Annotated in this window: 95 protein-coding genes and 2 pseudogenes (1 of these 97 running past the window's edge); 57 read left to right on the forward strand and 40 right to left on the reverse strand. The window is 44.8% G+C overall.

Features of this window, described 5'->3' with window-relative positions; genetic code table 11:
• Positions 1-407: IS5 family transposase (locus OQJ75_RS05720; protein ID WP_266067132.1), on the reverse strand; the 407-nt coding region annotated here is incomplete at its 3' end.
• A 259-nt stretch (positions 408-666) separates the two neighbouring features.
• Between OQJ75_RS05720 and OQJ75_RS05725 the strand changes: the two genes are divergently transcribed.
• Positions 667-849, forward strand: a complete 183-nt coding sequence (locus tag OQJ75_RS05725; protein WP_004730424.1) for a hypothetical protein — start codon at positions 667-669, stop codon at positions 847-849.
• Positions 850-1,022: 173 nt separating this feature from the next.
• Here the strand turns inward: OQJ75_RS05725 and OQJ75_RS05730 are convergent, their stop codons facing one another.
• From OQJ75_RS05730 to OQJ75_RS05760, 7 genes are all read right to left on the reverse strand, one after another.
• Complete coding sequence (locus OQJ75_RS05730) at positions 1,023-2,315, reverse strand: alpha/beta fold hydrolase (RefSeq protein WP_265971997.1); 1,293 nt, start codon at positions 2,313-2,315, stop codon at positions 1,023-1,025.
• A gap of 345 nt (positions 2,316-2,660) precedes the next feature.
• Positions 2,661-3,398: a DUF3726 domain-containing protein gene (locus tag OQJ75_RS05735; RefSeq protein ID WP_048660319.1), complete on the reverse strand. Its 738-nt coding sequence runs from the start codon at positions 3,396-3,398 to the stop codon at positions 2,661-2,663.
• Complete coding sequence (locus OQJ75_RS05740) at positions 3,395-5,197, reverse strand: hypothetical protein (RefSeq protein WP_265971995.1); 1,803 nt, start codon at positions 5,195-5,197, stop codon at positions 3,395-3,397. Before OQJ75_RS05740 ends, OQJ75_RS05735 begins: the two co-directional genes overlap by 4 nt.
• Before the next feature lie 277 nt (positions 5,198-5,474).
• Positions 5,475-7,070, reverse strand: a complete 1,596-nt coding sequence (locus OQJ75_RS05745) for a BCCT family transporter (RefSeq protein WP_017111918.1) — start codon at positions 7,068-7,070, stop codon at positions 5,475-5,477.
• A gap of 231 nt (positions 7,071-7,301) precedes the next feature.
• On the reverse strand, positions 7,302-8,297 hold the full coding sequence (locus tag OQJ75_RS05750) for a membrane dipeptidase (RefSeq protein WP_048613377.1): 996 nt from the start codon (positions 8,295-8,297) through the stop codon (positions 7,302-7,304).
• A gap of 207 nt (positions 8,298-8,504) precedes the next feature.
• Positions 8,505-9,965 carry an aldehyde dehydrogenase family protein gene (locus OQJ75_RS05755; protein WP_265971994.1) on the reverse strand — a complete coding sequence of 487 codons (1,461 nt, stop codon included), beginning with the start codon at positions 9,963-9,965 and terminating at the stop codon, positions 8,505-8,507.
• Between the two features lie 199 nt (positions 9,966-10,164).
• Entirely contained in the window at positions 10,165-10,563 is a 399-nt protein-coding gene (locus tag OQJ75_RS05760) for a RidA family protein (RefSeq protein ID WP_004741170.1), read from the reverse strand.
• 157 nt (positions 10,564-10,720) lie between these two features.
• On the opposite strand from OQJ75_RS05760, the gene OQJ75_RS05765 reads away from it, so the two are divergent.
• The 10 genes from OQJ75_RS05765 (at position 10,721) to OQJ75_RS05810 (ending at position 19,318) form a co-directional block, all read left to right on the forward strand.
• On the forward strand, positions 10,721-11,608 hold the full coding sequence (locus OQJ75_RS05765; protein WP_261886307.1) for a LysR family transcriptional regulator: 888 nt from the start codon (positions 10,721-10,723) through the stop codon (positions 11,606-11,608).
• Positions 11,609-12,420: 812 nt separating this feature from the next.
• The gene (locus OQJ75_RS05770) at positions 12,421-12,822 is read left to right on the forward strand and encodes a hypothetical protein (RefSeq protein WP_017632743.1); all 402 of its coding nucleotides are present in this window, start codon (positions 12,421-12,423) and stop codon (positions 12,820-12,822) included.
• A 1-nt stretch (position 12,823) separates the two neighbouring features.
• Positions 12,824-13,594, forward strand: a complete 771-nt coding sequence (atpB, locus tag OQJ75_RS05775; protein WP_017632742.1) for a F0F1 ATP synthase subunit A — start codon at positions 12,824-12,826, stop codon at positions 13,592-13,594.
• Positions 13,595-13,640: 46 nt separating this feature from the next.
• The gene (gene atpE, locus OQJ75_RS05780; RefSeq protein ID WP_004730405.1) at positions 13,641-13,877 is read left to right on the forward strand and encodes a F0F1 ATP synthase subunit C; all 237 of its coding nucleotides are present in this window, start codon (positions 13,641-13,643) and stop codon (positions 13,875-13,877) included.
• 55 nt (positions 13,878-13,932) lie between these two features.
• Positions 13,933-14,403 carry a F0F1 ATP synthase subunit B gene (locus tag OQJ75_RS05785; RefSeq protein ID WP_017632741.1) on the forward strand — a complete coding sequence of 157 codons (471 nt, stop codon included), beginning with the start codon at positions 13,933-13,935 and terminating at the stop codon, positions 14,401-14,403.
• Between the two features lie 11 nt (positions 14,404-14,414).
• Positions 14,415-14,963 (forward strand): F0F1 ATP synthase subunit delta, encoded by a 549-nt coding sequence (locus OQJ75_RS05790; RefSeq protein WP_017632740.1) that lies wholly within the window; start codon positions 14,415-14,417, stop codon positions 14,961-14,963.
• A 9-nt stretch (positions 14,964-14,972) separates the two neighbouring features.
• Positions 14,973-16,514 carry a F0F1 ATP synthase subunit alpha gene (gene atpA / locus OQJ75_RS05795; protein ID WP_017632739.1) on the forward strand — a complete coding sequence of 514 codons (1,542 nt, stop codon included), beginning with the start codon at positions 14,973-14,975 and terminating at the stop codon, positions 16,512-16,514.
• 47 nt (positions 16,515-16,561) lie between these two features.
• Positions 16,562-17,431: a F0F1 ATP synthase subunit gamma gene (gene atpG / locus OQJ75_RS05800; protein ID WP_265971968.1), complete on the forward strand. Its 870-nt coding sequence runs from the start codon at positions 16,562-16,564 to the stop codon at positions 17,429-17,431.
• Between the two features lie 43 nt (positions 17,432-17,474).
• A complete protein-coding gene (gene atpD, locus OQJ75_RS05805; protein ID WP_176679823.1) occupies positions 17,475-18,860 on the forward strand; it encodes a F0F1 ATP synthase subunit beta in 1,386 nt (461 codons plus the stop codon).
• Positions 18,861-18,874: 14 nt separating this feature from the next.
• Positions 18,875-19,318: a F0F1 ATP synthase subunit epsilon gene (locus tag OQJ75_RS05810; RefSeq protein WP_102290737.1), complete on the forward strand. Its 444-nt coding sequence runs from the start codon at positions 18,875-18,877 to the stop codon at positions 19,316-19,318.
• A 173-nt stretch (positions 19,319-19,491) separates the two neighbouring features.
• Here OQJ75_RS05810 and OQJ75_RS05815 read toward each other — a convergent pair whose 3' ends face one another.
• Positions 19,492-20,454 carry a nitrilase family protein gene (locus OQJ75_RS05815; protein WP_265971966.1) on the reverse strand — a complete coding sequence of 321 codons (963 nt, stop codon included), beginning with the start codon at positions 20,452-20,454 and terminating at the stop codon, positions 19,492-19,494.
• 106 nt (positions 20,455-20,560) lie between these two features.
• Between OQJ75_RS05815 and OQJ75_RS05820 the strand changes: the two are divergent.
• Positions 20,561-21,370 (forward strand): annotated as a pseudogene (locus OQJ75_RS05820) (LysR family transcriptional regulator); the annotation flags it as partial.
• A 230-nt stretch (positions 21,371-21,600) separates the two neighbouring features.
• On the opposite strand, the gene OQJ75_RS05825 reads toward OQJ75_RS05820, so the two are convergent.
• The 5 genes from OQJ75_RS05825 to OQJ75_RS05845 form a co-directional block, all read right to left on the reverse strand.
• Complete coding sequence (locus OQJ75_RS05825) at positions 21,601-22,146, reverse strand: RNA-binding S4 domain-containing protein (protein ID WP_265971965.1); 546 nt, start codon at positions 22,144-22,146, stop codon at positions 21,601-21,603.
• A gap of 117 nt (positions 22,147-22,263) precedes the next feature.
• Positions 22,264-23,886 (reverse strand): microcin C ABC transporter ATP-binding protein YejF, encoded by a 1,623-nt coding sequence (yejF, locus tag OQJ75_RS05830; protein WP_265971964.1) that lies wholly within the window; start codon positions 23,884-23,886, stop codon positions 22,264-22,266.
• 9 nt (positions 23,887-23,895) lie between these two features.
• Entirely contained in the window at positions 23,896-24,918 is a 1,023-nt protein-coding gene (locus OQJ75_RS05835; RefSeq protein ID WP_265971963.1) for an ABC transporter permease, read from the reverse strand.
• Positions 24,919-24,949: 31 nt separating this feature from the next.
• Complete coding sequence (locus OQJ75_RS05840) at positions 24,950-26,038, reverse strand: microcin C ABC transporter permease YejB (protein WP_004730359.1); 1,089 nt, start codon at positions 26,036-26,038, stop codon at positions 24,950-24,952.
• A gap of 12 nt (positions 26,039-26,050) precedes the next feature.
• Positions 26,051-27,946, reverse strand: coding sequence for an extracellular solute-binding protein (locus tag OQJ75_RS05845; protein ID WP_265971958.1), 1,896 nt, complete (start codon positions 27,944-27,946; stop codon positions 26,051-26,053).
• A 316-nt stretch (positions 27,947-28,262) separates the two neighbouring features.
• Here OQJ75_RS05845 and OQJ75_RS05850 point away from each other — a divergent pair, with 316 nt between their 5' ends.
• The gene (locus OQJ75_RS05850) at positions 28,263-29,294 is read left to right on the forward strand and encodes an endonuclease/exonuclease/phosphatase family protein (RefSeq protein WP_265971956.1); all 1,032 of its coding nucleotides are present in this window, start codon (positions 28,263-28,265) and stop codon (positions 29,292-29,294) included.
• A gap of 115 nt (positions 29,295-29,409) precedes the next feature.
• Here OQJ75_RS05850 and OQJ75_RS05855 read toward each other — a convergent pair whose 3' ends face one another.
• Positions 29,410-30,030: a porin family protein gene (locus OQJ75_RS05855; protein WP_265971954.1), complete on the reverse strand. Its 621-nt coding sequence runs from the start codon at positions 30,028-30,030 to the stop codon at positions 29,410-29,412.
• A gap of 427 nt (positions 30,031-30,457) precedes the next feature.
• Here OQJ75_RS05855 and OQJ75_RS05860 point away from each other — a divergent pair, with 427 nt between their 5' ends.
• The 10 genes from OQJ75_RS05860 (at position 30,458) to OQJ75_RS05905 (ending at position 42,495) form a co-directional block, all read left to right on the forward strand.
• Positions 30,458-30,772 carry a winged helix-turn-helix domain-containing protein gene (locus OQJ75_RS05860; RefSeq protein ID WP_265971952.1) on the forward strand — a complete coding sequence of 105 codons (315 nt, stop codon included), beginning with the start codon at positions 30,458-30,460 and terminating at the stop codon, positions 30,770-30,772.
• A gap of 200 nt (positions 30,773-30,972) precedes the next feature.
• On the forward strand, positions 30,973-31,392 hold the full coding sequence (rbsD, locus tag OQJ75_RS05865) for a D-ribose pyranase (RefSeq protein ID WP_065113091.1): 420 nt from the start codon (positions 30,973-30,975) through the stop codon (positions 31,390-31,392).
• Between the two features lie 99 nt (positions 31,393-31,491).
• The gene (gene rbsA, locus OQJ75_RS05870) at positions 31,492-32,997 is read left to right on the forward strand and encodes a ribose ABC transporter ATP-binding protein RbsA (RefSeq protein WP_102435025.1); all 1,506 of its coding nucleotides are present in this window, start codon (positions 31,492-31,494) and stop codon (positions 32,995-32,997) included.
• Positions 32,994-33,986, forward strand: a complete 993-nt coding sequence (rbsC, locus tag OQJ75_RS05875) for a ribose ABC transporter permease (protein ID WP_265971950.1) — start codon at positions 32,994-32,996, stop codon at positions 33,984-33,986. Before rbsA ends, rbsC begins: the two co-directional genes overlap by 4 nt.
• 127 nt (positions 33,987-34,113) lie before the next feature.
• The gene (rbsB, locus tag OQJ75_RS05880) at positions 34,114-34,992 is read left to right on the forward strand and encodes a ribose ABC transporter substrate-binding protein RbsB (RefSeq protein WP_016788188.1); all 879 of its coding nucleotides are present in this window, start codon (positions 34,114-34,116) and stop codon (positions 34,990-34,992) included.
• Positions 34,993-35,214: 222 nt separating this feature from the next.
• Positions 35,215-36,141: a ribokinase gene (rbsK, locus tag OQJ75_RS05885; protein ID WP_265971947.1), complete on the forward strand. Its 927-nt coding sequence runs from the start codon at positions 35,215-35,217 to the stop codon at positions 36,139-36,141.
• 152 nt (positions 36,142-36,293) lie between these two features.
• A complete protein-coding gene (locus OQJ75_RS05890; RefSeq protein ID WP_248376163.1) occupies positions 36,294-37,295 on the forward strand; it encodes a substrate-binding domain-containing protein in 1,002 nt (333 codons plus the stop codon).
• A 245-nt stretch (positions 37,296-37,540) separates the two neighbouring features.
• Positions 37,541-40,000: a hybrid sensor histidine kinase/response regulator gene (locus OQJ75_RS05895; RefSeq protein WP_265971943.1), complete on the forward strand. Its 2,460-nt coding sequence runs from the start codon at positions 37,541-37,543 to the stop codon at positions 39,998-40,000.
• A gap of 428 nt (positions 40,001-40,428) precedes the next feature.
• Positions 40,429-42,000: an EAL domain-containing protein gene (locus OQJ75_RS05900; RefSeq protein WP_265971941.1), complete on the forward strand. Its 1,572-nt coding sequence runs from the start codon at positions 40,429-40,431 to the stop codon at positions 41,998-42,000.
• A 96-nt stretch (positions 42,001-42,096) separates the two neighbouring features.
• A complete protein-coding gene (locus tag OQJ75_RS05905; RefSeq protein WP_265971939.1) occupies positions 42,097-42,495 on the forward strand; it encodes a hypothetical protein in 399 nt (132 codons plus the stop codon).
• A gap of 56 nt (positions 42,496-42,551) precedes the next feature.
• Here OQJ75_RS05905 and OQJ75_RS05910 read toward each other — a convergent pair whose 3' ends face one another.
• From OQJ75_RS05910 to OQJ75_RS05925, 4 genes are all read right to left on the reverse strand, one after another.
• On the reverse strand, positions 42,552-43,034 hold the full coding sequence (locus OQJ75_RS05910) for a MazG-related protein (RefSeq protein ID WP_248393114.1): 483 nt from the start codon (positions 43,032-43,034) through the stop codon (positions 42,552-42,554).
• A 149-nt stretch (positions 43,035-43,183) separates the two neighbouring features.
• Positions 43,184-43,786 (reverse strand): DUF922 domain-containing protein, encoded by a 603-nt coding sequence (locus OQJ75_RS05915; RefSeq protein WP_265971938.1) that lies wholly within the window; start codon positions 43,784-43,786, stop codon positions 43,184-43,186.
• 137 nt (positions 43,787-43,923) lie between these two features.
• On the reverse strand, positions 43,924-44,400 hold the full coding sequence (locus OQJ75_RS05920; RefSeq protein ID WP_265971936.1) for a hypothetical protein: 477 nt from the start codon (positions 44,398-44,400) through the stop codon (positions 43,924-43,926).
• Positions 44,401-44,691: 291 nt separating this feature from the next.
• Positions 44,692-47,274 carry a molybdopterin oxidoreductase family protein gene (locus tag OQJ75_RS05925; protein ID WP_265971935.1) on the reverse strand — a complete coding sequence of 861 codons (2,583 nt, stop codon included), beginning with the start codon at positions 47,272-47,274 and terminating at the stop codon, positions 44,692-44,694.
• A 472-nt stretch (positions 47,275-47,746) separates the two neighbouring features.
• Here OQJ75_RS05925 and nirB point away from each other — a divergent pair, with 472 nt between their 5' ends.
• From nirB to OQJ75_RS05945, 4 genes are all read left to right on the forward strand, one after another.
• On the forward strand, positions 47,747-50,329 hold the full coding sequence (gene nirB / locus OQJ75_RS05930) for a nitrite reductase large subunit NirB (protein WP_265971934.1): 2,583 nt from the start codon (positions 47,747-47,749) through the stop codon (positions 50,327-50,329).
• 59 nt (positions 50,330-50,388) lie between these two features.
• Positions 50,389-50,733, forward strand: a complete 345-nt coding sequence (nirD, locus tag OQJ75_RS05935; protein ID WP_102315612.1) for a nitrite reductase small subunit NirD — start codon at positions 50,389-50,391, stop codon at positions 50,731-50,733.
• Between the two features lie 141 nt (positions 50,734-50,874).
• A complete protein-coding gene (locus tag OQJ75_RS05940; RefSeq protein WP_265971932.1) occupies positions 50,875-52,344 on the forward strand; it encodes a NarK family nitrate/nitrite MFS transporter in 1,470 nt (489 codons plus the stop codon).
• 147 nt (positions 52,345-52,491) lie between these two features.
• A complete protein-coding gene (locus OQJ75_RS05945) occupies positions 52,492-54,282 on the forward strand; it encodes a bifunctional protein-serine/threonine kinase/phosphatase (RefSeq protein WP_265971931.1) in 1,791 nt (596 codons plus the stop codon).
• A gap of 32 nt (positions 54,283-54,314) precedes the next feature.
• Here OQJ75_RS05945 and cra read toward each other — a convergent pair whose 3' ends face one another.
• Positions 54,315-55,319, reverse strand: a complete 1,005-nt coding sequence (cra, locus tag OQJ75_RS05950) for a catabolite repressor/activator (protein WP_265971930.1) — start codon at positions 55,317-55,319, stop codon at positions 54,315-54,317.
• 373 nt (positions 55,320-55,692) lie between these two features.
• On the opposite strand from cra, the gene fruB reads away from it, so the two are divergent.
• From fruB to fruA, 3 genes are read left to right on the forward strand one after another with little or no spacing between them, the layout of a single operon-like run.
• Positions 55,693-56,826 carry a fused PTS fructose transporter subunit IIA/HPr protein gene (gene fruB, locus OQJ75_RS05955; RefSeq protein ID WP_136996423.1) on the forward strand — a complete coding sequence of 378 codons (1,134 nt, stop codon included), beginning with the start codon at positions 55,693-55,695 and terminating at the stop codon, positions 56,824-56,826.
• A gap of 9 nt (positions 56,827-56,835) precedes the next feature.
• Positions 56,836-57,813 (forward strand): 1-phosphofructokinase, encoded by a 978-nt coding sequence (gene pfkB, locus OQJ75_RS05960; protein WP_265971928.1) that lies wholly within the window; start codon positions 56,836-56,838, stop codon positions 57,811-57,813.
• 15 nt (positions 57,814-57,828) lie between these two features.
• A complete protein-coding gene (gene fruA, locus OQJ75_RS05965; protein ID WP_248393093.1) occupies positions 57,829-59,571 on the forward strand; it encodes a PTS fructose transporter subunit IIBC in 1,743 nt (580 codons plus the stop codon).
• A gap of 91 nt (positions 59,572-59,662) precedes the next feature.
• Here the strand turns inward: fruA and OQJ75_RS05970 are convergent, their stop codons facing one another.
• From OQJ75_RS05970 to OQJ75_RS05985, 4 genes are read right to left on the reverse strand one after another with little or no spacing between them, the layout of a single operon-like run.
• The gene (locus OQJ75_RS05970; protein WP_265971927.1) at positions 59,663-60,694 is read right to left on the reverse strand and encodes a helix-turn-helix transcriptional regulator; all 1,032 of its coding nucleotides are present in this window, start codon (positions 60,692-60,694) and stop codon (positions 59,663-59,665) included.
• A complete protein-coding gene (locus OQJ75_RS05975) occupies positions 60,691-63,858 on the reverse strand; it encodes an efflux RND transporter permease subunit (RefSeq protein ID WP_265971926.1) in 3,168 nt (1,055 codons plus the stop codon). Before OQJ75_RS05975 ends, OQJ75_RS05970 begins: the two co-directional genes overlap by 4 nt.
• Complete coding sequence (locus OQJ75_RS05980; RefSeq protein ID WP_265971924.1) at positions 63,855-65,030, reverse strand: efflux RND transporter periplasmic adaptor subunit; 1,176 nt, start codon at positions 65,028-65,030, stop codon at positions 63,855-63,857. The genes OQJ75_RS05975 and OQJ75_RS05980 overlap by 4 nt, the downstream gene beginning before the upstream one ends.
• Positions 65,020-65,907, reverse strand: a complete 888-nt coding sequence (locus OQJ75_RS05985; RefSeq protein ID WP_265971922.1) for an ABC transporter six-transmembrane domain-containing protein — start codon at positions 65,905-65,907, stop codon at positions 65,020-65,022. Before OQJ75_RS05985 ends, OQJ75_RS05980 begins: the two co-directional genes overlap by 11 nt.
• Before the next feature lie 180 nt (positions 65,908-66,087).
• Here OQJ75_RS05985 and OQJ75_RS05990 point away from each other — a divergent pair.
• From OQJ75_RS05990 to OQJ75_RS06010, 5 genes and pseudogenes are all read left to right on the forward strand, one after another.
• Positions 66,088-66,665: pseudogene (locus tag OQJ75_RS05990) on the forward strand (hypothetical protein).
• Between the two features lie 22 nt (positions 66,666-66,687).
• Positions 66,688-67,599, forward strand: coding sequence for a sterol desaturase family protein (locus OQJ75_RS05995; RefSeq protein ID WP_265971921.1), 912 nt, complete (start codon positions 66,688-66,690; stop codon positions 67,597-67,599).
• A gap of 8 nt (positions 67,600-67,607) precedes the next feature.
• A complete protein-coding gene (locus tag OQJ75_RS06000) occupies positions 67,608-68,282 on the forward strand; it encodes a response regulator transcription factor (RefSeq protein WP_265971920.1) in 675 nt (224 codons plus the stop codon).
• Entirely contained in the window at positions 68,279-69,571 is a 1,293-nt protein-coding gene (locus OQJ75_RS06005; RefSeq protein ID WP_265971918.1) for a sensor histidine kinase, read from the forward strand. The genes OQJ75_RS06000 and OQJ75_RS06005 overlap by 4 nt, the downstream gene beginning before the upstream one ends.
• A gap of 87 nt (positions 69,572-69,658) precedes the next feature.
• Positions 69,659-69,811 carry a hypothetical protein gene (locus OQJ75_RS06010; RefSeq protein ID WP_265971916.1) on the forward strand — a complete coding sequence of 51 codons (153 nt, stop codon included), beginning with the start codon at positions 69,659-69,661 and terminating at the stop codon, positions 69,809-69,811.
• 108 nt (positions 69,812-69,919) lie between these two features.
• Here OQJ75_RS06010 and OQJ75_RS06015 read toward each other — a convergent pair whose 3' ends face one another.
• Together OQJ75_RS06015 and yghU are read right to left on the reverse strand one after the other, a co-directional pair.
• Positions 69,920-70,243, reverse strand: coding sequence for a DOPA 4,5-dioxygenase family protein (locus OQJ75_RS06015; RefSeq protein ID WP_265971915.1), 324 nt, complete (start codon positions 70,241-70,243; stop codon positions 69,920-69,922).
• A 178-nt stretch (positions 70,244-70,421) separates the two neighbouring features.
• Positions 70,422-71,279 carry a glutathione-dependent disulfide-bond oxidoreductase gene (gene yghU, locus OQJ75_RS06020; RefSeq protein ID WP_265971914.1) on the reverse strand — a complete coding sequence of 286 codons (858 nt, stop codon included), beginning with the start codon at positions 71,277-71,279 and terminating at the stop codon, positions 70,422-70,424.
• A 286-nt stretch (positions 71,280-71,565) separates the two neighbouring features.
• Here yghU and OQJ75_RS06025 point away from each other — a divergent pair, with 286 nt between their 5' ends.
• Both OQJ75_RS06025 and OQJ75_RS06030 read left to right on the forward strand, forming a co-directional pair.
• Positions 71,566-71,910 carry a YajD family HNH nuclease gene (locus tag OQJ75_RS06025; protein ID WP_004730279.1) on the forward strand — a complete coding sequence of 115 codons (345 nt, stop codon included), beginning with the start codon at positions 71,566-71,568 and terminating at the stop codon, positions 71,908-71,910.
• A gap of 29 nt (positions 71,911-71,939) precedes the next feature.
• Positions 71,940-72,356, forward strand: a complete 417-nt coding sequence (locus tag OQJ75_RS06030; protein WP_265971906.1) for a TetR/AcrR family transcriptional regulator — start codon at positions 71,940-71,942, stop codon at positions 72,354-72,356.
• Positions 72,357-72,472: 116 nt separating this feature from the next.
• Here the strand turns inward: OQJ75_RS06030 and OQJ75_RS22575 are convergent, their stop codons facing one another.
• Together OQJ75_RS22575 and OQJ75_RS06040 are read right to left on the reverse strand one after the other, a co-directional pair.
• Positions 72,473-74,659 carry an HD domain-containing phosphohydrolase gene (locus OQJ75_RS22575; RefSeq protein WP_416340670.1) on the reverse strand — a complete coding sequence of 729 codons (2,187 nt, stop codon included), beginning with the start codon at positions 74,657-74,659 and terminating at the stop codon, positions 72,473-72,475.
• Positions 74,659-75,420 (reverse strand): substrate-binding periplasmic protein, encoded by a 762-nt coding sequence (locus OQJ75_RS06040; RefSeq protein WP_265971904.1) that lies wholly within the window; start codon positions 75,418-75,420, stop codon positions 74,659-74,661. The genes OQJ75_RS22575 and OQJ75_RS06040 overlap by 1 nt, the downstream gene beginning before the upstream one ends.
• Before the next feature lie 210 nt (positions 75,421-75,630).
• On the opposite strand from OQJ75_RS06040, the gene OQJ75_RS06045 reads away from it, so the two are divergent.
• Positions 75,631-76,128, forward strand: coding sequence for a hypothetical protein (locus OQJ75_RS06045; RefSeq protein ID WP_265971902.1), 498 nt, complete (start codon positions 75,631-75,633; stop codon positions 76,126-76,128).
• 10 nt (positions 76,129-76,138) lie between these two features.
• On the forward strand, positions 76,139-77,254 hold the full coding sequence (locus OQJ75_RS06050) for a GGDEF domain-containing protein (protein WP_265971899.1): 1,116 nt from the start codon (positions 76,139-76,141) through the stop codon (positions 77,252-77,254).
• 170 nt (positions 77,255-77,424) lie between these two features.
• On the opposite strand, the gene OQJ75_RS06055 is transcribed toward OQJ75_RS06050, so the two are convergent.
• Positions 77,425-77,949 (reverse strand): prepilin-type N-terminal cleavage/methylation domain-containing protein, encoded by a 525-nt coding sequence (locus OQJ75_RS06055; protein ID WP_265971897.1) that lies wholly within the window; start codon positions 77,947-77,949, stop codon positions 77,425-77,427.
• A 599-nt stretch (positions 77,950-78,548) separates the two neighbouring features.
• The gene (locus OQJ75_RS06060; protein WP_265971896.1) at positions 78,549-78,929 is read right to left on the reverse strand and encodes an NADH:ubiquinone oxidoreductase; all 381 of its coding nucleotides are present in this window, start codon (positions 78,927-78,929) and stop codon (positions 78,549-78,551) included.
• A 594-nt stretch (positions 78,930-79,523) separates the two neighbouring features.
• Here OQJ75_RS06060 and OQJ75_RS06065 point away from each other — a divergent pair.
• The 3 genes from OQJ75_RS06065 to OQJ75_RS06075 all read left to right on the forward strand — a co-directional run bounded on the left by OQJ75_RS06065 (position 79,524) and on the right by OQJ75_RS06075 (position 85,047).
• Positions 79,524-80,762 (forward strand): OFA family MFS transporter, encoded by a 1,239-nt coding sequence (locus OQJ75_RS06065; RefSeq protein ID WP_019825796.1) that lies wholly within the window; start codon positions 79,524-79,526, stop codon positions 80,760-80,762.
• A gap of 57 nt (positions 80,763-80,819) precedes the next feature.
• Positions 80,820-82,484 carry a VRR-NUC domain-containing protein gene (locus OQJ75_RS06070; RefSeq protein ID WP_265971894.1) on the forward strand — a complete coding sequence of 555 codons (1,665 nt, stop codon included), beginning with the start codon at positions 80,820-80,822 and terminating at the stop codon, positions 82,482-82,484.
• Positions 82,485-82,692: 208 nt separating this feature from the next.
• Positions 82,693-85,047 carry a fatty acid cis/trans isomerase gene (locus OQJ75_RS06075; RefSeq protein WP_265971893.1) on the forward strand — a complete coding sequence of 785 codons (2,355 nt, stop codon included), beginning with the start codon at positions 82,693-82,695 and terminating at the stop codon, positions 85,045-85,047.
• 103 nt (positions 85,048-85,150) lie between these two features.
• Here the strand turns inward: OQJ75_RS06075 and OQJ75_RS06080 are convergent, their stop codons facing one another.
• On the reverse strand, positions 85,151-86,089 hold the full coding sequence (locus OQJ75_RS06080; protein WP_265971892.1) for a LysR family transcriptional regulator: 939 nt from the start codon (positions 86,087-86,089) through the stop codon (positions 85,151-85,153).
• Between the two features lie 93 nt (positions 86,090-86,182).
• On the opposite strand from OQJ75_RS06080, the gene OQJ75_RS06085 reads away from it, so the two are divergent.
• From OQJ75_RS06085 to OQJ75_RS06095, 3 genes are read left to right on the forward strand one after another with little or no spacing between them, the layout of a single operon-like run.
• Positions 86,183-87,508 carry a cytosine permease gene (locus OQJ75_RS06085; RefSeq protein ID WP_265971890.1) on the forward strand — a complete coding sequence of 442 codons (1,326 nt, stop codon included), beginning with the start codon at positions 86,183-86,185 and terminating at the stop codon, positions 87,506-87,508.
• Positions 87,509-87,513: 5 nt separating this feature from the next.
• A complete protein-coding gene (locus OQJ75_RS06090) occupies positions 87,514-88,638 on the forward strand; it encodes a DUF917 domain-containing protein (RefSeq protein ID WP_265971889.1) in 1,125 nt (374 codons plus the stop codon).
• A 4-nt stretch (positions 88,639-88,642) separates the two neighbouring features.
• Positions 88,643-90,223 carry a hydantoinase/oxoprolinase family protein gene (locus tag OQJ75_RS06095; protein WP_265971888.1) on the forward strand — a complete coding sequence of 527 codons (1,581 nt, stop codon included), beginning with the start codon at positions 88,643-88,645 and terminating at the stop codon, positions 90,221-90,223.
• Between the two features lie 149 nt (positions 90,224-90,372).
• On the opposite strand, the gene torS is transcribed toward OQJ75_RS06095, so the two are convergent.
• The gene (gene torS / locus OQJ75_RS06100) at positions 90,373-93,378 is read right to left on the reverse strand and encodes a TMAO reductase system sensor histidine kinase/response regulator TorS (protein ID WP_265971886.1); all 3,006 of its coding nucleotides are present in this window, start codon (positions 93,376-93,378) and stop codon (positions 90,373-90,375) included.
• Between the two features lie 92 nt (positions 93,379-93,470).
• On the opposite strand from torS, the gene torT reads away from it, so the two are divergent.
• Positions 93,471-94,499 (forward strand): TMAO reductase system periplasmic protein TorT, encoded by a 1,029-nt coding sequence (gene torT, locus OQJ75_RS06105; protein WP_265971884.1) that lies wholly within the window; start codon positions 93,471-93,473, stop codon positions 94,497-94,499.
• A 60-nt stretch (positions 94,500-94,559) separates the two neighbouring features.
• The gene (locus OQJ75_RS06110) at positions 94,560-95,015 is read left to right on the forward strand and encodes a methylglyoxal synthase (protein WP_017064778.1); all 456 of its coding nucleotides are present in this window, start codon (positions 94,560-94,562) and stop codon (positions 95,013-95,015) included.
• A gap of 120 nt (positions 95,016-95,135) precedes the next feature.
• Here the strand turns inward: OQJ75_RS06110 and OQJ75_RS06115 are convergent, their stop codons facing one another.
• Both OQJ75_RS06115 and helD read right to left on the reverse strand, forming a co-directional pair.
• On the reverse strand, positions 95,136-95,486 hold the full coding sequence (locus tag OQJ75_RS06115; protein WP_265971879.1) for a VOC family protein: 351 nt from the start codon (positions 95,484-95,486) through the stop codon (positions 95,136-95,138).
• 92 nt (positions 95,487-95,578) lie between these two features.
• Positions 95,579-97,654, reverse strand: a complete 2,076-nt coding sequence (gene helD, locus OQJ75_RS06120) for a DNA helicase IV (protein WP_265971877.1) — start codon at positions 97,652-97,654, stop codon at positions 95,579-95,581.
• A gap of 177 nt (positions 97,655-97,831) precedes the next feature.
• On the opposite strand from helD, the gene yccS reads away from it, so the two are divergent.
• The 5 genes from yccS to OQJ75_RS06145 all read left to right on the forward strand — a co-directional run bounded on the left by yccS (position 97,832) and on the right by OQJ75_RS06145 (position 103,410).
• Positions 97,832-100,015: a YccS family putative transporter gene (gene yccS / locus OQJ75_RS06125; protein ID WP_265971875.1), complete on the forward strand. Its 2,184-nt coding sequence runs from the start codon at positions 97,832-97,834 to the stop codon at positions 100,013-100,015.
• 332 nt (positions 100,016-100,347) lie between these two features.
• Entirely contained in the window at positions 100,348-100,533 is a 186-nt protein-coding gene (locus OQJ75_RS06130; RefSeq protein ID WP_017629650.1) for a hypothetical protein, read from the forward strand.
• 121 nt (positions 100,534-100,654) lie between these two features.
• Complete coding sequence (locus OQJ75_RS06135; RefSeq protein WP_265971871.1) at positions 100,655-100,975, forward strand: hypothetical protein; 321 nt, start codon at positions 100,655-100,657, stop codon at positions 100,973-100,975.
• A gap of 185 nt (positions 100,976-101,160) precedes the next feature.
• Entirely contained in the window at positions 101,161-102,423 is a 1,263-nt protein-coding gene (locus tag OQJ75_RS06140) for a hydroxymethylglutaryl-CoA reductase (RefSeq protein ID WP_265971869.1), read from the forward strand.
• Between the two features lie 75 nt (positions 102,424-102,498).
• Positions 102,499-103,410, forward strand: a complete 912-nt coding sequence (locus OQJ75_RS06145) for a LysR family transcriptional regulator (RefSeq protein ID WP_265971867.1) — start codon at positions 102,499-102,501, stop codon at positions 103,408-103,410.
• A 58-nt stretch (positions 103,411-103,468) separates the two neighbouring features.
• Here the strand turns inward: OQJ75_RS06145 and OQJ75_RS06150 are convergent, their stop codons facing one another.
• The 3 genes from OQJ75_RS06150 to OQJ75_RS06160 all read right to left on the reverse strand — a co-directional run bounded on the left by OQJ75_RS06150 (position 103,469) and on the right by OQJ75_RS06160 (position 106,806).
• On the reverse strand, positions 103,469-104,383 hold the full coding sequence (locus tag OQJ75_RS06150; protein ID WP_265971865.1) for a YjjW family glycine radical enzyme activase: 915 nt from the start codon (positions 104,381-104,383) through the stop codon (positions 103,469-103,471).
• A 24-nt stretch (positions 104,384-104,407) separates the two neighbouring features.
• Positions 104,408-105,973 carry a YjjI family glycine radical enzyme gene (locus OQJ75_RS06155; protein WP_265971864.1) on the reverse strand — a complete coding sequence of 522 codons (1,566 nt, stop codon included), beginning with the start codon at positions 105,971-105,973 and terminating at the stop codon, positions 104,408-104,410.
• Positions 105,974-106,206: 233 nt separating this feature from the next.
• Positions 106,207-106,806, reverse strand: a complete 600-nt coding sequence (locus tag OQJ75_RS06160; RefSeq protein WP_265971863.1) for a class I SAM-dependent DNA methyltransferase — start codon at positions 106,804-106,806, stop codon at positions 106,207-106,209.
• 161 nt (positions 106,807-106,967) lie between these two features.
• Between OQJ75_RS06160 and OQJ75_RS06165 the strand changes: the two genes are divergently transcribed.
• Positions 106,968-107,846, forward strand: coding sequence for a LysR family transcriptional regulator (locus OQJ75_RS06165; RefSeq protein WP_016797108.1), 879 nt, complete (start codon positions 106,968-106,970; stop codon positions 107,844-107,846).
• A gap of 85 nt (positions 107,847-107,931) precedes the next feature.
• On the opposite strand, the gene OQJ75_RS06170 is transcribed toward OQJ75_RS06165, so the two are convergent.
• Positions 107,932-108,282, reverse strand: coding sequence for a hypothetical protein (locus tag OQJ75_RS06170; protein ID WP_048608754.1), 351 nt, complete (start codon positions 108,280-108,282; stop codon positions 107,932-107,934).
• 281 nt (positions 108,283-108,563) lie between these two features.
• On the opposite strand from OQJ75_RS06170, the gene OQJ75_RS06175 reads away from it, so the two are divergent.
• Positions 108,564-109,460: a cation diffusion facilitator family transporter gene (locus OQJ75_RS06175; protein ID WP_248393049.1), complete on the forward strand. Its 897-nt coding sequence runs from the start codon at positions 108,564-108,566 to the stop codon at positions 109,458-109,460.
• A gap of 49 nt (positions 109,461-109,509) precedes the next feature.
• On the opposite strand, the gene yddG is transcribed toward OQJ75_RS06175, so the two are convergent.
• Both yddG and yjjG read right to left on the reverse strand, forming a co-directional pair.
• Positions 109,510-110,442 carry an aromatic amino acid DMT transporter YddG gene (yddG, locus tag OQJ75_RS06180; RefSeq protein ID WP_265971859.1) on the reverse strand — a complete coding sequence of 311 codons (933 nt, stop codon included), beginning with the start codon at positions 110,440-110,442 and terminating at the stop codon, positions 109,510-109,512.
• 180 nt (positions 110,443-110,622) lie between these two features.
• The gene (yjjG, locus tag OQJ75_RS06185; protein WP_265971858.1) at positions 110,623-111,297 is read right to left on the reverse strand and encodes a pyrimidine 5'-nucleotidase; all 675 of its coding nucleotides are present in this window, start codon (positions 111,295-111,297) and stop codon (positions 110,623-110,625) included.
• 619 nt (positions 111,298-111,916) lie between these two features.
• Between yjjG and yiaY the strand changes: the two genes are divergently transcribed.
• The 3 genes from yiaY to OQJ75_RS06200 all read left to right on the forward strand — a co-directional run.
• Complete coding sequence (gene yiaY / locus OQJ75_RS06190; RefSeq protein WP_265971857.1) at positions 111,917-113,065, forward strand: L-threonine dehydrogenase; 1,149 nt, start codon at positions 111,917-111,919, stop codon at positions 113,063-113,065.
• A 415-nt stretch (positions 113,066-113,480) separates the two neighbouring features.
• On the forward strand, positions 113,481-114,923 hold the full coding sequence (locus OQJ75_RS06195) for a hypothetical protein (RefSeq protein WP_265971856.1): 1,443 nt from the start codon (positions 113,481-113,483) through the stop codon (positions 114,921-114,923).
• A gap of 39 nt (positions 114,924-114,962) precedes the next feature.
• Positions 114,963-115,343 carry the 5' end (the start) of a hypothetical protein gene (locus OQJ75_RS06200; protein ID WP_265971854.1) on the forward strand. It continues 852 nt past the right edge of the window, so the window shows 381 of its 1,233 coding nt (coding positions 1-381); it begins with the start codon at positions 114,963-114,965; its stop codon lies beyond the right edge, outside the window.

Raw genomic sequence — 115,343 nt, forward strand, 5'->3', positions numbered from 1 at the left:
TTTTTGACTTTCCATTCACCTTCGCCATAAACCTTAAGGCCAGTTGCATCAATGGTTAGGTGTTGTATTGCTCCTCTCGTTTTAGTCTTAAATGAGACCTCAACTTGTTTGGCTCTACGACTGATGCAGGTGTAATGCGGACAACTTAACGGTACATGGGCTAACCTAAATATCGAGTCGATAAATCCTTGCAGCGCTCTCAGTGGCATAGAAAAAACTCGCTTCACCATGAGCGCTGTCGTGATAGCTAAATCACTGAACCGACGTGGCCTCCCGAGCTTATTCTGTTTGCTTTGCGCCCAACCGCTTATTGCCTCTTCATCAATCCAAAAAGTCAGAGAACCACGGTTAATGAGTGATTGGTTGTATTGCTTCCAGTTGGTTGTCTTGTTACGAGGTTTAGGCATAGGGCTATGAGAGAGAGTGGACGTAGCTGATCAGATCGTAGGTTCTTGATTTAGTTCCATTGAATTACGCAACAAAGCCGATCAGACCTTATGCAGCATTTTTTATGGTTTCCGTTTGCGATAAGTTCAAATTTCTACAATTTTTAAGTTACCCGCATTCTCATTTGGTTAATCTTATGTTCCATTTTTAACAGGTGTGTAACCTCAATAATGGCGCTAATGTTAGTAGCACGTTAACCACACATCGGATGGAAGAATCATGAGAGTACTTATTGAATATACACAGACAGGCAAATATCGTGACCATGCGTGGGAAGCACTAACGATTCGTTCAAAAGGCGAAATTCAAGCTGTGACTCCCTCTTATGCGGCTCAGCTTATCGAACAGAACCGCGCCAGCTTATCGACCACTGAAAATCAAGATATCGTCATCCAACCTTAATGGCTTCAAGGGCTACCCCTCCTAGTTCCTTAAATCGAATAGTTCGATGACATAAAAAAAACGCTGCACGGATGCAGCGTTTTCTTGTTTCTGGCATATCTTATTTCTAACCTAGATAGTTTCTAAAGTAGAAAGCTTCTAACGTATTTTTGCTTCTAATACAAATATCTTGATTACTTTGGCAGGTTTTCCAACGCTTCAACCATTGTCATTAACTTATCGACAATTCTTTCGCCGTCTACTCGCAAACCATTGTGTTCATATTCATTGGTAATCCACGCTTTCGAGTTAGGAATATTCGCCAGTGTTTCACGGCTGTAATCCAGCTCAACGTACATGTCATCCGCGTATACTGCACACGCCATTGGAACCGTATTCTTGCTCAACTGCTCTGCGTTGTACAAAGTGCCCCAGTCCGATTTTTCAGCCAACATGTTCGCTGCTTCACGCAGTGGCTTCAGCGTTTCTAGTTGATCGAACATCCATGGGTAAACCATTTCACCAGTAAACCAGAACTCACTGCCCGATTGGTAGTTGAAGTGCGGGTACTGCTCACGCACTCGGTGTGCCGACCAGTTAGACGCTGTGCCTTGGCAGTAAATCGATTCATGCAGAATCGCGTAGATAGGATTCGTTAGGTAGCCCTGCTCTTGTTGCATTTGATTTAGGAAGCTGTAGCTCAACTGCTTGTTACCGTTTACTTCAACAAACGCAGTCTCTAATGTGAAGTACATAGGAAGGTTTGCTTCACCGCCACCAAGGTTAATACCAATCAACTGGAACTGTTCAACTGTAAATACTTGACCATTTGGCAGTCTCACATCGTTGTTAAGCAGGTAATCAGAGATCTCACGACACATAGCTTGCGCTTGTGGGAACTGAGCAAAGAAGGCTCTGTTTTTGTCTTCTACACGCTTATAGGTCGCACGATAAACATCATCAGCTTCGCGCTCGATAGACGGTATACCGCCCGTGACATAACAACGTTGTAAGCTTTGTGGGAACAGTGACAAGTAGCTCAATGTGCAGAAACCACCAAAACTCTGACCAATCGTCGACCATTGTTTAACACCGAACTGCTCACGAATCGCTTCCGCGTCACGAACGATGTTATCGGCTCTGAAATGTGTTAGATATTCAGCTTGCTGCTCTGGAGACAGATGCGCCAAGGTTTCATGGCTGATCACCGTACTGTTGCCTGTACCACGTTGGTCAAGAAGCAGAACACGGTAGTTTTGCAATGCACGCTTTAGCCAACCGGATTGACCGCTGACACGTGGAGAAGGAAAACCTGGGCCACCTTGAAAGTAGATCAACCACGGCAGCTCTTGCGCATCTTTAGCGAGATCAACCAGCTCACGTGCGAAGACTTGGATCTGTTGTCCATCTTTTGCTTGGTAATCGAGTGGCAACTCAAAAGAGTGCTGACGATATAGGGTGGTTCCATCAATAAAGTTAGCTTGCACGCTTCATTCCTTTTTTATCTGATTCTAATGTCATCGGTACGAATAAAAATGGCGCCCGTTGGCACCTTAGTTAGCAAGATACGCATAGTGGCTTGTAAAAGAAACCGTTTGTTTAACATGATTGTGAAGGTACTTCATCTAATTGCTTAATTTACCTTCAACGCGTAACAACTTGTGTCAAAACAGAGAGTTTAAGGTGTGACCAATTGAGAGGAAGAATAAAAGTGCGGCACAAATAAAAAGAGCTTAACGAGGTGAGGATACGTTAAGCTCTTTGGTTTTATCTGTTGTAGGTGATGCTTATAGGTTCAATAAGCTCAGGCTTTATAGGCTAATTTTTATAAGCTAAGAAGCTTCTAGCTCACCTGCACCTTGAATTGAACGTTGGCTGTTTTCAACAAGGATAGCCGTGGCCGTTTCTTTCAACGCACCCCACTCTCCATCGTCAACTTCAATGCCCTCGTTCCACGCCTTCTCTTGAGTTTTAAAAAGCGCTTCCGATTCAATGTGTGTTTGGTAGCCATCTGACAAACGTTCGATATCGAAATCCTGGACGGAAAGCTCGATGGTCATATTGTGGATATGATCGTCCGATGCCAGAGGCAAATCTGATAAAAACAGTTCTGGTGCAACGCAACCACGGTTAAGCACATACAAAGTACTCTTAGGGTTGGAGCCATTGTCCCAACGTGCAGTACACGCGATGCCTTTCGCGGCAAGTTTCACAAGCTCGCTGTACGCTAGCCAGCGGTTATGACAGTTGTTGAGCTCAATTTTCAGCGTCTTCTTGCCGACCATTTTTTCAATCGCGTAATCCATCACCACAGGAAGGTGACACGCCAAACTTGCCTTGTGCAGGTCAACTTCAACCGTGTTGTCACTAAGCACTTGAATGTCCACTGGGCAATCGTCTTCTAGCCCAATGAAGTTGCTCGCATTGTTAAAATGACGAACACCATCTAAACCCACCATTTGTAAATCTGCCACCATGTTCGCTATCACATCGGCTTCACCACATGTACGACGCATACCCAGAAAGGCTTTATTGACGGCCGCTACCAGTTCATTGTGAGAAACGATCATAACGATTTACCTCCATGTTGAGCGTTGATATGTGTAGTAGCTTTTTGTGAGTTAGCGAGCTCCGCTTCACTTGGTAAAACTGGGAACACCCATTCGTCCTGATGAATTTCATCAAGCAGTGGTGCACCTTGGAAAAACGTCACTCGAACCCAACGGTCTGAGCGAGGATCAAACTTAGTCGCACCAAACATCGCAAGCTTACAACGCAGTAAGTGCATTGGTGGCGAATCTTGATGCAGCACATTCATTTGAATGTCGCCCATCGCTTTGTTGCCCAGCGTCCACACACGGCGCGCGATTGCACGATGCTGCGGCTGTTTAACAAGGAATTCAGCCAATGAAAGCTCTGGCGCGAATTGCAATAAAGCGTGGTACAAACGGTAAGCTTGACGGCCGATATCCAACGGCAATTCACGCTCTTCACCTAGCTCTTCGCCTCGAACTCCGAGTCTTGGCTCTTCTTTGTCTTGAGAGCGATACCAGAACCAGTAGTTGTTCTCTGCTTTAGTAAAGTCGGTCGTGATCGCCCAACGGTACTTTTCTTCTAATACAACCAGAAGGTCTTGAATCTTTTTGCCACTAGGAAGCGACAGTGTTTCGCTGCAATTCATTTGCTCTTGATGGGCGTCCACTAATTCTGGGTACAATTCCATCAAACATGAGATAAGGATTTCTTGGGCTTCCATACTCATTTGCTTAGATTGCTCGACTAACTGCGCCCATGTATCACACTGGCTGACAGACGTTTCTAGCGATTGCTCTGTTGCTTTCAAATCATCAACAGCGGCTTTGTTCAGATCTTGTTGTGTTTCATTGATGGTAACGACTTGTTCTAAATGACAAATCGCTTTTTTAACTAATGTACGCAGTGGCTCGATCAACGCCGTATCAGTCTGACTCGCTAACACGTCCGCCAATGCATGTTCACGGGTTGTCATCCACTGATCGACAATACTTGGGTGGTTAATCAGGTATGGCGCCATGCCTAAACCTGTCGCATTACCAACGCCTAGGTAGCGTTGCAATCCACGGTGTAAAGAAATCGCTTGTTCGCCGCCTTGTTGCTCTGCTAGGTAATGAACCCAATCCAAGCTGAACTCACGCAGCATATAAACCGCACACATTTGTGCACTGAACGACTGATTAAAATCCTCATTTTTTTCTAAAATTTTGAAGTCAGCAATGCCAAATTTGCCATTACCGTAAACTGCAGTGGTTCGTAGGATGTAGCCCACTTCAGCCAATTCTTTAGGTGTTGGTTGAACACCTTTAGCCAAGTGACTAACGATATGTTCAAACACACGTACACTTTTATTGGCACGCGCTAAAACAAGCACATTGTTAGGATTACGGCCTGCTTCTTGAAGCGGTACATTCGCACGAAGTCTTTCAAGTAGGGTGACATCAACATCACCAAGAACAAGCGCAAACGTTACGTCCCACTTTTCAGCAATTACACGGTCATTTCGTTCGTCGTCTGCAATTTCATCGCAAAAAACAACCAAATGATAAACATGGTTTGGCGTCGCTAACTTATAGATAACATGACCAAAACCCAGAGCGTCTAATTGCCACTCATGCTTAGTCACTTTCCATTCTTGCTGCGCCATTTTACGAATCAGAGTTCTTACGAAGCTGATGCGTGTTTGGTGCATAGCACCTAGCCTTTCCGGTGCCATGACGACTGTTGCGTCACGTAATGCTGATTCAGTGTAGGTAGAACGATGTGCATCCATTTTGCTCACCACCTTATAGTTATAGGATTTTGCTAGCCATTCAGAACCGATCGTTGCCGTCATTTGAAGCATTCGTTGTTACAGTATGCTGGTTAGCTTTCACGTTATGCGGGGCAAGCGAGCTCGCCCCTTATTATTTGTCCTGACTAGATCGATTGACCTAAATACTTTGCCGTCCGGTGTATTTTCACCAGTTCGGGTTTTCTGTTCCTTTCGGAATTTTGCATCAGCCTTCTTTCAAAGGCTGATTTGTTCTTGTTTAATCAATTTCTTGTTTTACAGAGGTCTTGCCTTACAGAGCCCTTTCTTTAAAAACTCTGCTCTTTAAAAAGCCTGTTCTTTAGAAACCTTGCTCTTTCGCCATCTTGATTGCGATTTGAGGCGCATTCCAGAGCGATGGCAGTAAGATTAAGGACACCGGTACCGCTGTGATAACAATGAACGATTGCAGCGCTGAAATACCGCCAGAACCTAGGGAAATCAGAATCAACGCTGTTACCCCCATCATCACACCCCAGAAAGTACGAATAATTGCATTCGGTTCTGTCTCACCACTGATAACCACACTGATGGTGTAAGTCATCGAGTCACCGGTCGTTACGATGAAGATCGTGGTTAAGATCAAGAACAGAATAGAGATTAACATTGGCATCGGTAGCTGCTGAGTTACCGCCAGTAGCGCGCCTGGTAAGTTGAAGCCTTCGAACGCTTTACTTACGCTGCCTGGATCTGCAATTTCGAACGCAAGACCAGAGCCACCAACAATCGTGAACCAGAAGCAAGTTACAAACGGTGCGATAAGGCTAATGGTTGATACCAATTGGCGAATACTACGACCGCGTGAAATACGAGCGATGAAGATTGCCATCATTGGGCCGTAACCTAGGAACCAACCCCAGAAGAACACTGTCCACCAGCTTAACCAACCTTCGTCACCACGGTATGTTGCCATTGGGATGAAGTTATCTATCATGCTGCCTACACCTTGGATGTAGCCATTGAAGATGAAGTTCGTTGGACCGAAGATAAGGATGTAGACCATTAATGCCATTGCTAAAATTACGTTGTAACGGCTTAGCATTTGCATTCCGCGGTTAAGACCACTTAATGCTGACAACGTGTAAAGCACGATAGCGAACAAGATGATGATTAGCTGAGTTGTGAAGCCATCTGGAATACCAAACAGTTCATTCAGAGCGTAGCTGACTTGCAAGCCCAAGAAGCCGATCGGGCCGATAGTACCCGCCGCTACAGCGACAATACAACATGCATCAATCAGTGCGCCGGTATGGCCTTTCAGTGCTCTTTCGCCCAAAACTGGGTAAAGCAAAATACGAGGTTTAAGAGGCAAACCTTTGTCGTAGTGAAGGTGCATAACCACGATAGACGTTAAGCTGCCCACAATTGCCCATGCTAGGAAACCCCAGTGCATGAATGATTGTGATAAAGCATTCACCGCACCTTGCTGTGCGTTTTCTTGTGCGCCATACAACGGTGGTGGGTTAACGTAGTGTGCGATAGGCTCTGCTGCTGCCCAAAATACACCGCCGCCCGCAAGTAGCGTACAGAAGATGATCGCCATCCAACGGAAGCCATCCATTTCAGGTTTCGCGATGCCGCCTAGGATAACCTTACCTGTTCGCCCTGCCGCCAGGCCAAGACCAATAAGAAAAGTCAGAAGAAGAAGCATTTGCCAATAAGGGCCGAACACTTTTACAGACCATGCAAAGCCCGTGTTTACTAGGGTAGAAAGTAGCTCCCCATCAAACAAAGCAAGCGTTACGAACAGAGCGATAAAACCGCCGCTGTACCAAAGTGCTGGGTTGGTTAGTCCTAACTTGTCTGAAGTAGATTCAGACTGAGGTTTTTTGCTTGCTGTGTTTGCTTGACCCGCATTTACGTTTGAAGATTTCACGCTATTGGTTAAATCAGACATACTCTGACTCCAGAGGTTTCTTTGCAGCTGTCATTTTGATGATGACTACAAGAGGTGTATTTAACACCTGCCCTATTGTTTTTTGTGTTGGGCAGGCTAATCCATGTTTGGGTTACCGCGTTGCGAAATAGACCGTTGTTCCTTTTGAATAGTGAAATTAGTTAAAACAGCACTTCTAAATGAACGTTAATTAGAAGGCTGCTAATTCGATGATTACTAGTGAGAAAGCGCTTAACCCTTGCTTTGAGGCTCTAGGCCATCTTTCAAGAAGTTAAACCAGTTTTCTCCCAAGACTTGCCCAGCTTCAGACTCACTGAAACCATGACGCATCAATCCGTTATAAATATTTTCCATACCCGAACTACCACAAAACCAAGGCAGTGCGTCTGGCCAACCTGAGTTGTTTGCAGAGCCTTCACCGTAGTCCATTGCCTTCGACCAACGACCATTTCGCATCCACTCTAGAACGGCTTGAGGTTGGTTTAAGCATAGGTCACTACCAATACCGAGGTGCTCTACGCCGACCATGTCAGCCGTAGTCGCAACCATCTGGCAGAAGTCTTCCAAGGTACATTGGCTGCCGTTTGGTAAGTGGAATGGGTATAAGCTGAATCCGATTAAGCCGCCGCGTGCGGTTAGAGCTTTAATCACATCATTTGATTTGTTTCGTAGCGCATCATGAGCAAACGTTGGGTTCGCATGGCTGATACAAATAGGACGAGAAGACAAGTCGATTGCTTCAAGAGTTGAGCGCTCGGCACTGTGAGACATGTCGATGATCATGCCCACTCGGTTCATCTCTTCGATGGCTTGTTTACCAAAGCGAGTAATACCAGTGTCATTCTTCTCGTAGCAACCTGTCGCCAGTAAGCTCTGGTTGTTGTACGTCAGTTGCATGATCAAAAGACCTTGCTTACGCATCACTTCGATAAGACCAATCTCATCGTCGATTGGAGAACAGTTTTGAGCACCAAGGAAAATGCCGACTTTGCCAGTCGCTTTTGCAGTCTCAACATCAGCCATTGAGTGAATCGGCATGATAAGGTCTGCGTTCTGCTCGAATCTTAAGTTCCACTCAGCAAAGCGAGATAAGGTTTCACGAGCTGTCTCGTGGTAAACCGCGGTAGCGTGAACTGCTGTAATGCCGCTCGCCTTTAGTGTTTGGAAATATTCTCTGTTCCAATTGCAGTATTGCAATCCATCTATAACAATCCGTTGCTGGTACATAACCACTCCTATTGAAAGCTCAGTGTTCTAGCTCGGTTTTGAAAACACGCTCAAGTAACATGTTTTCAAAAAAGGGTTAAATCACTTATCTACTGTTATTTCTGATTAGGTTTGAATGTTGACCTGACTCTTAGAATCAGGCCAATTCGATAACTGGATAGCGAGGGGCGCAATGTCTTCAGCTATCCAATTCTTATATAGAGCCGATTAGTAAGGACGCTGGTAAGCCGTCTTAACTACTGTGTAGAACTCTTTCGCGTATTGACCTTGCTCACGAGGACCGAAGCTAGACTCTTTGCGGCCGCCAAACGGTACGTGGTAATCGGTACCTGCAGTTGGTAGGTTGACCATCACACAGCCTGTTTGCGCTTGTTGCTTGAACAGTGCGCTAGTACGTAGGCTCTGAGTGATGATGCCGCCCGTTAGACCAAAGCGAGTATCGTTGGTTGTCGCAATCGCTTCTTCTAGGTCAGCCACTCGAATCACGCTTGCCATTGGTGCGAACACTTCTTCTTGGTTCACTTCCCAATCGTTCTTAGTGTTCAAGAACAACGTTGGAGACATGTAGAAACCTTCGTGTTGCATGCTCAAGCGTTCACCACCAAATGCTAGCTCACCGCCGCTTTGACGTGCTTTCTCAACCCAACCTAGGTTTGCTTCAAGTTGGTTGCCGTCAACAACAGGGCCCATGAACACGCCTTCTTCTAGTGCGTGACCCACTTTCAGCTCGCTCATACGTTTGATTAGTGCTTCAACGTATTGGTCGTGAATGCTATCCATAACCACAAGGCGAGAAGACGCGGTACATTTTTGACCTGCACCCGAGAACGAACCTGCAATCGTTGCATCAACCGCAGTTTGGATATCAGCATCGTCAGCAATAACAAGTGCGTTTTTACTGCCCATTTCTAGTTGGCAACGAACGAAGTTTGGTGCGGTAGCAGCCGCAACCTTACGACCCGTGTCAACAGAACCGGTAAAGCTCACACCGTTCACTTCTTTAGAGTTGATCAGTGCATCACCTACCGTTGAACCGCTACCTAGCACAAGGTTAAACGTACCTGCAGGGATACCTTGGCGGTGGATGATCTCTGTAAGCGCAACCGCACTCGCTGGTGTTAGGTTTGCTGGTTTCCAGATAACGCTGTTGCCGAAAGCCAGTGCTGGAGCAATTTTCCAAGCAGCCGTTGCAGTCGGGAAGTTCCAAGGAGAGATGATGCCGATAACGCCTACCGCTTCACGAGTCACTTCAACAGAGACACCTGGGCGTACTGAATCCGCGTTATCGCCAATCTGACGAAGCACTTCAGCCGCAAAGTATTGGAAGAACTGACCAGCGCGGTAAATCTCACCACGACCTTCAGCAAAAGGCTTACCTTCTTCACGAGAAAGAAGCGTGCCTAGCTCATCACAACGTGCAATCAGCTCATCACCAATCGCTTGAAGAACCGCTTGCTTGCGTTCAATCGGCGTTTTTTCCCACTCAGGTTGAGCGTGCTTCGCCGCTGAAATCGCTTGTTGAACTTGTTCAGCACTTGCTTGTGCAAAGTTTCCGATGTTTTCAGAAATATCTGATGGGTTAATGTTCGCAACGGTGCTTACACCCGCTTGCCATTCGCCGCCAATGTAAAGTGCGTTTTCTGCTTGAACATTCTGTAATTGAGTCATCATTCTGTCCTTGTAACGGTTAGGTTGCGGTTGAGTCTGGCAACCATCTGGTTAATTAATAAACTGTTAATATTCAGGTAATTAATTGCTAAAATAAGTCGTACATTTTGTATCTAAAGTGAACCCGATCGCTTGTATCAATAAACCGCTTTAATTCAAAAGAGTTTTGATCCGCAAAGAGCCTTAGTTCACAGTCGAATTATTCAGGTTGAGACGCCGATGCATAAACCACGAACTCGACCAGCATCTCTTCTCTTGCTAACCCTGCAACGACGACCGCTGCACGGTTTGGATAAGGCGCATTGAAGTATTCTCCGTATACGCTGTTGACCGTTTTTAGGTATTCACGGTCTGTCACGTAAATCAGAACTTGCAGCACGGAATCCATAGATTCGCCTGCACACTCCAACGTATGAACAAGGTTGTTAAAAGTCTGACGCGTTTGCGCTTCGATACCGCCTTCTACTACTGCGCCCGTTTCATCAATTGGAATCTGCGCGGTGTATAGAGTGCCGTTATTTACGATTGCCCACTCTAGTGGTGCTTTTGAAGCAAAAAGAGCGGTTTTTACTGGGTGTTTTTTAGTTTGTGCGTTCACGATTCCATCCAACTTTGTAACAACTATGTTTCAAGATGGTTAAATACTGCACCTTGACGACTGATAAATCTAACGGTAAATTTTGTGCATTTGATAAATAAAATCTATCACCTTTCAAAAAGTAAGGTATAGCAAGGGCTAGAGAAGGATCATTGCCATGAGTATTAAGCTACAACAGTTAAAACATTTTGTTTTAGTGGTCGAAGAAGGCGGATTTCGAGCAGCATCTCACCGAGCAAATCGCTCCCAAGCGGCACTTTCTACATCGATAAAAGAGTTGGAAAAAATACTAGGCCAGCCACTGTTTGAAACGGGCAACAAATCAACGCTGACACCTTTCGGAGAAATATGTCTTCCAAAAATCATTCAGTTTCTTAATGTTTACAAAGCGTTAGACAATGACCTACGTGCAGCAGCGGCAGGACAACAAGGAAGAGTTCGAATAGCGAGCGTGCCATCGGTAGCCGCAAAATTAATCCCTAGTGTTTTAGGGGCTTTTTGTGAGCAGTACCCGAATGTAGAAGTGAGTTTGATTGATGATAATGCGGCTGGTGTGGAAGCAAGATTGCTCTCTGGAGAAGTGGATGTTGCCCTCGGAAATAGCTCCCATTTAGAAGAAGAGAGCATCGATTTCACACCACTACTGTCCGATCCTATTGGTGTGGTCTGCCTCAGAGACAACCCTATCGCCTCTCAGTTAGAGGGAATCGAATGGCAAACTTTGTTAAAACAACCCTTCATTCGCAACGGGACGTGTACCCTACTTGACCCAACCCCCGCACGAATGCTCAGCGAACAAGCGCTCTATTCCGTGGAGAACATCACTTCGTTGTTTTCTGTATTAGAACTTGGGATAGGCGTAACCACGTTACCTAAACTGGCCTTCCCTACCAATGAGACTCGCTTGGTGTGGATTCCGTTGATTGACCCGCCGTTACAGCGTCAAATCGGTATTTTTAGATTGTCTGATCGGACGATTTCGCCACAAGCTCAAGCCTTCCACGACTTGTGTATTCAGTACCTAAGTTATGAAGAAGAGTTATAGAGGGAATGTAACTGTGTTCTCTCTCTTATAAAGCCGAGATAGAGTCGCTAACAGAACCGTTAACAGAAGAGCACATCAAGAAATTCCACCTCTAATCCCAATAATTTGACCTTATATTCAGAGCTTTTTGCCCTAGCCTTCAGATTTTTCCAAGCCCTTCAGCTCTTTACATCCATGTTTAGGGCTGAATTACTCCCATAATATTCATCTTAAGCGCCGATTTATTCGCTCCGTAATGCCTGAAAGACGTCAAAAATGACATCGTGACAAACTATTTTTAAAAATAATCACTTCCAGATAGAGAACGCCGTATAGATAAATCACTCAACAAACGAGTGCCTGTATCGCTGGCTAAAAGTGCCTTTCTCCCCTTGTCGGATAGCGTTAAACAATTAACTTAGAAATGAAGCTAAGTGTTTGAATAGTATTAATTGATAAGATCATAACTTGTCAAATTAACGCCTTTAGTTTTTATAAAAAACATCTATTTTTACTGAAAATAAAGCATCTAAAATTTTCATGAATAAAGTTATTGAATTATTACTTTCATAAATGAAAAACACATCTTTCAAAAATGGAATTATTGATGTCGATATTTGTCGTTTTGATCACATAATTTTAGGCGTAATTTATATTTTGTCGAAGCGATAACGAATTAGTTTATGTCCGTTTCATTTCGTCAGGGAGATATAAAACCAGCAAGGGTTTTTCTTAAAAGCAAATCAAGTGTTATTAACAAGTGAAATGTAGTAACAAGTTAAATTTAAACTGTGTTTTATATTAACTTACACTGTTTAACATAAGGTTTTATTATGAGGCTTAATGGGATAAGTAGCGACATCCTTGTTGCCGCTAAAAGAGTTGTTCTCTGCCAAATAGTATTAGCCATCGGTGTAGTTTTATATGAAGTGTTTTTTGGTAATAAAGTAGATATGGAATCTTCAGCTTTGGGCATCGGAATTGCGATGTTACCTCCGCTGTTTGGATTTATATATGCAAGCCTAAAGGTGCGTAAGAATCCTAATTATAGTTTACGTGACTTAATGCAAATGAGTCGTGTCGTGAAAATAACTTATACGTTCTTAATGTTTATATTGGCATTCCAGTTTTTCAAATTGGATAACCCAGTAATATTATACGCGTACATTTTCACAATGATTGGGTACTTCTTAACACCATTTATTACTGCCTCTAATAGATCGGAGTACGCGTAGTATGGATCAAGTAACTACCGCTCACGAATACATAGAGCATCACTTAACCTTCTTAACTACAGGTGATGGTTTCTGGGCGTTCAACATTGACTCGATGTTGGTATCTTGGATTACAGGTTTACTGTTCATTGGGGCGTTTCGATATGTCGTGACCAAAGGCACCAGCGGTGTTCCAGGTCGTTTTCAATGTTTTATCGAACTCATCTTTGATTTTGTTAACAACCTAGTCAAAGAGATTTTTCAAGCGGAAGATAAATTAATAGGGCCACTGGCATTAACCACTTTTGTTTGGGTGTTGTTAATGAACGCAGTGGATTTATTACCTATTGATTTAATACCAGGGTTAACTCGAGTAATCGGCCTTGAACACTTTAGAGACCTACCGACAGCGGACGTAAATATCCCAATGTCGATGGCACTCGGTGTGTTTATTTTACTGTTAACCTATACGTTAAAAAATAAAGGTTTGAAAGGCTTTATCAAAGAGCTTACTACTCAGCCATTTGATAACCCTCTTTTATATCCTGTTAACTTTGTTCTTGAATTAATTACATTAATTTCAAAACCAATATCACTAGGCTTACGATTATTCGGAAACATGTATGCAGGCGAGATGATATTCATCCTTATTGCATTAATGCCATGGTGGATGCAATGGGCACTGAGTGTTCCATGGGCTTTATTCCACATATTAATCGTATTCTTACAAGCATTTATATTTATGGTACTGACCGTTGTTTATTTAGCAATGGCAACAGAAGAACACCATTAATTAATAACTAAAAAATTAACTAACAAATTATTTATCGGAGATACAAATGGATATCGTAAGCGCAGTTTTATATGTAGCAGGTGCATTACTGATCGGTTTAGGTGCAGCGGGTGCGGCATCTGGTATTGGTAACTTAGCAGGTAAATACCTTGAAGGTGTTGCTCGTCAACCGGATCTTACTCCAATGCTTCGTACTCAATTCTTCATCATGATGGGCCTTGTGGATGCTGTACCGATGATCGGTGTTGGTATCGGTCTATACATCATCTTTGCCGTGGCTTAATTAAATAGCTTTGAAAAGATCGATTTGTAAATAATCAAGATTTAGCGAGGAAGGTATGAACTTAAATGCAAGCATGTTTGGACAAGCAATATCATTCGTGATTTTTGTTTGGCTGTGCATGAAATATGTATGGCCCCCTCTCACCGCAATGTTAGACGAGCGCCAAAAAGAAATCGCTGATGGTTTACGCCACTCAGAGAATGCTGCGAAAGAGCTAGAACTAGCGAAATCGAATGGCGCACAACTCGTCGAAGATGCAAAAAGAAACGTGACTGAACTGATTGAACAAGGCAAAAAACGCCGTAACGAAATCATCAGCTTAGCTCACGAAGAAGCCGAGCAAGAAAAGGCACGCATCTTAGAACAAGGTAGAGCTGAACTCGAAGGCGAACGTCAAAAGTTACGCCGTGAGCTTCAGGCGGACATGGCAGACGCTGTTATTCAAAGTGCACAAAAACTGATTAGCAAAAACCTAGATTCTGAAACGAACCGAGCGTTAGTTGATCAATTGATTAGCGAACTCTAAACGGAGGCAATATGTCAGATTACACCAATATTGCTCATCCCTACGCCAAGGCATCGTTCGACTTTGCTTTAGGTGAAAACAAGTTGCAAGAGTGGCACTCAATGCTGTCGATTCTTGTGACGGTAGCGGAAGAAGAAACGATCGCTAAGCAGATCTCTTCAGCAGAAGGCTCTCGCACTGACTCTGAAGAACTGGCCAATCTCTTCATTCATATTTGCCAAGGGCTCGTTGATGACCATGTCATTAATCTCGTTCGAGTCTTGGCTGAGAATGGCCGTCTTGCAGTGATAAGAGACCTGTTTAACTTGTTCAGCGATCTAAAGGACGAACATGAACGTGTAATTCCTGTCACTGTCACCAGTTCAGAGTTGCTTACACAAGATCAGGTTATCTCCCTAACGGCTGCACTTGAGAAGAAATTAGAGCGTCAAGTTGAAATGGAACAGGTTATTGATGACACGCTGGTTGGCGGGATTGTTATCAAAGCGGGTGAAACCGTTATCGATGGTTCTTTAAATACATCAATTAACCGATTAGCTAATCAGCTTCACGCGAGATAGGTAACAATTATGCAATTAAATTCTAATGAAATCAGCGATCTAATCAAAAATCGCATCGCGAAGTTTAATGTGAGCACCGAAGCTCGCAATGAAGGCACTATCGTATCGGTTCGTGACGGTATCATCACCATTAATGGCCTCGCGGATGTGATGCAAGGCGAGATGATTGAGCTACCGGGTGCCAAGTACGCACTCGCACTAAACCTAGATACCCACTCAGTCGGCGCCGTTGTTATGGGCCCCTACACTGACCTATCTGAAGGTATGAAAGTAAAAGGTACGGGGCGTATTTTGGAAGTACCTGTAGGTAATGGCTTACTTGGTCGTGTTGTGAACACACTAGGCGAACCCATCGATGGTAAAGGCCCAGTAAGCTGCGACCGTCTTGACCCAGTAGAAGTGATTGCACCGGGTGTAATCGAGCGTAAGTCAGTCGATCAACCAATTCAAACCGGCTACAAAGCAGTAGACACCATGGTGCCTATCGGTCGTGGTCAACGTGAACTTATCATCGGTGACCGTCAGACAGGTAAAACAGCGCTCGCTATCGATGCGATCATCAACCAAAAAGATTCTGGCATCAAATGTGTTTATGTTGCGATTGGTCAAAAAGCGTCAACGATCGCTAACGTGGTTCGTAAACTTGAAGACCACGATGCACTTAAAAATACCATCGTTGTTGTGGCATCAGCTTCAGAGTCTGCCGCGCTTCAATACCTAGCACCTTATGCGGGTTGCACCATGGGTGAATACTTCCGTGACCGCGGTGAAGACGCACTGATCATCTACGATGACCTATCAAAACAAGCCGTTGCTTATCGTCAAATCTCATTGCTATTGAAACGCCCACCGGGTCGTGAAGCCTTCCCTGGCGACGTATTCTACCTTCACTCACGCCTTCTAGAACGTGCAGCACGAGTGAATGCAGAGTATGTAGAGAAGTTCACTAATGGTGAAGTGAAAGGCCAAACAGGCTCTTTAACCGCGCTGCCTATCATTGAAACCCAAGCGGGTGACGTGTCTGCATTTGTACCAACCAACGTAATCTCAATCACCGATGGTCAGGTTTTCCTTCAAACCCAACTATTCAACTCAGGCTTACGTCCTGCTGTTGACCCAGGTATCTCGGTATCTCGTGTGGGTGGTGCAGCACAGTGCAAAATCATCAAGAAATTGTCGGGCGGTATCCGTACGTCATTGGCTCAATACCGTGAGCTAGCTGCGTTCGCTCAGTTCTCTTCTGACCTAGATGAGATGACACGTAAACAGCTTGACCATGGTGAACGCGTTACCGAGTTGATGAAGCAAAAACAATACTCTCCTATGTCTGTCGCTGAACAAGCAACGGTTATCTACGCCGCAGAAAAAGGTTACTTGGCTGACGTTGAGTTGCACAAAGTGGCGCGTTTCGAAGAAGAGTTAATTGCTTATGCACAAGCTCAGAACCCAGAGTTGTTCGACACCATCAATGCTAACGGTGATTACAACGATGAGATCGACCGTGCACTTGCAAAACTGCTTGGTGACTTTGTAGCGTTGAAAGCTTGGTAAACGCTCCGGTTTGTTGGCTGGAAACAAAAACAAATTAGGAGCAGATAATGGCAAATACTAAAGAAATTCGCACCAAAATAGGCAGTGTTAGTAACACTCAGAAAATCACCAGTGCAATGGAGATGGTTGCGGCAAGTAAGATGCGTAAGGTACAGGATAATATGACGTTAACGCGTCCCTATGCCGAGAACATGCGCAAAGTTATCTCTCACGTCGCATCGGGGTCACTGGAATACCAGCACCCCTATCTTCAACAGCGTGAACCAAAACGCGTTGCTTACATCATCATTTCGTCTGACAGAGGCTTATGTGGTGGCTTGAACTCAAACCTGTTCAAGAAAGTGTTGGAAGAAATGGAGCAATGGCAGGCCAAGGGTGTTGAGGTAGAGACCACCCTAATCGGTTCTAAAGCTATCTCGTTTTTCCAACGCAGCGGCAATGTTATCGCGCAAACGTCAGGCCTTGGTGACGCGCCTAAATTGGAAGACATCTTAGGCACAGTGAATGCGATGCTGGAACATTACGACGAAGAAAAGATCGACAGTTTGTTTCTCGTTTACAACCAGTTCGTGAACACCATGGTTCAAGCACCAACGGCTTTACAGTTGCTACCCCACCCTTCTGAGACAGAGGCTGATGGTGAAGCAAGAAAAGCACGTCGTTGGGACTACATCTATGAACAAGCGCCAAGAGACATCCTCTCTCAGCTGTTGCATCGATACATTGAATCGCAAGTGTACCAAGGCATCGTAGAGAGCATTGCCTGTGAGCAAGCAGCCCGAATGGTAGCCATGAAAGCGGCGACCGATAACGCAGGCCAACTCATTGATGATTTGCAGTTGGTTTACAACAAAGCGAGACAGGCTGCCATTACCCAAGAACTGAGTGAAATAGTCTCAGGCGCTCAAGCTGTCTAAGGGCAGCAAAGAGTGGGTCAGAACAGAATTTGAGGATTTAGAGATGAGTGTTGGAAAAATAGTTAAAGTAATCGGCGCGGTAGTTGACGTCGAATTCAGCGGCGGCAACAGCCCTCGCGTGTATGATGCATTGAAAGTCACCAGCGACGAAGCAAGCTCGCTAGTATTGGAAGTTCAGCAACAACTTGGCGGCAACATCGTGCGTTGTATTGCAATGGGTACATCTGATGGCTTGCGCCGCGGTCTAACCGTTGAAAACACAGGCTCTCCAATCACGGTTCCTGTAGGCGAAGAAACGCTAGGCCGAATCATGAATGTGCTTGGTCAACCTATCGATGAGTGTGGTGAAATCGGCCAGAAAGAGAGCTACGAGATTCACCGTGAAGCGCCCTCTTATGAAGAGCAAGCCAACAGCACTGAACTTCTAGAGACAGGTGTGAAGGTTATCGACCTTATTTGTCCGTTCGCTAAGGGTGGTAAAATCGGTCTGTTCGGTGGTGCGGGTGTAGGTAAAACCGTCAACATGATGGAGCTTATCAACAACATCGCTAAAGCTCACTCAGGTCTTTCTGTATTTACCGGTGTTGGTGAACGTACTCGTGAAGGTAACGATTTCTACTACGAGATGAAAGAAGCTGGCGTACTAGACAAAGTTGCCATGGTTTACGGCCAAATGAACGAGCCACCAGGAAACCGTTTACGTGTTGCGCTGACGGGTCTTACTATGGCTGAGCGTTTCCGTGATGAAGGTCGTGACGTACTTTTGTTCATTGATAACATCTACCGTTACACGCTTGCGGGAACAGAGGTATCAGCACTGTTAGGTCGTATGCCTTCAGCAGTAGGTTACCAACCAACGCTTGCGGAAGAGATGGGTGTTCTACAAGAACGTATTACATCAACCAGACAAGGTTCTATCACGTCTATCCAAGCGGTATACGTACCAGCGGATGACTTGACGGATCCATCGCCAGCAACAACCTTTGCTCACTTAGATGCGACCGTTGTACTGTCTCGTAACATCGCTGCATTGGGTCTATACCCTGCGATTGACCCATTGGATTCGACCTCTCGTCAACTGGATCCTCTCGTGGTTGGTCAAGAGCACTACGACATTGCACAAACGGTTCAAACCACGCTGCAACGGTACAAAGAGCTTAAAGACATCATCGCGATTCTTGGTATGGACGAGCTTTCAACCGAAGATAAGCAAATCGTATCTCGTGCTCGTAAGATTGAACGTTTCTTAACTCAGCCTTACCACGTAGCAGAAGTATTTACTGGTCAGAAAGGTGTGTTTGTACCGCTAAGCGAAACACTACGAGGCTTTAAAGGCCTGCTAAACGGCGAATATGACGACATCCCAGAGCAAGCATTCTTGTACTGTGGCTCTATCGACGAAGTGCTTAACAAAGCGAAATCACTCTAAAAGGTAGGTGCATCATGGCTATTGGAGTTACAGACAATACATTTCAACTTAATATCGTAAGTGCGGAAGGTACACTGTTTTCAGGGCCTGCACATGCCCTAGCTATCTCTGGAGCAGACGGTGAACTGGGGATTCGCCCCGGTCACTCCCCTCTTCTGAGTAAGATAAAACCGGGTGTGTCTGTGTTCGTTACCGACCTTAAAGCCGAGGAGCAAGTGCTGTACATCTCTGGTGGTATGGTCGAAGTACAACCGGATGTGGTCACTGTTTTAGCCGATACGGCCTTGCATGGTAAAGACATTGACCGCGCTCGTGCAGAAGAAGCGAAATACGCTGCCCTTGAGAACATCAACAAGGGTAATGTCGACATCAACTTTGCACAAGCTCAGTTGGAACTGGCAAAAGCCGTTGCTCAGCTTCGTGCATCAGAACTGACGTCTTCTCGCACTCGTCACTGAGAATAGAGCTTAGATGCTGGTGCTAGATGCTTAGTGCTTGATGTGTAAGATAGTCTACCCACTTAAAAAACCGTTTAAGTGGGTAGACTACATCAGGAACCTTCACTTCTCTTTCAACTTCCCCACCCTTTCAACCACTCCTAATACACCCTTTTTCAGCAGCACTTACAGCATTACTTCTCAGCAAAACGCGCTTTGTGCGGATCAAGTTCATGACCTAGCGGTTGTGTTAGTGAATGATATAGCTCCGGCTTACGACCACGAATCCAGCGTCTTCCGGTACACATCTCTAACTCTTCAGCTTTCAGTTCTGCAATTACCATGTCGTTATCAACACTGTCCGTCTCTGTGATGATCTCCCCGTAAGGGCTTAGGATCATCGCATTGCCAGTTCTGACTTCGTCCATATCAACGCCGACTCCGTTGCTGAACACCACAAACATACCATTGTCGTGCGCTCTTGCAGGCAACCATCGCATTAACCATTCACGACCATTCTTACCCAGCATTTCAGCACGAATCGCTTCCGGGTTTTCATTTCGGTTAAACCATAACTCTGGGTCAATCCGCTTCATCGCATTAGGGCTTCGTGAATGACAACCGCCCGTCTGATGCGGCGCAATCAGTAGATCAGCCCCTTTCAACGCAGTGATTCGTACGTTCTCAACCAAGTTGTTATCCCAACAGATCAGGATACCGACTTTGCAACCGTGGGGCGTATCAAACACCGTGTATTGATCGCCGCTGCTCATATATGGGCTTACAAAGGTGTGCAATTTGCGATGTTTTTGTACCTCACCATTAGGCATCGCAAATACATAAGTGTTGTATAGCTCGCCATCGGTGCCCAGCTCTATCAAACCAGCACCAACACTGATGCCAAATTGCGTTGCTAGCGAAACGAGCTTTTGAGTCGACTCGCCGCTCGGTACTGGTTCCGCTAACGCTTCAATCTCATCTCGCGGTAAAACTGACACATGCCAGTAGCCAGTAATACACATCTCTGGAAAACTGATGATCTCTACGCCACTGCCCGCAGCTTGTTGAACGTATTGCTCAATCACCGACAAGTTATACGCCTTATCGCCTGCACGGTGGTTAAACTGAACCGACGCTACTTTGATGTCTCTTTTCATGATTCGTCCTCAAATTCCGCTTTATCCGATTTGGTATGAACTCAGTATAAGAAATCCATTCAATTCCATATAATGAAAGATATTCTCAATTCAATGAGCATATGGAATGGAATTTGATTTACTGAAGGCATTTTGTCAGTTAGCTAAATCGGGCAACTACCGTTTAGCATCAGAGCAGCTTTACATCACTCAATCGGCACTGACCAAAAAGATTCAACGACTTGAATCCAATCTTGGAGCGAGTCTGTTTTCTCGCGGCAGGAACGGCGCAGAACTGACGCAAGCAGGCAAAACCTTGCTACCGGAAGCCCAACGTTTAGTTCATTCAATGCAAGCATTTGAGCAGCTTTCAGGCTCAGTAGTGAATGGAACTCAGGGGCATTTAAACATCGGCTTTGGCGTATCTACTTATCACGAAGCACCTAAGCTAATTGCGGCTTACAAACAACAGCACTCAGATGTTCACATCACCTTGAATGACACTCCCTCAAAGCAGCAAATAGACGAGCTGTTAAGCAATGAACTCGATATCAGTTTCAATCGAATCCCAGATTCTTCCGATTTAGAAAGTCTAACCCTATTCAATGACTCCCTTGTGATAGCCATTCACAAAGATCTTCTCAAGCAAGCGGCAAATAAAGATCAGGTTATCTCTGAGTTAGCGAAGTGGTCTTACCTAAAGCTCGTCCAACATCGTGGCCCCGGACTAGACAAGCAGATCCAACAATATTGCCTCGCCAATAATATCTACCTATCAAAGACACAAGAAGCCGATGATATTCTTACCCTACTGGCGTTAGTATCGGCCAATATCGGTTTCACCATAGTACCTAGCAGCGCGCAGTACATTAGCAACACCAACGTTGAGTTCATTGCGCTGCAAGATGAACACGCCACTTGGCCTGTCGGATTGATATGAAATGGAGAGAGTGAGAATCCACTCAGGGATAGGTTTGTAGAGTTTATGGCTGAACAGACTAGGCAAACAGAAAGCCACAGAAAAAAGTAGACCCAAAGTTAGTTTATGGATTAGGTTTAGCAGATCAAAAAAGGCTCACTATCACAGTGAGCCTTTTGGTATCTGGCAAACGCTAAAAATACATGTAGCGAAGCTAAGCTATCGAAGAATCGTTTTAGAGCTGTAGTTTAGAAGAATTCGATAGAGTTACGGCCGCTTTTGTCATCACGTGTTGGCTTTGGCGTGTCCGCTTTCTTTTTCGGTTTGTTTTCTTTCTTCTCTTTTTTCTGTTTCTTAGGTTCAGCTTTAGCGCTTAGCATATCTGCAGTGCTGCGCTGTGGTTCTTTCTTGCTTGAACCCTTTTTAGACTGGCCTTTCTTCGCCTTGTTATTTTGTTTAGGCGCTTCTTTCTTTTTCGGCTTTTCTGATTCTTCTTGTACTGGTTGATCACACACCACTACATAGTACTCTTGGTTGAATTCAAAGAAGTCGCCATCGTACATTTTACGACGTTTACGAGTTTCTAATTCACCATTTACCGCAACATAACCTTCAGAAATGATGTGCTTAGCTTCACCGCCACCACTCACTAGGTTAGCAATTTTAAACACTTTGTAGAGTTCGATTGGCTGAGACGATACATCAATACCAATTGCTTCAATCTCAATCTCTTCGCCTTCTTCGCCAAGCTCTTGGCCTTCGTAGTCAGCGTCTTCGTAATGTTCTTGGTCCATGGTGACCTCTACCTAAATATGTACTTCTGGAATATTGGGCGCAGTGTAATCTTAAAACAACAAAATGACCATGTTGAATTGATCAGGTCATTATTTGTTTTAGTGCTGACACCTTCGTTATAACGTCCCACCAACATTGGAAAGGCTCACAAGTTGCTTGGTGTATTCATGTTGGGGATTGCCAAACAAAGTCTCAGTATCCCCCTTCTCAACCACCTCACCTGCTTTCATCACGATAGTGTAATGACATAGGGATTTCACGACATTCAAATCATGGCTAATAAACAGATAGGTCAGACCGTACTTTTCTTGGAGTGACTTCAGCAAATCCAGTACTTGAGCTTGAACGGTTCTGTCTAGTGAGGACGTAGGTTCATCTAACAAGATAAACTCTGGCTTAAGAATCAAAGCACGAGCAATAGCAATACGTTGCCTTTGCCCGCCCGAGAATTCATTCGGATAACGATGGCGAGTCTCAGGATCGAGGTCGACCTCTTTCATTACTTCACAGATGCGTTGGTCGAGTTCATGCTCATCCAATTGTTGATGCACTAGCAAGCCCTCACCAATCACCTGAGCGACTGACATTCTTGGGTTTAGTGCAGAGAATGGGTCTTGAAAGACAACTTGCATACGGCTTCGAAACGGCAGCATCTGTTGGCGGTCTAAACCTTGAAGCTGTTCATTCGCGTAGGTAATTGACCCTTCGCTATCCACCAGCTTTAATATCGCCATTCCAGTTGTCGATTTACCTGAACCACTCTCACCTACTAGACCGATTGAGTGCCCCTTTTTCAAGGTAAACTCCATATCGGTAACGGCTTTAACGTGCGAAATGGTTCGCTTGAACAGACCGCCAGTAATCGGGAACCAAACACGCAGTTGGTTCACATCAAGCAGAGGTTTGCTTTCTGGTGATACGGGAACAGGCAAACCTTTTGGATCGGAGTTGATGAGCTTTTGAGTGTAAGGGTGAGCAGGCGCGTTAAACAGCGTTTTGCAGTCGTTGCTTTCCACAAGACGACCGTCTTTCATTACTGCGACCCTGTCGGCAATTTTACGAACGATACTCAAGTCATGGGTGATAAAGAGCATCGCCATACCCAGCTCTTGTTGCAAATCTTTTAGAAGATCAAGAATCTGCGCTTGTACCGATACATCCAACGCCGTAGTCGGCTCATCAGCAATAAGTAGCTCTGGTTCATTGATAAGTGCCATCGCTATCATCACACGCTGACGTTCGCCGCCAGATAATTCATGTGGATACGCTGAAATCTTTTGCTCGGGGTAGCGAATACCCACCTTTGATAGCCACTCTATCGCCAAGGCTTGCGCTTTGTTGGTTCGCATTCCGCGGTGAATCGCGAGGGTTTCAACCAGCTGTTTTCCGACTCGATGAAGCGGATTAAGCGACACCATCGGCTCTTGGAATATCATGCCAATACGCCCGCCACGAATCCCACGCAGTTGTCTTTCAGAACAGCTCAGAATATCGGTGCCAGAGAAATTGATCTTACCGTTTAAGTAATGAGATGAGCCTTTAGGCAGCAGTTTCAATACTGAATTAGCGGTAACCGATTTGCCTGAACCACTCTCTCCCACCAGCGCCAGTGTCTCACCTTTGAATATCTCCAACGAGACATCGTGAGTCACTTGTTCTATCGAATCTTTACGTCCAAACCCTACCGACAATTTGTCGATGGTTAGAACTGGAGAAGCAGGCGTTTTATTTGAAGTCATAACCTATCCTTACTTCTGTTGATGTGGGTCGAAAGCATCACGTACTGCTTCACCAACGAAGACAAGTAACGTAAGCATCAGTGAAAGTACAACGAAAGCAGAGATGCCAAGCCAAGGCGCTTGTAAGTTAGCTTTACCCTGTGCCAAAAGCTCACCCAAAGAAGGCGAGCCCGCAGGAAGACCAAAGCCTAAGAAATCTAACGAAGTTAACGTGGTGACCGATCCAGAAAGAATGAACGGCATCATGGTTAACGAGGCAACCATCGCGTTAGGTAACATGTGACGAAGCATAATGCGTTTGTCATCAACACCCATGGCTTGCGCGGCTCTTACATAATCAAAGTTTCGACAACGTAAGAACTCGGCTCGAACAATACCCACTAAACTCATCCAACTGAACAGAACCATAATTCCGAGTAACCACCAGAAGTTAGGTTCGATAAAACTGGAAAGGATAATCAGCAAGAATAGAGTCGGCATGCCAGACCAGACTTCAATGAAGCGCTGCCCGAACAAGTCCACCCAACCACCGTAGTAACCTTGTGTAGCACCGACTACGACGCCGACCACGCTAGATACAATCGTCAGAATAAAACCAAATAGAACGGAAATACGGAATCCATAAATGATGCGAGCCAATACATCTCGCCCTTTGTCATCGGTTCCTAACCAGTTCACTGAATCGGGCTCCGATGGCACCGCGCCTGAAATATCGAAGTTTATCGTGTCGTAGCTAAACGGAATGATTGACCACACAATGTATCCGCTGTCTTCAATGAGTTCGATAACATATGGGTCTTTGTAGTCGGCTTCGGTTTCAAACTCGCCACCAAATTCTGTTTCGGCATACTCATTAATGACAGGTACAAACCACTGATTATCATAAGACACCAAGAGTGGCTTATCGTTGGCAATGATCTCAGCGAACAGGCTAAAGCCAAACAAGATGGTAAATATCCAAAGGGAGATAAAACCACGTTTGTTTGCTTTAAAACGTAACCAACGAGCTTCTGCTAAAGGGTTGTTAAACATTTATTATCAATACCTTGTTATTCGTTCGCCATTAACGCGCTTCAAAATCAATTCGAGGATCAACCCAGGTATACGTTAGGTCGGAGATAATGCTCAGCACCAAACCAAGCAAAGTCATGATATAGAGAGAGCTGAACACCACGGGATAGTCGCGTTGAATGGTCGATTCAAAGCCAAGCAGACCAATGCCTTCGAGTGAAAACATCACTTCAATCAACATCGAACCCGTGAAGAAAATACTAATAAATGCGCTTGGGAAACCGGCAATAATGATCAGCATGGCGTTACGGAAAACGTGCTTGTAGAGAATACTGCTCTCGTCCAAACCTTTCGCTCGTGCAGTAACCACATATTGCTTGTTAATTTCATCAAGGAAGGAGTTTTTGGTCAGCATGCTGAGCGTTGCAAAGCCGCCGATGACCATAGCGAAAATAGGTAAGGCTAAGTGCCAGAAGTAGTCGCCAATCTGCTGATACCAGTTAAGCTGGTCGAAGTTACTCGAGACTAACCCGCGCAATGGGAACCAACTGAAATAGTTACCGCTTGCAAACAAGATAATCAGAATAATCGCAAACAAGAAGCCCGGTACCGCATAGCCGACAATCACCACCGCGCTCGACCAAATATCAAAGCGAGAACCGTGATGTATCGCCTTCATAATGCCTAGGGGTATCGAAATCACATAGATGATTAACGTACTCCACAACCCTAAGGAAATGGAGACAGGCAAGCGCTCGATGATTAAATCAATCACGTTGCCGCCCTTAAACAGGCTTTCACCAAAGTTAAAGGTCGCGTAATTTTTCAACATATCAAAATAGCGAACGTGAATCGGCTTATCAAAACCAAACTGTTTTTTGATCTCTTCAACTACTTCCGGATCAAGCCCGCGTGAGCCTTTATAGCCACTGGCAGATGCTTGATCACTTTCGCTTAAATCAACTTCTTGTCCACCACCAGAAAAACGCTCCATGATGCCAGAGTTGTGCCCTTCTAATTGGGCAACGGCTTGCTCTACCGGGCCTCCGGGCGCAATCTGAATAATGAAAAAGTTGATAGTGATGATCGCCCACAGCGTGGGGATCACCAACAGTAAACGCCGAAATATATACGCGGCCATGCTAACTAACTCCTAGCGACGTTTTTCAGGAAGCAAAGCCGCCTTCTCTTCTGAAATCCACCATGTATCAATGCCTAAATCGTATTTAGGTAATACATCTGGACGCTCAAACTTGTCCCACATTGCTACGCGATATTCACCGACGTGCCATTGAGGGATGTTGTAGAAATTCCACTGCAATACTCGGTCTAGTGAACGACCTAGTGTAAGAAGTTTTTCAGGATGCTGTTGGTTACGCGCAATTTCTTCTGTTAACGCATCAACCACCGGATCCATCACACCTGCAGTATTGTAAGTAGAATCAATGTAGTTAGAGTTCCAAACAATCATTAAGTTCGGGCTAGGATAAGGGTTTGCGGAAAATGAAGACGACACCATGTCGAAATCACGATCACGCAAGCGCTTGATGTACTGAGTGGTATCGATGGTACGGATCTTCATCTCGATACCCATTCGCTTGAGGTTCTTTTGAACAGGCGTTGCGATACGTTCCGTGGTTGGGCTGTAAATCAACAACTCAAACGACATCGGCTTGCCTGTCTTTTCGTTGGTCATCACTTTATCTTTCAGTACCCACCCTGCTTCTTTTAAAAGCTTGAAAGCAGTACGCATCTGGCTACGAATACGGCCACTGCCATCGGTGACTGATGGTTGGAACTCTTCGGTAAACACTCGCGGTGGAATCTGATCTTTGTACTGAGACAGCAATTCTACTTCAGCTTCGCTTGGTAAACCTTTCGCTTCATAGTCGGTGTTCTGGAAGTAACTACGAGTGCGCTTGTACTGACCGTAGAACATGTTCTTGTTCATCCATTCAAAGTCCATCGCGTAGGTTAACGCTTCACGAACTTTAGGATCAGAGAACACTGGAGATTGAATATTGAAGACAAAACCTTGAGTCGTTTCAGGCTTCTCATGGTTGATCTCTTCTTTAATGATGTAGCCTTTATCGAAGTTCGCGCCCGTATAAGAGTTGGCCCAGAACTTAGCCGAGTTCTCGGTTCGAAGATCGAACTCCCCTGCTTTGAAGGCTTCTAGCATTACCGTGTCGTCACGATAGTAGTCGTATTGCACTTCCTTGAAGTTATTACGACCGACGTTAACAGGCAGGTCGGCTGCCCAGTAATTTTCATCTAAACCGTAAGTCACGCTTTGGCCCGATTTATAGCTGATGATCTTATAAGGACCACTTCCTACCGGCGGCTCACTCAACGGCTCCGACAATTTTCTTTCTTTCCAGAAATGTTTTGGTAATACACGAGTACTTTGTGCAAAACTAAACAGTTTCTCGCGGTTTGGCTTGTTCATCTCAATACGAACAACCGAATCAGAAACAGCCGTTACTGATTCAATTTCTTTGTAATACACGCGATATTGAGGCACACCTTCTTTTGAAAACTTATCAAAGGTGAAGGCCACATCATGAGCCGTGATTGGTTTTCCATCTTGGAATTTAGCATCTGGGTTGATGTCGATTTCCATCCAAGAGAAGTCACTTGCGTAGCGAATTTTGGAAGCGATTAATGGATAGTAAGCATCAATCTCGTCACTCGGAGAAAACATCAAGGTATCGTAAATCTCACCCGTGTAACTTGCCGCAACGCCGCGGGAACCGAATCGATTAAAGCTATCGTAAGTACCTATGCTGCCATAGGTCACCTTGCCTTGCTTTGGCGCATCAGGATTAACGTAATCGAAATGAGTGAAATCGACAGGATATTTCGCTTCACCAAAACCGACCAGTTGAGTGGTTTCAATAACGGTGACAGCGGGAGTTGATTCGGTATCAGAGGCTTGTGTAACAGAGGGGTATAGAGCAATTAGCGGCAGCATGACTGCACATGACTTCAAATTAGACCTGAAAAATTGAGTGCGCTGCGAGGCTTTGCTTCGGAAATCTGTTCCCATTTGACTCTCCCTTCAAATGTTATGAATTCTATATTCAACTTGATTAACCGGCTTTGAATGCACACCGTTAAAACAAGTATAGGTTCAAATCTAACATCATGTAATAACTAATAAAACCATCAGCACTCCATCTCTGACGGTTTATTTACAATTAACTCGTCACAGCTCAAAGTTACTAGATGCAGTTCGCTTTGATTGCTTTGATTGCTTTGATTGCTTTGATTCACTTCAAAAGTGAAATTTAGGTTCTAAATAATCAACAAACTATACTTTCACTAGAGTATCCTTGCAGCCTAGGTCTAAATGGAATGACACTTTGAACAAACCAAACCAAATAACATTCTCAACGTTCAACCTTTTGAACTACCTCGAACCACCGAATGCTTATTATGATTTTGAGAACATCTACAGCTTCGAGGAATGGCAAAAGAAGCAAGGCTGGATAGCTGAAGCGATTCGCTCATCCGATTGCGATGTGATTGGCTTTCAAGAGATCTTTAGCCCTGAATCTTTAGAGCAATTAATGAAGGAACTGGGGTATCCATACTTTGCGGTGGTCGATAGCGCACATGTTGAAGATGATTACCTGTACACCTCTCCTGTCGTTGGTATCGCATCGCGTTGCCCGATTGAAAATGTGCAGCCTGTGACACCGGATTTAGAGCTACTTTCAGCCTTCAACCTTGGCGACAAATTCTCATTCAACCGAACACCTGTTCACGCGACGATTACGTTACCCCATTTAGGTTCGACCGACTGTTATGTTGTGCACTTCAAATCTCAACGCCCAACCGAACCGCAAGAATCCAGTGACAGCTCAACAGATCAAAAGCCGCAAAGCGACACCTTGGTTAAGCTTCATCAGGAACAACTAGGCTCTTGGCTATCGAGTGTTCAACGTGGCCTAGAAGCTCAAATGCTGCATCAATACATCAACAATCAACGCTACCAAACCAATCAACCAGTTGTGTTGATAGGCGATTTTAACAAGCCCCTATTCAACGATGAGTTCAAAGGGCTACTCAGTTATTCATTGAATCGAGATGAAACGAGCAGACATTGGTTATCGCATTTCCGATTAAGAGACAGTTGGGATCTCTATCATCAACTGCATGAAGAAGACTTGCTTGAGCAACGTAAGCCAACCCATTACTACGGCGCTTCTGGGTCTGTACTGGACTACATTTTGATGTCGAACGAGTTTGATTGTCAGAACTCGTCTAGTTTGATGGAGATCTCTAGCTACACAGTGTTAGACCATCACCTCATCAATCCAAGCTTTGAACACGACCAATTCAGTACGGACCATGCCATCGTGTCTGTCACCGCTCATATTCGTGAAGCCTAGAGTTGAACATAAAAAAGCCGCAGTCAAAAACTGCGGCCTTCCACTTTAGCCAAACGGGTTGAGCCAACCGACGCCCCATTTAGAAACCGATTTACCGTTTAGCAAAGTGTGAAACTTAGAATGTGTACATTGCGCCTAAGTAGAAAGAATCCAGAACAACAGTATCTTCTGTCTTGTGTCCGTTTTCGTAATCTTCGATATCAAAAGCATCGGCTTCGTATGCTAGGCGAAAGCTCAACGAAGACATTGTAGGTGGCGTATATTCAACACCAACACCCATACGGATGCCATCTCCCGGATCATCAAAACCATCTCCTGAAGGGCGAGAACCATCAGCAAACTTCATGTCTAGATCAATAGTCGATAGACCGATCGTGCCAAATGGACGAACGCCATTATCAAACGTGTAACCAAGGTTTGCCGTTACCGAAAAGATTTGAGGTGTCCAAGTGAAAACCTTATTACCAGATTTCGTTTTTAGGGCTACATCACCAAAATCTGTATATTGAGCTTCAAGCGAAACAATGCGGTTAAATTTGTAACCAGCAATTAATCGGTAAGTATTGTCTTCGGCTTTAAAAGTAATAGGCTCATTGATCGTGTCAGTTAGCCCGCCATCATCAATACCAGATGTACCGATCGCGCCGCCTAGGTAGAAGCCACTGTCTGCTGCCATTAAATTACTTGCTGCCACTGCTGACATCATCGCGATGCTTAGAATAAATTTGTTGTTCATTACTGCTTGACCTTACTTATTGCAATCAAGATTGTTACACCTTCCTGTGCTGCACAATCTTGTTAGAGTTATCCGACACCCCGTCGAATTCGCAAGCAGGTTAATCTCACAGAAAACAAAAAAATAAATAGAAATATAATCACTTTGTAACTTCAGCCAACATAATCAGTAAAAACCTAATAAACCACTGAATAAACTAGAAATAAAAAACTGTCATTTGTTCAGAATAACCTTCCTTCTATTTTTCAAACCATCCCATTTTTAGATTTTATTCTCATGAGCTTACGCAGGCTTACTTTCAAGCGTGGTGTGATTTTGCATAATCTGCGCGCTTTAACCATTAGTACACTTAAATAGTTACCTGATCCAAAAGCAGGCCAGTTTTGCTCAATCTCCACAATTCAGAATAAGACGAACATAAAACACGATGACCCACACCATAGACCTCAACGGCTTAATCATTGATACCGACTCTCGAACCATTACTAATCAGCAGGGAAACAAAATCACCTTGCGCCCTCACCTATTAGCAGTGCTCTGCTTGTTATTGGAGAATGTGGGAAGACCGATTTCAAGAGAGCATATTGTTGATGTGTGTTGGGATGGGCAACTCTCTTCACCACATGTTCTTGCAAACGTCGTCTATAACCTACGCAATGTCTTCGCGCGATTAAGAGCACAAAACGTCCAGATTATTACCATTAGTAAGTTTGGATATGCGCTATCGATTGAACCCACATAAAAGGATTTATGCAATCAATGGAGGTGACTAAGATCACCAAAAAACACCCCATCGAAACGTTTCGATGATCGTTATCACACTCTAAAACAATCAAACGTGCAAATGATAAATCAAACACTATTATCACTATCGAAACGTTTCGATGGCTTTTCTTGAGTTGTTCTCAACCCATTAAGCGTTATTTTTCGATAGGTCGTGATATGAAAAAAAGTACTCTAATTAATTCTGAACTCTCTTACTTAGTGGCGACTCTTGGCCACACAGATGAAATCACGATTTGTGACGCGGGCTTGCCGATTCCAGATCACGTAACTCGCATTGATCTTGCCTTAACTCATGGTGTTCCGAGCTTTCAGCAAACGGTAAAAACCATGCTGGATGAATCTCAAATTGAAGGCGTTGTGATTGCAGAAGAGTTTGCGAAAGTAAGCCCAGAACACCACGCTGCGCTGATTGATTTAATAAAAACTGAAGAAGCGCGTTGCGGCAAACCGCTTACGATTACTTACATCACTCATGAAGAATTCAAAGAGCGCACGCATGAAAGCCGCGCGGTTATCCGCACTGGTGAATGCACACCTTACGCGAATGTTATTTTCCAAGCTGGCGTAACGTTTTAGCTCAAGCGAAACGCAACGACAGTCCAGCGTCATTGCTGAACAGACACAATACATATACAGAACAACCAAATACAACTGGCCCCGAGTAAAGGAACCGACATGACTCAAGCCATTTTAGAACTTAGCTCAATTGAGAAAGCCTTCCCTGGTGTGAAAGCACTGGATAAGGCAAGCCTCAACGTTTACCCAGGACGCGTAATGGCGTTAATGGGTGAGAACGGTGCAGGTAAATCAACCCTCATGAAAGTGCTGACAGGTATTTATCACTTGGATGGCGGTACTATCGCCTACCAAGGTAAGCCTGCTGCATTCAAAGGGCCGCGTGATTCACAACAAGCTGGCATTAGTATCATTCACCAAGAATTGAACCTAATTCCAGAGCTAACCATCGCCGAGAACATCTTCTTGGGTCGTGAAATCACCGGGACTATGGGTCGCATCTTGTGGAACGAAATGTACCAAGAAGCGGACAAGCTACTTAAACGTCTTAATGTAAAACACAGCTCAAAAACACTTTTAGGTCAGTTAAGCCTTGGTGAGCAACAAATGGTAGAGATCGCGAAAGCCCTATCGTTTGAATCTAAGGTCATCATCATGGATGAGCCAACGGACGCACTAACCGATACTGAAACTGAGTCGCTATTTAAGGTGATCAACGAGCTGCGTTCTGAAGGCTGCGGCATTGTTTACATCTCTCACCGCTTGAAAGAGATCTTCGAGATTTGTGACGACATCACGGTACTTCGTGACGGTAAGTTCATCGGTCAGTGTGAAGTAAAAGACACCGACGAAGACGGCCTAATTGAGATGATGGTTGGCCGTAAGCTAGACGAACAATATCCACGTATCGGACAAAGCCACGGTGAAACCTGCCTTGAAGTGATCGGCCTGACGGGTTCTGGCGTTCATGACGTGAGCTTTACCCTAAAGCGCGGCGAAATCCTGGGTGTATCTGGCTTGATGGGCGCAGGTCGTACCGAACTGATGAAAGTGATTTACGGTGCCCTTCCGAGTGAACGCGGTGTCATCAACTTAGAAAACAAAACCATTAACCCTGTTAGTCCAAAAGATGGCCTTGCCAATGGCATTGCATACATCTCTGAAGACCGTAAAGGCGATGGCTTGGTTCTAGGGCTTTCAGTAAAAGAAAACATGTCTTTATGTTCACTTGACCTACTGACTAACAAAGGTCAAATCCAACATAAAGATGAAGTGATGGCGGTTGATGACTTCATCAAACTGTTCAACATCAAAACCCCTACTCGCGAGCAAATCATTGGCAACCTTTCTGGTGGTAACCAACAGAAAGTGGCTATCGCTAAAGGCTTGATGACCAAGCCAAAAGTACTGATTCTCGATGAACCCACTCGTGGTGTCGATGTCGGTGCTAAGAAAGAGATTTACCAACTCATTAATAAATTCAAAGCTGACGGCATGAGCATTATTTTGGTCTCATCTGAAATGCCAGAAGTGTTAGGAATGAGTGACCGCATCATGGTGATGCATGAAGGCCGTGTAAGCGGTGAATTTGATGCTAAAGAAGCAAACCAAGAATTATTACTGGCGTGTGCGGTCGGTAAAAAGATCAACGAGGACGCAGCATGAGTACTAAAACCATGAGCAAAACAACTGAAACTGAAGCGCCAAAGAAGAAACCGTTAATCAGCAAAGAGTGGCTGATTGATCAAAAGTCATTGATTGCTTTGATCTTCCTGATTGTTGTCGTTTCTTTCTTAAACCCAAACTTCTTTACGGTCGACAACATCCTGAACATTCTGCGCCAAACTTCGGTTAACGCAATTATCGCTGTGGGTATGACGCTGGTTATCTTAACCGCGGGTATCGACTTGAGTGTCGGTTCTGTACTTGCACTTTGTGGCGCGTTCGCTGCCAGCATGATTGGTCTAGAGATCCCTGTGATGATCGCAGTGCCAACCGCTCTTGTAGCAGGTGCAGCATTAGGTGCTATCAGTGGTGTGATTATCGCCAAAGGTAAGGTTCAAGCCTTCATCGCAACGCTTGTAACCATGACTCTATTGCGCGGCGTAACCATGGTTTACACAGATGGTCGTCCTATCTCAACTGGCTTCACAGACACAGCAGACGCATTCGCTTGGTTCGGTACAGGCTACGCAATGGGTATCCCAGTTCCAGTATGGATCATGGTCGTGGTATTCGCAGCGGTATGGTACCTACTTAACCACACACGCTTTGGTCGCTATGTTTACGCACTGGGTGGCAACGAATCAGCAACTCGCCTATCAGGCATCGACGTAGACAAAGTGAAAATCGGCGTTTACGCAATCTGTGGTCTGCTAGCAGCAGTGGCAGGCATCATCGTGGCATCTCGCTTGTCATCAGCTCAACCTACCGCAGGTATGGGTTATGAATTAGACGCCATCGCAGCCGTAGTTCTTGGCGGCACAAGCTTAGCCGGCGGTCGTGGTCGCATCATGGGCACATTGATTGGTGCTCTGATTATCGGCTTCCTAAACAACGCCCTAAACCTATTAGACGTATCTTCTTACTACCAGATGATTGCAAAAGCAGTGGTTATTCTTCTGGCGGTATTGGTCGACAACAAAAACAAATAAAACCTATTCACACACTAGGTTAATACAAGTAACACCCTGTTTTACCTTTAAATATTAGAATCTATAAATAATGTAACTACGAGCTAGGACTCACCTCCTAGCTCACCCTACACAAAGGACTTACACCATGAAAAAATTAGCGACTCTTATTTCTGCTGCTCTTCTTTCTACAACGGTATCTGTGTCTGCACAGGCGCAAGATACAATGGCAATCGTTCTGTCTACATTGAACAACCCATTCTTCGTAACCATGAAAGATGGCGCAGAAGCGAAAGCTGAAGAGCTAGGCTACAAGCTTATCGTTCTTGATTCTCAAAACGACCCAAGCAAAGAGCTTTCGAACATTGAAGATCTAACCATTCGTGGTGTTAAAGCAATCCTGATTAACCCAACGGATTCAGACGCTGTGTCTAACGCTATTCGTATTGCTAACCGCTCAGACATCCCAGTATTAACACTAGACCGTGGTGCAAGCCGTGGTGACGTAGTGAGCCACATTGCTTCTGATAACGTAATCGGCGGTGAAATGGCGGGTCACTACATCATGGAAAAAGTGGGCGAAAAAGCGAAAGTAATCCAACTGGAAGGTATCGCAGGTACTTCAGCAGCTCGTGAACGTGGTGAAGGCTTCATGAACGCAGTAAACGGCAGCGACCTTGAACTTCTTGCAAGCCAACCAGCTGATTTCGACCGTACTAAAGGTCTGAACGTAATGGAAAACTTGCTTGCAGCTAACCCAGACGTACAAGCAGTATTCGCTCAGAACGATGAAATGGCACTGGGTGCACTTCGCGCAGTTCAAGCTTCAGGTAAAGACGTAATGATCGTTGGCTTTGATGGCACTGATGATGGTATTGCTGCTGTTAATCGTGGCCTACTAGGCGCAACGGTTGCACAACAGCCAGACCTAATCGGTTCTCTAGGTATCGAAATGGCAGACAAAGTACTGAAAGGCGAAACAGTAGACGAGTACGTACCAGTACCTCTAAAAATTGTTGCTAAGTAATCGTTACTAGGTAACACGATATAAAGCAGGGGTCCCCTATCCCCTGCTTTGCTTAACTCACTAGCTCATTAGCTCACTGACTCAAGAAAAAAACAAAAAACCGACAGTGCATCGCTGTTTCTCATAAGCCGTCTAACAAGGCGAGCGATTTACGTAATGTGAATTAACGTAATGTGAAAGACCCATGCATTTTCAAATACGATATATCATAAGGCTCGTATCATGACTCAACTGATTGTTTTAGGTAGCGTTAACGCTGATCACGTACTGCAAGTTCCTTCGTTCCCTCGTCCGGGTGAAACCTTGATTGGCGGTAACTATCAGGTCATCCCTGGCGGCAAAGGCGCAAACCAAGCGGTGGCTGCTGCGCGACTAAACGCAGATATCGGCTTTATCGCCTGTGTCGGTGACGACCCATTTGGCATCAACATTCGTCAAGACTTCGCCAAAGACGGCATCAACATCGACGGTGTTATCGTTGCAGACAACACGCCGACAGGCATTGCGATGATCCAAGTATCCGCAACAGGTGAAAACAGTATTTGCCTTTCTGCTGAAGCCAACAACAAGCTGACTTGCGACCAAATCGAACCGCACCTCGATAAGATTCGCGGTGCTAAATACCTGCTGACTCAGCTTGAAACTCCGATTGAAGGCATTGAGTACGCTGCAAAAGTGGCCAAAGAGAGTGGCACGCAAGTGATTCTTAACCCGGCTCCTGCTCGCCCATTATCGGATTCACTGCTTGCTTGTGTTGATGTGATTACACCAAACGAAACCGAAGCAGAAGTGCTGACGGGCATTACCGTGACGGACAACGAATCCGCTCATCAGGCAGCTTTGGCTCTGCATGCGAAAGGCATCGAGACTGTGATGATCACACTTGGCGCTAAAGGTGTTTGGGTGAGTAAAAATGGGGAGGGAGAGTTAATCGCTGGCTTCCAAGTTAAAGCGACAGACACAACCGCTGCGGGTGATACCTTCAACGGCGCATTAGTGACAGGCCTGCTTGAAGACATGCCATTAGAGCGCGCAATTAAGTTTGCTCACGCTGCGGCTGCAATTTCAGTGACTCGCTTTGGCGCACAAACCTCTATTCCAAGTCGTTCTGAAACCGATGCGTTTTTGGCAGAGCAACTGCCTGTTTAGCTTGATACCTATTTGAAGGCTTAACTCCTGAGCTAAACCGTGGTTAACGGATTTTGCCCTTCAAATTCGCTAACAACAAATAACAAGCATAAGCCCCTGTTTTCAGGCAGAATATCGCGCAACGTGGCAAGTTACTCCCACAAGGATTTTTTATGGCAACAATGAAAGACGTCGCACGGCTCGCAAAGGTTTCAACTTCAACCGTTAGCCATGTGATCAACAAGTCACGTTTTGTCAGTGAAGAGATAGCTGAGCGTGTTAACAGTGCGGCTAAAGAACTCAACTACGCGCCTTCTGCACTGGCTCGTAGCTTGAAAATGAAACAAACCAAAACCTTGGGAATGCTAGTGACCACATCCACCAACCCATTCTTTGGTGAAGTCGTAAAAGGTGTGGAACGTCGTTGCTATGAGAAAGGCTATAACCTTATCTTATGTAACACCGAAGGTGATAGCGAACGCATGAAGTCCTCTATCGATACTTTGCTACAAAAGCGTGTCGATGGCTTAATGCTGATGTGCTCTACCCTTGAAGGCGAACATATCGATGTATTCGAGCGCTACCCAGAACTGCCTGTTGTGGCAATGGATTGGGGCCCTATGTTGTTTGCGAGTGATAAGATCCAAGACAACTCGCATCAAGGTGGCTACATGGCGACCAAGCATTTGATAGACAACGGTCACTCTCAGATTGGTTGTATCACCGGCCCTCTGCATCGCAATCAAGCTTCGTCTCGTTATCAAGGCTTCAAGCAAGCAATGGAAGAAGCGAATTTAGAGATCAACCCTAAGTGGATTGTTGAATCCAACTTTGAATGTGACGGTGGATTTGACTCTTATCAGGCTCTGAAAACTCGAGGCGAAATGCCGTCTGCCTTATTCGTCAGTAACGATATGATGGCAATGGGCGTGATTCACGCAGCTGCGCAAGATGGCACCTCGATTCCGAATGACCTATCTATCATTGGCTACGATGACATCCATCTGTCGAAGTACATGACACCCGCATTAAGCACTGTCCACCAGCCAAAACACCGCTTAGGTAAAGCAGCAGTGGATACGCTTTTGAGCAGATTACAAACTCCAGATGCTTATCCGCAAGTCGTTGAACTTGAACCTACTCTTGTCGAACGAAGCAGCGTGAAAGCGATTTAGCGGCAATAAACATTTCCACACAGAAGCTAGCTGAACCAGTTAGCTTTTTTGTTCTCAAGATATCAGCCCTTTACACTTATGCTTTCAGAACAAAAATTTCGCATTTAAGAACATTGAACGCCTCTTTTTAACTGCACTCACTCGCAAAAATACGCATTCACGCGCTTAGCAACTACTTACACACGTAATGACTAATTATCATCTACACTAATAATAAACAGCATAGGCATGGAGAGCGTAGTTGTATGATCGTGGGTTGGTTTGACAATATATCCCTACAAAAAAAGCTATTGGTGAGTTTTTTAATTCCCATAACTTTGATGGTCATCGTCTCTTTCTCTGTGTATGAAAACACTCAATCTATTGTGAAAGATAACCATTGGGTTGTTCACACTCACAAAGCCATAGCCCGAGCTCAGGAACTACTCAACCTAGTTGTGGATATGGAAACCGGACAACGTGGCTACCTAATCACTGGCGATTCCGTATTTTTAGAGCCCTATCATCTAGCACTGGATGTTTGGCGTCAAAAAATGCAAAGCCTATTAACTCAAGTAAGTGACAACCCTCCTCAAGTAGAACGCCTCAAAAGAATCGATGATATTCATAAGACATGGCTAAAGGAGTCGGGTGAAAAAGAGAGCATGCAACGCAACCTCGTCAATAAAGGCGAAGCGGACATGCAAAGTGTCGTCAACCTCACTCAACAACAGACCGGAAAACAACTGATCGATAAAATCCGTAAAGAGATCGCTCAATTTATCGATATTGAACAACAACTGATCAGAGTCAGAGTCGATAAATCCGTTAACTCCGCCAACCAAACCACTTACGTACTGGTTGTCGGTACCCTGTTTTCAGCATTTATCTCATTGCTTGTGGCGGCGTGGTCATCAAACCGCATTAAACGAAGAATAGACATATTACTCGCAGCCGCAAACAAAGTTGCTGCCGGCCATTTAAAAGAAGGGGCATCGACCCTCAAACTTAGCTCAAACATTAACGCTCAAGACGAAGTTGCTCACCTTAGTCATAGCTTTCAAACAATGGCAACAAACCTGGTAAAAAACGACAATGAAATGCGAGCGAAAAACCAGGAGCTAATCGCTGAACGAACCAAAGCAGAAGCCGCAGTAAAAGCTAAGGGCGATTTTCTGTCTACCATGAGCCACGAGATCAGAACACCAATGAACGGCGTTCTTGGTATATCTCAGATCATTGCAAGCCAGACCCAAGAACCAGAGACAAAAGAGAACATCAACATCATTCTCGATTCTGGTCACCACTTAATGACGATACTCAACGACATTCTGGACTTCTCAAAAGTCGAAGAAAACAAGCTTGAACTTGACGTGGCACCTTTTAATTTTGTTCAAGTCATGCAACCTGTATGCAGCGCACTAAAACCCTTAGCCGATGAAAAAGGCATTCGCTTGTTGATCGAAAATAACATACCAAAAAACATCCAACTCGTCGGTGACTGTGCAAGGCTACGCCAAATCATGTTCAACTTAGGCGGCAATGCGACCAAGTTCACCAAAGAAGGTCATGTCTCCATACAAGCTGACCTCAACCGCCCCAACAACCAGCTGATTCTCACCGTAACAGACACCGGAGTTGGCATTCCTAAAGATAAGCACGAGCAAGTATTCAATTCGTTCGAACAAGCAGACACTTCGACAACAAGAAAGTTTGGCGGAACAGGGCTTGGCCTCGCAATCGTCAAGAACTTAGTCAAACTCATGAATGGGGATATCACATTAACCAGTGCTGTCGGGCTTGGCACAAAATTCCAAGTATCTCTACCTATGACATGGCAAGAAAGCAAAGCTAAGGACATCGCTATCCATGTAGTTGATGTAGAAACTCTCAGTTGTGACTCTTTAAACATCCTTTTGGTGGAAGATAACCGTATTAATGCAATTGTTGCACAAGGCTTCTGTGAAAAACTTGGCCATAGAGTCGATCATGCGGAGAACGGAAAATTGGCGATTGAACGTCTCAAAACCACTCAATATGACCTTATCTTGATGGACAATCATATGCCTGAAATGAACGGGGTCGAGACAACTAAGTACATCCGCGAAAAACTGAAACTCGATACCTTGATCTTCGCTTACACGGCCGATGTATTCCGCGAGGCTCATGACAACTTTATTCAGGCAGGTGTCGACCATATTCTGACTAAACCTCTACAGCAAGAGAGTTTTTTCGACGCCCTACAACAGTTCTCAAGTCGATTACCAAAACAAACAGCAACCAAAGGTTCGGGTGAGAATGAAAATATTGTCGAGCTTCATCGTAAGCCTATTGAAACATTAAGGTTAACGGAAGAAGAGATCAGCCATTCAGAAGTGATACAAATACTGAAAGACGATACGGAAGGGTTCAGCTTACTCATTGACTCAACCATTATTGAGTTCGAACAGTCGGTTGACCGCGTCATCGAATACTATTTAGCGAAGGAGTTAGAGCCACTTTGCCGCACCCTGCACTCCATTAAAGGCATGTCGCTAAACTTAGGCCTTAACATGCTATCTAAACAGGCATTGGAGCTAGAGGTACAGGCAAAAAATCAACAACTGCCTGATATTGAGTTACTCCAAAAACTGCTCAATCGCCTTATGGTCAATATCCATCAAGCTCAACGTATGAAAAACGCCCATTCAGTCGAGCATCATAATCCAATGAACGATCAAGCTTAAGCACGCTTCTTTCCCAAACTAAAACGCAAGGCGTAATAACCTTGCGTTTTTCGATCTTATACCGCGCTAGCCTTCATTCTAACGGTTTAACAGAGCGGTGATTTGCTGCATCTCATCTTCCATATCCATGCTTTTGTTTGTTTTTGTATTCAACTTCAAGCTGAATAAGCGTAATGCTGACATTATTCAAAATCGAATCCTTGTTAGGTATAGGTATTCATCGCATTTTCACAATCAACAACACCTTCATCGGCCAACTCAAATAAACGAGATAACACTCAGATTTTGCTGGTAAAAACAGAAAACACATTATATTTATCAATAATTCATGCGCACATTCACACTATTTATTATCTCTATTGATACGTAATCGTTAACTTTATAAATTAAATCGAATGCTCACATAAATCGGTTACGCTTCTCCAACTATGGATATCAAGTACCAAAATTTTGCCAAGACTTCATTTTACTTTGCCATTTCTTTCTTATTTTCCATGGCAATGCTCATTCCTTTTACACCGTATCACCACCAAACGTTAACCGAAGACACATCAAGGTTAGTCGAAACCAGGTTAGAAGGCATCCAATCAAGATTCGACCGTTTTTTATCTGAAGTGAGACCTGAACAGTCTTGCGACGAGATCGTTAGACAGCTTCGACAAAACGTTTTTGAAGCCGATTGGGTAAAAGAAGCAGCGGTATTCAATAAACAGAACCAGTTTTACTGTTCAACCACCGATGGTGACGTTTCATTTCGCCTATACAGCACCATCAGGCAGCGACTCAATGACGACCCGAATTTAACGACCCTGTCGTATTCCAACTCGGCCATCACTCAAGTTCAGTCCATCATGCTCATTTTCTCAAACAAAGAAGATGCCGGAGTGAGCCTGATGATTCCGCCACACTTCCTCTATGACCTTGTTGAAAAAAACCTTAACAGCCATGGAATACAGGCCAAAGTTGAAGTAATCAAAAGAGATATCCACCCTATTGATATCGACTCATCAGTCGCCAAGGTGCGGATACAATCAAACAGTTACCCGTTTACCATCACCTCATACATTGGGTATCAGTTTTATCTTCACTTCATGTTGAGCTATTTATGGTTTGGCTTTTTGATGGCCGGGATTACGACCATAATTCTTCTGTCTATCAAGCATAAAAAGCAGAGCCAACGTAGCTTAGAGTATTCACTTTCAAGTGCGCTAAAAAACCAACACCTTCATGTTCACATGCAGCCTATCGTTGACCAAAACACCAACGAGATAGTCGGCTGTGAGTCATTATTACGATGGAATGACCCAATTGAAGGTAACGTCTCCCCTGCTATTTTCATCCCGCTTGCTGAAAGCCTAGGGTTGATTGAGGAGCTCACCTACTTCGTGCTACGCAAAGTATTAGTGACATTGAAAAGCAATCAAGATGTGTTCGAATCAAAGTACATCAGCGTCAACATCAGCCGCAACGTTGTGTCCAACAGTAACTTCTCTAACAAGGTGATGAGCATCTTTAAAAGACACCCTGAGATTCTCAAGCAGGTGGTTTTTGAAGTAACCGAAGATGGTGAATGTTCTGATGCCGACATGGTAAAAATTAGAGACAACCTAACCAAGCTATCGAACATGGGCGTAAGAGTTGCGATTGATGATTTTGGTACAGGCTATGCGGGCTTAGACTTTGTGAGACAATTCCCGTTTAGCATTCTCAAGATCGATCGCGTGTTTGTGAAAAACATATCCGACGAATCAAGCCTTGGTATCCCTTTGCTGGAGTCCATGCTTCAGTTGTCCCGCACCTTAGGTATGCAAGTGATCGTCGAAGGGGTTGAGTACGAATCCCAAGTGAACATCTTGTCTAAACTGGGCGTCGACTATATCCAAGGCTTCTATTTTTATAAGCCGATGCCGATAAACCTGACTATCAGCTTACTCAAGCAACAGCATTTTGAGTCCGATAACGTCGAGGAACAAACCAACCAGACACTTCCTGTTACATAAGCCACTGAAAAACTGCGAAAGAAAACGCGAAGGCTATGGGTCTCCTTTGATGAACATTTAAATCATCGCATCATTGAATGCATCACAAGGGATATCATGGAAAAGACACTTCAAACCAAACTGGCGACTAGCCTACTACTGCTGAGAATCGGCATTTTTATCGTCTTCTTGTTCTGGGGCTTGGATAAGATCCTTGTCCCTGAGCACGCGACAAAAGTACTGTCTGGCTTTTACGGAATGGACATCTCGAACAATGCGATGATGGCTCTGGGTGTTGCTCAGCTCGGATTTTTAGGCGCATTCGTCGTAGGCATGTGGAAAAAGTACACCTACGGAGCCATTTTAGTCCTTCATGCAAGTTCAACCTTTTCCTCTTTTGGAAAATACATGGACCCGTTCAACAACCTACTATTCTTCGCCTCTTGGCCAATGCTCGCAGCCTGTATCGCGATCTTTTTACTTCGTGACTACGACACTTACAGCGTTTCCAACTAACACAAAGGGCGCCGTTATTGGCGCCCTCTTTGGTTATCTTGATTCTTAAACGTTTGTTATGGCGCTGAACTCGACGTTAGTTCTTGTATGTCAATTAGATCGACTTCCCTACCCAAGATTTGCTTGTACTCGACTAAGTGACGAACAGGGATTACTGGCAATATAATACCTTGATAGTCTTTTTCAACTGACGCTGAATAATCAATTTCAAGCTGGTACCATGAACCGTCTAAAGCCGATTGTATCTTTGTATTTTGAGATAAACCGATTTCAATTTTTTGATTTTGATAAACCAACTGAAAATACTCTAGATCCCAACCGTATTCAGTATAACGAGTTAACGGTTTAGATATAAATTGAGATACGTGAACCAGTATCTTGCTTGCGTCAGAGTTGTGGATATAAAGATCAATATCTGCAATTTCACGACTGCCACCATGAATAGTTGCAGCCAGTCCACCTACAATTTGGTACTCAATGCTTTCTGCATCCAAGAATTCTTTCAGCCACTTCAAGGCTACTTTCACTTTTTCACTCATCTAGTTCCCTTAGCTGAATTTAGCCCTGTGCCATAACGCATTAAGTGGTGAACAACGCGACCACCTGACCATAAACCTTGCCACCTTAAACACTAAAGCTAACCCAAACTGAAAATGCCGAGCTTTGGGAATCTGTCATGAACGCTTTGTTATATGCGTGGTGACATTGGCACGAAAGGTATTTCGCATATTTTTAAGTAAGGCTCCTCACCAAATGGAGACTCTGCTAATTCAATTTCTCCATGCGATGTATAAACGTCAAACAGCGCATTACTTTCCACTAAGTAACTTTCAAGTTCAGTGACTCTATCATTAGCACTACTGCACCCTCCGCGCTGCCCACCTTTGAAAGCTAAATAAATTTCATGCATCGACTTAACTGCAAGAGCACAATGAATCTGCTCATGTCGATAGAGCTTTTCTAGATATGGGCGAAACTCCTCCGCTGATTCAACTGAAGTCTTAGACATTTCGAACTTCGGAAGTGTATAAGTAACTTTCAGCTTAAATTCATTAATTTCACAAGTTTCATCATTCGTATTGAAGTCATATTTCCACGCGGTGTACCCGTCAAAGCCTTCATTTACGAGAAACTCAGGTCTAGCGTTAAATGAGCGTTCAATTTCTTCAACACTATCCCCGCTAACCTCATACACTTCAAATTTTTTCTGGAAGGGAAAATCCACCTTGACGTCAGCATCAGCCTGACTGGACGCCATTAAGCAACATATTGAAAGTACTATTTTTTTCATCATCTTCCTTGAAGCATATAGCGCCTTGCTAAGTTGCAGCTAACGAACACAACATTCAAGCAAAGCCACGTAATCACCAAACTCAACCAAACCAAAAGTGCCGAGCGTTAGCTGTCGACTTGAGCAATTTGTTATACCTATTGCTCGCTACTCATCGGATTTTTAAGGTACCCCGTCACTATCTCCAATGCTACTTCTGGTGATTTGTCAGCAATCTTGTCAATCATCTCCTTACCTTTTTGCTTCCAGTAAGAGTCCGTTAGATGAGCATATGACAGAGAAGCCGCTATTTCGCGCAAGTCTTGTAAACGATGTTTTACTCTGACATTAAGCCGAAGGTCTGTACGATCACAACATTCACCTTGACGCCCACATATGAACCAATGACCAGCGATATTATTGTCCAGAAACGTTATGGTCTTCATTTGCAGAATAGAGTGCTTACTCATGTTTTCTTCTCCATCAGCAAACACCGAAGATTGAGTATTTCTGTTATATTGATGGTCTTCAATTAGAGCCACTTCATCTTGCCAAGCCCCCCATTCGGAAATAAGCGAAGACATTTCAGATATCACCCAATCTTTTCTTGGGTTCGTAATTTCCAGATTCTGCATTGTTTCCTCTAAATAGGTATAACAGCTATATTAGACAGAATTTTGTCATTGAAACAATTCTGTCTAGTTTCCAAGACACACTACAGCTAGCCAAATAATTCATTTAATAACATCATCTTACCTACTTATCTTTGTATCAAACATGACAAAATGCAGAAAACTCACCAATATGTGAACAAATCGAAATTCAGACTATGAGTTGTCATAAGTTAAGAGTCGTATTCTCAAACAAAAACGCCGACGTGATTGTCGGCGCTTAACTTGGGGTATTAATAGGTTAGAGGTAGTCAGCTACTTTGCCATTGTACTCAAAAACTCGGCTTCGAACTCTTCATCGGCTTCTCGGGTTAAGCATTCCACCAGCCAGTCGATGCTTTCGTTATCGAGCTTACTGTTCACCACGAAAGCTTGCTTTACGCCAGACTGACCCAGCTTGGCAGAGCCGTAGTTCTTGAAGGATTTATTGCCGTGGTAATGAAGTGACTTGATTGCCTCCGCGTTAGGTTCAGGCAAGGCATCAAGGGTATTGGCAAGCTGAATCACCAACTCCATTGGGTTCTTGGACGATGAGATACGATACAGAAAGCCGCCCTCGACTCTTTGGCGCACCCAATAATCAAAACCGCTGCAATCCATCACTTTGTCACTGACCAATGCAGCTTCGCTGCGATAGCCACACGGCTCAACCACTACAGGTGTGTGTTTGAATTCTGGCTGACCAGAGGCTGCATCGGTATGAGGTAGGATCAGGTCACATGGTTTACTGTCTTTGGCGGTCGGGGCATTCCAATGGATAGGCATGAAGACTTGTTCGCGGCGCATCTCTTTGGTCACCACTAAGCGGGCTTGGCACTCCCCTTGTGCGCTGCGCACTTTCACCACTGAATTAATGGTGGCGTGGTTGAAGGCATCTAGCCCGAATTCATCCAAGTTCAGTTCTGAAACCGTATCTGGGTGCATGGCAACAAAAGGCTCTGGCGTGTGTTCACCCAAGCCTGCCGCTAAGCCTGTGCGGCTCATGGTGTGCCATTGGTCTCGGATTCGACCTGTGTTCATGATTAGTGGGAATTCAAGGCTGGTATCGGCAATCGGCTTGTCGTGCTCAACTGCGATAAACTGCGCTTTGCCTGATTCAGTAAAGAACTCGCCATTGGTGAACATGCGCTGCTCAATGATCTCTGGTTGATACTCTAATACTGGCCATTGCTGCGGAGTGAGTTCGCCATAGCCTTTCTCATCCAGTTGCGTGAGTCCAATTAAGCACAAGTCGCGCGTTTTACCTGTTTCATTGCCGAGTGCTGTCATCTCGCAATACTCTTTGAAGATCTCTCCTTCGTGGCGGTAATCAAACTGTTCATTGAATCCCATTTTTTGCGCGACTTCTTTTAATATCCACCAATCAGGTTTGGCTTCTCCTGGGCTTGGTAATATACGGCGCTGACGTGAGATGCGGCGCTCAGAGTTAGTCACGGTGCCCGACTTCTCGCTCCACCCTTGCGCGGGCAGTACCACATCAGCCAAGCGAGTGGTTTCCGTATCGGCAATACAATCAGACACCACCACAAATGGGCACTTCTCTAATGCCGCTTTGATCTTTTCGCTGTCAGGCAAGCTCACTACTGGGTTGGTCGCCATGATCCACACCGCTTTGATTTTGCCTTCATTCATAGCATCGAACAGGTCAATCGCTTTTAAACCTGCATGTGTGGCTAAGGTGTCGGTTTGCCAAAACTCGCTGACGGTTTGGTGTGATTGCGGGTCACCAAATTCAAAGTGCGCCGCTAAAGTATTAGCTAAACCGCCCACCTCACGTCCACCCATCGCATTTGGCTGACCCGTTACAGAAAATGGACCCATGCCCGGCTTACCGATTTTTCCGGTCGCTAAATGGCAGTTAATAATGGCGTTTACCTTGTCACACCCTTGTGTAGATTGGTTCACGCCTTGAGAGTAAATGGTCAGCACCTTCTCGTTCGATGCAAACAAACTGTAGAACTGTTTTAGCTGCGGCTCTGTTAAACCGGTGAGCTCAGGAACGCTTTTGTCGCCCCAGCCTGACTCGGTATAACGGTATTGAGTCGCAGATCGAATCGATTCAGTAAAGCCTTGAGTGTGGTTTTCTATGTAGTCTGAATCTAGCTTGTCGTTATCGTCAAGATAGCCTAATAAACCATTGAACAGTGCTACATCTGAGCCGGATTCCAATGCTAAGTGAATGTCTGCAATTTCGCAGGTGTCGGTATAACGCGGGTCGATGACGATAACTTTCAATGCAGGGTTGGCTTGTTTCGCGGCTCTTAATCTTTGGAAAAGTACCGGGTGACACCATGCTAGGTTGGAACCTGTAATCACGACTAAATCGGCTTGCTCGAGATCTTCGTAGCAAACCGGTACTGTGTCTGCGCCAAATGCTCGCTTATGCCCGACCACGGTTGAAGCCATACATAACCTAGAATTGCTGTCGATGTTGCCACTACCAATGAAGCCTTTCATCAGTTTATTGGCAACATAATAGTCTTCGGTAAGCAGTTGGCCAGACACATAAAACGCAACCGAATCGGACCCAAACTCTTCGATAGCTTGATTGAATTTATCTGCGACCAACTGAGTGGCACTGTTCCAATCTAACTCTTGTTTTTGTTTATTCTGAATATAAGCAGGCTGTGTAAGACGACCTAAAGGCGTGACGGTGTCGCCGAGCGCAACCCCTTTAGTGCATAGCTTTCCATAGTTTGATGGATGATCTTTATCACCACGCACTTCTAGTTTTCCTAGCGATGTCGGTCTCGCTTCTATTCCACAACCTACACCACAATAAGCACAGGTTGATTTTATCCAGCCGTTGTTTGAATCGGTCATCCGTTTCTCGCTCAATTACCCATAATTGTAATAACTTAAACCAAGCAAATAACACGCCACTTAATAACAGCCGATAGATTTGAAATATTTTCATTTAAAAACAACAGGTTAATAAAAGCATAAATATCAACAATGAACCAATCAGAATTTAGCTAGGATAAAAACTTAATTTTTGCACCATCTTGCAGAAAGTTGCACCACAAACGCTCATTTATATAAATCTAACAAAAAATTTACATACCACTTTAGGGGTAATTGCGTGCTAGCCATATTTTTTAAACTACTGAAAATTAAAATTTAATTTTTATTTAAATGAACGAACCGTAATCTGGCATCCTCCTTGCTCTACTAAAAACCAAGACTTAGAAAAAACATTTTTGTTTTTCTTGATGATTATGAATTGAGTGGAATCTCAACCCGGTATTCATCTGCTAATTACTAGAAATTAGATGCTAGTGATGGTGACGCCGAGAATAAGGAATGGACTATGAGCAAGAAGAAAATCGTCGTTGTTGGTAACGGCATGGTTGGACACAAATTTATCGACAACATCCTGCAATCAGAGAGTGATGAGTTTGATGTTATTACTTTTAGTGAAGAACCAAGGCTGGCCTACGACCGTGTTCAGCTGACGGCTTACTTTAATGGTAAAAGCGCTGATGACCTGTCATTGACCAGTGAAGAATATTACCAAAGCAACGGCGTGAACTACTTGTTGAACCAAAAGGTTGCCAAGCTAGACACCGCCAATCAACAAGTCATCACTGAAAGTGGTCATGTTGAAAGTTACGACAAGCTAATCTTGGCGACGGGCTCTTTCCCTTTTGTTCCCCCTATTCCCGGTAACGACCAAGAACACTGTCACGTTTATCGCACCATCGAAGACTTAGACGCCATTGAGCTCTCAAGTAAAGGTAGCAAATCGGGCGTGGTGATTGGTGGTGGCCTGCTGGGCTTAGAAGCCGCAAACGCAGTCAAAAACCTTGGTTTGGAAACCCATGTGGTTGAATTCGCGCCTCGCCTAATGGCCGTTCAATTAGATGACGGTGGCGGTGCCCTACTGCGCAGAAAGATTGAAGACCTTGGTGTGCAAGTTCATACCGAGAAAGCGACCTCGGAAATAGTCGACGGTGAAAACGCTCGCTACCGTATGAACTTCGCCGATGGCACCCATTTAGAAACCGATATGATCGTGTTCTCTGCCGGTATTCGCCCTCAAGATGAGCTAGCAAGAAGCTCTGATGTCGAGATTGGCGAACGTGGCGGTATCGTGATCAACAATCACTGCCAAACCAATATCGACAACGTCTATGCCATTGGTGAATGTGCACTTTGGGATAACAAGATTTTTGGCTTAGTCGCTCCCGGTTATTCGATGGCAAAAATTGCAGCTTCGCATATTGTCTCTGATGGTACTGACGACGCTGCATTCACGGGCGCTGACATGAGCACTAAGCTCAAGCTGCTTGGCGTCGATGTTGCCAGTATTGGCGAAGTACACGGCAAGACGGAAGGCGCTCAATCGTATACCTACAACGATGAAATTGAACAAGTTTATAAGCGCCTGATCATTTCGGCTGACGGCACAAAGATTGTTGGTGCAGTACTGGTCGGTGACGCAGAAGCCTACGGCTCGCTACTGCAAATCAAGCAAAACGATATGCCCCTTCCTGAAAACCCATCCGTGCTGATTTTACCTAACGTGGCCGATGATTCTGGCTCCGCTATGGGTGTTGAAGCTCTGCCTGATAGCGCTGTGATCTGTTCATGTTTTGATGTGACCAAAGGCGACATTAAAGACGCAGTATCTGCTGGCTGCACCACGATGGCGGCTCTAAAAGAAACCACCAACGCTTCAACTGGTTGTGGTGGTTGTTCTGCCCTGGCTAAACAAGTTCTCGATAGCGAACTGAGTAACCTAGGTGTGGAAGTCTCTAACGATATCTGTGAGCACTTTGCTTATTCTCGCCAAGAGCTGACTGACATCATCCGCGTCAACAAAATCAAGACCTTCGATGAGCTGTTAGATTCTCATGGAAACGGATTGGGTTGTACTGTGTGTAAACCCGCCGTCGGTTCGATTCTGGCTTCGTACTGGAACGATTACATCCTTGAAGATCAACATATCGAGCTACAAGACACCAACGACATCTATCTTGGCAACATGCAAAAAGACGGCACCTACTCTGTGGTTCCACGTATTGCTGGCGGTGAAATCACACCAGATAAATTGATCGTGCTTGGCGAAGTCGCTAAAGAGTTCGACCTGTATACCAAAATCACAGGTGGCCAACGTGTCGACTTGTTTGGCGCACAGCTTAACGAACTGCCTATCATCTGGAAAAAGCTGATTGACGCAGGTTTTGAAACGGGCCACGCCTACGGTAAATCGGTTCGTACCGTGAAATCGTGTGTCGGTAGCACTTGGTGTCGATACGGTGTCGACGACAGTGTCGGCTTAGCGATTCGACTTGAAAACCGCTACAAAGGCCTGCGTTCACCACACAAGATTAAGTTTGCGGTTTCAGGCTGTACTCGTGAATGTGCAGAAGCCCAATCAAAAGACTTTGGCATTATCGCTACCGACAAAGGTTGGAACCTCTACATCTGTGGTAACGGTGGTATGCGCCCTCGCCATGGTGACCTATTCGCCACTGATTTAGACGAAACCACCCTCCTTAAATACATCGACCGCGTTTTGATGTTCTACACCCGTACCGCAGACCGCCTACAGCGTACATCGGTATGGATGGAGAACCTCGAAGGCGGCATTGAATACCTCAAGCAAGTCGTGATTGAAGACAAGCTCAACGTAGCTGAAGAACTCGAAGCTGACATCGCACTCAATATCGAGAAGTACCAGTGTGAATGGAAAACTACCATTGAAAACCCTGAGAAGATGAAGCGCTTCCAGCACTACATCAACAGTGAAGAAATGGACACTAGTCTCTCTTTCATCAAAGAGCGAGAGCAACGTTTTCCTAAGCCGAGCTTGAGTGATGCTTCGAATTCAAAACGCGATGAAAAGCTCGCTAAAGCAGACCAAATCGAAGTGACTGAGGTTTCATAAATTTCATCAGGTTCATCAATAAAAAAATAAAAAACTCAATTTTAGACTAGGAGAAAGTCATGGAAAATTGGACAACCGTATGTAGCACCCGGGACTTAACCCCAAATGGGGGGATTTGCGCCAAAGTAGACGATAACCAAGTGGCTATTTTTTACTGCAAGCGCAGCGACACGCTTTATGGGCTCTCTAATTACGACCCTATCGGCAAAGCGAATGTGATGTCACGTGGTATAATTGGTTCATTAAGCGGTGAGCCTTACGTAGCCTCACCCTTATACAAGCAGCATTTCCACTTAGAAACTGGCGCGTGCCTTGAACAACCAGAACTCAAGCTCATGAAATTTGAAGTTCGCAAGCAAGGTGAACATGTACAAGTTCTCGCACCTCTTGCTATCGCCAGTTAATAAACAGCCGACATCATCCTGCAAACGCTTTAAAGCGTGAGCAATTTCGGCATAGGGTTTAGCCACATGAATGCGTTCGAATTTCGGAAGTAACGCACGAGCTAAAACCGGGTAATTTTCCAGATTTAAAGGATTTAAACCATGGATAACACAAAATTTTCGCTGCTTTCATTTACGGGTAAGATGAAAACCTTACACCTAAGTTGGATGGCATTTTTTATCACCTTTGTTGTATGGTTCAACTTTGCTCCACTACTGCAAATGGTAAAAACCTCGCTTGGTCTTTCCACTGAAGAGATCAAAACACTCCTTATTCTCAACGTTGCCTTAACCATTCCGGCACGTGTCGCAATAGGCATGCTAACCGACAGATACGGCCCAAGGTTGGTCTACTCTTCACTACTCGCGGTCTGTTCTATCCCTTGTTTTATGTTTGCTCTGGCAGACTCTTTCATTCAAGCGGCGATTGCACGTTTCCTATTAGGTTTCATCGGTGCTGGCTTCGTGGTTGGTATTCGTCTTGTGTCTGAGTGGTTCCCACACAATGAATTGGGTACAGCTGAAGGCATTTATGGTGGCTGGGGTAACTTCGGTTCAGCAGCTGCAGCATTCACGCTTCCAACTCTCGCTCTAGCTTTTGGTGGTGAAGACGGCTGGCGTTATGCGGTCGGTATTACTGGCGCAATGAGCTTAGCGTTCTCGTTTATCTTCTACAAAAACGTGTCAGATACACCAAAAGGTTCGACTTACTTCAAGCCTGCTCAAGTAACGGCGATGGAAGTGACATCAAAGGGTGACTTTTTCTTCCTACTTATTATGAAGATCCCAATGTATGCCGCTTTAGCACTACTGACTTGGAAGCTATCACCAAGCAACATCAACATGTTGTCTGACATGGCAGTTTACTCTGTGTATGCAGGTTTGGCTGCGCTTTACGTGTACGAAGTGTCGCAAGTTTGGAAAGTAAACAAGAACGTATTTAAAGAAGAAGTGCCAGAGATTCACCAGTACAAATTCAAGCAAGTTGCGGTACTTAACGTATTGTACTTCGCGACATTTGGTTCTGAGCTAGCGGTAGTTTCTATGTTGCCTCTGTTCTTCTCTGAAACCTTTGAATTAACACCAGTTCTTGCTGGTATGGTTGCGTCAGCTTATGCCTTTATGAACCTAATGTCTCGCCCAGGTGGTGGTTGGATTTCAGATAAATTCGGTCGTAAACCAACACTGCTTATTCTAACGATTGGTCTTGCTATGGGTTACTTCGCAATGGGTCAAGTTGACAGCACATGGCCTGTATGGCTAGCGGTTGTCGCGGCGATGGCGTGTTCTTTCTTCGTACAAGCGGGTGAAGGTGCAGTATTCGCAACGGTACCTCTAATCAAGCGTCGTATGACAGGTCAGATTGCAGGTATGACGGGTGCTTACGGTAACGTGGGGGCGGTAGTTTACCTAACCGTGCTGTCATTCGTAAGTTACCAAACCTTCTTCTTAGTAATTGCAGGAACAGCGGTACTCGGCTTCGTTACTCTGATGTTCATGGAAGAGCCTAACGGCCAAATTGCTGAAGTGAATGACGACGGTAGCGTGACCTTGATTAACGTATCGAGCTAACCACTCATTGAATCGGGAGAAGCACCAAGGTTGGTATCACCGCTTTGGTGCTTCGTTCAGAGGCTCTACGTTCACTAGAGCTTTTGTTCTTCCGAGGATGTTCTGTCAAGGAAGCGGAAAGAAGAGCAGTTAAGAAGAAGACCAGTTATGACAATTTCATTCAGCCAAGGGCAAATCATCTCGCCAGAATCAAACAACCAGTTAACGCTTAAGTTTGGTGGTTATTCGAATCAAGGCGTACGTGATGAAAACCAAGATGCCATCATTGTAAAACACCCCAGAACTCGCGCGGAACAAGAGTTGAAAGGCAGTGTTGCCTGCATAGCAGACGGCGCAAGTTGCAGTGAGCATGGCCAGAAAGCCAGTCACACCAGCGTGATGCAGTTTATCGACGACTATTACGCCACTCCCCAAAGCTGGAGCATTCAACGCTCGGCACAGAAAGTCTTAACTTCACTCAATTCTTGGCTCTTCAACACGTCTGTTTCTAATATTCATCCCGCACAACAAGTGAACCACAATGCCCTCGTTTCGACGTTCAGCAGCGTGATACTCAAATCGAACACCGCGCATATATTCCATGTTGGCGATAGTCGTATTTATCTATTGAGAGATGGAGAATTACGCCAACTGACACGCGATCACACGCGTAAAAATATGGGGCAGAAGCATTATCTAACACGTGCCTTAGGCATGGACAACCAACTCAACGTTGACTATCAAACCCTGCCTATCAAGAAAAACGACTGCTTTATCCTGACATCTGATGGGGTGCATGAGTTTGTCTCCCCCAACACCTTCAAGGAACACATCAATAAGCCTGGAGCGGATTTCGAATACGCAGCACAAACCATCTGTAACACTGCTTTAAGCCACAATAGCTCAGACAACGTGAGCTGCTTGATTGTGCAAGTCAGTCATCTGCCTAAACCTTCGCTCATTGAATTCCATGAAAAGCTGGCTAAACGCGCGATTCCACCAGCGCTAAAACTTGGCCAAAGCATCGACAACTTTATGGTCCTTGAGGTGTTATATGCAGGCTCCAGAAGCCATGTGTATCGTGTGATGCAGAAAGAGACCCAAACCGAGTTCGTGCTGAAAGTCCCTTCCGTTCAGTATCACGATAGCCCTTCGCAACTTCGTGCCTTCTTTAATGAACAATGGGCGGGGATCTTGTTAAAAAATAAGAGAGTAATGAAGGTTTACCCGACGCCAGAGAACTCGCAATTCTTATATCAAATCTGTGAGTGGGTAGAAGGCATCACGCTAAGACAATGGATGTACGACAATCCAAAGCCTTCACTCAAACAAGTTCGTGAGATATTAGAAAAGATCACACAGGGCATTCGCGTATTACAACGTGCAGACATGGTGCACCGAGACTTAAAGCCCGAGAACATCATGATTCAGCATGATGGTGAGGTAAAAATCATCGACCTTGGTGCGGTGTTAGTAAGAGGCCTTGAAGAGGGAGAACACTCAGAACAAGACTCGACACCACTGGGCGCGGTGAATTACATCGCACCGGAAACCATTAAGCACAACACGGCCACCACAAGCTCGGATCTGTTCTCTATCGCAGTGATCGGCTATGAGATGCTGACAGGCGAACTGCCCTACTCTGAAATGACGGCACAATCGCTCAAGCAATCTCGTCATCATCAGTGGGAATACCAACCACTCACGCAAAAGCGTGCTGATATACCGGCTTGGGTGGATTTGGTGTTACAAAAAGCCTGCGCGGAATCGCCAAGCGAGCGCCATCAAGTGTTGGGGGATTTTGTGGCAGACCTTTACACACCAAACCAAAGCTTGGTGAAAAGCAAAGCCAAACAACCTTTGATAAACCGAAACCCTATCCAGTTTTGGAAAGTGTTGGCTTTGTTGCTCGGCATTGTTGCCATTGTAGAAATGGGCTTATTGCTTGGTTCTAGTTAACGGTTAAGCTCTGAATAATGGTTAAATGAAAGCTAGCCTCGTTTTACTAAGCTTCTCGGCACTAACTCAATACCAGCTTGATAGCGCTTAGCTGACGCGTTCAAAGCAAGTGCAAAAGCGCTGTCGGCAATCACTTCGAATTGCTGAGGTAGTGAATGGACTTTAAAAGGTAAGAAATCCAATAAACGGTTATCACCAAAGGTTGCTAGCTTCACCTGGTTGATCAGCTCTGGCTTTTCGACCATCACATCCAATACACCTTCTAGTAAGGTGTAAGACATAGTGACAATCGCATCGGGAACCGTGCCTTTTGCAATCCACTCTTCAAAAACCTCGCGTCCAGATTCTCTGTCAAAGTGCTCACCATAACCCACAACCATCGGCTTGTTTTCTGCTCGCCTTGTTTGTTGTGTGTGGGCTTTATTTGCCGCTTCAAAACCTAACTGACGTTCACGTGAGATATTTAAATCAGGTAGTGCGCCTATCAAGCCAACACTATGAATACTGTCATCAAGAATCGAATGAGTCAGTTCAAATGCGGCTTCGAAATCTTCACTGATTACACAAGCAAAATGCTCATCATCTAACGGACGGTCAATCGCAATCACAGGCGTGCCCGAACTTTGCAGCTTTAAGTAAAACTCATTGGCGTCTGGCATTGAGCTCGCAACAAGCAAGGCATCGATACGACGGCTCACCAACGCTTCTGCTACTTTGCGTTCGGTTTCAGCATCATCATCAGAGCAACCAATCAGGATTTGATAGCCCACTTTACGTGAGTTCTGCTCGATCAGTTTTGCTAAACGCGCGTAACTGCTGTTTTCCAGATCAGGAATAATCAAACCAAATGAACGGCTATTACCAGCACGCAGCGACGAAGCAGCATGGTCTGGTCGGTAGTTATATTCTTCCACAACCGCCATGACTTTCTGCTGAGTCTTTTCACTGATTCTGTATTTCTGCGCCTTGCCGTTGATGACATAACTGGCCGTGGTTTTCGACACACCGGCTAGTTTGGCAATTTCATCTAGTGTCATATGGGTGACCTGTATTTTGTGCGTAGGATCATATAACCAATCTTCTGATCCTTGGATTAGTTGAATTATATGCTGAATCGATTCAGTATAAAAGCTGAAAGGATTCAGCAAAATCTGAAAAGTGACTTCAATCATCCTTTTGAATGGATTGAGCGTCATTTGTCGTGATTCGATTTCTCGTTATTAAGGAAACTGAAATTACGACACGCAGCAAAACTATTTTGGTTAACAGAATTGGCTTTGCTGAATTTTTTTACATTGAATGCTGAACCGATTCAGCAAGCATAAAGCAAAGAGTTAAGCTCCATGAATCTTGCTCTAGACTGAATCGTAGCGATACACAAATTCTCAAGCGATACGCTAAAGAGGCACCATGCTTAAATTATCAAAATCTGACATCACTCTTGGTCAAACGGCCGATGACAAATTCAAAGCTATCCAGAACATTGCTGGCGACCTAACCGCGAAAGGCTTAGTTGACTCTGGCTACGTTGAAGGAATGCTGAACCGTGAAAACCAGAACTCTACGTTCCTAGGTAACGGCATCGCGATTCCTCACGGAACCACTGACACTCGTGGCCTAGTGAAAGAGACAGGCGTTGCGGTACACCACTTCCCTGAAGGTATTGATTGGGCAGACGGCAACCGTGTTTACGTAGCTATTGGTATTGCCGCAAAATCTGACGAGCACTTAGGCATCCTTAAGCAATTAACGAAAGTGCTAGCAGCAGACGGTGTTGAAGAGAAATTAAAGCAAGCGAAATCAGAAGACGAAATCATCGCCCTACTTAACGGCGAAGTTCAACTAGAAGCAGACCTAGACGCTTCTTTAGTTCAGCTACTGTTCCCTGCGAGCGACATGGTTCAAATGTCGGCAGTGGCGGGCGGCCTACTTAAGAACACAGGTTGTACAGACAACGCATTCGTTGCTGACCTAGTAACAAAAACACCGACTCACCTAGGCCAAGGCCTGTGGTTATTAGGCAGTGATAAAGGCGTAACTCGCACTGGCGTATCGTTTGTATCAACAGCCAACCATTGTGAGTACGAAGGCACACCTGTTAAAGCACTTGTTGCATTCGCCGCTTGTAACAGCGCGCACCAATCTATTCTGGCAAACCTAAGCAAGATGGTTTTCGAAGGTAAACAGCAACAACTGTTAACCGCTGATATTGCACAAGTGATTGGCCTTCTAAAAGGCGAAGCGGTATCTACAGCGTCTCAAGACGATGACAACTGCGCAGTATTCAAAATCAAAAACGCACACGGCCTACACGCTCGCCCGGGTGCAATGTTGGTTGCTGAAGCGAAGAAATTCGAATCAACAATCCGCGTTTCAAACCTAGATGGCGACGGAAAAGAAGTAAACGCGAAGAGCTTGATGAAAGTAATCGCACTTGGCGTTAAACACGGCCACCAGCTTCAGTTTGTTGCTGAAGGTGACGATGCAGCACAAGCACTTGAATCGATTGGTAAAGCTATCGCTTCAGGCCTTGGCGAAGGTTAAGGAATCGATATGTCTAATAAACAAATCAAAGCCGTTACCGTTACGCTAAACCCTGCTCTCGACCTGACTGGCGCTATCGACGCACTTAACGTGGGTTCAGTAAGCCTAGTAAACAAAGGCTCTCTGCATGCAGCGGGCAAAGGCGTAAACGTAGCAAAAGTACTTTCAGAGCTTGGTGCGAAAGTGACCGTGACAGGCTTCCTTGGTCGCAATAACGAAGAAGCGTTCTGCCAACTGTTCGAACAAATGGGCGCAACTGACCGCTTTATCCGTGTCGACGGTGCGACTCGCATCAACGTGAAATTAGTAGAGAACTCAGGCCAAGTAAGCGACATCAATTTCCCAGGTGTTCCTGTTGATACAGACGCGATTAAAGCGTTTGAAGAAACCTTGTTAGAACTGGCTGAAACGCACGATTACTTCGTGATTGCAGGCAGCTTGCCACAAGGTATCTCCCCTGAGCTTTGCGCTTCTTGGGTACAACGCTTGCGTGACCTAGATAAAAAGGTGCTGTTCGACAGCAGCCGTGACGCACTTAAAGCCGGTATCAATGCACAGCCTTGGTTAATTAAGCCAAATGATGAAGAGCTGTCTCAGCTTTTCAACGCAGAACTGACAACACGTGACCAATGCCAACACGCAGGCCAAGCCCTAAGTGAAAAAGGCATCGATAACATCGTGGTATCACTTGGCGCAGAAGGCGTGATGTGGCTTAACCAAAGTGAATGGTTACATGCTCAACCGCCGCGTATGCAAGTGGTGAGCACGGTAGGCGCAGGTGACACATTAGTCGCAGGCCTATGTTGGGGTCACATGCAACAAATGCCAAAACCAGAACTTATTAAATTCGCCACTGCCCTATCTGCTCTAGCAGTTTCACAGGTAGGCGTGGGCATCACCAGCCAACAAGAGCTGGATTCAGTACTACAAAATATCCAATTACAGTCGCTTAGTGCTCCAACTAGCCAGTTAGACATAAGCAAATAGGACAAAAGGTTTATTATGAATATTACCATTATCACAGCTTGCCCTAGTGGCGTAGCAAACAGCATCATCGCCGCAGGCTTGTTAGAGCAAGCGACAAAAGCACTGGGTTGGAACGCCGCTATTGAATGTCAATCAAGCGTGCTACCTGACTCAACCGTATCGCAAGACACCATCGACAGCAGCGACGTTGTGGTTATCGCAGCCAACACCAACGTTGATAAAGCGCGCTTTGTCGGCAAGAAAGTGTACCAAGCGGCTATCTCTGAATGCACTGCAGATGCAAAAGCATTTCTAGAGAAAGCGGCAGCAGAAGCAACAGTATTAGACGCTTCTCAAGTTGCAAGCACTGTTGAAGTGACCGGTACTTCTCCAGCAACAGGCAGCAAAAAAATCGTAGCGATTACCGCTTGTCCGACTGGCGTTGCACACACCTTTATGGCGGCTGAAGCGCTTGAAGCAGAAGGCAAACGCCTAGGTCACGAAATTAAAGTAGAAACTCGTGGCTCTGTAGGTGCGAAAAACCAACTGACAGACCAAGAAATCGCAGACGCTGATCTTGTTATCATCGCAGCAGATATCGACGTTCCACTGGATCGTTTTAACGGCAAAGCGCTATACAAAACAACAACAAGCCCTGCTTTGAAGAAAACAAAGCAAGAGATGGAAAAAGCATTTGCAGAAGCTAAACCATACCAACACACAGCTTCTTCAAATTCAGCGCCTGCTGACGAGAAGAAAGGCGTGTACAAGCACCTAATGACAGGTGTATCGCACATGCTTCCTGTAGTTGTTGCGGGTGGTTTGATCATCGCTCTTTCTTTCGTATTCGGTATCGAAGCGTTTAAAGAAGAAGGCACACTAGCAGCAGCACTGATGACTATCGGTGGTGGTTCTGCATTCGCTCTAATGATTCCTGTTCTTGCTGGTTTCATTGCATTCTCAATTGCTGACCGTCCGGGTCTGGCTCCAGGTCTAATCGGCGGTATGTTGGCTAGCTCAACGGGCGCAGGTTTCCTAGGTGGTATCGCAGCGGGTTTCATTGCCGGTTACGCAGCGAAATTCATTGCCGACAAGGTTCAACTTCCACAATCCATGGAAGCCCTCAAGCCAATCCTGATCATTCCGTTTATCGCGAGTTTGTTCACTGGTTTGGTGATGGTTTACATCGTGGGTGGCCCTGTTTCTGGCGTGATGAGCGCAATGACAACTTTCCTAAACAACATGGGAACGTCTAATGCGATTCTTCTGGGTGTTATTCTAGGCGCTATGATGTGTTTCGACCTTGGTGGCCCTGTAAACAAAGCAGCTTACACATTCGGTGTTGGTCTGCTGGCTTCGCAAACTTACGCACCAATGGCAGCAATCATGGCAGCAGGTATGGTTCCAGCTCTAGGTATGGGCCTTGCGACTTTCCTAGTGAAAGACAAGTTTGAAGCAGGCGAGCGTGAAGCGGGTAAAGCATCATTCGTTCTTGGCTTATGCTTCATATCTGAAGGTGCAATTCCATTCGCAGCGAAAGATCCAATGCGTGTTATCCCAGCTTGTATGGCAGGTGGTGCACTAACGGGCGCTCTATCAATGATGTTCGGTGCACAGCTTATGGCTCCACACGGCGGTCTATTCGTACTACTGATTCCTGGCGCTATCTCTCCAGTACTTATGTACCTAGTGGCGATTGCAGCAGGTACAGCGGTAACAGGCTTTGGTTACGCTGCTCTTAAAAAGATGAGCGATTCTAAAGTGACTGCAGAGGCTTAATCCCCCTACTCTGTTTAGATGATAAACAGAGACTCTTGATAAACTGTTCCTTGAAACAGAATAAAGGCTCCTCATTTGAGGAGCCTTTTTGTTATTCGTTGTCTGAAACGGTCAAAACAGGTAGCTGGAAAGAGAAAGTTACCCCTTCCACATCGTCATCATCTATGTGGCGAATCATCTCCACCAAATAGCCATTCACATCTAACTGCAAACCTTGCTGCTTAACCGCATTAAATAACGCTTCTAAGGCTGTGCTATAAGCCACATCTGAAACCAGATAAACATCGCTACATAAGTAGTAACCTTCTGGAACGATCTTGTCGTAACGGTCTCTGGCGACTTGCCAATTACCGATTTCAGCGTCGATATCGTCCCACTTGTTCCTCATCTGTTTTATTGGTGTGGTGCCCATGAGTTGTGTCGATTTTTGGCCATAGATCTCAAACACAGTATCCCAATCAGGATCGTCCAATTTGAGCTTCTGCATACCGCGCTCTGGATACCAAACCAACTCGGTCGGCATCGACTTAACCAGTTCTTTTTCCATCGAAGACTGCACACCCGGATGCGCCAATCTCTGAATGAAATCCGCCGTCTCCTTAGGTGTCGCGTTGTAGCCCATTTCTCGAATGTGCTTTGCGGTAACCCCTAATTCACGCTTAAGTGCCTTACCTAAAGACTGTGACGATGAAAAGCCACAATACTGAGCTATTTCTATCACGCTCCACGGCTCATCATTGATCAGCAAGCCCACTGCGATTTGTAATCGAACGCGACTCAGATACTGACCCGGTGTTTCATTGAACAGCTCAGTAAATTGACGATGAAAGTGATAAGGAGAAATTGCGCTCTCCGTTGCGATCTCTTCCCACGTACGACGTTCACCCCACTCTTCATGCATTAAGGTAAGAGCATGGCTAAAGCGTTTTTGAAGGTGCTCTGGCAAAGATTCAATCAATGCGATCTCTGGCACGAGTTTAAAACCGGGCACCAATTGATAGTCAGGTTTGCTCTGTTGCGTCATACGGTCTTTGTTAGGCATAGAAGCTCTTGTCTCTGTCGACTTGATTGGATTCGATCGCTTGGCTTCACTATCGTCTTTGTCCTTTATAAAATCAATCATGTGCGCTCCAAACTGAGTGCTTCTAATGAATCTTGTTCGCCAGATTCTTTTTCAATTAGATTTTCAACCTGAGGCGGCTTACGGCAAAACAGGCCAAGCAGCACGGGGATCAAAATCAGCGTTACCGCAGTGGCAAACAGTTCACCAAACACCAACGACACCGCCGCAGGCTTTAAGTATTGCGCTTGTTCCGCAGTTTCACTTAGCAAGGGCAACAACCCGCACACAGTGGTTATCGTGGTTAAGAAGATCGCTCTCAAACGACTGGTACCGGCAATCACTAACGCTTTCTGTAATGGCACGCCTTGGCGATATTCAGCATTAAAGCGAGTGATCAGTACCAAGGAGTCGTTAATCACGATACCCGTCATGGCCATCATGCCGAACATAGAGAGAATGCTGATCGGCAAATCCATTAAGTAGTGACCAAAAATAGCGCCTGCGAACCCGAACGGTATGACCGCCATGATGATCATTGGCTGCCAATAGGACTTCAAAGGCACGGCCAACAAGATGTAGATCATCAGCAAAGTCAGAATCATTGCCGATTTAAAACCATCCGACACTTCCCCTATCTCTTCAAACTCACCGCCTGCTTTAATGGTTACGCTTGGATATTGTTGGTGCAGAGACTCAATCGTATCTTCAAGTTGCTCACGTGTTTTCTCTGGTGATTGTAGGTCACGGTTTTGCTTCCAATAGAGGTTAATCACTTGCTCTCGGTCGCGGCGGTAAACCACTTGCGGCTCTTGCTCGTGGCGGAACTCAGCAATATCGCCCATCATCACACTGCCACCGTTCGGCAACATAATGATGGCTTGTTCTAGCTGAGCTAAGGTTCTACGCTCATCTCTTGGATATTGCAGCAGTACCTTGGTCTCTTGCCCATTTTCTAACAGACGATGTACTTCCCTTTCGCCAAACGCCTCCCCGGCAAGCTGTGCTAGTGTGGCTTGAGTTAACCCTAGTTGCTGACCATATTGATTCAACACCAAACGAACTTGCGGTAAACCGTCCTGACCATCGTCGTAAACATCTGAAACACCTTTCAACGACGCTAAAGCATCCGCTAACTGTTCACTGACACGAGAAGCCAACTCACGGTCATTAGAAGAGATCGTTAAGAATGTGCCACCAGCAGGCTCCTCTGCTGCACTGAATTTAACCGAGTAAGCGCCTTCGATTTGCCCTGCACTCTCTCGCCATCGCTTAAGCAGTAAGTTACCCGGCAATAAGCTTAAAGATTCATGGGTAAGTTCAGCGGTCACTTCAATTTCACCATAGCCATCAGACCACGCAAGTAGATTCACCACGGGCTTCTCTTGTAACGGATAATCGTCCATCAAGCCTTTTTCTACCTGTGTCATTGCTTGCTCTACTTGCAACAAAGCTTGGCGCTGCAGTGGCAACGGCGCACCGTCTTCTAGCTCAATCACCGCTGTGATGTAACGCCCCGGAATTTCAGGGAACAGCGCACTTCGAATCGCACCGTTAGACCACATACCGTAAGCCAGTGAGATAGCTGCCACAAACCCAAGCAGGGACGCGACTTTGTAGCCAAGTGCAAACTCCAATACCGGCTTATAGAGTCTGAGATTGCACCACTGCAAGCCACCTTGAGCCGCATTCTGAACCTTGGCAAAAATACTAGTAGATGGCTTTTTCACAGAGAGCTGAGCCAAGTGTGAAGGTAGAATAAATTTGCTCTCAATCAGCGAGAAGATCAAAGCGAAGATCACCACTGCCGAAAACCCAGCAAGCACCTTGGCTAACTCATTGTTAATCCATAGCATGGGAGAGAATGCAGCGATGGTTGTCAGCACACCAAACACGGTTGCCACTAACACGGAATGCACGCCCTGCCAAGCAGCGGTCTTTCCGTTTATATTTGAGGAGCCGTTTAGCTTTGAAGTACCGGAATGACTAGGATTTCCCGTCCGTTTTTCGTGTATCGCTTCCCCGACGACAACCGCATCATCCACCAGCACACCGAGCACCAAGATAAAGCCAAACAAGGTGATGTCGTTGATGCTGTAGTTAAAAAGCTGCATTGCAGCTAGGGTTCCTGTGAGCGCAATCGGGATCCCCATCGCGACCCAGAACGCGAGCCTAATCTCAAGGAAAATCCCAAGCAAAATCAGCACGATTAACAAGCCTTGCCATGCGTTTTCGCTCAAACGAAACAGCTGCTCTTCAATGTAAGGTGCCATGTCAGCCATGGTATTTAGCTCAATATCCGACGGCAGAATCGCTCGTTGCGCATCCAATGTTTCGCTGATCGCTTCACTGACTTTAAGTAGATTGTCGGATTGGCTAGTACTGACCAATAAAGCAATGGCATTGGAACCGTTGTTACGCACGATAGAGCCACTATATTGGTAACCACTGGTCAGCTTGGCAATGTCTCCCAAGTGTATTTTTCCGTTACTTCCCGAAATCACGACTAGCTGATTCAGCTTCTGCAAATCATCGGCGTAACCGTCACCACGAATCACCATCCGGCCTTTGTCACTTATTAGCTCACCGCTGCGAGACTCAAGCGAACGCTGCTCAACTAAACCTGCCAGCTCTTCCAAGCTAAGCCCTAACGCTTTCAGTTGGTCTGGGTCTGGCTCGATAACCAACTGAGGCATTCGAGTTCCCCAATTTGATACCTTTGATATTTGAGGGTTCTTCTTCAGCGCTTGTTCGAGCTGCTTAGCGATAGGTTGCAGCTCGTCATCGGTTCTTGGACCTGATACCACCACAAACGCGGCTAAATTGGTAAATTCATTGCGCACCACTTGCGGTCTTTCTGCTTGAACTGGAAAGCCATTGATGGCGTTAACTTGGTTACGAATGTCATCCAACAGCTTGTCTAAGTCTGTGCTGCTGGTTTTACGCACCACGACCCGAGACACGCCAGCACTCGATTGGCTGGTGATCTGCTTAATGCCAGCAATGCCGCTGATCGACTCTTCGATTCGTTGCGTCACGCTCTCATCAATCTGTTGTGCAGTACCGCCAGGATAAGCCACAGTAATACTGATTGATGATGGCGCGATTTGCGGGAACGACTCGACACGCAGTTGACCAAACGCCAGAACACCACTGATAACAATCGCCATCATCAACAAATTGGCAGCGACTGGGTTGTTAATGAACCATTTGGTCATCCAACTCATTGGTTTGATTCCTTAATCTGTGCTACATCAGATTTACCCGCGAGCATTGCTCCAGAATGAACTTCATTGAATCTAGGCGTGACTTGCTTACCAATTAGCATTGAAGAAAGTGGATATTGCACCACGCGGCGAGCCTTATCACTTCGATCATTGAAGCGAATATCAAGCTCTTGGCTGCCTTGCCCAATAAGTGTTACCGACTCTTTTCGTAAACGATCTTTTGTGTCTAACGTCCACACATACCCGTCTCGAGTCATCGCGCTCAGAGGTACGCTTACGACGTCATCTTGTAGACCGAGGTTAACCACAGCCTGAACCTGCTGATTAGGGAAAAGCCTTGGTTTGTCTTGGTAAGGGTTTTCAACCGATAGCACTACTTGTCTTTGACGAGTCACCGAATCGACTTCCGGCGACACATAACGCACTTTCGCTGGCCATTGATTCCCAGAACGACTCACGACACGAATACTTGGCTTAACCAAGGCTGCTTGTACTTGTTGCCAATGCATTTCAGAGATTGGAAGCTCAATATCAATCGAATCACTGGCGGCCAACTCAAAGGTCACTTGCCCCGCCTCTACCCACTCTCTTGGGCTAATGTGGCGCTTCATAACAACCGCATCAAAAGGCACGGTAATCACTGACTCTTCCACCAACTTCTGCGCACTGACATACGCCTGTTTGGCTTGTTGCAGGTTAGCTTTCGCTGCAAGCACTTGAGGCTCTCTGCGTGCAAAAGACGAACTTGTTTTTGGGTTGAGCATTTTGAGAGCGACAGTTTGTTCATGCTTAGCCTGTTTCAATTCCAGCTCCGCTTGCTTTAACACACTTAACGCTTGCGCCAAGTTCGCATCAACAGCGCTGGTATCTAGCCTCGCCAACACATCACCCTTATTCACTAATTGTCCTGGTTCAATGTTTTCATTCAGCCATTTTAGTTGCGCACTACTCGACGCTTTAAGTTGAATTGGCCAGCGAGCAGCGGTTAAGCCTAGTACCGTTAACGTCGGTTCGTGCTGCGAAGGTGTCACCTCCAATACAGAAACCGGTGCCAGTACTGCTTGTTTCTTCACAGGTTCCGCTGCCTCGGGTTCCAATTCATCGACAACAACCAAGGCGACAAAGATAGCCACACAACCGACTAATACCGAAAGTGGCTTTTTAAACTTCATAAGGCATCTCCTTGGTAGCCTGTTGGACAGAGGTATGATTGAGTCGCTGACTGATTTCAGTAAGACGAGAAAGGGTTTGCAGCGTAATTGGCAGCATCACTGCAGTTTCAACAAACTCCAATGAGTAGGTAACGATTGAGAACACTTGCCCTGCAGTCGGCTGAATAAGCTGACTCACCATCCACAAATTGCCGACTACAGCACCAAACAAAATAGTAAAAATTAGTCCATAAACAATTGCTTCGGTGTCTGAGAGTTTGATTTCACACTGTTTAAGTCGCTCAAAATGCCAACGAAGTGCAGACAAGCGAACGCCGCTCAGCAACTGAACCTGCTGTTCAACTTGGTCGTTAAATTGGCCGTTTAGCCGCGTGAAGGTTCGGTGGAACACACCATAAATCGCAAGCATCGACAGCCCAGCAAACAACATGCAAAGCGCCAATGAGAAGTGAAACGTAGAGAGAATCACCACAGTCGCAACAAGCTGAACCACAGCCGTCATCAAAGCGGGTAAATCGTCTTCTAAGAAATCGACCAGCTCACGTGACATGGTGAGTCGAGCATCTTTGGTTGATACAGATAAGCCACGTAGGTTTCGCTCCACGATATTCGCCAGTTTTACACGAATCGCACCATACACACGGGTATCGTAAAAACGACGAACGACACTGATGATCACCAGTACAAAAAGGATCGCGGCCAGCATCATCAAAGGCTGGAAGATTTGGTTTAAGACGCCGTCGATGGCGTAACCAATAAACAATGGCAACAGAATAAGCATCACGTTTTCAGCCAAAACCATTAACCAAGTCGCAGCGACCTTTAATGGATTCAGCCGAATAATCGTTAGCAGAGAGATGGGATGTTTGAATAGCATTATTGAACCCATAAATGAATATGGCGCCAGTATCACCAATTCAGCATGGGAAAAAGTGTCTCAGATTGCTGTATTAACAAATTAGACGACAGACTCGCTTAGTAACTAGATCGGTTACCTTTTGTTTACCTCGGCTCCTTTACTGTCCTTGATAAGAAAAATGAACAACAAGGAAAGAGCATGAAATTATTCGCTTCACTACTCACGACAGTCGGTATTACTGGCGTTGTCTGGGGCTATTACATATTCAGCCTGCAATTGCGGATGCATCGACGGAGCAGCCAATAACTGAGTCATCAACGAACAACGCCTCAAAGAAACAGTCATCAGAGGTAAAACCACAGGCGACCGCAAACACTACTTACCTGCAAGGCTTTAGCAAAACCATCCCTTTAGAGGATGTGCCTGAGCTGTGGGTCGACTTCTACCAACACCTAGAAGCAAATGATGAGGAGATCGCACTACAACAAAAAGTGGTCGTGATCTATCAGGACATCAGTTCCGACTTCAGCAAGGCTACTGTCACCATTGGCTTCCCGACTAAGCAATCAACATCAAATAAAAACAATCGCTTAATCCCAATTCCAAACAAAGCCAAAGGTACGCTTCTACTCAGTAAAGGTGAACATACTGAACAAGAATTAGCACAAGCTTGGGAAGAAATCGCGATTTTAAAAGAGGTTGATAAGGTTATTGAGCACCACCAATTGAATCAGCATGGGTTGCCAGATTCTAGCGAGTTATACGTCTATTATTAAATGATCAGTAAAGGATTTCGTTATGGATTTCACTATCGATAGCATTGGGAACTTTCTCTCTCAAACATTCACAGAAACAAGCGTCATCCTGACCGAGACTTGGGTTGATGATAACTTTCTACTGCTTGCTCTGGCTCTGTTTATATTTGAGCTCATCCGCTATGCCTTTAAGAAAAAGTTAAGCTGGAACATGTTGGGAGACAGTGCGACCAACTTTGTCACTCTGTTCTTCTTGTTAGTGACCGTTTTCTTTGTCGGCCTAGCTTATGTCGGCGCGTTTGTTTATGCCTACGAGAATTTTAGCCTGACTCAGCTGCCAATATCCGGCTGGACGATTCTTGGCTGCTTGATCTTGGCGGATCTCGCGTATTACTGGGAACACAGATTCTTGCACAGCAACGGTTTAGCTTGGGGAACGCACTCGGTTCACCATAGCTCGCCTTACTTTAATATATCAGTTGCTTACCGCTTTGGGCCTTTGGATTGGTTCTTCCCGTTCTTTTTCCATTTGCCGTTAATTCTGCTTGGCTTTAATCCGTTTGTGGTGCTGATGTGTGAAACCTTTGTGCAGCTATACCAAACGTTATTGCACACCGAAACAGTTAAGCGATTACCTCGTCCTGTTGAAGCCGTGTTCAATACACCTTCACACCACAGAGTGCATCACGCAACCAACAAACAGTACCTTGATAAGAATTACGCTGGGATATTGATCATTTGGGATCGTATGTTCGGTACGTTCGCCAAAGAAGAGGAAGAGGTCAGATACGGCGTGTTCCCTAGAATCAACTCTGTGAACCCATTTAAGGTATATTTCCACGGCTACGTTAAACTGTGCCAGCAGTTATGGCATGCGCCAAATTGGAACTACCGACTACAACTTCTTATTCAGCCGCCTATCTGGGCTTGGAAAAGAGAACGAGAAACAAAGTAAGGACACTTATGAGCATTAACGCCCTGTCGATTGAAGACGACAGTGACTTGGCAGAAGCCATTGCAGACTATATGGAACTCGACGGTTTCGAATTCGATTTTGCTTACAATGGCAGTACCGGGTTAAACCTCGCGTTAGAGGGGCGTTATGACATCATCTTAACGGACATCAACATGCCCAAAATGGATGGGCTCGATGTGTGCCAATCTCTTCGTCAGCAAGGCGTGACCACTCCGATTCTCATGCTGACGGCAAGAGACACATTACAAGACAAGATCGCAGGGTTCGAGGTCGGTTCGGATGACTATCTAGTGAAGCCTTTTGCAATGGAAGAACTCAAAGTACGTTTGATGGCATTAGTGCGTCGTGCTCAAGGTTCTGTGACTTCATTGTCCGTGGCAGACCTCAAGCTCGACTTAGACAAACATCAAGCCATTAGAGACGGCAAACTGTTGAAGCTCTCCCCTGTTTGTTGGCGAATGCTCGTGATGTTAGTGCGAAACAGCCCTAATGTGGTAAGTAAAGCCAAGCTTGAAGAAGCATGGGAAGACGAAATGCCAAGCTCAGACAGCATGAAAGCGCACCTGTTTAAGCTTCGCCAAGTGGTTGATGCGCCCTTTGATTCAAAGCTAATTCACACGGTTCATGGCATTGGTGTTGTCCTAAATGAGGAGCCATCATGAAGCAGGCAAACATAAATCGAGTCAGTATTAAGCGCGATATCTACCTCTACTTGTTTGGCATTGTTGTTTTGCTTACCGCCATATACAGCTTAATGGTGTCTCAGAGCTATCATATTGGCCTGAACGAATCAGCAAAGTATGGGTTCTTGTATGAACTGGAAGTCGCAGAGCAACGTTACATCGAAACCGGGCATTTGCCAGACTATCAAAACCCGACATTCCAAGCCTTTCTAACCTATTCGGAAATGCCCGCTAAATTTCAACAAGCCTTTGATTGGAGTACATTTGATAACGACGCTATTTATGAACATTACGAGTCTTCATCTAGCAATGAATCGGGGCAATACCTCTATGCAGCCAAACATCAAATTTCTGGAAAAGACGAATCGCTATACATCATTTCTGAGTACGATGAAGCGATTTACTTGAACCTATTCGAACTCAACCCACCTGAATCCGTGAACCAAATAAACAGTGCCTTTATCGCCATCGGCGCTCTTTTACTCTTGGTGTTCTTGATCATTCGCCTTCTGATACACAGAGTCACCAAACCGATTATTACCTTATCAAAATGGTCTGAATCGCTTGACGTAAACAACACGCAAGGGCTGGCTAAGTTTCGATATAAAGAGATCGACCAATTAGCATCGCAGCTTGTTAAGAGTGTGCAAGGTGAACGCCAAGCCAATGAACGTGAGAGCTTTTTCTTAAGAGCAGCAAGCCACGAGTTAAGAACGCCGATTGCCACCATTTCAGCGAGTGGCGATATGCTGGTTCGATTGTCTGATAGCATTCCAAACAGTGGTCAGCGAGCTATCGCACGAATCCAACGTTCCGCCACCAATATGAAAGCCTTAGTCACGACGCTGCTTTGGATGAGCCGCAATAACGAGATGGAAACCAACTATGAGCAAATCAAGCTAGCTCCCCTACTCGACAGCATTATTGAAAGCCAACGTTACCTTTTGAAAAATAAAGAAGTCGATATTCAAATCAGTGTTGCTCAAGAAGAACATAATCTTCCCCGCGAGTTAACTGAGGTTGTGCTCACCAATTTAGTTCGAAATGCATTTCAACACGGCGGTAGCGGAGATATCAGGATCACGCTGACAGAACACCAGTTTGAGGTAACCAACCGCTTGGAAGATGAAAACCTGGCAAACGACTCTGAACAACAAACCTCTTTTGGTATCGGCCTAGAACTCATTGATCGCGTGTGTCAGAACCAAGGGTGGCGATTTACTCATGGAACTCACGACAACGAGTTCAGCGTTAGAGTGATGCTTTAACGAAATTAGAGATCGGTATCAGATGGTGACCAAATGTTTACCTTGGCTTGGTTATGCTAGTCGCACAATCAAGTTAGGAGTCGTTTTATGGGTATTTGGATTTTAGAAACACTATTGTGGGCTGTGGTAACCGTGGCGGTTTGTGTCGCGATTTGGGGACTTTACTTACCCAATATCTTAATCGCACTAGGTGTGTCGGTAGGGGTATCTTTGTTGCTGGGAAAGAGCTGGAGAAGCTAGGTATTTAAAAAGGAAATCGTTCGAAAATTAGTGATCTTTGATACACCCGACAGCAGCTATGTTTATTAAGAACATTGATTAACTAAAAACTGTCGGGCGCGAATTAAATTAGCTACTTAATGTCTCTTCAAAAACACCTAGCTCACGACCAAGCCAAATCGCACGTACTGTGTGGTCTAGCGTTTCTTCGCCGCCCGTTACTGGGTGAATCAGCACCGACATATCGCCGCGCTCTTGCTCAAGCCACTCAACAATGCCCGACTCTTTGTTAGCAAAATGAATCTCAAACATCGGCATTTTATGTGGGCCAACCAAACGTTGTACTAAAGGAAAAACCTCTAATACATCTTTACGTTCCGATAGAATTTTCTGACGCAGTATTTCTGCCTGCTCTGCAAAGCGCAGAGGGAAATAGATATGACCGTGGTACATGGCACCATCCTTTAGAATTATGATGTCGCAAGTTTATACCTAAACCGCATTCAATAGCTAAGTCTTAATGGATGAACTTGATTGGTGAGGGTCAATAAGTAGAAAAAACTAGAGTCTGTTATTCGAGGTAATCAAAAACAAACTCTAGTTATATACAGTGAGTTAGTATTTGAAGCGACTAAGGCTTGAGCTTCAACACCGAATCGATATCTTCTGCCGAGTGGCGCTCAGGAAGTTGCACCCACGCTTCGCCCCATGAACGGTTGATAATACGACCACGTTGAACGCCTTCGCGAGCTTCTAATTGCTTCGCCCAGCGAACTACGTTGGTGTAAGACTCAACTTGTAAGAACTCTGCCGCATCATATAAATTGCCCAATACAAGGTTGCCGTACCAAGGCCAAATTGCGATATCAGCAATGCTGAACTCTTCACCCGCAACGAAAGTGCTGCTAGCAAGTTGCTTGTCTAACACGTCTAGTTGACGTTTAGCTTCCATTGCAAAGCGGTTAATTGGGTATTCTTGCTTTTCATCCGCATAAGCGTAGAAGTGACCGAAACCGCCGCCTAGGAATGGGGCTGAACCTTGCGCCCAGAACAACCAGTTGATAGTTTGCGTGCGTGCTGCCCCTTCTTTCGGTAAGAAGTGACCAAATTTTTCAGCTAGATGCATCAAGATAGAAGCCGATTCGAATACATTCACATCTTCGTTGCCTGATTTATCAAGCAGGGCTGGGATCTTTGAGTTTGGATTTACACCAACAAAACCAGAAGAGAATTGGTCTGACTCACCAATATTGATCAAGTACGCATCATATTCAGCTTCTTTAACACCCGCCGCTAACAGCTCTTCTAGCATGATAGTGACTTTCTGACCGTTAGGCGTACCAAGAGAATACAGTTGCAAGGCGTGGTCACCAACAGGAAGCTCTTTATCAAATCGAGCGCCAGATTCAGGACTATTAATGTTTGCCCACTTGTTACCACCAGCAGCATCGTTAACCCAAACTTTTGGCGGTGTGTATTGTTGTGACATGATATTTCCTTATTAATATAGGGTCTCACAAACTGATATTAGGTCACATGTCCTTGGTTAAAACCCCTGAATACGATTTATTTTCAAACTGTTAAGCATGGCTTATTCCAGAAAGACATAACCCGTTTTACGAGACGGCTCATGTAAAAGGTAGGCATCTATTCGTGTCCTATTTCGAACCTCATTCAATGTTGGTTAATCTACCGCACCATTTAGCAACGACAGCCCTACCCGTTCCAGAAAGCTGTGATAAAATCGGGGGATTATAATTGATAAGGATTTGGCAATGTCTTCTGATTACACAGGCTCGAGTGCAGCGTACGCTCGCCAAGAGAAAGGCTACCGCGAAAAAGCACTAAAACTGTACCCATGGGTTTGTGGTAAATGTGCACGTGAATTCGTTTACTCGAACTTGAGAGAGCTGACCGTTCACCACGTGGATCACGACCATACAAACAACCCTGAAGATGGCAGTAACTGGGAATTATTGTGCCTATACTGCCACGATCATGAGCACTCAAAATACACGGACCATGACCGCTACGGCGTTGATGCAAAGGCCCGTTTAGACGATCATCAATCAGCAACGCACAATCCATTTGCCGATCTAGCAAAATTGATGAAGAAATAGCTTTCTACTAAAGTTCGGGTTCGTAGCGAATGAGCGAAAAAGCAGAAAATACAAAAAGAAGAATTATTGAGGCGGCCTTTGATATTACCTTAAATGAAGGCTTTGATGCTGCAACATTTACCCGGTTGTCTAAACAAGCGGTTATTTCACGTAGTGGCATCAATACACACTTCAAGCGTAAAGAAGATCTCGCTTTAGAGTTAGTATCAAAGTATGTAGAGATCATCAAACAACCACTCAAATTTGAATCAGCAGAGGCGTTCTACCAATCTTGGACTGAGGCGTTCGACAACGATTCAAGGTTTAAGAAGGCAATCCTAACTGCGGGTCCAATAATACCTAAGCTTGATGGTGTTAAAGGCCTATTTGATTCAATACAAGGTGATGAACAAGAGGTTAAAAGTTGTGTTTACAAGTGTGTCGGCTACGCCGTAATTCACGCGTAACATTGCATTTGAGCTAGGAAAACCTATCTAGCCCCAACCTTTATGCAAAGTCGTCACCCTGCTCTGCACAACAAATAGGCCACTAATTCAGTGGCCTATTTTCAAATCAATTAAATCTACATTTGTTTAAGATGATTTTGGGTAGTTGGGTCACATTGAATATCGCGATACTGATCTTTAGTCTGTAGAATTTCGTCAATCGACCGTATGAAGGCATCAACGACTTCTGGATCAAAGTGGCTCCCGGATTCTGACTTTATTAATGCTATCGCTTTCTCATCACTCCATGCTTCTTTGTATGGCCTAACAGTGGTCAATGCATCAAATACGTCAGCTATTGCAATAATTCGTGCTGATAAAGGGATTTGCTCGCCCATTAAATTATAAGGATAGCCGGACCCATCCCATTTCTCATGGTGTGCTATCGAAATGTCCTTAGCCATGATCAACAAAGGGCTACTATGTTCTCCGATAATCTTTGCTCCAAATATAGGATGTGCTTTCATAACATCCCACTCTTGCGTGGTTAGTTTGCCTGGTTTATGTAATACCTTATCTGGAATCCCTATTTTCCCTATATCGTGCATCGGCGCAGCAGTGAATAGGTTTTCACACCATTGCTTTGTACAGCCATAATTTACTGCGACAATTCTTGCGTAATGGCTCATTCGAACCACGTGCATCCCGGTATCATTATCTTTAAATTCAGCAGCATTACCCAACCGCTCAATCAAACTTCGATTTAACGCGACTTGTTTGCCCGTCACTTTTCTAACGATGATCAATGTAAAGCCGAGGCTCAAAATAACAAAAGCACTCATACCGGATGTAATGATAATCAAAGCCCACTGAAAGTCGTTGTGCTCAGTTAGTGCCTCATCAACATCGATCTTCGCTATAAAATTAGCCTGAAACGTACTTTGCTTACTTGCAACAGCAAACACCTTAGTTCCTTGGTAATCTGTTGTACGCTCCATATCACTAATGTCACCATTACTCGGCGGCTGTGAAATAGGGATAATTCCGTCTTTCTTATTACCTAGACAATTCCCTTTCTTACAACGCGATATCACAATGCCCGACGTATCAACTGCGAGCATCTCTCCCGTATTTTGAAAGTATTTTTTGTAATCATCAGGGAAAAACAACTCATCGGTCAGTATTTCACTGACAATTACACCAACGATTTCTCCGGATTTCTGTTTAACAATTGGAGTAGAAAAAAACAAATTTCCTTTGTAGTCTTGTTCAATGTGGTCGTAATAAGCACCTATCGAGAATATTGATGCTCGTCCCCGAAGAGCTTCGAGAAAATACGGATATATATCCACATTAAATTCATCATAAACAACGCTATCCCCATAGTGAGTCAACACTGACCCTTTGGTATTTAATACCGCGAATGCATTGTTTCCCCCGATATGTAAGTTTGCGTACCGTTTGAAGACTTGAATTAGTCGGTTCTGATTGTTTTGTATTGATACGTTTACCTGTTCATTTCGCGTAATCATGAGCTCATCAAACACGTTGATAAACTCGTCGGTTGAAGTGATGAAGTCAAAAGTACTTCTCATCAAGTTAACTTTGTTTTCAACACCTTCTTGGTAACCACGAACAACGCTATTAAGGTCACTTCTCGTTCTTTCGATTGCATAACTTCGACTAGAATCAATCAATAAATAACTCACAGCCGTTGCGATCATGACGAAAAATATGATGGAGATTAGAAATGAATAGAGAAACTTATTTGAGTTGATATCAAAGCTCGATAGTTTTGCATCAGATCTCTTTAGAGCCGCATGAAATATGCCCGATAAAAGCAAGATAACAAGTACAAAAACAGCCGCATAATATCCAATATGGAAACGGTCATCCGTTAAAGGTTCATCATCAGAGATATAAAGATGCACTGTACCTATGACCAATCCGTCATAAACAATATCGGTGTTGGCATAATCCGAATACAAACGTACATTTTCATCGATAGAACGATTGAAATAGGCGTTGTTTTCGCTCTTGAAGTACGTCAATGCGCTCTTCCCGCTTACAACATCTTTTATATCGAGTGCATTGATCGATTCGTTGTGAGTAATAATCGATTCAACCGTCATCCTCAGGTTTTTTGCATCCAAATTGTATAAATGGGGAGCGACTAAATCCGATATTTTTGCAGCTATTTTTAACGGTGTGTTTCTTGCTTTTAAATGGCCATTTGAATCCTGAATTATCAATAAAAAAATCAAATAAAAGCTTAAGATGATCATTAAACCAATGAGCAAGTGTGTCGTTTTCAACCTGCTCATTAGGACTCTCCTAACTTTTTATACTTATCAAATAATTGTGTGATGTAACCTTGAGATCGTAGAAACTTGATTGCCTCATTAATCTTAGGAAGAGACCCCTCATTCACTTTTGTTAATCTAATTCTTAAGTCAAAATGCTTCATTGGCTTTGTGATCCCAATGAGTTGCTCGTTGATCTCTTTAGCTTCTGCGATGACTAGAGGCATAAACATATAATCACAACGGTCCATTTCGATCATCTTTGTTGAATTATTTTCTGTAATACTGTCTTTGTCTGAACCCCCAATGTTTACGTCATAAAAACCTAAAACAGAACAAGAAGTCAGTGTTTTAAACGCACTCAACGTATTGGGTGGAGATTCAAAGTGAGAACGCCGATAGATAACTACTTCAGACGTTCGATACAACGGAATGCTGTACACACTATTATCAAGCTCAAGAAGTTCGGTTCGCCATTCTTTCGCTATCCCAGGTTCAACATCCATCTTCTGGTATTTCATTAGGTGTCGAACCCGCGACTGTGGGAAAAAATGATACTGGAAGCGGATTCCCGTCATCTCTCCAATTTCATTCAAAAGATCAATATAGACCCCCTTCTCAGGGGCTCCGAACTTCGGTTTGACAAAATAGGGGTACCTATCTTCATTCATTAAGGCAACATTGAGTACATCAACGTCGCCATTCGCCTGTATTTGTGCGTGTACCTTTAAAGAGAAAATAAAACTCATAGAGATAACGACTGCTTGCCATACTAATTTCAAGTTTTGATCTCCTGTTCATTCTCTACCACCCAATCCAGTCAAAACAAACAGCCAGATTTGATGATAAAATCAACATATTTACAATGACCATTGTAAAGTTACCGAAATTTTATAATAATATAACGCACACCAATCTGTTCGATTAACTTAATAGTTCTTGTTGATATTTTGACAAACCAAACAAAAACAAAACAAAAAAGGACGACGTCCGTGAAAGTAGTATACATCCTCTTGATCATTTTATTTGTAGCTGTTAAAGCGCCAGCACAAGCCCATTTAGATGAATCACTCGTGATGAAAATACGTTTTGAAAGTAGAGATGTAACCTACGATTACACAATGGACGAGCTAACAAAAATAGCCCCAAACCAACTCTCGACACCACTGCCTTGGCGAAAAGAGAAACGAGCTTACCAAGGAATCTATCTGGAAGATTTGCTCAAACATCATGAACCATCTCTGAACATACGTTGTATTGAGATCGTCGCTGCAAATGGATACAAAGCGACATTTACTCAAGACAGTCTTGCCAACACACACTTTTTCTTAGCGTATCAAGACGAAGGACAACCAATATCCATTAGGCAAAAAGGGCCTATTACTGTGATCAGTGATTTAAACAACCTCAACGACCAAGCTATGCGAGATCTGTCACTTGCTTACCACCTAGTCTGGTTTGCCAATGAAATTGTTGTTTTTGAAGAGTGAGGAAAAAGCAGTGAAACATGACAAAGTCAAAAGAAGCTTGGCATTAGCAATCTTCTTCACCTTATTACTGTTCGTTACGTTGAGAATCAATGAAGCACACTCTGAACATGACCGTGAAACCGTAAAATATATCGAATTGATAAAAGCTTCTTATTGGGCTTCTTGGCGATTTGGAAGAGAAGTTCATGAACTGGAAATGGAAGTGTCAGACACAATATACAATGATGTAGATTCGCCTCAAAAAATAAAGAATAGGATTGATTTCCTTATTGTTAACTATGAGTTCTTGACTACAGACGCCAACGTATTCAAAAGATTTCAAGGTTATGCAAAGGACTCGATTGCTAATCACATTGAACAATTAGACCACCACTATAATACGCTTTTGTCGCAAGAAAATTGGCGACAACATTTACCTGAAATTTTGGATACGGTCTCCAACATAAAGGTTATTTATGATGACGTGGTGTTGTACGAACTCAAGGGCTATGATCTCTCTGAATTTGTGAATGCGATAAAAGATGATCGAAAAAGCCTGTTGTATGCGATATATATGGCGATTATTGGCGCTGCGATAACAATTCCCGCTATCACTTATTTAACTCGTAGTCTCAAAGTAAAATCACTTAACCTTGAAACCGACTACCTTACTGGGCTTAAAAACCGGAAATACTGCTTAACGGCACTAAAAAGACAGATAGAAAAAGGTGAACCTCTTGGCTTTTGCTTTTTAGATTTAAATGGGTTTAAAGAAGTTAATGACACTTTGGGACACGATGCAGGGGATCAGCTTCTCAAAATCATTGCTAGGCGAGTGCAAAAATCGATAAAAAGTTCTGATACTTTTGCACGACTCGGAGGTGATGAGTTTGGTTTGATTATTGTTAATTTTGAGCATCGTGCAGACATTGAAGTTGCACTAACTCGGATAATGGGAATGATAAGCCAACCGATTGAGCTCGAAGGAAACATAATCCAAGTTGGGTGTTCCGCAGGTATTTCCATCTACCAACAAAAACACTTTTCATCAGAAAAAGAGCTCATGTCTGCCGCTGATTCTGCGATGTACAAAGCAAAATCGGAGAAGCACAATCAACTCAACAATTATGCATTTTATCAAAGTTAAACAAGATTTTTACTTGTCTATACTCTGACTAGAGAGCAATGGAATAGTGCAAATATTTGCACTTTACATCTGCACCCAATTTCCAATCAAGGGTGGAGGTTGGTTTGTATTTTGGCAAACGGTCTTCCCTAACCGATACATAAGCAAGAACATTGGACGTAACAAATCGCCTAGTTACAACTAACCAAATCAAGAACCGGTTTAGCATCTACTGGAACACCCATTCTTGACTCATATCTTAAATAACATGAATCATTCACAAGGCTGCCATTTAGCATATTGTTAGGGAAGGTTATTTCCACGTAATAAGCATTGCTGATGTTATTGTTAGATTGTACGTCTGTCAGAACAAAATCGCCTGAACCGTCAACTTCAATACCGTCAACCAAAATGGACAACGTTTTTACATCCGCGGGGGAATATCCGTACCAAAAAGTACAATCACCACAACCAGGTATAATTGCCGCGGCCGAAACCCCTTTAGTTATAGGATTCCCTTCTGCATTGGCCACTAGCATTTTTCCATAAGATAAGTTGATTGCAGACTCAACAGCTCCTTTTAGCCCCTTCAATGACGCGTTTCTTGCATCACTCTGCAAATTCAAAAAGCGAGGTGCAGCAGTCACTGCCAACACCCCAAGAATGACTATCACTACTACAAGTTCAAGCAAGGTAAAGCCTTTGTTTTTATACATAATGATTAACCTCACACATGGCTATTTACCTTGTTCCTGTTAATTTTTTCACTGATATCTTTACTCTCGATTCTTTTTAATAAGGGGACCATTATCGAACTTTAGCTCGACTTGATTTCGTCTGCTTCATTTGGTCTCGAGTGGTGTATTCCTATCAATGTAGTTAGCCTCATACTTCAAATGTTTTTGAAGCACAGGTTGATAAATACCAAGCCACATAATTTGAACTCACTCCTCGCAACATTGATTTTTTAATATGAATCAATTCAGCCATTAAGAAACAACAAAGCGAACAAAAGAAAAACGAGCAATATCAATAGATCTTGTACTTCATTGTTGAACACTAACGACTACTCCAACTACAACTACAACTATCCAATTTAATAAGCATTTCTTTTGCACATCTCTCTGGCGCAAGCAAAAAAGGATACTATCCTTTTTTCTATGATAAACACCTGACGAGCAATTCGTCAAACACATATTATTTCAATAATGCAATTTTAGGTAAGGTACTCAAATTCTGATTTTTTGAGCTCAGGCAGGATCAAAAAGAGCCTTCCGAAGAAGGCTCTTTATAGAATTCTGTATTAATTTTGCAATTATACCGCCGCTTGTTTGCGAGACTCTTCTACCTGTTTAGCGCGTTGTTTTAGCGTTAATTTATCGCGGTATGCAAACCAAACGTAAGACACAACCACTAAGAAGAACAGGTATGACAATGAGAAAATGAACGGCGATTGAATGATATCGTTCGAGATACCCCAAGAAACACCGATAACAGTCACTGCAATTTTCGCAAAAAAGCCACACATCAATAGCACTAATGCCAACTGTGGGAAACGCGTACTGCGGAATGCAAGCCAGTAGCAACTACCAACTGCTAGAGCCGCAACATAGAAGCCGAATAGGAAAGAGTGAATATGGTCAGCTGCCGCTACACCACCAGAAATTGACATCAATAAAATTAAAAACAGTTTCATAATACTCGCCTCACCATAAGTTGGAAACGCATCCTTTCAAATTTGGAATCTCAGTTTGCGTACTATTTTCCCACTTTTTACGGACAACACAACCCCTCCAATCGAACAAAATGTAAGCAAAAGTACTAACAAAAATCACTCTTAACAATTACTTAACATTTTGTTTTTAATAAAACTCCGTTACTCCTTGTCTCATATGAACAAAGCGCTGTTTCGATTCATTTTGTTACACAAATTTAACCTTGGAAATTAATTAAAATTATTTGTAACTCTGTGATATCCGCACGGAATACGTGTCTATTCAAAAACCATCACCTCAAAATCCCTGAAATAATAAGAAAACAGAGCGAAAAAGAACAAAACAGAAAGGTGTTGAATACATTTTAAAAACCAATGAAAAACAACTCATTAACAAAATGAATTTAATTTACCGAAAATGGAAAAAGAGATTCCAATCACATTTTTATTGGTTATAATCCGCGCTCTTTTGCGCTATCTGTTGATAAACGCAAACTAATTTTGAAGAAACAATCACAATAACCCGTCTTTAGTTAAGTGGCTCTCCACTAACCGATGACAAAACTGAGAATAAAAATGAGCAAGATTGATAAAGCAACACGTATCCTGCTAGCAGGCTTCTGTATCAACCTTTGTCTTGGCATCCTGTATGCTTGGAGTGTATTTAACAAAGCGCTAGTAACTGAAGCTGGTTGGAGTGCTGCTGAAGCATCTTCACCTTACGCTATTGCAACTATCACATTCTCTGTTTGTCTTCTTGTTGCAGGCATCCTACAAGACCGTATGGGTCCACGTAAGATCCTAATCCTAGGTACGGCTCTAACAGGCCTAGGCATGATTGCTTCTGGTTTCGCTACAACGCCTATGATGCTGAACATCACGTTCGGTATTATGACAGGTGCTGGTATCGGCTTCGGTTACGCATGTCTTTCTCCATCAGCAATGAAGTGGTTCCACTCTTCTAAGAAAGGTATGGTTAACGGTCTAATCGCAGCGGGCTTCGGTCTTGCAGCTATTTACCTAGCACCAGTAACTTCTGCGCTAATCGACAGCATGGGTATCCAAACAAGCTTTATGATTCTTGGTGTTGGTGTACTTGCAATCGCAGTACCTCTAGCAGCAACTATCAACAACCCACCAGCGGATTACACGCCAGCTGAGCCTAAAGTAAAAGCAGGTCAAGCACCTAAAGCGGTTAAGAAGACTGAAGACCTAACTTGGAAAGTAATGCTGAAGACTCCTCAGTTCTACTCTCTATGGATCATGTACGCATTCGCTGCATCTGTTGGTCTAATGATCATCGGTAACATCACTACGATTGCTAGCGTTCAAGCTAACCTGCCAAACGCAGTTTACCTAGCGTCTATCCTTGCAGTATTCAACTCAGGCGGCCGTGTTGCTGCGGGTATGCTTGCAGATAAAATCGGTGGCGTACGTACTCTACTTCTAGCGTTCATCCTTCAAGGCGCGAACATGGCTCTATTCGCTACGTTCAACTCTGAATTCACGCTAATCATTGGTACGGCTATCGCAGCTGTTGGTTACGGTACGCTTCTAGCAGTATTCCCAACACTAACTGCTGAGTTCTACGGTCTGAAAAACTACGGTACTAACTACGGCGTGCTTTACACGGCATGGGGTATCGGCGGCGCTATTGGTGCAGCAGTTGTTGGCTTCTCAATGTCAAACGGCGAAGGTTACGGCCTAGCTTACACAATCTCTGCAGTTATGATGGCAGTGTGTATTGTTCTAGCAATTATCACTAAGCCAATCTCTGAAGCTAAAGTTGCTGAACTAAAAGCATCACAAGCTTAATCTGCAGAAAAGATTGAATTTGTTATTGAAGAGCTTAACCTTAGGGTTAGGCTCTTTTTGTATCAAGCGACTTCTCCATTGACGACCGAAACCACTCTTCAGCTCTCCCCTACTTATTATCTCGACAACTTCAATCGACTGGTTGAACACGCTCAAACGCTCTACCCCGATCTCCTGAGTGACGATGAATGTCGTTGGTTATCCGCATACAAACGTCTTTCCATTTCAAGCCAATGCTTAATGGTTCGTTTGCTTTCTCGTAAGGGGCGATGGTTTCGCAGCGATAAACTCAACTATGTTGAGATCCCAGATCTAAAGACCGCACTACAAGAGCTAAGCAACTCAGGCTTTATCGCGTTGAGTCACCCTACAGAACACCATCACCTCCTCATTAATGAGGTCGAGCTAGGGTTGCACTTGCTCACAAAACCAGAACTGTTGAATTTATTCCCCGTCCTTAAGAGCAACAGAGCTGCCAAAAAAGATGAGCTATTGCTACTGCTTGATCAACAACCTTTCGATCAATTTCAAAGCCTAACCTTCGACTGTATTTACGTCATCGAATCTCAAGTGATTGATGTATTACTGTTGCTGTTCTTTGCCAACACCTATCAATACTTAAGTCAGTTCGTCTTAAGTGACCTTGGGCTCAACACCTTTGAGAACTACCCATTAAGCAAGCAGCGCCGCTTCTTCACTTCCAGAGAACAGCTCAATCAATTACTCCAGATGCGCGATATTCAACGCTTGTATTCAGAAGGTGACCGCAAAGATGGCGAATTTCTGGAACTGATTTTAAATTCGATTCCTGAAGAATCAGAACACAGAAGCATTGCCAGAAAACGATCGCGTTTGGTCAATGATATTGCTCGCGATCTAGAAAGGCTTAACCTAAACGACCAAGCTATCTTTTGGTTCAGACAATCTACACTTCCTCCCAGCAGAGAGCGACTTGCGCGCATCTATGATAAGCAAGGTACGCTAGACTTAATGTGTGACATTGTCACGCAAATGAAAGCTGCTCCATCGGATGTGTCAGAGTTGGAAGTCGCTATTAAGCTTGAAGACCGGCTGCTACGGAAACAGGGGCACAAAGTTTCACGAACCATAAAACCGAGCTGTAAAGAAATAAAACTGGAATTAGACCTCAGCCAAACGCGAGTCGAGCTTGCAATAAAGCAGCACTTTGAAAACCAAGGTTGGGATGTCTATTTCTCTGAGAACAGCTTTCTGTGTGGTTTGTTCGGTTTGGCTTTCTGGGATGTCATTTTCTCTGATGTCGAAGGTGCTTTTATCAATCGTTACCAACATCGACCACTGGACTTGTATCACTCAGGCTTCGTAGACAAACGAGCCGAACAAATTGAAGCGGTGTTCCAAACTATATCCGAGCACGGGTTCAGCCACTTGTTTGATACTTTCGATAAAAAGCAAGGCATCGCTAACCCCTTTGTTCATTGGAATCATTTCCCTAAAGCACTCATCGAGCACAGCATGGCTTCCATTCCAAACACCCTACTTGTTGATCTCTTCCAGGTGATATTGAGTGACCTAAAACTATTCCGAACTGGGATGCCGGATTTGATTGCATTCAAGGGCGATGAGTTTCATTGGATTGAAGTCAAAGGCCCTGGCGATAAACTGCAAGACAACCAGTGGCGATGGATCAAAGAGTTTGAACGATTGTCTGTCCCCTTCTCTGTTTGTTACGTCAATCAGTGAGTCTTAGCTCCTAGCTGTTAGCTCCTAGCTGTTAGCTCTTGGCGTTTAAATCTAGCTAGGTCTAAGCACCAATTTCTGATCACAAGCGAGTGACGCGCATCGACAAGTCACTCGTCCCATCAAGATCTTGTCTACAAAATTGTTAGAACATGAGCATTTTCAATCATTTTCGATATAATTATAGAAAATGCCTAATATTTAAATACGTATGAATTTGAAAAAACTCTTCATTTTAGCTTTTGTTAGCGTCTTCTCAGGTTGTGCCGTCTACGCGGGTTTAAACTTCGACGAACTGTTTGGTAAACAACAAGTTCGCGATCGCCAAGCACCTATTCTTTCGGCTCAAGCGCAGCACTTCATTGACGAAGTAAAGCCGATCATTGATAACCGATGCGTGGTTTGCCACGCTTGTTATGATGCCCCTTGCCAACTCAAAATGTCTTCAGTGGAAGGCATAGACCGAGGAGCGAGCAAGGCACTCGTTTATCAAGGCACCCGCTTAACCGCTTCAGCCCCTACTCGCTTGTTTGAAGATGCGTTAACCACGCAAGAGTGGCGCGATGCGGATTTTCATCCAGTCCTCAATGAGCGCATGCAGAACTCAACGGCTAACCTCGATGCTGGTCTTGTTTCTCGTATGTTGATTCAGAAAGAGAATCACCCTCTACCCGATCAAACCCAGCTTGAAGGTTTCGACTTTTCAACCGATCGCGACCAACAATGCCCAACGATTGAAGAGTACGCCCAATACGAGAGAGATTACCCAACTTGGGGTATGCCTTATGGGATGCCGAATTTAGATAAAACCGAATACGCGACTTTAATGAGTTGGTTGGAAAATGGCGCGCTCATGAACGACCACATTCCGCTGAATGATGCGGAACAAGAGCTCGTTAATGTCTACGAAAGCTTTTTAAATAAGAGCGACAATAAGAGTCAACTTTCAGCACGTTACATCTACGAGCACCTGTTTTTATCTCATGTCTATTTTTCTGATTTAGCTCAACCAACGCGTTTCTTCACTGTTGTTCGCTCTGCAACACCACCAGGTGAAGCGGTGCAGCGCATCACGACTCGCCGCCCTTATGACGATCCAAAAGTAGACCGTGTTTACTATCGTCTGATTCCAGAGCAAGGCACCATCGTCGACAAAACGCACATGCCTTTCGCACTTAATAAAGAACGCCTACAAAAGTGGAATACCTGGTTTGTCGACGTCAATTACGCAGTAAAACAACTTCCTAGTTACGACATCGATGTTTCAGCTAACCCAATGACATCATTTGAAGCGCTGCCAGTAAACTCGCGCTTCAACTTCATGTTAGATAACGCGCAAAACACCATCATGGCCTATATCAAAGGTCCGGTGTGTCGTGGTCAACTTGCCTTGAACGTAATTAACGACCGTTTTTGGGTTTTCTTCATCGACCCAGAGAAAGCCGATGTTCCGGAAATCAACGCCTTCTACGCAAGTCAAAAGAAAAATTTAAAGCTACCTAGCGAACTAAAAAGTAACACCGTACCTGTGACCAACTGGGTAAGATACGCGAAGCAACAAGCGCAATACCTAAACGCGAAATCAGACTTCACTAACCAATGGTTCGAGAGTGGCGTAAACCTAGACACTAGCATCATTTGGGATGGCGACGGTATCAACCCGAATGCTGCTCTCACCGTCTTTAGGCACTTCGATAGCGCCTCTGTTGTACAAGGGTTAGTTGGCACTCAACCTAAGACTGCGTGGATTCTTGATTATGCTCTTCTAGAGCGTATTCATTATCTTCTCGTTGCAGGCTTCGATGTTTACGGCAACTTTGGCCACCAACTGATTACACGCATGTTCATGGACTTCTTGCGCCTTGAAGGTGAGAGTAACTTCTTAAGCCTTCTTCCTAAAGACGTTCGCCACATTGAACACTCTAGTTGGTACCAGAACCAAAGCGCACAACTGAGTGACTACCTGCAGCGAAACATTGCACCTTTTGATCAGCCGACCAGCGTGGTTTACAAAACGGCCGATCCTAAGCGTGAACTGCTTAATATGATCAAAGATAAGCTCGCACCTGTTCTCGATAATCGCTTTGAGATTGTTGAAACGGGTTTTGGTAGAAAGAATGAAGCACTGCTTAATCAAGTGAATTTGATCGAGGGAGAAGGCCTGCGTCATGTACCTCAATTAGTGATGATCATGATTGAAGGCGAAAACGGCGAAGAGCAGCTGTTCACCATGATTCACAATAACGCGCACAGCAACATTTCTAGCTTGTTTAATGAAGAAGGTAATCGCGATTATGCCAAAGATGACCTAACCCTCGTACGAGGCGTTGTGGGAAGCTACCCTGCGGCTTACCTGTCATTAACCGAGAGCGAAATTCCCGCTCTGTTGAAAATGCTGCAAAACTTAAACACGGAAGAAGACTACGTGGCGCTGCTAGACAAGTTTGCGGTACGACGCAGTTCTAGCGAGTTCTGGCCATTCAGTGATCGCGTTCATCGTTGGTATCAACAAGACCAACCGATCGAGTTTGGCCTTTTGGACTACAACCGCTTTGAGAACCGTTAGTTCTCATTCATAGCGCATAACAACAAAAAATCCTCTGTGTTGGCAGAGGATTTTTTGTCTATGGGGAAAGTGTCTTAAGTGCCATTGGAAAACGAGGAGTCCTCTAAATTGAATCCGATGTTTCCGGTTGGTGTAGCTCATCAAAAAACGCACGTGCGGCGGGAGAAAGGGAATCCACAGGCTGCTTTAGCACCACGTAAAACTGGCTCTTGAGGCTCCATTTCTCAGGCTGAAGTGGAATCAAAGCTTGGTCATAATGTCCACGGTCGATTAAATGAGACGGTAAAAAACTCAAGTGTGTGCCTGCCAAGGTTAAAATTACACCCGACTCGACATGCCAGCCATCAAAAGGCTTTACGGAATCGTACTGCTCAATATTCAGTAATCGGAACATCTCATCTTTGGCATAGCCGCCCATATTGATACGACAACCATCCAATGAGAAACTCTTGTCCATGATCTTCTCAGCCAGATCTTTACGCGCATACAGATAACTGTGCTCTTCAAACAGTGGGTATTTATGTTGAAACGCTGATTTTTGATGTGACCCTAGAACCACTATCATCATATCAATCTGGTTCTTTGCTAACTTCTCATTCAACTGGGTGAAATCGCCGACATCAACACTCACCTCAACACTGTTACTGCGTTGGTAAAACGTCTCGATCGCTTTAGGAAGTGGGTTATAGGGCAAAGTGACGGTGTTATCCAAGCACCCAATTCGCACATGCCCAGAGAGTTCTGTCTGTACACCTCGTAACTTATAAGCGAAGTCGGTTAAGGTCGATTTCAATTGGTTCGCATATTTATACACTTGCTCACCTTCATGAGTCAGCTTAAAACCACGTCGACCACGTTGGCATAATGTTAATTCTAAGCTTTTTTCCAAGGCAATAAGCTGATTACTCAGCACAGGCTGGCTAATCCCGGTGCTTGCGACCGCCTGATTGATGCCTCCTTGCTCAACAATTTCACAAAAAAGCTCTAATCTTCGCAGGTCTCTTTTATCTAACTTATTGTTTGAATTCACTTTGCCACTCACATTTGTTTTTTGTTATGTTTACATCTGATTATATTCATTTATTAACAATAAATACATCAGTATGCTTTATTCACACTTATGGAATAACAATGCATGGATGGCACTATGGCGGCAGAAGCTTACGTGAATAAACCCGAAGCAACACACAGCCACAAAAAGATAGACGACTTCGAATTGGAACCCGTTCCCGAGAAGGCCAAACGATCTTGGTGGGTTATCAGCCTTATTTGGTTGGCTATCGGCATCGATATTTCGGGATTGTTTCTCGGCTCGATTCTAAGCAGCGGGATTGGTTTTGAAGACGCACTGCTTGCCACGTTTATTGGTTCAGGCTTATTGGCGATCATCGCGATGCTGTGTGCCAACATTGGCTTTCAAGCTGGCGTGTCTACCCCGCTGGTGAGCAGTGCGGTGTTTGGCCGCAACGGCGGTAAAATTCTTGGCTTCATCAACGGTATATCATTAGTTGGCTGGTTCGCATTCCAGGCTGATTTCTTCGCTTTCATCATGGTCGATGCACTGGCGAAATACGACATCATAATTTCACACCTCACCGCTCTTATTGGCGGCAGTGTATTAATGATGATGACGGCTATCTATGGCGTTCGTGCTTTAGGCAAACTCAGTACCTATTCAGTGCCTTTGATGGTGACACTCATAACTATCGGTTTGTTTATGGCCGCTGATTATCAAGGTGGCGCAGCGCCATCGATTGAAGATCCTTTGACGCTTGGCCAAGCTATCTCTTTTGTTATGTCTATCTGGATTCTAGCTGCGGTTGCTGCACCTGATATTGCTCGCTACGCCAAAACACGTCGTGATGCGATTCTAGGGGCGGGTATCGGTTTCCTCGTCGGCAACAGTGCCATTATTCTTATCGCGTTGATCCTGACCAAAATGACAGGCACCGACGACCTAGTAGAAGTCTTCTTCACACTTGGTTTAGGTATGGCGGCTATTATCGTACTGGTGTTCGCACAATGGACCACCAACAGTAGCAACCTGACCTCTGGCGGCTTATGCATGTCGATGGTTCTACCGAAGATTCCGCGCCCTGTTTTGGTTGTGATCATGACCATCGTCGGTATTGGCATTGCTCAACTCGGCATGGTGAACAAGTTTACTGACTTCTTAATGCTCCTCAGCGTAACCATTGCGCCTGCGGCAGGTGTCTACATCGTTCAATATTATGTTTTAGATTCGACAAAAATGAGCTTTGAGAACATCCAACAAGTTCCACCTTGGATGTTTAAAGGCTTGGCTTCTTGGGCATTTGGTACTGCATTCAGCGCTTGTACCGCGCCAGAGTTTTTCAACCTGTTTTCGTTAACCAGCATCTCAGCGTTAGACGGCATTCTTGCCTCTGGTGTGATTTACCTCGTCCTAATGAAGCTTTCTCCTTCAAGTGATAAGGAATAGTAGTTGTGATTATTACTGAACAAATGATTGATGATATCGCACTTGGTGCGACGGTATTAGGTACTGGCGGCGGCGGTGACCCATACAGCGGTGCATTGATGGCGAAAGTAGCCATTGCAACGGCAAAGCACCCTGTACACATGATTCCTCTACAAGACGTACAAGACGATTGGATGACAGTGCCCTCTTCAATGATTGGCGCACCAACCGTCGCAGTAGAGAAACTTAATTCGAAAGATCAAATGTTGATTGCTTTCGAAGCGATGGAAAAAGCGCTCGGCACTGAAGTAGCGGCAACGTTTCCTATCGAAGTGGGCGGTTTTAATTCGCTGATTCCAATCCTTGTTGCAGCACAAAAGAACATCCCTGTAATTGACTGTGATGCAATGGGCCGTGCGTTCCCAGAAGCTCAGATGGTGACTTTCTTTCTTGATGACCTCCCTTCTGCTCCGAACACATTGGCTGATGAGCGTGGTAATGTCGTCACACTTTATCCAATTGACGGTATTTGGTCTGAAAAGTTTGCGAGGCCAATTACCGAGCAGATGGGCGGCTCTGCAGCAATGTGCGATTACCCAATGAACGGTAAGAACCTAAAACGCAGCGCACTGCCTGCAACACTGACCCAAGCAATGAAGATTGGTGAAGCGATTAGACTGGCGAACGACAACAATCAAAGTGGCACACAGGCCGTATTAGACATTGTTGGCGGCCATACCATCATCAGTGGCAAAATTGTTGATATACAGCGTGAAACCGATGGTGGCTTTGCAACAGGCGGTGTCGTGATTGAAAAGCTGGCTCAGTTTGAAGATACCGGTGTCGATAACGTATTTGTACAGTTCCAAAACGAATTACTTCTCGCGCACAAAGGCACAAGTCATGCAGACATGAACCAAGATAACCTGCTGGCATCAACACCAGATCTTATTTCGATCTTGGATCATGAAACCGGAAAGCCAATCACAACAGAACAACTTCGTTACGGGCAGCGCATTGACCTTATCGCCTACCCTTGCGACCCAAAATGGCGCACTGACAAAGGTATTGAAGTCGCGGGCCCGGGTTACTTTGGCTACACAGTCGAGTATCAAACCATTGAACAACTAAAGTCTGCATTGAAGAGGTAGTCGCATGACAAACATTACGCTTGATTACTGCCGCCTTGGCATTGACGTAGGTGGTACCAATACCGACGGTGTGCTGCTCGACGCAGACTTGAATGTGATTGCCAAAGTAAAAACCGCAACCACACATGATATTTCAACAGGGATCGACAACGCGATTTCTGCGCTATTAAACCAAGCAAACATTGATGGTCAGCAAGTGAAACATGCGATGCTTGGCACGACTCAATGCACCAACGCAATTGTTGAACGAAAAGGTTTAGACAGAGTCGGCATGATTCGCTTAGCACTTCCAAGTGGTGATAGCGTCCCGCCACTTTGTGGTTGGAGTAAAGCGTGGCAAAACTTGCTTGGTGAACACTTCTACCAAGCGCACGGCGGCTATGAATACGACGGCCAGTTGATCGCCGACATTCAAGAGTCTGAGATCCGCGAGCTTTGTCAGAAAATGAAAGGCCATGTGGATTCCATTGCTATCTGCGGTGTGTTCTCTCCCGTCAACGGCGACCAAGAGCTTCGAGCAGCAGAGTGGATTCAGCAAGAACTTCCGGGCGTGAACCTATCGCTTTCCCATAAAGTAGGCAGCTTAGGGCTTCTAGAACGTGAGAACGCGACTATCCTCAACGCGGCTCTGCAAGGTACAGCAAAACGATTCGTTGACGGTTTTTGCAGCGCACTCATCAATCATGAAATCCACACCACGCCTTATTTCGGTCAGAACGATGGAACATTAATGTCGCAACAGTTCGCGTTGATGTACCCGATTCTCACCGTGGCTTGTGGCCCAACAAACTCGATTCGCGGAGCAAGTCATCTAACCAAGCTTAAAGATGCGATTGTGGTCGATGTGGGAGGCACTACATCTGATATTGGCGTGCTTACTCACGGCTACCCGAGAGAGTCGAGCCTCGCGGTAGAAATTGGTGAAGTCAGAACCAACTTCCGTATGCCTGATATTTTGGCATTAGCGATTGGTGGTGGTACCAAGGTTCGCTTTGAACAACAGCGTATAGAGCTTGGCCCAGAAAGTGTTGGCCATACCTTAACGCAGGCCGCTCGTAGCTTTGGCGGTGATGAACTTACTCTAACCGATATTGCACTCAAAACAGGTCAAATGCAGTGGCAGGCAGAGCATCAATTGAGTGATGAGATTGGTATATCGAACGAACAAGCCAGTCAGGTATACCAACAAATGGTCACGGATGTTGAAGAAGGCATCGATAAAATGAAAACGTCAGCTGCGAGCGTACCCGTGATCATGGTTGGCGGCGGCAGTGCCCTATTCCCAGATCATTTTGAAGGTGTAAGCCAAGTGGTTCGCCCAGAGCACTTTGAAGTAGCGAATGCGATTGGTGTTGCGCTGGGTGAAATATCTGGTCAGTTCGATAAGATCGTTCCGATTGATCCCGCTTTTCGAGAGGAAACCTTAAAAGGCTTGGAAGAACAATCAAAGCGACTGGCGATTGAAGCTGGCGCATGCAACGATAATGTCGCGATCATTGAACGAAGCGAGATTCCATTAAGCTACCTACAGGGCAATATGGTTCACGTTAAGATCAAAGCAGCTGGGCATATCAAGATGGCTTAGAGCCGTTCCTAGAACGCCTTAATTAGCGTCTTATTCGAGAATGAAAAAAGCAGGCTACTTCTTCATATTAAAACGGAGAAATAGCCTGCTTTTTTTTTGCATTTTAGCTTTTTGCTTTTTAATCTAAAGCTTTCAGCCCAATAGCCACTTTATAATTGTTCTCGTAGCGCCGCTAGCGAGTCTTTCACCAGTTTAGGTAGTGAGTCAGCATTATCGCGATATTGAAGCAATGGATCCTCGCTCGCTTCAATGCTTTGGCATAAAGCAAACAGTGCAGATAATCCTAGGCTGCCGGCAGACCCTTTCAGTTTATGAGCTAAAGACTTAATTTCACGAGCGTCGTCAGCGGCACTTGCCACAACCAATTCACCAAGAGTGACTTGGCTACTTTGGTCAAACAACCCGACAATCTGCACTATTTTTTCTCGACCGAGAATGGCCAAGTCGTCTTTTATAATCTTAGGGTTAATCATCTGCACAATCGGTTCTCCTTGATTATGTTCCGCGCCTTGGTTTGCTCGTTGTACCGAGCTTGCAAATGCCAATGCTGATAATTCTAGCTCGGTCTCCTGAGGTTTAGAGTTTAGCTGACAACAAACAACATCTGACGGATCCGGCTGAGGCAATAACAGCGTGTGACCGTCCAACTGTTCAACAATCAATTCCGACAAGGCTTCCTTCTCTAACGGCTTAGGCAAGAAACCATCGAAGCCAGACGACAAGTAACTTTCAACTTCTTCGTTAAACACATGAGCCGATACTGCGATCATTGGGGGTACTTTTCGAATTACGTCTTCATCATTTTCATGCTGGAGGGTATCGTCTTTGAGTTGTTGAATTAACTCGACGCCATCGCAGTCCGGTAAGTTAATGTCCACCAGCGCAATATCGAACTCTTGCTCACTGAATATGGCTCTCGCTTCTTTTCCGGTTGTCGCAATCACGACCTCGTGGCCTAGGTTATGTAAAAAGCCTTCAGCAACGATGCAGTTAACCGGATTATCTTCTATCAAAAGTACCTTAGCTCGAATACACGCTTCAATGACCGGTACTTTCGTTTCTATCTTCTCACCGGCTTCAAGTGGCAATGAGAACCAGAACTGGCTACCCTCGCCTTCTTCAGAATGAACGCCTATATCCCCATTCATTGCCAACATGATGCTTTTACTGATCGCCAATCCAAGCCCTGTGCCACCGGTTTTGTTGCGACCGCTGTCGGTTTGGGTGAAGGCATCAAATAGGCAAGCTTGTTCGCTTGCGTCAATTCCGACACCGGTATCTGACACTTCAAACATCACTCGATTTTCATCTTCGATATCTAAGCTGATAAAGATATCGACCGAGCCACTTCCCGTAAACTTAATCGCGTTACCGACTAAATTATTCAAGATTTGACTGATTCGCGTTACGTCACCACGCCAATAGCGTTGCACATCACTTTCAATGTGAAAATCAAAATTCAGCTTCTTCTCAGCGGCGCGCCCTTCCATTAACTGATAGGTATCTTGAACCATCTGATGGAGATCAAACGAAGCAATGCGGATTTCCAAATGCCCCGCTTCAATCTTTGAGTAATCCAACACGTCATTCAAAATCGCAAGTAGATTCTTACCGCTGCGGTTAATGATGTCTGCATAGCCTGATTGCAACGGGTCCAATCCGGTATCTTTGAGCAATCTTGCTGTACCTAATACACCGTTCATCGGCGTTCGTATTTCATGACTCATCGTCGCAAGAAAAGCGGATTTGGCACGGCTTGCTTGTTCTGCGGCGTTGCGAGCTTGAGCGTGGTTCCCCACCTCAATATTCAGCTTTTCATTGGTCTTTTGCAGTTGATAGGTTCGGTCTGTGACCAACTCTTCTAAGTGCTCTTTGTGCTCTTCAAGTTCACGTTTCGCCTTTGCTTCACCCACCGCGACCACTTGCAATGCCTGTGCGGTATTTCTGGCGGTAATGATCGCCTCGCCCATATGAGCCAACTCGTCATTACCCTTAACTGAGATATCAATATTCAGGCGGCCTTGTGCGATAGACATCAAGGCCGATGAGTATTCAGTAAGACGTTTAACAACCGAGATATACACCACTCGCCACACGATAAATGCGACGATAACCAAACCAATAACCGAAATCACAGACAACGACCATTGCGCCAAATTCAACGTGCTGGTCAGCTCATCAACCGCTTTTTTGGTGCTTCGGTTTGAATCATCAACCAGTTGGTTAACGGTTGTATTCAATTGAGAGAACAGCTCCAACGTATTTTGCATCAGAAACTCTGACTTTTTGGTGTTCTCATATTGTTCTAATGAAATATCGAACACAACTTGTCGTTTTCTTAGCTCTTCAAGAAGCTGAGACATCTGCGCAGAACGAGTAGGATCTTCAACCGCTTTAACGCGGCGTGCCATGATTCTTAGGTTGGATTCAAATTCAGATTGGATTTGATGAATACGCTCTACGTTGGTAACGGTTTGCGTTTCTTCAATTTGGTTAAGCATCTTGAACGCCAGCAAATGCAATTCGTGTAGGCGCTCAGACAAATCAAGGTCAACCTCAACAAGCGCATCGAGGGCTTGATAGGCCTTATCTGTTTCTTTGGTTTCTAGCAGGTCGTAGATATGCGTGACGTTAGCAACCGCAATGGTAGCCGTGTTCAAAACTTGGGTTCGCGTCAACTGTTCTAGCTCTTCAGCCAATAGGCGCATCTCTTCGACACGAGACGACAACTCTTTGCTTAACCAAAGCTTACGCTCAACCGACACACCCAGCTCAGCCAGTGTGTTAATAACGCTTTGAACATTGTTTTCGAGTTTATTGAGGAGCTGGGAATCAAAACTGTCGACACCAAGCTCTTTGATATGCTGAAGAAGAGACTCAAGTTGGTCAAACAGTACGGTACCAGCCTCTTTTCTTTCAGCTTCGTTTCTCGCATTAGAAAGCGTCTGTACAGACGAAATAATACGGTTACTCAACTCAGAAACCTGACGAGCTTCGATCATGGCAGGAAGCGCCGAATCAACAACGTTTCTTTCCGTTTTTGCTACAAAGCTAAAACCAGAAACACCAATCAATGCAGACAATAGAACCAACAGTGCCATCACTAAGAATGAGGCCAGCAGCTTGCGTCCAATACTCGCTGAAGCTAACAACATAAACTCTAAACCTTAAAACGTTCTTCTTTACCCATGCAGAATACGCTATATTTTGCAGTGTTTCTTATCTAAAACCAATAAAACGGCAATTCATGCTATCTAGACCTTTCGCTTCAATAATTATTCTCTCACTACTGGCCTCAGTGACTACTGTCGCAAGTGCTAGCGAGCCTTTGAGCCCAATAAAACCCGCCGATGCCACATCGAAAAAAGAGAAAATCTGTGCCATTTATCCGCACCTAAAAGACTCATACTGGTTGTCTGTGAACTACGGAATGGTCTCTGAAGCAGAAAAGCAGCAAGTTGAGCTAAGAGTATTGGAAGCTGGCGGTTACCCCAACGTGGCCAAACAAGCGTCACAACTGGTGCTTTGCACACAATGGGGAGCCGATGCGATTATTTTAGGTACGGTTTCACCCGATGCGTACCATGACAATCTCAGCGATTGGGTTGGCTCGACGCCTGTATTTGCCACGGTGAATGAGTTAACCGTCAATGAAGAACAACAGAAGGTATTGAAAGGTACAATCGGTGTCGACTGGTATCAAATGGGCTACCAAGTCGGAGAGTTTTTGTCGAAACGACACCCGAAAGGATCAGGCGAAACACCGATCGCCCTGTTACTTGGCCCACAAGCGAGTGGTGGCACTAAGCCTGTAGCTCTGGGGTTTTATGATGCGATCAAATCGAGCGATATCAAAATCGCGATCAGCTACTGGGCAGATAACGATAAAGAATTGCAAAGAAACCTAGTACAACAGGTGATCGAGGAGCCGGATATCCAATATATAGTCGGAAGTGCCGTCGCGATTGAAGCAGCGATCAGTGAGCTACGAGCAGCCGATAAAACCGAAGAGATTGGGTTAATTTCAAGTTACCTAAGTCACGGGACCTACCGCGGCTTGCTTCGTAATAAGGTGCTTTTTGCACCAACAGATAAAATGGTTGAGCAAGGTCGTTTGTCGGTAAAACAAGCCACGAGTTACTTACGTGGTCAACCTTACAAGCAACACAGCGCACCAATTATCGAAGCGCTGACACCAGCAACTCTCAAAGATCAAATTATCGCCGACTCATTGTCACCTTCTGAGTTTCGTCCGGTATTCAGTGTGAATCCTTAGTGCTATATTGGCTGAAGAACTCAAAACAATAAAAACGAAACAACAATTTAGGGAACATTCATGCAAAAAACGACGCGCACTATGCCAACACACAAGCATATCGCTTTGGTCGCTCATGACCACTTCAAACCTGAGCTACTAAGATGGGTCAAAGAGAACAAAGAAAAACTACAAAAGCACTTCCTTTACGCAACGGGCACGACAGGTTCTCTACTGAGTAAAGAGACAGGCTTAGCAATCAAAAGCATGATCAGTGGCCCTATGGGCGGTGACCAACAACTTGGCGCGCTTATCTCTGAAGGCAAAATCGATATGCTGATTTTCTTCTGGGATCCACTTAATGCTGTACCACATGACCCAGACGTAAAAGCACTGCTTCGTATCGCAAGTGTTTGGAACATTCCTGTGGCAACTAACCGCGCTACCGCTAACTTCCTGTTTAACTCTTCACTGCTTGAAGAAGAAGTGATCATCGAGATCCCAGACTACGAAGCGTATCTGGCTGAGCGCACGTAATCGCACGTTATATGTGATCTCTACCGAACAGACTAAAAAGCCTGCATTTTATCGCAGGCTTTTTTATGTCTCGTTTCAGGCGTTAAACAATTCAACCATAAAACAGTGCAGTGAGTCTCTCTACTTGTCACTCCACACTGCCATCTCGTTGCCGCTTGGCTCTCGAAAGTGGAAGCGTCGACCACCAGGAAAACTGAATATCTCGCGGTTTACTTCCCCACCAGCCTCAATCACGTCACGTTCGGTCTGCTCAAGGTCTTCACTGTAGAAAACCATCAGCGCTGCACCCTTGTCTGCGTTGGAGGCCAGATCTGCAATGTAGAACCCACCCATTAAGCCTTTACCTTCGAAAGCAGAATACTCAGGTCCGTAATCTTCAAATTTCCAAGCAAACACTTGGCTGAAAAATGCCTTGGTTGCTGCGATGTCACGCGCTGCAAATTCAATGTAGTTGATAGAGCCATGTTCCATATCTGCTTCCTTTTGCTTTCAGACTTCAGCCTAATGAGAATAAGGTAAAAGTGGCTTGAAAATCTAATCTTAGACGATCACCTCAAGTGGCATCACTTTTTGCGAACCACCGGGTAATCCGAACCATGCAGTTCTTGAACGAAACCAGAGCCATCTCCGCTGTGCGTGATCCACACCTTCTCTTTCGCACGAGTCATTGCCACATAGAAAAGGCGACGCTCTTCAGCATAAGGGAATACGTCTGACGATTCCGTTAACGCGCCATCAATATGCAGCTGCTTCTTCTTCGCCGGGAACTGCCCTTCATCGACACAAAGAATAATCACAAAATCGGCTTCTTTACCCTTACTGGCGTGGCAGGTCATGAAGTTGATATCAATAGAGGTAAAGATCTTCTTCCAGTCCTCCAACAACTCTGGTTTGTGGTAATGGTTACGACCAAGCAACAGCACAGACTTGTTAGTTTTTCCCTTAGATTGACGGTTCAATTGATCGAGGATCTTCTCAACTTCTTTACTTGGCGCACTGTACACCGACTTTTGTTTCTGTTGCTTGAAGCTGTTCAATTCTTTAGGCAATTGAATCGGGTTTTCTTGTACGAAGCGATTGGCAACCGCACCTAACTGATTGTTAAATCGGTAAGTGGTATCGAGATGATGAATCGTCGAACTCTCGAAACGATCTTTAAATCCAGTCGTAAGATCGACATCTGCGCCAGCAAATTGGTAGATTGACTGCCAGTCATCCCCCACCGCAAATATAGAGGCTTGGTGGTGAGCTTTCGACTGATTACAAAGCGCTTCAACCAAAGCAAGACGATCTGGCGAGATATCTTGATACTCATCAATCATGATGAACTTCCAAGGCGAGATAAACTTGCCCTTTTCGACGTATTGGGTCGCACGGCTGATCATGGTCGAGAAGTCGATGTGATTCTCTTCTTTCAGCGCTTTCTGCCATGCCGTCACACAAGGCCAGCACAGGGAGAGTTCGCTGTTAAGGCGCGTGTAATCTCGGTGGTCAATAAGCTGCTGCTGTACTTCTTTTTTGGTCAGGCCTGACGCATTCAACTGTTCAAGTTGCTTCTCTAGCCAGCCAATCAATTTGAGGTTTGAAACATGGCTGCCAAGTTCATCATCACCCGTTAGATAAGCAATTGGCCATTTAGACAAGTGCTTTTGCCAGCGCTTAAAGTTGGTTGGTGTCATCCAGTGCTTCTTCAACCAATCAATGCACCAAGCTTGGCGCTGATTGTCATCTAAGGCTAATGGAGAAATCACCACACGCTCGGTTTCAACCTGATTCAGGATCTTCAAACCTAACTGGTGGAAAGTACTCACTTGTACCTTCTCGGCGGACAAGCCAATTTTGCTATCCAAACGCTGCTTCATCTCTTCTGCGGCTTCACGGCCAAATGCGAGCAGTAGAAGCTCTTCAGCTTGCGCCTGATGGCTTTGCAGAAGATAAGCGACACGAGCGGTCAAAACACTGGTTTTACCCGAACCAGCACCTGCAAGAATCAGGTTATGGTCATCGTTCATTAAAACCGCGTATTGCTGCGACAAATTCAAAGGAGACGATTCACACTGAGCAAACAACACTTCCCAGTTCTTCCTTTCTGTCTCTAGCCATTGCTGGTTTCGATCAGCTTGTTTGATCTCGGTTTCAGATAGCCAAGGCTGCATTCGCGCGATGCGGTTTGGCATGCGCTGCGCAGCTTCTTCTAAGGTCATGGTCATGCTTTCTAAACCAGCGTTGACCATGTCGACCCAAGTGTTGACTTTAGAATGAGGTAAGAAGGCAGGAAGCTGCTCCAGACGTGTTAATTCGGCTTCCCATTTAGGAACGTGCTCAGCCAACTGTTCACACTGTGTGTCGTGCCATTTTTGATAAGCGGCAACCGATGTGCGTGCAAACTGGCGACATTGATCCCATGGCAAACCTTGAACTAACCAACTGCGCTGTTTACCGTCTTGTTGGTTAGCAAAAAACTGTAACGATCCCCAAAACAATCCGCGCTTTATCGCGATCTTGCCACTCCAAATAGTAAACGGGATACGTTCTTCACTGCCTACTGAAGATAACAGCAGACGTGAACCATCAAGTTCAACCTGATGATATTCATTTTGAATAAAAAACTGTGCAGTCTTGTTAGCGCTTAGCTGCATTGGAGTGTGCTCTTAATTAGGAATATTGAATTTATATCATGATGCAATGAGAATTAATAATATCTCATATCTTATCGACGCTTTCATGACCACCTACGGGCAATTATGGATAAGTATCAAATTCTTGTGCTTGATTTCTGTTAGGATTATGGTTTTTAGTGTGTCAAGTGAGCGACTGTGGACTTTTCAGCCAAATTACGCCTCTATTGGGCGAATAAAACCATAAATTACAGCGTATTAATTCTCATCACTCTGCTCGGTGTTGTCGTTCCGGCTTGGTATTATGGGCAAAACACACTCATCACTCCATTGATCTTAGGTGTCATCGCCGCTGCACTAGCAGAAAGTGATGACAGCTTCACCGGGCGCTTGAAAGCGCTCACCCTGACCTTTATCTGTTTTGCGATCGCCGCCTTTTCTATAGAACTGCTGTTCGACACACCTTGGCTATTCGCATTAGGGCTTTTCGCATCCACATTTTCGTTCATCATGCTCGGCGCAATTGGGCCTAAATACGCCAGTATCGCGTTTGGTTCTCTGCTGGTTGCTATCTACACCATGCTCGGCGCTCATGAAAGCATCAACTTATGGTTCCAACCGTTATTGCTCTTAACAGGCGCGGCTTGGTACTACTTCATGTCCATGATTTGGCAGATTGTGTGGCCGATGCAACCTGTGCAGCAAAACCTTGCGAACGTGTTTGATCAGATTGGCACCTACATGGGATCAAAGGCTGAACTGTTCTACCCGGTATCTGATCTTATCCCTCAGCCGCACCGCATTATTGAAGCCAAATTAAATGCGAGTACCGTCAATGCACTCAACATGTGTAAAGCAACCCTGCTTAATCGCTCTAAACGCGGACACATTGACGGACCCAGTGACCGATTCCTAAATACTTACTTCATCGCGCAAGACATTCACGAGCGTGTAAGTTCGACCCACTATCGCTATCAAGAGCTTGCCAAGCACTTTGAGCGCTCTGATGTGCTGTTCCGTTTTAAATATCTACTGGAAGCGCAAGCGACCGCGTGTAAAGAAGTGGCGAGCTCGCTAAAGGTTGGCGCGGAATACCAACATGGCGATAAGTCAGTATTAGCGCTTGATGAACTGATGTCTTCACTTAATCATCTACATAAGCAAAACAAACCAGAATGGAAGCCGTTGCTGAGCCAATTGGATTATCTATTCAATAACCTCGCAACCGTTGAAAAGCAGCTGTCGAACATCAGTAATCCAGATGCAGAGAAGTTAGAAGAAGATGTGTTAGACGATACCAATCCGCACACCTTGACTGCGATGTGGCAAAAGATAAAAGCCAACCTGCATACAGATTCAATGCTGTTTCGTCACGCAATTCGTATGGCGATTACGCTGACGCTCGGTTACGGCATTATTCAAGGCTTTGACATTGAACGCGGCTACTGGATTCTACTGACGACGCTATTTGTGTGTCAGCCAAACTACAGCGCTACTCGCCAGAAGCTGACTGCGCGTGTCATTGGTACGGTTGCAGGCTTATTGATTGGCGTTCCGCTACTGACCTTCTTCCCTTCTCAAGAGAGCCAATTGGTGTTCATTGTGATCAGTGGCGTGATGTTCTTTGCGTTTCGTATCAACAACTACGGCTTCGCAACTGGCTTCATCACCCTATTGGTGCTTTTCTGCTTTAACCAACTTGGCGAAGGCTACGCCGTGGTGCTGCCAAGACTGGCAGACACCTTCATAGGCTGTGCCCTCGCTGTATTGGCGGTTGTTTATGTGTTGCCTGACTGGCAATCAAAACGACTACACAAGGTGATGGCTGATGCTCTTGATTCCAATAAGAACTACCTTGCGCAGATCATTGGCCAATATCGTGTAGGTAAGAAAGACACGCTGAATTACCGCATCGCCCGCCGCAGCGCACACAATAACGATGCGAATCTGACTGGTGCTATCAGTAGCATGTTGGTGGAGCCGGGCAAATATCGAACCTCTGAGGATGAGAGCTTTCGCTTTCTAACGTTGAATCACGCCCTACTCAGCTATATTTCGGCACTAGGCGCGCACAGAACGCGTATTGACGACGAATCCACACACAAGCTCGTTCTGGATGCACACCGCGTGATACACGAGCACCTTGATGCTCTGAATGATCAACTCTATTCACATCGTGAACAGTGTGAGGTTAAAAATGCATACGACCCTGAACTTGATAAACGTCTAAGTGAGTGGCGAGAAGAAGATGAAAGCTCTGTCAGAATGGTCTTACAACAGCTTCATTTGATTTATCGAATGCTTCCAGAACTGCATACGCTAGCGACCAAGTTTGCGGTTAAGGTGAAGATTGATAAGCCGCTCGATAAAGCTGATTCTTAATAGACAAACAAAATACTGTAAAAACAAAAAGATAGCATTAATCGTACACCTTTTGATCATTTGTTACAGTTATATGTTGCTCTACCAATACCTCTAATTGAGTAGAGCAACTGCTTACCTACCCTTACCCCATAAGGGTTAAGACGATTTTTACGTTGTAGGAATTTTCTGACTTTGATTGACCAAGCCTTAACTTTGCCTAACATTTCTCGGACAAAAAACGACCAGAGAAATTTATAGTTGTCTTAGTTCTAGGAAATTACAAATTTCGTTTGATATTCACTTAATCTTGTTTGATTTCCTGCACCAGTAGTCTATGCTCAATTGAGCATATGGATTTGCACCAAGGTCACATTATGAATACACAACAATTTGAAGCATTCAAACAACAGATTCAGCTTCTTAGCCCACAGCAATTAAAAGCATTGCAAGGCGAGATTGACGGTAATCTTGAAACGGAACAACAAACTCTTCTTACTGATGAAGAGCTAAACGCATTGAACGATCTGTTCAGTTAATAGACAGATGTCACTATTTTAGCTTAAGTACTCCGTTTCACTGTAAATTTTACCCCTTCACCGTTGCGCTCAAAATATCGTCCACCTAGACTTATTCAACACGTCAATTAAAGGTACTGCTATGTCGATATCTGGTATTCAATCTGGTTACGCCATTATTCAGCAGTCAAACAACATGGCTGAAGAAGCCGCGCTCGAACTCAATCAAGCCTCTAAACATACTCTAGAATCCGATGATGCCTTCAAAGGCAGTGATCTCAGCTTCAACCAAGTAGAACCTGAACAATCCATTTCGTTTAAAGACAAAGAACCAGAACCTGCTTCATCGTCAACCGATTCACTCTTAAAACTAACCCAAAGCGCCAGTTATAACCGTGTGGGTGCGAGTGTAGTTGATCGTCAAAACGAAGCAATCGGTAGTCTTCTAGACATCCACATCTAAGCTATACTTACTGTTCGCTCTTGTTTTCAATGTTCTAAATCAACTTGATTCAACCACTTTGGACGCTTTTTGACGCAATAAGCACACAAACTGTAACTCATTATATCTGACGCTTGTTTCTGGTTTATTACTCGGTAGAATCAGCGCAAACCAATTTGCTGCACAAACTTTACTTCATACTATTTATGCCAAAACTAAATCTGCATCGCCGTGACTATGTTTCTATTTTAGGAGGCGACATCTCCGCAGACGAATTAGAAAAAAAGCTTCAACCTCACTTTGAAAAGCCAGTAAACAAGCTGACACCTAGCCCCTACCTGACAGAAAAGAATCTCACACGCCGTTGGACTGCTCTCGATAACGCAGAATCGCAAAAAGAGCTGCTCGACTCGCATACCGAAAGTCAGATTCAAGCTTATGAGAAAAACATCGAACACTTCATTGGAACAGTGAAAGTACCTGTCGGTGTCTCTGGCCCGCTAAGAGTCAATGGCCTGTTTGCTGAAGGTGATTACTTGGTACCACTCGCAACCACAGAGGCAGCGCTTATCGCGTCTTACAACCGTGGTTCAAAGCTCATTACAGCTTGTGGTGGCGCAAGTGCGATGTTGCTCAATGAAGGCGTAACACGTACTCCTGGTTTTGCGTTCCAAGGTTTAGTAGAAGCAGGACAGTTTGTAGCTTGGGCAGTAACCCAATATGAGCAATTTAAAACCCTAGCGGAATCAACCACATCGCACGGCAAGCTTACCGACATCAATATCAACATCGAAGGCAACCATGTCTATTTGGTGTTTGAATTTCTAACTGGAGACGCTTCTGGTCAGAACATGGTAACCATCGCAACCAATGCCGTGTTTGAATACATCATCGAAAATACGCCAGTTAAGCCTGACCATGCTTTCCTTGATGGCAACTTATCGGGCGACAAAAAAGCCAATACCCAAACCCTACGCAGCGTTCGTGGTAAAAAGGTAACTGCAGAAGTAAATATTCCTGCTGAGCTTGTTGCTAAGTACTTGCACACCACACCTGAGAAGATGGTGCAGTTTGGCCAGATGACAACCGTTGGTGGCGCTTTGAGCGGTACGATTGGTATCAATGCCCACTACGCAAATGCACTTGCAGCTCTTTACATTGCTTGCGGCCAAGACGCAGCGTGTGTTGCTGAGTCTGCGATCGGTATGACTCGCATGGAACTGAACAAAGAAGGCGGTTTATACGCGAGCGTAACCCTACCTAACCTGATGCTAGGGACTGTCGGTGGCGGTACTGGGTTGCCAAGCCAAAAAGCGTGTCTCGATTTGTTAGGACTGCACGGTAACGGTAAATCACAAGCCTTAGCCGAAGTGTGTGCTGCGCTGTGCTTGGCTGGCGAATTATCGATTGTCGGCGCATTCTGTGCAGGCCACTTTTCACGAGCTCACCATAAGTTGGCTCGTAAATAACCTTTATCCAATTTGGCTTGTTCAGTTTTGTCATTCATGCAAAATCACAAGCCAACCTGAATACGTGAGTCACACATGGATTACTTACACTTATCGAGAGTGAGCCTTAAGCACCTCACCGCGCTGCATATTATGCTGAACACTCACAGTGTGACTCAAACGTCTGAGCAGCTTTGTGTGAGCCCTTCGAGTGTAAGTAAAACACTCTCGCAACTGCGTGACATCCTTAACGATGAACTCTTCTATCGAGACGGCACCAAGCTAATCCCAACACCTTTCGCCTTAAAGATAGCTCCAACCGTTCATGCCATTCTTTCTAGTATGAATGGACTCCTTCATCAGAAGAGTTTTACGCCAGAGGAGTACCAAGGCAGCTTTTCGCTCTCTATGCGTGAAAGTACCTTTGAAGTGTTCGCCTCGAAGATCAGCAGAGTCACCACAGAGCTTGCGCCCAAAGCGAAACTCAATATCTACTCGAAACAGCAACTTGGCTTCGATGCTTTGCTTAGCGGTAAGGTGAATTTGATCTTATTGCCTCACGATATATCCCAACCACCGACAGATAACAAAGAACTAGTATGGGAAACGATTCTGCCCGATGAGATGGTGTGTTTGATGGGTGCCCACCACCCGCTCGCTCAACAAGAGCTGACAGTCGAGGGTTATTTAGATTACAAGCACATTGGTATTTTAGATAATGAACTGTCTCAGCCTTACTTTGAGCAAAACTTAGTTCAGTGCCACCAGCCGCGAGAAATGGCGATATCGGTAGCAGACTTTGGTGCTGCAGCCGTGCTTTGTCATCACACGCCTTTCTTGTTCACCTGTTCAAAGCAATGGGCTGAGCATGCAAAACAAGCACAAGGCTTAGTGAGTAAGCCACTTCCCTTCGATTACGGTAAAGTGGCGTACAGTCTCGTATGGAACAAGCCAAACATGAATGATCAGGCCATCAAATGGTTGTGTGACTTGTTCTTAGAAGCTTAATACTTTTAGCTACTTAACATTCTTTAAAGCCTGGCTGGGCGTCTAAACAATTTAGAAGCTAGGTATAAACCTCTGGCGTTTGCATCGGCCTTTGAACTATCGCGTAGAGTTTGTCGTGAAAGCTCTGCATTTGTTGCTCTGTACACTTTGCCCAATCTAGCGCTTCGCCGATCACGCCGTGATGTTGAAAAGCATTGAGCCGAATCCGCACATCACTTGGCAACCCTTTCAAGTAATAGCCAACTTGCTCTATCTCGTCCTCAAGGTCACTTTTGTCCGGAATATGCAGCAACCGAACTTCATGCAACTTACCTTGTCCCGCCAAGTAATTGATGGTTTCAAACACACGATGGTTTCCTCTGCCGACCAACCATTGGTGTGTTTCTGATTGCCAGGATTTTAAGTCAATCATCGCGCCATCAAGGTAAGGCAATACTCGCTCCCACCCCTGTTTCGACAACGAACCGTTACTATCAATAAAACACGTTAGATGTGCTAGCTGCGGATCGCTTTTAATCGCTTCAAATAGGTCAATGATAAACGGCAGCTGCATGGTCGCTTCGCCACCCGAGACGGTAATACCGCTCAGGAAGAATTGGTTATGCCTAACGAGTTCAAGTACTTCCGAGACCGTCATCGATGTGATTTTCGGGCTCGATTTATGGTTACAGATATCAATGCACTGATCGCAATTAGTGCAAGCCACCGGATCCCACTTCACTTTGCCATCAACGGTGCTCAACGCACCGCTTGGACACCCGACGATGCAGTCTCCGCAGTGGTTACAGTGATTAATGGTGTGTGGGTTGTGACAGGTTATACAATCGAAATTACACCCCTGTAGGAACAGCACTAGGCGATTTCCCGGTCCATCAACACAAGAAAAGGTCAGCACACGGCTGACCTTCGCTTGTTTTTCTGTCTTATTGTTATTAACCCTAGCCATTTGAGTTGTTAGATCAGAAATTTTCATAATTAATGTGATTCGATCGCAATGCTATTCGTACGTTGGCGACATCTCTAAGCTCGCCACGCGCGGTTTACGCTCTAAGATACCCGTATTCTTCGCAGCTTCAGCTCCTAAGAAAGTCGTGTTAGTGCGTGAACCTTCCTCGTCGTATTTAGCAATCTCTGACAGTTTAATCATGTAGCCCGTCACACGAACCAAGTCGTTCGATGCCACGTTGGCGGTAAACTCACGATAACCCGCTTGGATTGCGCCTTTACACAGGTTGAACATCGCTTCAGGGTTCGACTTCACTGTTTCGTCGATGGTCAAAATGTCGCTAATACCTGAGGTGTAGAACTTGTGATGACCCGCAGTCGCGCGAACATAAGAGACAGGGTCAGGTTCCGTACCATAAGGAATACGCACGCCTGGCGTTACATCTTCATCTAAGCTGATACCACCTTGAGCGTGTAATAGAGCCTTACCTTCTAGCCCATACTTCACTTCAGAGTTTTCAACGATATCAGCCAGCTTTTCAGAGATACGATGCCCAAGTTGATTAGCTTGTTCGTCATGACCATAACGCCCTGCTTTGCCCTCTTTTTCCATCAAGATGTTGACAGCTTCAGCCATGCCGTAAATGCCAAACATTGGCGCAAAGCGATCTTCTTCGATCAAACCCTCTTTGGTTAAGAAGCCTTCGAAGAAGTTAGACTCTTCATGCAAGAAACGGCTACGCGCGTTCATTAGCTCAACCATGATACCGCTATAGTTTGGTAGCACTTGTTGTAAGAAATCGGCACTGTCCTCAGACTTCAACGCCACTTGCTTCAGGTTCATGCGAACTAACGTGTTTGAGCCACCCGCCAAAGGTAGCGAGTTGTAGCAGCTCACGATACCAAAACGCTTATCACCATACGCTGTGGCATGTGCAGGATAGTTGGCAATGTGCGGCTTGCTGCATTCGCAGATGTTGCTCGCCGCATGACGAAGTAGATCATCAGGTGTCACGGCTGGGTCGTACATAAAAGTTAGGTTAGGTGCGATCTGCTTAAGTTCTGCATCGACACGTAAAATGGTACGGCAGATAATGTTGTCCGTAGGGCCAATATTCACATGCATGAAGGCATCTGGCAGCGTGCGATCCAACATAATCCAGAACAGCTTAAGCTTTTGATAAACCTGCTCTTCCGTTAAGTCGCCAACAAAAGGCATCAACACATCGTCCAGTTGACCTAAGTAAACCGGAATGGAGGTCACCGACGGAACGTGATGATAGAGGATGGTCAGCATGTTCAATGCTTCATCGAAATTAGTTGCCTCGCTAAGCTCTAAATACTCTGAGCCTTGATGTAAGTATTTAGAATAATCTGGAAGTACATAGCGCGGCTTAAATGGTGCGTGCCCTTCAAACATGTCACACAGCACACCTTGTTGTAAGGCTTGCTCTACTTCTTTGCTTACCGGCATATACGGCAGGCTGGCTTCAGCTTCTAAGGCAAGATAGCTCGACTTCTGTTTTGGCGACAGGTTGGCATCTGAAATGATATTGCTAAAGCGTTGTTGTTGCTCTGAAAGTGGTGAAGAAGTAGATGGCGCAGATTGGTGGCTCATGATTAAACCCTTAATGTTATTATGGGCTTATTTTATATCTCACCATTACATTTCCACTAATGAAATGTATGCAAGACTATATTTCCAAAATGGAAACAAGAAAGCGCTAACTCGTTCTGTTTAAAACGATGGCGCCAAAAAGAGAAAACCCACATAACTGACGTTTGAGTCGTTAATGTGGGTTTAGTATTTTAAATGAGCATTCTGAATGCTAGCTCAAGGCATACACACGATTACAGATCAGGGAGCGCTTGTTTACGTCCAACACCCATCAATACCTTTAACTCTCCTTGTGGAGTGTCAATCGAGAACGGTGTGGAGACTTCAACCACTACAAAGCCCGCTGCACTCAATACATTTTCTGAGCGCTGTTGGCTTACACCGTAGTCTTCACTGTCGCTTTCCAAGTACCAATCCCAGTGTACAAACGTGCCGTCGTTTTCTAGCAGCGTGTAAATCAGACTGACAGTGTCTTGTAGGTTCGGGATAAAACCACACACCGAAGAGGCTACCACTAGGTCAAACTGGTTTCTGAATGCTGGATGCTGCGCTGCAAGTCCGCGCGATAAAATATCAACAACCGGTTCAACGTTAGGTAGCTCTTTCTTATCTAACTCTTCAATCATCCCTTCAGAGATATCAAGTGCGATGATCTCTTTTGCTAAAGGAGATATTTTCTGGCTGAGTAGTCCTGTACCACAACCAAAATCAAGGACACGGGTTCCGTTTAAATCAACGAGCTGTGTTAACTGGTCAAATACGGACTGTGCGAATACTGCGGTCGCGGGATCTTTATCCCAATCAACGGCGTATTCGTCCCATTGTTTCGCCATCATGGCCTCCATCTTTACTTCTTGTAGGTTCGGAACTTCCCCAGAGTAAACCAAATTAGTCAATTCGTCATAGAGTTATCATGCAAAGATGGACTATTTCTAAGATAGTCAGCACAATATTCAGATAATATGCACCGACCCCCGCTCAATATGGAAATGAAATGAACCTTTCTCAAGTCCAAGCCTTTTGTTCCGTTGCTGATTTAGGATCAGTTTCTGAAGCTGCACGCCAGTTAGAGTGCAACCGAACCAAACTCAGCATGTCGATTAAAGCCTTGGAAAAAGAGTTAGACGTTGAATTGTTCGTGCGTAGCGGAAACCACGTTGAACTTTCAGAAGCGGGTAAAGCGATTTACAAAGATTGCGAAGGCATGTTGGTGACAGCCGCGCGTATTAAACAAACCTGCTTGCATGTCTCGGGCGAATTCAACGCGGAGATTTGGATAGCACGAGATGACTCCCTACCCGATGAAATGTGGCAGGACTTATCTCACGCCTTAAATAACAAGTACCCTTCTACCTCATTCAACTTCGTTCTCGCGTCGAGTGGCGATTTAGCTAACCTAGTTGAAACTCAGCAAGTTGACTTCGCATTTGGCGTCGATTACGAACGTGTCGATGACCCAAGAATTATCTACAACCCGCTTGGTAAAATTCGAATGATGTCTGTGTGTAAGAAAGGACATGATTTGAGTGCGATGCGTCGTGTATCTGATGAAGTATTGAGAAATTCTATGCAAGCGACCATGGTTTATCTTAATGAAAAGGATAATCCAGAGCTTGAGCCCTTCTCGCGTCGTTACATCGGCTTCTCTAGCTTTGATTTTATGCTGGATACAATTTTACGTGAAGAAGCATGGGGCGTAATGCCAGAGCCACTGATTCGTCATTTGCTTCGTGAACAAGAGTTAGCGGTGATCAAACACACATACGGCTTAACGCAAGAAGATTACTGCATGTTTACCGCAGCTGGTATGGCAGAGCACCCAGGAATGAATTGGTTGGCCGACCAGCTTAGTGATTACTTGTTTGATTTCTAGCTCACGCTTATCGCTTATCGCTTATCGCTTATCGCTTATCGCTTATCGTCCATAGCAAAGGGCAAAATCACAAACAACACAGCTCCTAAAAAACCATCACGTGATCCACTAAGTAGCGTCCGTCTTCTTCAACCAATACCATTTCGGCGACAAACTCACCTTTGGCGATGGTATACGCTTGTTTCCACACAAAGGCGATGGAGTCTGAACGTCTAAACAGCGCTACTGGCTCACGTTCAGCAAAGAAGCCGTTGCTGTGCTGATAATGGTGGCATACCTTTTCTAAATATTCCGGCGTAACAATGTCTTTCATCCTTTGAGTGAAGTCTCGACAGTGCTGTTCATGATCAACCTTGGTTGAACCATCCATCAGATTATCCATGATAGGGTTAGCAATCACCCACAACTCGTTATCACTGATATCGTCAAACTTCATATTGATTCACTCCTTGTCCATCGTAGTCAAATCTAGAAACCAATAAGACCTTAGCGACTGATGTGTTTTATTAATCATAAACGATCCCATTTCAGTTGCACACCATCCCCAAAAAACACTCATCGCCAACTTTATTGACACCAGGGATTAATCTTAAGATACTGAATTTTATTGATTTATATGTATTACTTAAATAAGACATATAAACGTCATCAGATAAAGTTTGTAAAGTTAGCTCAATATTAGAACAATGAAGTTATCAAAAACATCTGGAAAATATTATGTGTGACAGGAAAAGCCAAAACGAAAATCGAGTACTATTGTTCTCAGCCCTTTTAGCATCAGGCTTCGCAATTGGCGGGTTGGTGTTGGGTCTTCTCGTTGGCTCTCTGGTCATAGTATTTGACGGTGTCTATTCTCTTATCAGCTTACTGTTAACTTTATTGTCACTAGCTGCTTCAAAATACATTAATCGCCCTTCAGATAGAGAGTTCCCGTTTGGTCGAGCTATCATCGAACCGATTGTGATTGCGATTAAAGCCGTTGTGATTCTACTTGTGGTTGGTTATTCGCTTTACTCTGCGATTGGTGCCTTGATGACAGGCGGCCGTGAGGTCGATGCTTCTATCGCAACTCTGTTTGGTATTTTCAACGTGTTGGGCTGTGGTTATGCTTGGTGGTACATCGCGAACAAGAGCAAACGTATCTCTTCAGGTCTGATTCAAGCGGAATCTAAACAGTGGCAGATGGATACGCTACTGAGTGTAGCGGTAACAGCGGGTTTCGTCGTAGCGTGGGCAATGACATTCTCACCTCTTGCGTCATACGCAGTATATGCCGACCCAATGATGATGTTGCTGATGTCTTTCTACTTCATCAAAGTGCCATTCGACATGTTACGAGAAGCGATGCGTGAACTGCTGATGATGTCGGCAACCAAAGACATTTGTGATGCGGTAGATAAAAACGTGGTCGCTGTAGACAAAGAAGCGGATCAAGATTTGGAGCTAATGGGCGTGACTAAGGTTGGTCCAGAATTGCGAATCAATGTTGATATTCATACCAACGACCAAGATGCGATTGCGGTTGATGATATTGAACGTACGCGCCGCCAACTTAAGCGACGCTTATCGAAGATGCCTTATGAGCTTCAATTGAATCTCAATATCGCGAGTTAAGAATCGAGAGTAAAAAAACCAAGAGTTAACCCATCAATCTCCCGCTAACTTAAGACTCTGATTGAACCTTTTTAGAAGCCGACGCCGAAACCGTCGGCTTTCTGTCTCTGGTTACCCACCAGCAAGCTAAAGAGCCAATCGTTACCATACAAACACCCTGCCAAAACGTCATGCTCAATGACAAGCCCAAAATCATAGAAGACAATAAGGTCGCAAAAATAGGCGTGAAATAAGACATGGTCGCCAGGAAGACCATATTGCCACCTAGAATCGCGGTATTCCAAAGCGCGTAGCCTGCGCCCATACACACGCCTGCCAACACTAAGTCAATCGCAGCACTGGTTGTCATTACCATACCGGTTTCGTCGCTCAATGCGTATTTGATCCACAAGGTGATTGCCGTCGCGATAAAGAACAACACAATCGCATTCTGCCCTTTCGCCACTTTCTGAGTGTAATTACAGTAAACCGCCCAAATAATCGCGCCGAAAAACGCCATTGAATAGGTTTTAGGATTCGTCGCAATATTAGCCGCGATTTGATCGACAGAAAGCCCCTGCTCGCCGCTAATACTCCAAGCCACCCCGAAGAATGCCAAAAAGATACTTGGATAAACCAACCAATTAATCTTCTTGTCGCTCAGCAGCACCGCAAACAACACCGTCAGTGCTGGCCATAAGTAGTTGATAACGGCCATTTCCAAGGCTTGATGTCGGTTGTTTGCCATCCCTAAAGCCAGAGCTAAGAAGATCTCATAACAAACGAACAGAGCACCACCAATCAACAGATACGACTTAGAGAAGCGCGATAGCTTAGGTAAACCCATAACACAGACCAACAACAGTGAGCTCACTGTATAAAGGCTGGCAGGGCCGCCGATTGGGCCCAGTTGTTCTGATACGCTACGAGACAGCGCAATTAAGCAGCTCCAAAGTAAAATGGCAGCAATGCCGTAGCAGCTATGGCGATGAGATTTCAGCACGCCTCTTCCTTTTCTTTATTGTAATGGTGTAATCAAAGCGAGCTTAAAGCAAAGATAGGCTTAAGCACCACTATCGATAACTTACAGTAGGTAAAAATAAGTAGCCGAGCACATAACTGCACTCGGCTATCAATCATTCACTCAAAAATCTAAAAGCAATTAGCAATTAGCAATTAGCAATTATGCCAATAACAGTGCTTGCAGGTCAGCTAAAGACTTTACTTGATAATGAGGGTTAATACCCGCTGGTGCCGCTTTCTCCTGGCTGTTCAACCAACACGTCTCAATACCAAAATCCAAACCACCTAAAATATCTGAATACGGGTTATCTCCGACCATCAATACTCGTTGCTTTGCAGGTAAACCAACAAGCTTGTGTGCATATTCAAAGATTTCAGCGTCTGGTTTCGCGACACCGACTTCTTCAGAGATGATCACATGGTCAAAGTAATCTGTCATTCCAGTGCGTTCTAAACGGATAGATTGCAGCTCAGTAAAACCATTCGTGATGATGCCCATGTTCACTTTGCCTTTTAAAGACTTCACCAACTCTTGTGCACCCGGTAATAAAGAACAGATATCTGCCATCGCCGTTAAAAATGCACTGTTTAAAGCAGCCGTTGTTGTCTCTAGTTTCTCAGCCCAACTTTCGAAGCGCGTGTGTTTTAGTTGGTCTGCGGTAATACGACCATCTTGGTAATCGACCCAAAGTGGTAAATTAACCTTTTGGTAAGCCGAATAATCTTGCTCGCTGAAATCTACCCCAAAACGGGAAAACATCAGCTTCATTCCTTGATAAGCATCAAAATGGAATAAGGTTTCGTCTGCATCAAAGAATATCCAATCGTACTTCATTATCTGTCCTATTATTCGCGCTATCTAGCCGTGTTATTTTTGTTCTTTCTTAACCTCAAAAGCTAAGTGTGCATTCTACTACCATTTTTGTGAGCCTGAATATAGTTCTAAGAATTTATAGAAAACAAGCAACAAGTCATGATGTATCGCAAATTTTGCCACATATTAAACCAATACCATACAAGAAACACACGTACTGTACCGGGAGGTACTATGAAGCACTTCTTACCCTCATCCGTCATGCTTACTCCGTTTCTTGTCAAATATTATGATGAAGAACCACAAGCTTCTTCTGACGAATGCGAAATGGAGGACTTATCTACGGACAACCCAGAAAGCAAGTCGAAAGAACTAACAAGTGAACCAATAATCAATGAGTAGCCCCATAAAATCATCATTATGGAATCGCATACAGGTCTATAATTAATCAGTTCCTTACGATCTATAAATGACAACGATCACATCAGAAAACTATTAAAACGATTGCTATATGCGCCCTGTCACACCCCACAACCACAAAGTGGTACCTTGTAGCCAACTTTGACTCAGATCAATGGTCGACCAGTTGTTTGCCGACACCATATAGGAAATTAAAAATCATAATTAATGGAGTTTTCCAATGTCTAGTGCTTTTTACATCCCTACAATCAACTTCATGGGAACAGGCTGCTTAAAGGATGCTGTTGATAGCATTCAGTCTCAAGGCTTTAAAAAAGGTCTTATCGTTACCGACAAAATCCTAAACCAAATAGGTATGGTTAAGCAGGTTCAAGACCTTCTAAATCAACGTGATGTTGATGCTGTTGTATTCGATGGTACTCAACCAAACCCAACCATCACTAACGTGAACGACGGCCTTGAGCTTCTGACTGACAACGACTGTGACTTTGTTATCTCTCTTGGTGGTGGTTCTCCGCACGATTGTGCAAAAGGTATCGCTCTGGTTGCTTCTAACGGCGGCAAGATTGCAGATTACGAAGGCGTCGATCAGTCTGAAAAGCCAATGATGCCTCTTATTGCTATCAATACCACGGCTGGCACGGCATCTGAAATGACGCGTTTCTGCATCATTACTGACGAAGCTCGTCACATTAAGATGGCTATCGTTGATAAGCACACAACACCGCTTATCTCAGTAAACGATCCTGAGTTGATGCTAGCTAAACCTGCATCACTAACTGCTGCAACTGGCATGGATGCGCTAACGCACGCAATCGAAGCTTACGTTTCTATCGCAGCAACGCCAATTACAGACGCTGTAGCAATTAAAGCAATCGAACTTGTTCAAGCACACCTAAGAACTGCAGTAGCGCACGGCGAAGACATTGAAGCTCGTGAGCAGATGGCTTACGCACAGTTCATGGCGGGCATGGCATTCAACAACGCTTCTCTTGGCTATGTTCACGCAATGGCGCATCAACTGGGTGGTTTCTATGACCTTCCACATGGTGTATGTAACGCTATCTTGCTTCCACACGTTCAACGCTACAACGCGCAAGTTTGCCCAGAACGCCTACGTGATGTAGCAAAAGCAATGGGTGTGAATATTGAAGGTATGACAGCTGAGCAAGGTGCGGAAGCTGCGATCAACTCGATTGTTCAATTAGCAAACGACGTGAACATCCCAACAGGTATCGCTCAACTTGGTGCGAAGCTAGAAGATATCCCAACTCTGTCTGACAACGCACTAAAAGATGCTTGTGGTTTCACTAACCCTAAACAAGCAACACACGAAGAGATCTCAGCAATCTTTGAAGCGGCAATGTAACTCTCAGTAGTGACATCCTCTTGAGGAGCTTCTGTATAGAAGCGTTATAAGAGAGCAACTTTATATTCTAGTTTTAGGGCGGGCTTACCATTGGTGAGCCCACTTTTTTATCGAGTGACATCATACTTAAAAGGTGAAACAGATCACATATCCAAACAATAGTACTCGTTATTTTAAAAGACCCTACTATTCCCCACACAATCAACATCTTTCTTGTTGCTAAAAACACGCTGATCAATTGATCTTATTTATCCTGGTGTTACATAGCCAACAAACCATCAGCCAAACAAATGCATACCAAGCATTAATATTCTTCTAAAAAAAATGGCCACTTTGCGCACCTTGCACAACTGAAATTCGTTTCCTAGCTTTCTTATGCAACAAACTCCAAACAACGTCAGTTTAGGATGAACTAATGAAAAAGAACCCACTCACTATTGTGCTAGGGCTAAGCGCTAGTGTGAGTCTGGTCGGGTGTTTTGACGACTCCGATTCAGACTCATCTAGTAATACCAGTTCTTATAGTGTGACAGCCATTGACGGTTATTTACGTGACGCCAGCGTGTGGCTTGATCTAAATAGTAACTACGTTTTAGATAACGGAGAGCCTACCGCAACGTCGGGAGAAGGTGGTGTCGCTGAATTAAATGTCAGCGGAATCGATAACCCTTCCCAATACCCTGTTGTAGTTCAAGCTATCGCAGGACAAACCATTGATGAAGACCAAGGCCAAGTCACAAAAAGCTACGTGATGTCCGCGCCTGCAGGAGAAACAGCCGTCACACCACTTTCAACTCTTGTACATAACACCCTAGAGCAAAACCCAAACCTATCCAAGGAAGATGCAACCCAACAAGTCGCCACTCAATTGGGTATCGACGTCGATGATGTTCTTGGTGACTTTTTAGAAGGTAATGGTGCACCTAAAGCCGCGTATGCAGCCGAAAAAATCGTTGAGTTAAGGGCGCTGCCAGAAGATCCCGAAGATCTGCAAAAAGCGACAGAAGAAGGCTCCTCTGAAGCGGGCAAGTTCACCATTATTGTGGCTGGTGTAAACGAAGAAATTAAAGCCATTCTCGATACCATCGATGACGAGCAAACCCCAGAGCAAATCAAGAGTGACTTGGACCAAGCCGCAGAGATCGTCATTGCCGATGAAGATGGAGACGGCGTCAAAGATAGCGTCGACGAGTTCTTAGGTAACCCTAATGAATGGGTTGACGCCGACGAAGACGATCTAGGTGACAACTTAGAAGATCCCTACCCTAATGACAGCGATAACGACAGTTACAACAATGATGTCGACCTATTTCCTAACGACACTACCAAAGCCGGGGATCTAGACTCTGATGGCACCGATGAAATCGACGATCCGTATCCCAACGATACTGACAACGATGGTTATAGCAATGACGTCGATGAATTCCCGGATGATGAGACACGTTCTGGTGATGACGACAACGATGGCTATGACAACCTTGATGATGAGTACCCAACAGATCCAACACGAGCTGGAGATTCTGACGGAGACGACATCGACAACATAGATGATCAGTACCCTAACGACACCGACAACGACGGCTACGACAATGACGTCGACATGTATCCAGATGACAACACCCGCGCTGGTGATGACGACGATGATGGTTACGACAACTTAGATGATGACTATCCAAACGATGATACACGCTCAGGTGACTTAGATAACGATGGCATCGACAACCTTGATGATAACTGCATAAACACAGCGAATGCTGACCAAGCCGACTCGGACAACGATGGCATTGGCGACGCGTGTGCAACCAGCACTGCGTTAACTTGGGATAGCACCAATTGGGATGATAGTAACTGGCAGTAAGCGCCTGTTCACAGAATACGGACATATAAGGAATTTAACATGAACACCACCATGAAACTTGTGTTAGCAACAGCAGTGAGCAGCGCGTTTACGTCGAGTGCATTCGCTGAGGTGCCAAATACCTTTACCGCCAATACTCCGGCTAAAGCGAGCGAAGTAAATGCAAATTTTACAGCACTTGACCAAGATATTTCATCCTTAGGCACTGAGGTTGATGATTTGACGGATGAGGTTGACTCTATCGAGGCGAGAGTGACCAGCTTGGAAGACTCTGGCGTTTCGACAGATGCCTATTCGACCGTCGATATTAACTGTAATGACGACGCTGATTCTCTGAAGGGTGCACTTGAAGACTCTCGTAATACCACCACCAGAACGACTTATAACGTTACAGGTGCGTGCAATTCGGTATTCATTGTT

Source organism: Vibrio sp. 14G-20 (assembly GCF_026241515.1).
Classification (GTDB): Bacteria; Pseudomonadota; Gammaproteobacteria; order Enterobacterales; family Vibrionaceae; genus Vibrio.

What these genes read in the sequence shown, in the direction of transcription:
- OQJ75_RS06130 (WP_017629650.1), top strand. Translation starts at nt 100,348, where the DNA reads ATGGATTTGCACCAAGGTCACATTATGAATACACAACAATTTGAAGCA.
- OQJ75_RS06135 (WP_265971871.1), top strand. Translation starts at nt 100,655, where the DNA reads ATGTCGATATCTGGTATTCAATCTGGTTACGCCATTATTCAGCAGTCA.
- OQJ75_RS06015 (WP_265971915.1), bottom strand. Translation starts at nt 70,243, where the DNA reads ATGTACCACGGTCATATCTATTTCCCTCTGCGCTTTGCAGAGCAGGCA.
- OQJ75_RS05770 (WP_017632743.1), top strand. Translation starts at nt 12,421, where the DNA reads ATGAGGCTTAATGGGATAAGTAGCGACATCCTTGTTGCCGCTAAAAGA.
- nirB (WP_265971934.1), top strand. Translation starts at nt 47,747, where the DNA reads ATGAGCAAGAAGAAAATCGTCGTTGTTGGTAACGGCATGGTTGGACAC.
- nirD (WP_102315612.1), top strand. Translation starts at nt 50,389, where the DNA reads ATGGAAAATTGGACAACCGTATGTAGCACCCGGGACTTAACCCCAAAT.
- OQJ75_RS06155 (WP_265971864.1), bottom strand. Translation starts at nt 105,973, where the DNA reads ATGAGCCACCAATCTGCGCCATCTACTTCTTCACCACTTTCAGAGCAA.
- torS (WP_265971886.1), bottom strand. Translation starts at nt 93,378, where the DNA reads ATGTTGTTAGCTTCAGCGAGTATTGGACGCAAGCTGCTGGCCTCATTC.
- OQJ75_RS05765 (WP_261886307.1), top strand. Translation starts at nt 10,721, where the DNA reads ATGAGTATTAAGCTACAACAGTTAAAACATTTTGTTTTAGTGGTCGAA.
- OQJ75_RS05840 (WP_004730359.1), bottom strand. Translation starts at nt 26,038, where the DNA reads ATGGCCGCGTATATATTTCGGCGTTTACTGTTGGTGATCCCCACGCTG.
- OQJ75_RS05995 (WP_265971921.1), top strand. Translation starts at nt 66,688, where the DNA reads ATGGATTTCACTATCGATAGCATTGGGAACTTTCTCTCTCAAACATTC.
- OQJ75_RS06115 (WP_265971879.1), bottom strand. Translation starts at nt 95,486, where the DNA reads ATGGAACATGGCTCTATCAACTACATTGAATTTGCAGCGCGTGACATC.
- cra (WP_265971930.1), bottom strand. Translation starts at nt 55,319, where the DNA reads ATGACACTAGATGAAATTGCCAAACTAGCCGGTGTGTCGAAAACCACG.
- OQJ75_RS05910 (WP_248393114.1), bottom strand. Translation starts at nt 43,034, where the DNA reads ATGAGTGAAAAAGTGAAAGTAGCCTTGAAGTGGCTGAAAGAATTCTTG.
- OQJ75_RS05740 (WP_265971995.1), bottom strand. Translation starts at nt 5,197, where the DNA reads ATGACGGCAACGATCGGTTCTGAATGGCTAGCAAAATCCTATAACTAT.
- OQJ75_RS22575 (WP_416340670.1), bottom strand. Translation starts at nt 74,659, where the DNA reads ATGAGCAGGTTGAAAACGACACACTTGCTCATTGGTTTAATGATCATC.
- yghU (WP_265971914.1), bottom strand. Translation starts at nt 71,279, where the DNA reads ATGTCACAACAATACACACCGCCAAAAGTTTGGGTTAACGATGCTGCT.
- yiaY (WP_265971857.1), top strand. Translation starts at nt 111,917, where the DNA reads ATGTCTAGTGCTTTTTACATCCCTACAATCAACTTCATGGGAACAGGC.
- atpA (WP_017632739.1), top strand. Translation starts at nt 14,973, where the DNA reads ATGCAATTAAATTCTAATGAAATCAGCGATCTAATCAAAAATCGCATC.
- OQJ75_RS05735 (WP_048660319.1), bottom strand. Translation starts at nt 3,398, where the DNA reads ATGATCGTTTCTCACAATGAACTGGTAGCGGCCGTCAATAAAGCCTTT.
- OQJ75_RS06140 (WP_265971869.1), top strand. Translation starts at nt 101,161, where the DNA reads ATGCCAAAACTAAATCTGCATCGCCGTGACTATGTTTCTATTTTAGGA.
- torT (WP_265971884.1), top strand. Translation starts at nt 93,471, where the DNA reads ATGCTATCTAGACCTTTCGCTTCAATAATTATTCTCTCACTACTGGCC.
- OQJ75_RS05745 (WP_017111918.1), bottom strand. Translation starts at nt 7,070, where the DNA reads ATGTCTGATTTAACCAATAGCGTGAAATCTTCAAACGTAAATGCGGGT.
- OQJ75_RS06025 (WP_004730279.1), top strand. Translation starts at nt 71,566, where the DNA reads ATGTCTTCTGATTACACAGGCTCGAGTGCAGCGTACGCTCGCCAAGAG.
- OQJ75_RS05905 (WP_265971939.1), top strand. Translation starts at nt 42,097, where the DNA reads ATGGAAAAGACACTTCAAACCAAACTGGCGACTAGCCTACTACTGCTG.
- OQJ75_RS05985 (WP_265971922.1), bottom strand. Translation starts at nt 65,907, where the DNA reads ATGCTATTCAAACATCCCATCTCTCTGCTAACGATTATTCGGCTGAAT.
- OQJ75_RS06065 (WP_019825796.1), top strand. Translation starts at nt 79,524, where the DNA reads ATGAGCAAGATTGATAAAGCAACACGTATCCTGCTAGCAGGCTTCTGT.
- OQJ75_RS05890 (WP_248376163.1), top strand. Translation starts at nt 36,294, where the DNA reads ATGGCAACAATGAAAGACGTCGCACGGCTCGCAAAGGTTTCAACTTCA.
- OQJ75_RS06085 (WP_265971890.1), top strand. Translation starts at nt 86,183, where the DNA reads ATGGATGGCACTATGGCGGCAGAAGCTTACGTGAATAAACCCGAAGCA.
- fruA (WP_248393093.1), top strand. Translation starts at nt 57,829, where the DNA reads ATGAATATTACCATTATCACAGCTTGCCCTAGTGGCGTAGCAAACAGC.
- OQJ75_RS06075 (WP_265971893.1), top strand. Translation starts at nt 82,693, where the DNA reads ATGAATTTGAAAAAACTCTTCATTTTAGCTTTTGTTAGCGTCTTCTCA.
- atpG (WP_265971968.1), top strand. Translation starts at nt 16,562, where the DNA reads ATGGCAAATACTAAAGAAATTCGCACCAAAATAGGCAGTGTTAGTAAC.
- OQJ75_RS06150 (WP_265971865.1), bottom strand. Translation starts at nt 104,383, where the DNA reads ATGAAAATTTCTGATCTAACAACTCAAATGGCTAGGGTTAATAACAAT.
- OQJ75_RS06160 (WP_265971863.1), bottom strand. Translation starts at nt 106,806, where the DNA reads ATGGCGAAACAATGGGACGAATACGCCGTTGATTGGGATAAAGATCCC.
- atpE (WP_004730405.1), top strand. Translation starts at nt 13,641, where the DNA reads ATGGATATCGTAAGCGCAGTTTTATATGTAGCAGGTGCATTACTGATC.
- OQJ75_RS06175 (WP_248393049.1), top strand. Translation starts at nt 108,564, where the DNA reads ATGTGTGACAGGAAAAGCCAAAACGAAAATCGAGTACTATTGTTCTCA.
- pfkB (WP_265971928.1), top strand. Translation starts at nt 56,836, where the DNA reads ATGTCTAATAAACAAATCAAAGCCGTTACCGTTACGCTAAACCCTGCT.
- OQJ75_RS05860 (WP_265971952.1), top strand. Translation starts at nt 30,458, where the DNA reads ATGACCCACACCATAGACCTCAACGGCTTAATCATTGATACCGACTCT.
- OQJ75_RS06010 (WP_265971916.1), top strand. Translation starts at nt 69,659, where the DNA reads ATGGGTATTTGGATTTTAGAAACACTATTGTGGGCTGTGGTAACCGTG.
- OQJ75_RS05975 (WP_265971926.1), bottom strand. Translation starts at nt 63,858, where the DNA reads ATGAGTTGGATGACCAAATGGTTCATTAACAACCCAGTCGCTGCCAAT.
- OQJ75_RS06055 (WP_265971897.1), bottom strand. Translation starts at nt 77,949, where the DNA reads ATGTATAAAAACAAAGGCTTTACCTTGCTTGAACTTGTAGTAGTGATA.
- OQJ75_RS06005 (WP_265971918.1), top strand. Translation starts at nt 68,279, where the DNA reads ATGAAGCAGGCAAACATAAATCGAGTCAGTATTAAGCGCGATATCTAC.
- rbsD (WP_065113091.1), top strand. Translation starts at nt 30,973, where the DNA reads ATGAAAAAAAGTACTCTAATTAATTCTGAACTCTCTTACTTAGTGGCG.
- rbsA (WP_102435025.1), top strand. Translation starts at nt 31,492, where the DNA reads ATGACTCAAGCCATTTTAGAACTTAGCTCAATTGAGAAAGCCTTCCCT.
- OQJ75_RS05855 (WP_265971954.1), bottom strand. Translation starts at nt 30,030, where the DNA reads ATGAACAACAAATTTATTCTAAGCATCGCGATGATGTCAGCAGTGGCA.
- OQJ75_RS06195 (WP_265971856.1), top strand. Translation starts at nt 113,481, where the DNA reads ATGAAAAAGAACCCACTCACTATTGTGCTAGGGCTAAGCGCTAGTGTG.
- OQJ75_RS05790 (WP_017632740.1), top strand. Translation starts at nt 14,415, where the DNA reads ATGTCAGATTACACCAATATTGCTCATCCCTACGCCAAGGCATCGTTC.
- yjjG (WP_265971858.1), bottom strand. Translation starts at nt 111,297, where the DNA reads ATGAAGTACGATTGGATATTCTTTGATGCAGACGAAACCTTATTCCAT.
- OQJ75_RS05945 (WP_265971931.1), top strand. Translation starts at nt 52,492, where the DNA reads ATGACAATTTCATTCAGCCAAGGGCAAATCATCTCGCCAGAATCAAAC.
- OQJ75_RS06000 (WP_265971920.1), top strand. Translation starts at nt 67,608, where the DNA reads ATGAGCATTAACGCCCTGTCGATTGAAGACGACAGTGACTTGGCAGAA.
- OQJ75_RS05810 (WP_102290737.1), top strand. Translation starts at nt 18,875, where the DNA reads ATGGCTATTGGAGTTACAGACAATACATTTCAACTTAATATCGTAAGT.
- fruB (WP_136996423.1), top strand. Translation starts at nt 55,693, where the DNA reads ATGCTTAAATTATCAAAATCTGACATCACTCTTGGTCAAACGGCCGAT.
- OQJ75_RS05915 (WP_265971938.1), bottom strand. Translation starts at nt 43,786, where the DNA reads ATGAAAAAAATAGTACTTTCAATATGTTGCTTAATGGCGTCCAGTCAG.
- OQJ75_RS05755 (WP_265971994.1), bottom strand. Translation starts at nt 9,965, where the DNA reads ATGACTCAATTACAGAATGTTCAAGCAGAAAACGCACTTTACATTGGC.
- OQJ75_RS05940 (WP_265971932.1), top strand. Translation starts at nt 50,875, where the DNA reads ATGGATAACACAAAATTTTCGCTGCTTTCATTTACGGGTAAGATGAAA.
- rbsB (WP_016788188.1), top strand. Translation starts at nt 34,114, where the DNA reads ATGAAAAAATTAGCGACTCTTATTTCTGCTGCTCTTCTTTCTACAACG.
- OQJ75_RS05895 (WP_265971943.1), top strand. Translation starts at nt 37,541, where the DNA reads ATGATCGTGGGTTGGTTTGACAATATATCCCTACAAAAAAAGCTATTG.
- OQJ75_RS05750 (WP_048613377.1), bottom strand. Translation starts at nt 8,297, where the DNA reads ATGTACCAGCAACGGATTGTTATAGATGGATTGCAATACTGCAATTGG.
- yejF (WP_265971964.1), bottom strand. Translation starts at nt 23,886, where the DNA reads ATGACTTCAAATAAAACGCCTGCTTCTCCAGTTCTAACCATCGACAAA.
- helD (WP_265971877.1), bottom strand. Translation starts at nt 97,654, where the DNA reads ATGCAGCTAAGCGCTAACAAGACTGCACAGTTTTTTATTCAAAATGAA.
- OQJ75_RS06110 (WP_017064778.1), top strand. Translation starts at nt 94,560, where the DNA reads ATGCAAAAAACGACGCGCACTATGCCAACACACAAGCATATCGCTTTG.
- OQJ75_RS05845 (WP_265971958.1), bottom strand. Translation starts at nt 27,946, where the DNA reads ATGGGAACAGATTTCCGAAGCAAAGCCTCGCAGCGCACTCAATTTTTC.
- OQJ75_RS05970 (WP_265971927.1), bottom strand. Translation starts at nt 60,694, where the DNA reads ATGATTGATTTTATAAAGGACAAAGACGATAGTGAAGCCAAGCGATCG.
- OQJ75_RS06060 (WP_265971896.1), bottom strand. Translation starts at nt 78,929, where the DNA reads ATGAAACTGTTTTTAATTTTATTGATGTCAATTTCTGGTGGTGTAGCG.
- OQJ75_RS05900 (WP_265971941.1), top strand. Translation starts at nt 40,429, where the DNA reads ATGGATATCAAGTACCAAAATTTTGCCAAGACTTCATTTTACTTTGCC.
- OQJ75_RS06165 (WP_016797108.1), top strand. Translation starts at nt 106,968, where the DNA reads ATGAACCTTTCTCAAGTCCAAGCCTTTTGTTCCGTTGCTGATTTAGGA.
- OQJ75_RS06095 (WP_265971888.1), top strand. Translation starts at nt 88,643, where the DNA reads ATGACAAACATTACGCTTGATTACTGCCGCCTTGGCATTGACGTAGGT.
- OQJ75_RS05920 (WP_265971936.1), bottom strand. Translation starts at nt 44,400, where the DNA reads ATGCAGAATCTGGAAATTACGAACCCAAGAAAAGATTGGGTGATATCT.
- OQJ75_RS06170 (WP_048608754.1), bottom strand. Translation starts at nt 108,282, where the DNA reads ATGAAGTTTGACGATATCAGTGATAACGAGTTGTGGGTGATTGCTAAC.
- OQJ75_RS06030 (WP_265971906.1), top strand. Translation starts at nt 71,940, where the DNA reads ATGAGCGAAAAAGCAGAAAATACAAAAAGAAGAATTATTGAGGCGGCC.
- rbsK (WP_265971947.1), top strand. Translation starts at nt 35,215, where the DNA reads ATGACTCAACTGATTGTTTTAGGTAGCGTTAACGCTGATCACGTACTG.
- OQJ75_RS05785 (WP_017632741.1), top strand. Translation starts at nt 13,933, where the DNA reads ATGAACTTAAATGCAAGCATGTTTGGACAAGCAATATCATTCGTGATT.
- OQJ75_RS06145 (WP_265971867.1), top strand. Translation starts at nt 102,499, where the DNA reads ATGGATTACTTACACTTATCGAGAGTGAGCCTTAAGCACCTCACCGCG.
- OQJ75_RS05980 (WP_265971924.1), bottom strand. Translation starts at nt 65,030, where the DNA reads ATGAAGTTTAAAAAGCCACTTTCGGTATTAGTCGGTTGTGTGGCTATC.
- atpD (WP_176679823.1), top strand. Translation starts at nt 17,475, where the DNA reads ATGAGTGTTGGAAAAATAGTTAAAGTAATCGGCGCGGTAGTTGACGTC.
- OQJ75_RS05825 (WP_265971965.1), bottom strand. Translation starts at nt 22,146, where the DNA reads ATGGACCAAGAACATTACGAAGACGCTGACTACGAAGGCCAAGAGCTT.
- OQJ75_RS05835 (WP_265971963.1), bottom strand. Translation starts at nt 24,918, where the DNA reads ATGTTTAACAACCCTTTAGCAGAAGCTCGTTGGTTACGTTTTAAAGCA.
- OQJ75_RS05815 (WP_265971966.1), bottom strand. Translation starts at nt 20,454, where the DNA reads ATGAAAAGAGACATCAAAGTAGCGTCGGTTCAGTTTAACCACCGTGCA.
- rbsC (WP_265971950.1), top strand. Translation starts at nt 32,994, where the DNA reads ATGAGTACTAAAACCATGAGCAAAACAACTGAAACTGAAGCGCCAAAG.
- OQJ75_RS05725 (WP_004730424.1), top strand. Translation starts at nt 667, where the DNA reads ATGAGAGTACTTATTGAATATACACAGACAGGCAAATATCGTGACCAT.
- atpB (WP_017632742.1), top strand. Translation starts at nt 12,824, where the DNA reads ATGGATCAAGTAACTACCGCTCACGAATACATAGAGCATCACTTAACC.